Origin of the sequence: Methylomicrobium lacus (assembly GCF_041897535.1) — a bacterium.
Taxonomy (GTDB): domain Bacteria; phylum Pseudomonadota; class Gammaproteobacteria; order Methylococcales; family Methylomonadaceae; genus Methylomicrobium; species Methylomicrobium lacus_A.
This window is the reverse complement of record NZ_CP169217.1, coordinates 1,852,302-1,967,644: the sequence shown is the minus strand read 5'-3', so window position 1 is coordinate 1,967,644 and position 115,343 is coordinate 1,852,302. Positions and strand designations below refer to the sequence as shown.

Annotated in this window: 85 protein-coding genes (2 of these 85 cut by a window edge); 51 read left to right on the top strand and 34 right to left on the bottom strand. The window is 57.6% G+C overall.

The genetic code is table 11. The features are described from left to right. The 3 genes from ACEPPP_RS08600 to groES all read right to left on the bottom strand — a co-directional run. A protein-coding gene (locus ACEPPP_RS08600; RefSeq protein WP_374090648.1) for a LapD/MoxY N-terminal periplasmic domain-containing protein crosses the window boundary here: on the bottom strand, positions 1–382 show its 5' end (the start). 1,520 nt of this gene lie to the left of the window's left edge; only the first 382 of its 1,902 coding nucleotides appear in the window; it begins with the start codon at positions 380–382; its stop codon lies beyond the left edge, outside the window. Positions 383–662: 280 nt separating this feature from the next. Next, positions 663–2,321 carry a chaperonin GroEL gene (gene groL, locus ACEPPP_RS08595; RefSeq protein WP_374090647.1) on the bottom strand — a complete coding sequence of 553 codons (1,659 nt, stop codon included), beginning with the start codon at positions 2,319–2,321 and terminating at the stop codon, positions 663–665. A gap of 52 nt (positions 2,322–2,373) precedes the next feature. Next, positions 2,374–2,661, bottom strand: coding sequence for a co-chaperone GroES (gene groES / locus ACEPPP_RS08590; protein WP_374090646.1), 288 nt, complete (start codon positions 2,659–2,661; stop codon positions 2,374–2,376). Positions 2,662–2,796: 135 nt separating this feature from the next. Here groES and ACEPPP_RS08585 point away from each other — a divergent pair, with 135 nt between their 5' ends. From ACEPPP_RS08585 to ACEPPP_RS08575, 3 genes are all read left to right on the top strand, one after another. Continuing rightward, positions 2,797–3,570, top strand: a complete 774-nt coding sequence (locus ACEPPP_RS08585) for a ThiF family adenylyltransferase (protein ID WP_374090645.1) — start codon at positions 2,797–2,799, stop codon at positions 3,568–3,570. 700 nt (positions 3,571–4,270) lie between these two features. Beyond that, positions 4,271–7,135 (top strand): PAS domain S-box protein, encoded by a 2,865-nt coding sequence (locus ACEPPP_RS08580; RefSeq protein ID WP_374090644.1) that lies wholly within the window; start codon positions 4,271–4,273, stop codon positions 7,133–7,135. Positions 7,136–7,155: 20 nt separating this feature from the next. Continuing rightward, a complete protein-coding gene (locus ACEPPP_RS08575) occupies positions 7,156–8,355 on the top strand; it encodes an EAL domain-containing protein (RefSeq protein ID WP_374090643.1) in 1,200 nt (399 codons plus the stop codon). 160 nt (positions 8,356–8,515) lie between these two features. Here ACEPPP_RS08575 and ACEPPP_RS08570 read toward each other — a convergent pair whose 3' ends face one another. Further along, a complete protein-coding gene (locus ACEPPP_RS08570) occupies positions 8,516–8,725 on the bottom strand; it encodes a hypothetical protein (protein ID WP_374090642.1) in 210 nt (69 codons plus the stop codon). A gap of 348 nt (positions 8,726–9,073) precedes the next feature. On the opposite strand from ACEPPP_RS08570, the gene pqqA reads away from it, so the two are divergent. The 3 genes from pqqA to pqqC all read left to right on the top strand — a co-directional run bounded on the left by pqqA (position 9,074) and on the right by pqqC (position 10,920). Continuing rightward, positions 9,074–9,148, top strand: a complete 75-nt coding sequence (pqqA, locus tag ACEPPP_RS08565) for a pyrroloquinoline quinone precursor peptide PqqA (RefSeq protein ID WP_006892363.1) — start codon at positions 9,074–9,076, stop codon at positions 9,146–9,148. A 118-nt stretch (positions 9,149–9,266) separates the two neighbouring features. Continuing rightward, positions 9,267–10,178 carry a pyrroloquinoline quinone biosynthesis protein PqqB gene (pqqB, locus tag ACEPPP_RS08560; RefSeq protein ID WP_374090641.1) on the top strand — a complete coding sequence of 304 codons (912 nt, stop codon included), beginning with the start codon at positions 9,267–9,269 and terminating at the stop codon, positions 10,176–10,178. 10 nt (positions 10,179–10,188) lie between these two features. Next, entirely contained in the window at positions 10,189–10,920 is a 732-nt protein-coding gene (pqqC, locus tag ACEPPP_RS08555) for a pyrroloquinoline-quinone synthase PqqC (RefSeq protein ID WP_374090640.1), read from the top strand. 28 nt (positions 10,921–10,948) lie between these two features. Here pqqC and ACEPPP_RS08550 read toward each other — a convergent pair whose 3' ends face one another. Further along, positions 10,949–12,160, bottom strand: a complete 1,212-nt coding sequence (locus tag ACEPPP_RS08550) for a porin (protein WP_374090639.1) — start codon at positions 12,158–12,160, stop codon at positions 10,949–10,951. 283 nt (positions 12,161–12,443) lie between these two features. On the opposite strand from ACEPPP_RS08550, the gene ACEPPP_RS08545 reads away from it, so the two are divergent. After that, complete coding sequence (locus ACEPPP_RS08545) at positions 12,444–15,137, top strand: cation-translocating P-type ATPase (protein ID WP_374090637.1); 2,694 nt, start codon at positions 12,444–12,446, stop codon at positions 15,135–15,137. 221 nt (positions 15,138–15,358) lie between these two features. Further along, the gene (locus ACEPPP_RS08540) at positions 15,359–15,745 is read left to right on the top strand and encodes a hypothetical protein (RefSeq protein WP_374090636.1); all 387 of its coding nucleotides are present in this window, start codon (positions 15,359–15,361) and stop codon (positions 15,743–15,745) included. 83 nt (positions 15,746–15,828) lie between these two features. Here the strand turns inward: ACEPPP_RS08540 and ACEPPP_RS08535 are convergent, their stop codons facing one another. The 8 genes from ACEPPP_RS08535 to zwf all read right to left on the bottom strand — a co-directional run bounded on the left by ACEPPP_RS08535 (position 15,829) and on the right by zwf (position 27,125). Next, positions 15,829–17,277, bottom strand: a complete 1,449-nt coding sequence (locus ACEPPP_RS08535) for a response regulator (RefSeq protein ID WP_374090635.1) — start codon at positions 17,275–17,277, stop codon at positions 15,829–15,831. A gap of 14 nt (positions 17,278–17,291) precedes the next feature. Beyond that, positions 17,292–17,654 carry a response regulator gene (locus tag ACEPPP_RS08530; RefSeq protein ID WP_374090633.1) on the bottom strand — a complete coding sequence of 121 codons (363 nt, stop codon included), beginning with the start codon at positions 17,652–17,654 and terminating at the stop codon, positions 17,292–17,294. Between the two features lie 7 nt (positions 17,655–17,661). Next, a complete protein-coding gene (locus ACEPPP_RS08525; protein ID WP_374090632.1) occupies positions 17,662–19,596 on the bottom strand; it encodes an MHYT domain-containing protein in 1,935 nt (644 codons plus the stop codon). A 19-nt stretch (positions 19,597–19,615) separates the two neighbouring features. Then, entirely contained in the window at positions 19,616–20,473 is an 858-nt protein-coding gene (locus tag ACEPPP_RS08520) for a response regulator (protein WP_374090631.1), read from the bottom strand. A 10-nt stretch (positions 20,474–20,483) separates the two neighbouring features. Continuing rightward, positions 20,484–22,277: a hydrogenase maturation protein gene (locus ACEPPP_RS08515; protein ID WP_374090630.1), complete on the bottom strand. Its 1,794-nt coding sequence runs from the start codon at positions 22,275–22,277 to the stop codon at positions 20,484–20,486. A 121-nt stretch (positions 22,278–22,398) separates the two neighbouring features. Further along, a complete protein-coding gene (locus ACEPPP_RS08510; RefSeq protein ID WP_374090629.1) occupies positions 22,399–23,406 on the bottom strand; it encodes a GlxA family transcriptional regulator in 1,008 nt (335 codons plus the stop codon). Between the two features lie 248 nt (positions 23,407–23,654). Continuing rightward, complete coding sequence (gene edd / locus ACEPPP_RS08505; RefSeq protein ID WP_374090628.1) at positions 23,655–25,475, bottom strand: phosphogluconate dehydratase; 1,821 nt, start codon at positions 25,473–25,475, stop codon at positions 23,655–23,657. 183 nt (positions 25,476–25,658) lie between these two features. Then, positions 25,659–27,125, bottom strand: coding sequence for a glucose-6-phosphate dehydrogenase (gene zwf, locus ACEPPP_RS08500; protein WP_374090627.1), 1,467 nt, complete (start codon positions 27,123–27,125; stop codon positions 25,659–25,661). 705 nt (positions 27,126–27,830) lie between these two features. Here zwf and ACEPPP_RS08495 point away from each other — a divergent pair. The 4 genes from ACEPPP_RS08495 (at position 27,831) to speD (ending at position 30,264) form a co-directional block, all read left to right on the top strand. Continuing rightward, positions 27,831–28,013: a hypothetical protein gene (locus ACEPPP_RS08495; RefSeq protein ID WP_374090626.1), complete on the top strand. Its 183-nt coding sequence runs from the start codon at positions 27,831–27,833 to the stop codon at positions 28,011–28,013. Between the two features lie 183 nt (positions 28,014–28,196). Further along, positions 28,197–28,559 carry a hypothetical protein gene (locus tag ACEPPP_RS08490; protein ID WP_374090624.1) on the top strand — a complete coding sequence of 121 codons (363 nt, stop codon included), beginning with the start codon at positions 28,197–28,199 and terminating at the stop codon, positions 28,557–28,559. A 471-nt stretch (positions 28,560–29,030) separates the two neighbouring features. After that, positions 29,031–29,450 carry an OsmC family protein gene (locus tag ACEPPP_RS08485; protein WP_024298784.1) on the top strand — a complete coding sequence of 140 codons (420 nt, stop codon included), beginning with the start codon at positions 29,031–29,033 and terminating at the stop codon, positions 29,448–29,450. Between the two features lie 4 nt (positions 29,451–29,454). Further along, positions 29,455–30,264, top strand: a complete 810-nt coding sequence (speD, locus tag ACEPPP_RS08480) for an adenosylmethionine decarboxylase (protein ID WP_374090623.1) — start codon at positions 29,455–29,457, stop codon at positions 30,262–30,264. 72 nt (positions 30,265–30,336) lie between these two features. Here the strand turns inward: speD and ACEPPP_RS08475 are convergent, their stop codons facing one another. Beyond that, complete coding sequence (locus ACEPPP_RS08475) at positions 30,337–31,527, bottom strand: (Fe-S)-binding protein (RefSeq protein ID WP_374090622.1); 1,191 nt, start codon at positions 31,525–31,527, stop codon at positions 30,337–30,339. Then, positions 31,520–31,996 carry a hypothetical protein gene (locus ACEPPP_RS08470; protein WP_374090621.1) on the bottom strand — a complete coding sequence of 159 codons (477 nt, stop codon included), beginning with the start codon at positions 31,994–31,996 and terminating at the stop codon, positions 31,520–31,522. Before ACEPPP_RS08470 ends, ACEPPP_RS08475 begins: the two co-directional genes overlap by 8 nt. 226 nt (positions 31,997–32,222) lie before the next feature. On the opposite strand from ACEPPP_RS08470, the gene ACEPPP_RS08465 reads away from it, so the two are divergent. After that, entirely contained in the window at positions 32,223–32,693 is a 471-nt protein-coding gene (locus ACEPPP_RS08465) for a hypothetical protein (RefSeq protein WP_374090620.1), read from the top strand. Positions 32,694–32,754: 61 nt separating this feature from the next. Here the strand turns inward: ACEPPP_RS08465 and ACEPPP_RS08460 are convergent, their stop codons facing one another. The 5 genes from ACEPPP_RS08460 to ACEPPP_RS08440 all read right to left on the bottom strand — a co-directional run bounded on the left by ACEPPP_RS08460 (position 32,755) and on the right by ACEPPP_RS08440 (position 36,776). Then, on the bottom strand, positions 32,755–33,507 hold the full coding sequence (locus tag ACEPPP_RS08460; RefSeq protein WP_374090619.1) for an HAD family hydrolase: 753 nt from the start codon (positions 33,505–33,507) through the stop codon (positions 32,755–32,757). A 75-nt stretch (positions 33,508–33,582) separates the two neighbouring features. Further along, on the bottom strand, positions 33,583–34,071 hold the full coding sequence (locus ACEPPP_RS08455) for a HugZ family protein (protein ID WP_374090618.1): 489 nt from the start codon (positions 34,069–34,071) through the stop codon (positions 33,583–33,585). 128 nt (positions 34,072–34,199) lie between these two features. Further along, complete coding sequence (gene nth, locus ACEPPP_RS08450; RefSeq protein WP_374090616.1) at positions 34,200–34,838, bottom strand: endonuclease III; 639 nt, start codon at positions 34,836–34,838, stop codon at positions 34,200–34,202. 643 nt (positions 34,839–35,481) lie between these two features. Continuing rightward, positions 35,482–35,691 carry a cold-shock protein gene (locus ACEPPP_RS08445; RefSeq protein WP_005374401.1) on the bottom strand — a complete coding sequence of 70 codons (210 nt, stop codon included), beginning with the start codon at positions 35,689–35,691 and terminating at the stop codon, positions 35,482–35,484. 128 nt (positions 35,692–35,819) lie between these two features. Beyond that, entirely contained in the window at positions 35,820–36,776 is a 957-nt protein-coding gene (locus tag ACEPPP_RS08440) for a DMT family transporter (RefSeq protein WP_374090615.1), read from the bottom strand. 158 nt (positions 36,777–36,934) lie between these two features. Here ACEPPP_RS08440 and ACEPPP_RS08435 point away from each other — a divergent pair, with 158 nt between their 5' ends. Continuing rightward, on the top strand, positions 36,935–37,297 hold the full coding sequence (locus tag ACEPPP_RS08435) for a DUF4870 family protein (protein WP_374090614.1): 363 nt from the start codon (positions 36,935–36,937) through the stop codon (positions 37,295–37,297). Positions 37,298–37,316: 19 nt separating this feature from the next. Here the strand turns inward: ACEPPP_RS08435 and ampD are convergent, their stop codons facing one another. Beyond that, entirely contained in the window at positions 37,317–37,871 is a 555-nt protein-coding gene (gene ampD / locus ACEPPP_RS08430; protein ID WP_374090613.1) for a 1,6-anhydro-N-acetylmuramyl-L-alanine amidase AmpD, read from the bottom strand. Positions 37,872–38,230: 359 nt separating this feature from the next. Between ampD and ACEPPP_RS08425 the strand changes: the two genes are divergently transcribed. Both ACEPPP_RS08425 and ACEPPP_RS08420 read left to right on the top strand, forming a co-directional pair. After that, a complete protein-coding gene (locus ACEPPP_RS08425; protein ID WP_374090612.1) occupies positions 38,231–58,282 on the top strand; it encodes an Ig-like domain-containing protein in 20,052 nt (6,683 codons plus the stop codon). A 216-nt stretch (positions 58,283–58,498) separates the two neighbouring features. Beyond that, complete coding sequence (locus ACEPPP_RS08420) at positions 58,499–59,407, top strand: hypothetical protein (RefSeq protein WP_374090611.1); 909 nt, start codon at positions 58,499–58,501, stop codon at positions 59,405–59,407. A 3-nt stretch (positions 59,408–59,410) separates the two neighbouring features. On the opposite strand, the gene ACEPPP_RS08415 is transcribed toward ACEPPP_RS08420, so the two are convergent. Beyond that, positions 59,411–60,172: a transposase gene (locus ACEPPP_RS08415; RefSeq protein ID WP_374088051.1), complete on the bottom strand. Its 762-nt coding sequence runs from the start codon at positions 60,170–60,172 to the stop codon at positions 59,411–59,413. Continuing rightward, on the bottom strand, positions 60,111–60,635 hold the full coding sequence (locus tag ACEPPP_RS08410; protein WP_374088053.1) for a helix-turn-helix domain-containing protein: 525 nt from the start codon (positions 60,633–60,635) through the stop codon (positions 60,111–60,113). The genes ACEPPP_RS08415 and ACEPPP_RS08410 overlap by 62 nt, the downstream gene beginning before the upstream one ends. Before the next feature lie 78 nt (positions 60,636–60,713). On the opposite strand from ACEPPP_RS08410, the gene ACEPPP_RS08405 reads away from it, so the two are divergent. From ACEPPP_RS08405 to ACEPPP_RS08360, 10 genes are all read left to right on the top strand, one after another. Beyond that, positions 60,714–61,772, top strand: coding sequence for an efflux RND transporter periplasmic adaptor subunit (locus tag ACEPPP_RS08405; protein WP_374090610.1), 1,059 nt, complete (start codon positions 60,714–60,716; stop codon positions 61,770–61,772). After that, entirely contained in the window at positions 61,773–63,944 is a 2,172-nt protein-coding gene (locus ACEPPP_RS08400; protein ID WP_374090609.1) for a hypothetical protein, read from the top strand. Positions 63,945–63,946: 2 nt separating this feature from the next. Next, positions 63,947–65,935, top strand: a complete 1,989-nt coding sequence (locus ACEPPP_RS08395) for a hypothetical protein (RefSeq protein ID WP_374090608.1) — start codon at positions 63,947–63,949, stop codon at positions 65,933–65,935. A gap of 35 nt (positions 65,936–65,970) precedes the next feature. Next, positions 65,971–66,753: an efflux RND transporter periplasmic adaptor subunit gene (locus ACEPPP_RS08390; protein ID WP_374090607.1), complete on the top strand. Its 783-nt coding sequence runs from the start codon at positions 65,971–65,973 to the stop codon at positions 66,751–66,753. Positions 66,754–66,785: 32 nt separating this feature from the next. Further along, positions 66,786–68,093 (top strand): TolC family outer membrane protein, encoded by a 1,308-nt coding sequence (locus tag ACEPPP_RS08385; protein ID WP_374090606.1) that lies wholly within the window; start codon positions 66,786–66,788, stop codon positions 68,091–68,093. 286 nt (positions 68,094–68,379) lie between these two features. Further along, positions 68,380–69,456 carry a lytic murein transglycosylase gene (locus tag ACEPPP_RS08380; RefSeq protein ID WP_374090605.1) on the top strand — a complete coding sequence of 359 codons (1,077 nt, stop codon included), beginning with the start codon at positions 68,380–68,382 and terminating at the stop codon, positions 69,454–69,456. A gap of 91 nt (positions 69,457–69,547) precedes the next feature. Further along, complete coding sequence (gene nadC / locus ACEPPP_RS08375; protein WP_374090604.1) at positions 69,548–70,378, top strand: carboxylating nicotinate-nucleotide diphosphorylase; 831 nt, start codon at positions 69,548–69,550, stop codon at positions 70,376–70,378. Next, positions 70,375–70,857 (top strand): flavin reductase family protein, encoded by a 483-nt coding sequence (locus ACEPPP_RS08370; RefSeq protein WP_374090603.1) that lies wholly within the window; start codon positions 70,375–70,377, stop codon positions 70,855–70,857. The genes nadC and ACEPPP_RS08370 overlap by 4 nt, the downstream gene beginning before the upstream one ends. Before the next feature lie 110 nt (positions 70,858–70,967). After that, positions 70,968–71,564 (top strand): Uma2 family endonuclease, encoded by a 597-nt coding sequence (locus ACEPPP_RS08365; protein WP_374090602.1) that lies wholly within the window; start codon positions 70,968–70,970, stop codon positions 71,562–71,564. A gap of 26 nt (positions 71,565–71,590) precedes the next feature. After that, positions 71,591–72,931, top strand: a complete 1,341-nt coding sequence (locus tag ACEPPP_RS08360) for a nicotinate phosphoribosyltransferase (protein ID WP_374090601.1) — start codon at positions 71,591–71,593, stop codon at positions 72,929–72,931. 17 nt (positions 72,932–72,948) lie between these two features. Here the strand turns inward: ACEPPP_RS08360 and ACEPPP_RS08355 are convergent, their stop codons facing one another. Further along, positions 72,949–73,509: a Uma2 family endonuclease gene (locus ACEPPP_RS08355; protein ID WP_374090600.1), complete on the bottom strand. Its 561-nt coding sequence runs from the start codon at positions 73,507–73,509 to the stop codon at positions 72,949–72,951. Positions 73,510–73,790: 281 nt separating this feature from the next. On the opposite strand from ACEPPP_RS08355, the gene gyrA reads away from it, so the two are divergent. From gyrA to ACEPPP_RS08310, 9 genes are all read left to right on the top strand, one after another. Then, positions 73,791–76,439: a DNA gyrase subunit A gene (gene gyrA / locus ACEPPP_RS08350; protein WP_374090599.1), complete on the top strand. Its 2,649-nt coding sequence runs from the start codon at positions 73,791–73,793 to the stop codon at positions 76,437–76,439. Between the two features lie 2 nt (positions 76,440–76,441). Then, the gene (gene serC, locus ACEPPP_RS08345) at positions 76,442–77,521 is read left to right on the top strand and encodes a 3-phosphoserine/phosphohydroxythreonine transaminase (protein WP_374090598.1); all 1,080 of its coding nucleotides are present in this window, start codon (positions 76,442–76,444) and stop codon (positions 77,519–77,521) included. A 28-nt stretch (positions 77,522–77,549) separates the two neighbouring features. Continuing rightward, positions 77,550–78,635: a prephenate dehydratase gene (gene pheA, locus ACEPPP_RS08340; RefSeq protein ID WP_374090597.1), complete on the top strand. Its 1,086-nt coding sequence runs from the start codon at positions 77,550–77,552 to the stop codon at positions 78,633–78,635. 39 nt (positions 78,636–78,674) lie between these two features. Beyond that, complete coding sequence (hisC, locus tag ACEPPP_RS08335) at positions 78,675–79,787, top strand: histidinol-phosphate transaminase (RefSeq protein ID WP_374090596.1); 1,113 nt, start codon at positions 78,675–78,677, stop codon at positions 79,785–79,787. A gap of 5 nt (positions 79,788–79,792) precedes the next feature. Then, the gene (locus ACEPPP_RS08330; protein WP_374090595.1) at positions 79,793–80,668 is read left to right on the top strand and encodes a prephenate dehydrogenase/arogenate dehydrogenase family protein; all 876 of its coding nucleotides are present in this window, start codon (positions 79,793–79,795) and stop codon (positions 80,666–80,668) included. A 1-nt stretch (position 80,669) separates the two neighbouring features. Next, positions 80,670–81,992 (top strand): 3-phosphoshikimate 1-carboxyvinyltransferase, encoded by a 1,323-nt coding sequence (gene aroA / locus ACEPPP_RS08325; RefSeq protein WP_374090594.1) that lies wholly within the window; start codon positions 80,670–80,672, stop codon positions 81,990–81,992. After that, the gene (cmk, locus tag ACEPPP_RS08320; protein ID WP_374090593.1) at positions 81,989–82,651 is read left to right on the top strand and encodes a (d)CMP kinase; all 663 of its coding nucleotides are present in this window, start codon (positions 81,989–81,991) and stop codon (positions 82,649–82,651) included. Before aroA ends, cmk begins: the two co-directional genes overlap by 4 nt. Positions 82,652–82,743: 92 nt before the next feature. After that, positions 82,744–84,402: a 30S ribosomal protein S1 gene (gene rpsA, locus ACEPPP_RS08315; protein WP_374090592.1), complete on the top strand. Its 1,659-nt coding sequence runs from the start codon at positions 82,744–82,746 to the stop codon at positions 84,400–84,402. A 69-nt stretch (positions 84,403–84,471) separates the two neighbouring features. Continuing rightward, positions 84,472–84,777 carry an integration host factor subunit beta gene (locus ACEPPP_RS08310; RefSeq protein ID WP_024298755.1) on the top strand — a complete coding sequence of 102 codons (306 nt, stop codon included), beginning with the start codon at positions 84,472–84,474 and terminating at the stop codon, positions 84,775–84,777. A 337-nt stretch (positions 84,778–85,114) separates the two neighbouring features. Here the strand turns inward: ACEPPP_RS08310 and ACEPPP_RS08305 are convergent, their stop codons facing one another. Next, positions 85,115–85,594 carry a peptidylprolyl isomerase gene (locus tag ACEPPP_RS08305; RefSeq protein ID WP_374090591.1) on the bottom strand — a complete coding sequence of 160 codons (480 nt, stop codon included), beginning with the start codon at positions 85,592–85,594 and terminating at the stop codon, positions 85,115–85,117. Positions 85,595–85,684: 90 nt separating this feature from the next. Further along, positions 85,685–87,346 (bottom strand): ATP-binding protein, encoded by a 1,662-nt coding sequence (locus tag ACEPPP_RS08300; protein ID WP_374090590.1) that lies wholly within the window; start codon positions 87,344–87,346, stop codon positions 85,685–85,687. Positions 87,347–87,668: 322 nt separating this feature from the next. Between ACEPPP_RS08300 and ACEPPP_RS08295 the strand changes: the two genes are divergently transcribed. Further along, a complete protein-coding gene (locus ACEPPP_RS08295; RefSeq protein WP_374090589.1) occupies positions 87,669–87,971 on the top strand; it encodes a hypothetical protein in 303 nt (100 codons plus the stop codon). Positions 87,972–88,178: 207 nt separating this feature from the next. Here the strand turns inward: ACEPPP_RS08295 and ACEPPP_RS08290 are convergent, their stop codons facing one another. From ACEPPP_RS08290 to ACEPPP_RS08280, 3 genes are read right to left on the bottom strand one after another with little or no spacing between them, the layout of a single operon-like run. After that, the gene (locus ACEPPP_RS08290) at positions 88,179–88,406 is read right to left on the bottom strand and encodes a FeoC-like transcriptional regulator (protein ID WP_374090588.1); all 228 of its coding nucleotides are present in this window, start codon (positions 88,404–88,406) and stop codon (positions 88,179–88,181) included. After that, positions 88,393–90,711 (bottom strand): Fe(2+) transporter permease subunit FeoB, encoded by a 2,319-nt coding sequence (feoB, locus tag ACEPPP_RS08285; protein ID WP_374090587.1) that lies wholly within the window; start codon positions 90,709–90,711, stop codon positions 88,393–88,395. Before feoB ends, ACEPPP_RS08290 begins: the two co-directional genes overlap by 14 nt. After that, positions 90,711–90,944, bottom strand: a complete 234-nt coding sequence (locus ACEPPP_RS08280) for a FeoA family protein (RefSeq protein WP_024298748.1) — start codon at positions 90,942–90,944, stop codon at positions 90,711–90,713. Before ACEPPP_RS08280 ends, feoB begins: the two co-directional genes overlap by 1 nt. A 213-nt stretch (positions 90,945–91,157) precedes the next feature. On the opposite strand from ACEPPP_RS08280, the gene ACEPPP_RS08275 reads away from it, so the two are divergent. Both ACEPPP_RS08275 and ACEPPP_RS08270 read left to right on the top strand, forming a co-directional pair. Continuing rightward, on the top strand, positions 91,158–92,162 hold the full coding sequence (locus tag ACEPPP_RS08275) for a class 1 fructose-bisphosphatase (RefSeq protein WP_374090586.1): 1,005 nt from the start codon (positions 91,158–91,160) through the stop codon (positions 92,160–92,162). Between the two features lie 46 nt (positions 92,163–92,208). After that, positions 92,209–92,988 carry an ATP-binding protein gene (locus ACEPPP_RS08270; protein ID WP_374090585.1) on the top strand — a complete coding sequence of 260 codons (780 nt, stop codon included), beginning with the start codon at positions 92,209–92,211 and terminating at the stop codon, positions 92,986–92,988. A gap of 105 nt (positions 92,989–93,093) precedes the next feature. Here ACEPPP_RS08270 and ACEPPP_RS08265 read toward each other — a convergent pair whose 3' ends face one another. Next, a complete protein-coding gene (locus ACEPPP_RS08265) occupies positions 93,094–93,390 on the bottom strand; it encodes a DUF3175 domain-containing protein (protein WP_374090584.1) in 297 nt (98 codons plus the stop codon). 204 nt (positions 93,391–93,594) lie between these two features. Here ACEPPP_RS08265 and ACEPPP_RS08260 point away from each other — a divergent pair, with 204 nt between their 5' ends. From ACEPPP_RS08260 to ACEPPP_RS08250, 3 genes are all read left to right on the top strand, one after another. After that, positions 93,595–95,010 carry a multicopper oxidase family protein gene (locus ACEPPP_RS08260; protein WP_374090583.1) on the top strand — a complete coding sequence of 472 codons (1,416 nt, stop codon included), beginning with the start codon at positions 93,595–93,597 and terminating at the stop codon, positions 95,008–95,010. Positions 95,011–95,367: 357 nt separating this feature from the next. Beyond that, on the top strand, positions 95,368–95,952 hold the full coding sequence (locus ACEPPP_RS08255) for a glycoside hydrolase family 19 protein (protein ID WP_374090582.1): 585 nt from the start codon (positions 95,368–95,370) through the stop codon (positions 95,950–95,952). Positions 95,953–96,026: 74 nt separating this feature from the next. Further along, positions 96,027–96,461, top strand: coding sequence for a hypothetical protein (locus tag ACEPPP_RS08250; protein WP_374090581.1), 435 nt, complete (start codon positions 96,027–96,029; stop codon positions 96,459–96,461). Positions 96,462–96,517: 56 nt separating this feature from the next. Here ACEPPP_RS08250 and ftsH read toward each other — a convergent pair whose 3' ends face one another. The 3 genes from ftsH to ACEPPP_RS08235 form a co-directional block, all read right to left on the bottom strand. Continuing rightward, entirely contained in the window at positions 96,518–98,461 is a 1,944-nt protein-coding gene (gene ftsH, locus ACEPPP_RS08245; protein WP_374090580.1) for an ATP-dependent zinc metalloprotease FtsH, read from the bottom strand. A 153-nt stretch (positions 98,462–98,614) separates the two neighbouring features. After that, positions 98,615–99,289 carry a hypothetical protein gene (locus ACEPPP_RS08240; protein WP_374090579.1) on the bottom strand — a complete coding sequence of 225 codons (675 nt, stop codon included), beginning with the start codon at positions 99,287–99,289 and terminating at the stop codon, positions 98,615–98,617. A gap of 47 nt (positions 99,290–99,336) precedes the next feature. Beyond that, positions 99,337–99,543 (bottom strand): DUF2934 domain-containing protein, encoded by a 207-nt coding sequence (locus ACEPPP_RS08235; protein WP_374090578.1) that lies wholly within the window; start codon positions 99,541–99,543, stop codon positions 99,337–99,339. Between the two features lie 361 nt (positions 99,544–99,904). Here ACEPPP_RS08235 and ACEPPP_RS08230 point away from each other — a divergent pair, with 361 nt between their 5' ends. Continuing rightward, entirely contained in the window at positions 99,905–101,266 is a 1,362-nt protein-coding gene (locus ACEPPP_RS08230; protein ID WP_374090576.1) for a PAS domain S-box protein, read from the top strand. Beyond that, a complete protein-coding gene (locus ACEPPP_RS08225; protein ID WP_374090575.1) occupies positions 101,256–101,876 on the top strand; it encodes a response regulator transcription factor in 621 nt (206 codons plus the stop codon). Before ACEPPP_RS08230 ends, ACEPPP_RS08225 begins: the two co-directional genes overlap by 11 nt. A gap of 37 nt (positions 101,877–101,913) precedes the next feature. Here the strand turns inward: ACEPPP_RS08225 and ACEPPP_RS08220 are convergent, their stop codons facing one another. Further along, a complete protein-coding gene (locus ACEPPP_RS08220) occupies positions 101,914–102,642 on the bottom strand; it encodes a metallophosphoesterase (RefSeq protein ID WP_374090574.1) in 729 nt (242 codons plus the stop codon). Between the two features lie 85 nt (positions 102,643–102,727). Between ACEPPP_RS08220 and ispG the strand changes: the two genes are divergently transcribed. The 8 genes from ispG to ACEPPP_RS08180 form a co-directional block, all read left to right on the top strand. Beyond that, on the top strand, positions 102,728–103,957 hold the full coding sequence (ispG, locus tag ACEPPP_RS08215; protein ID WP_374090573.1) for a flavodoxin-dependent (E)-4-hydroxy-3-methylbut-2-enyl-diphosphate synthase: 1,230 nt from the start codon (positions 102,728–102,730) through the stop codon (positions 103,955–103,957). Between the two features lie 112 nt (positions 103,958–104,069). Next, positions 104,070–105,335 (top strand): YcjF family protein, encoded by a 1,266-nt coding sequence (locus ACEPPP_RS08210; protein WP_374090571.1) that lies wholly within the window; start codon positions 104,070–104,072, stop codon positions 105,333–105,335. After that, positions 105,332–106,795 (top strand): GTPase, encoded by a 1,464-nt coding sequence (locus ACEPPP_RS08205; protein WP_374090569.1) that lies wholly within the window; start codon positions 105,332–105,334, stop codon positions 106,793–106,795. Before ACEPPP_RS08210 ends, ACEPPP_RS08205 begins: the two co-directional genes overlap by 4 nt. Positions 106,796–106,823: 28 nt before the next feature. Continuing rightward, a complete protein-coding gene (locus ACEPPP_RS08200) occupies positions 106,824–107,534 on the top strand; it encodes a TIGR02281 family clan AA aspartic protease (RefSeq protein WP_374090567.1) in 711 nt (236 codons plus the stop codon). A 176-nt stretch (positions 107,535–107,710) separates the two neighbouring features. Beyond that, the gene (locus ACEPPP_RS08195) at positions 107,711–108,802 is read left to right on the top strand and encodes a DUF2817 domain-containing protein (RefSeq protein ID WP_374090565.1); all 1,092 of its coding nucleotides are present in this window, start codon (positions 107,711–107,713) and stop codon (positions 108,800–108,802) included. Further along, complete coding sequence (locus ACEPPP_RS08190) at positions 108,799–109,908, top strand: peptidase C39 family protein (RefSeq protein WP_374090563.1); 1,110 nt, start codon at positions 108,799–108,801, stop codon at positions 109,906–109,908. Before ACEPPP_RS08195 ends, ACEPPP_RS08190 begins: the two co-directional genes overlap by 4 nt. A gap of 28 nt (positions 109,909–109,936) precedes the next feature. Next, complete coding sequence (locus tag ACEPPP_RS08185) at positions 109,937–110,662, top strand: SDR family NAD(P)-dependent oxidoreductase (protein ID WP_374090562.1); 726 nt, start codon at positions 109,937–109,939, stop codon at positions 110,660–110,662. 437 nt (positions 110,663–111,099) lie between these two features. Then, a protein-coding gene (locus tag ACEPPP_RS08180) for an SDR family NAD(P)-dependent oxidoreductase (RefSeq protein ID WP_374090561.1) crosses the window boundary here: on the top strand, positions 111,100–115,343 show its 5' portion. It continues 2,191 nt past the right edge of the window; the window shows 4,244 of its 6,435 coding nt (coding positions 1–4,244); its start codon is at positions 111,100–111,102; the stop codon falls past the right edge of the window.

Here is a 115,343-nt window from a genome sequence, read left to right as displayed (position 1 = left end):
ATGTCCAGCCCGAGTTGATTTCGCTTTCCGCCGTCGCGGTTTCCATCGGCAGCAGCTTGATGAACCAGCTCGGCACTTCTTCAAAAACCTTGGCATTAGCCAACTTGACCAGCGTCTTGTCGTCGGCATTATCCAGTTTGATTTCCTTGTAATAACCCATGTCATAGATCGCGCTGATCATTGTTTTCAGGATCGGATCGGACTCTTTCAGGATGTAGGGGCTTAACGAAAGTCCCAGCGAAGTGGCCGTGTCCTGGGCATGCACCTGTGATTCGATCTGAAGATAACTTCTGATATTGTTGACGCTGATGACATAATTGACGCTGAATATCGCGAGGAAAAGCACTGAAATCAGTATCGATAGCTGCTTGGATAATGTCATTAAGTGACCTGCTGGAGGATGAACAATGCAGAGAATAAACCGACGGCGAGTTCATAGGGACTTCGGAATTGTAAGTGTAGTCCAAATACCCTCGCCCGGACGATTGGGGCTGTATTTGATGTCTTGAAGCCGGGTGGGATGCGCTGCCTACCAAGTTTATAGGCTCTGTTGACAGAGTCAATAGACCTTTCAGCGCAAGAGTGAAATAAAAAAGCCCCGGCCGAATTGCATTCAGCCGGGGCTTCGAGCTTAAAAGCGCTTAGGCTCTAAGGCGGGGCGATTACATCATGCCGCCCATGCCGCCCATGCCGCCCATTCCACCCATGCCGCCCATGTCTGGCATGCCGCCGGCTTTGTTGTCGGCAGGTGCATCGGCGATCATCACTTCGGTGGTCAGCATCAGGCCGGCTACCGATGCCGCGTTTTGCAGCGCGGTGCGGGTGACTTTCGCAGGGTCCAGAATACCCATTTCGATCATGTCGCCGTATTGGCCGGTGGCCGCGTTGTAACCGAAGCTGCCGGAGCCTTTCTTGACTTCATTGAAGACGACGGAGGGTTCGTCGCCGGCGTTGGAGACGATCTGGCGCAGCGGTTCTTCGATCGCGCGGCGCAGGATGTTTACGCCGACGGTTTGGTCGTGGTTCGCGCCTTGCAGATTTTCCAGCGCGGAAATCGCGCGTACCAGCGCGGTGCCGCCGCCGGCAACGACGCCTTCTTCAACCGCAGCGCGGGTTGAATGCAGCGCGTCTTCGACGCGGGCTTTCTTTTCCTTCATTTCGATTTCGGTCGCCGCGCCGACTTTGATCACCGCTACGCCGCCGGCCAGTTTCGCCAGACGCTCTTGCAGCTTTTCCTTGTCGTAATCGGAAGTGGCTTCGTCGGCTTGTGCGCGGATTTGCGCGACGCGGCCTTTGATCTTGTCTTCGGAGCCGGCACCGTCGATGATCGTGGTGTTTTCTTTGGTCACCTGGACTTTCTTCGCGGTACCCAGCATCGACAGTTCGGCTTTTTCGAGCGACAGGCCGACTTCTTCCGCGATCACGGTGCCGCCGGTCAATACCGCGATGTCTTCGAGCATCGCTTTACGACGGTCTCCGAAGCCTGGAGCCTTAACCGCAGCGACCTTGACGATGCCGCGGATCGTGTTGACGACCAGCGTCGCCAAGGCTTCGCCTTCGACGTCTTCGGCGATGATCAGCAACGGGCGGCCTTGTTTCGCGACCGCTTCCAGAACCGGCAGCATTTCGCGGATGTTCGAGATCTTCTTTTCGTAAATCAGGATCAGCGGATCGTCCAGTTCGACGCTCATGCTGTCTTGCTTGTTGATGAAATACGGAGACAGGTAGCCGCGGTCGAACTGCATGCCTTCGACGACATCCAGTTGGTTGTCGAGGCCGGAGCCTTCTTCAACGGTGATCACGCCTTCCTTGCCGACTTTTTCCATCGCTTCGGCGATGATGTTGCCGACAGACTCGTCGGAGTTGGCGGAAATGGTGCCGACTTGCGCGATCGCTTTGTTGTCTGTGCACGGGGTCGCGGAAGCCACGATCGCTTCGACCGCTTTGGTAACCGCGAGGTCGATGCCGCGTTTCAGGTCCATCGGGTTCATGCCTGCGGCAACCGCTTTCAGGCCTTCGTTCACGATCGATTGCGCCAGAACGGTCGCGGTGGTGGTGCCGTCGCCGGCCACGTCGGAGGTGTGCGACGCGACTTCCTTGACCATTTGCGCGCCCATGTTTTCGAATTTGTCCTTCAATTCGATTTCTTTCGCAACCGATACGCCGTCTTTAGTGATGGTCGGCGCGCCGAAACTCTTGTCCAGGATCGCGTTGCGGCCTTTAGGACCCAGAGTCACTTTTACCGCGTTTGCCAAAATATTGACGCCTTTCGCCATCCGGCTACGTGCGTCATCACCAAAATATACGTCTTTTGCTGCCATTTTAATTCCTGACTGATGTGTTAAATAGTTGTGATGAGGTTATGAGGAGGGCTTAGCCCAGTACACCCATAATGTCGTCTTCGCGCATCACGATGAGTTCTTCGCCGTCAATCTTGACTTCGTTGCCGGAATATTTGCCGAACAGTACCTTGTCGCCGACCTTGACTTCCAGCGGGCGAATTTCGCCGTTTTCCAGATGCTTGCCGGTGCCGACCGCCAGGATCACGCCTTGGCTGGGCTTTTCGGTCGCAGAACCGGGCAGTACGATGCCGCCTGCGGTCTTGGTTTCTTCCTCAACGCGTTTGACTATCACTCTGTCGTGTAACGGACGTATTTTCATCAATCTCTCCTAAAAAAATTAAAGGGTAAAAATTTATTAGCACTCGCGTTCAATGAGTGCTAATAATAAACAGGTTTTGCAGTCTGTCAAGTTCTTTGGCATCATCCCCACAACCTTAGCCGATTCCAATCACTCATGAATGACAACCAACTCTTACGCTACAGCCGCCAAATCATGCTGCCGCAGATCGATGTCGAAGGACAGCAGAAACTGCTGGCCGCCAAGGCGCTGATCATCGGCGCCGGAGGGCTCGGTTCGCCCGCTTCGATTTATCTTGCCGCGGCTGGTGTCGGCAACATTACGATTTTCGACGACGATGATGTCGACTTATCCAATTTGCAGAGACAGATCGCTCACTACACCGACGATATAGGGACTCCGAAAGTCATTTCAACCCGGCAGACCCTGAATCGGCTAAATCCCGACGTGAAGGTCAGGGCGATCAAGCAACGGCTCGGTGGCGCGGAGCTTGCCGAGGAAGTCGAGGCCGCCGATCTGGTGCTCGATTGCAGCGACAATTTCACGACCCGCTTTGCGATCAATCGGGCCTGCGTCGAGCACGAGACGCCGCTGGTCTCAGGCGCGGCGATCCGCTTCGAAGGCCAGGTCGCGGTGTTTACGCCGGGCACGGGGGATAGCCCCTGCTACAACTGCCTGTACCGAATGGATGGCGAAGAGCCGCTCAATTGCGCCACGAATGGCGTCGTGGCGCCGGTGACCGGCATCATCGGCGCGATTCAGGCGATGGAGGCGATCAAGCTGATCGTCGGTATCGGTGCAACGTTGACCGGCAGGTTATTGCTATTGGACGGATTGACGATGGAGTTCAATACGATGAAATTGAGAAAAAACCCGAAATGCCCGGTGTGTAGCGAAAACCACCTTGGATGGAAATTTTCGCCGATCTGAATAAGATTAAGCCAGAGGGATGCAGCGATGCGTGGCTTTACCTAGCAATTTAAATTATTACATGCACGGTGTCGATGCTGGGGGAATTCCGCAGAAAACAAAGCGTATCCGATAGCATTTTTAAAATGATGGTTCATCGGCAAAATGTGGTAAGCAAAAATGTGGCATGCAGAATATATACTGCGCCAGAACGGGAAAGTGGGGCGAAGTCACTGGCGGAAAGACAAGGCGTGAAAGCTCAAAATTTGAGCAATGTCGAAACGGCATTGCCGTGGCCGGGCCAAGAGGGCATATGCTTAATTTTCATTATTTTATCCGTTAGATAATAAATCAATAAGATTGGTTTGATATGATTCCACGCTAATCATTAATGAACAATTGATAGGTATTGTCATCATGCTACGTTTGGTGTGGGTTCGGCAATCCCTGTTGAAAATACCCGAGAACTTTTCGTTAAGCGCTTATTGATGACGGGTGAAATAGCCGATAGCCACATGCGTTCGCTTTGTCTCGACAAAAGGTTTTCCAATTTTTTCTTGTTCTCTCGGGTGATGTTGGCGGACGCTCGCCGGGGTTCAAATATGGCCGTAAAAGACATTGGCTTGAGCACGTCGCAAGAGCTCGGCTTTCAGGAGCCTAACTCATGATCAGGGGAGGCGGCGGTTCTCTTTTCACATCGGTTAGCCCGAGCGACAAGCGGATGCAGAAACCCGATTTTCAGGTTTTGTTCGAATCCGTGCCGGGATTGTACCTGGTGCTGGATTGCGATTTCCATATCGTCGCGGTCAGTGATGACTACGCGCGCGCCACCATGACTCGCCGGGAAGACATTATCGGCTGCGACATCTTCGAAGTTTTTCCTGACAATCCCAGCGATCCCTCCGCCGACGGGGTACGCAATCTTCAGACTTCCCTGATGACGGTGCGGAATACCCGGAAAGCTCATACGATGCCGATACAAAAATATGACATCCGTAAGCCGGGAACGGAAGGCGGTTTCGAGGTTCGTTATTGGAGTCCGCTGAACTCGCCCGTTTTTCATGCCGATGGCTCGCTTGCCTACATCATCCACCGGGTCGAGGATGTGACCGAGTTCATCCAGCTAAAGCAGCAGGGAGTTAAGCAAAGCGAACTCACCGAAGAACTGCAAGAGCGCATGGAAAAGATGGAAGCTGAAATATACCAGCGCGCACAGGAGGCGGTCAGGGCGAACGATAAGCTGCGCAACAGTGAGGAAAATCTTGCTGTCACGTTGAATTCGATCGGCGATGCGGTACTGACGACGGACGCCGAGGGGAAGGTCACGCGTCTGAATCCGAGTGCGGAACAGCTTACTGGTTGGCCCAGTAAGGAGGCATTAGGTCGGCCGATCACTGAAATTTTTCGGATTCTCAACCAGGACACGCGGCAACCGGCCGTCATTCCGGTGTTCGAAACCTTGGCAAAGGGGGCGATTCAGGGGGTGGCCCATCACACCCTTTTGATCGCCCGCGACGGCAGCGAACATCCGATCGCCGACAGCTGCGCGCCGATTCGGAGCCGCGCGGGGCAGGTGATCGGGACGGTATTGGTATTCCGCGACGTCTCCGATGAATACGCCACGCAGAAGGCCTTGCGGGACAGCGCCACACACATCCGCACGATCCTTGATAATATCGCGGATGGCATCATCACCATCAGCGAAAATGGCATCGTCGAGACGGTGAATCCCGCCGCTGAGCGTATCTTCGATTATGTCGCCGCTGAAGTCATCGGGAGGAACATCAAAATGCTGATGCCTGAGCCCTACCATGACGAACACGACGGCTATTTAAGGCATTATCTCGCCACCGGAGAGGCGCGCATTATAGGGCAGGTGCGGGAGGTTCACGGACGCCGCAAAGAGGGAGGCGTTTTCCCGCTCGATCTGAAGGTCAGCGAAATGCGCTCGGACGATAGCCGCCGGTTTATCGGCGTCGTGCGCGACATCACCGAGCGCAAGCGCACCGAAGAACTGCTGCAGCAGGCGAAAGAAAAAGCCGAATTCGCCAACCGCGCGAAAGATTCGTTTCTGGCGACCATGAGCCATGAAATCCGCACACCGCTGAGTGGATTGTTGGGCATGCTGGAATTACTCGCCCTCACGCCCCTCGATAACGAGCAGAAGAAAACGTTGCAATCGGCTCGCGATTCCGGCCATAGCCTGCTGCGGATCCTCAGCGACATTCTCGACTGGTCGAAGATCGAAGCCGGTAAGCTTGGGCTTTCGGTGCAGGCGACCACCATTGCGCATCTGGTCCAGGATGTGGTGAATACCTATGCCCATGTTGCCAGCGCGAAGAAATTGATTTTGCAGCAGCATGTCGATGACAGGATCGGCAAGGCGCATCTTGTCGACCCTCTCAGGCTCTCGCAGATTCTGAATAATCTGGTCAGCAATGCGATCAAGTTCACCCATCAAGGTTCGGTACAAATACGTGCCGAAGTGCTCGAACAGCTTGAGGGCGCTGAAACAATACGTTTTTCGGTCCAGGATACCGGCATCGGCCTCGATCAGGCCCAAAAATCGCGGCTGTTCCAGCTCTATACGCAAGCGACCGACAATACCGCGCGCATGTACGGTGGCACCGGACTCGGCCTGGCGATCTGCAAACGCCTTGCTGAAATCATGGACGCCCACCTCGATCTGGAAAGCATCCCGGGGCAGGGTTCGACCTTCAGTCTTACGCTGATCCTGCCTTTGACCGAGATCAAGACGATACCGTCATGTGTGCAAGGCACCGAGATTTCGCCCACTGAGCCACTCGCGGCTGATGTCGCCACCGCCCCGATCGTGCTTGCCGTGGATGATCATCCGGTCAATCTTGCCTTGCTGGTACGTCAGATAGAACTGCTCGGCCTGCGCGTCGAATCCGCACAAGACGGCGAGTCAGCATTGGCGTTGTGGCGGAGCCGACCGATCGCAGCAATCATTACCGATTGCCATATGCCCACTATGGACGGCTATGAATTGGCCAGGGCCATCCGGAAGGATGAACGATTGGAAGCGCGTCCTCGCATGCCGATTATTGCCTGTACGGCGAACGCCCTCGGCGAAGAATACGAACGCTGTCGCGTTGCCGGCATGGATGAAGTGATGGTCAAGCCGACCAACCTGAAAACCTTGCGTGCCATGTTGCTGCGTTGGCTTCCAGGGCTGGGTGAGGTCGAGAAGCAGACGCAGCGTAAGCCTCTCCAACAAAATGCCGATCCTCCGGTTGATTTTTCCGACCTTTCCGAAGCGGTGCCGGACAGGGCTGGGCAGATAGACCTGCTGCGCAAGTTTCAACGCTATCAGCGCAACGATCTTGAGCAATTGCAAGCCCGTCTCGAACAGGCCGATATGGCCGGGACGGCGTACGCGGCGCATCGCATCAAGGGGGCGAGCAGAATGGTGGGGGCTCGCGAACTTGCGAGCGCTTATGAGGCCATCGAGCAGGCCGCAAAGCAGAACGATCACGATGCCGTGTGCCGGGGCTTTCAGTTATTGGCCGATGCGGTGAATCGATTTGAAAATTATCTCTCTCTGCTGGACGTTGCGGAATAAAGAAGCTTGAGGAAATATTGATGAAAGCGGATGAGCTCCATTTCCTGGTGGTCGAGGACGATGATTTTCAGCGCCAAACCCTGGCCGATATGCTGCATTCTCTGGGCGCTAAGTCGGTGCAGCAGGCTGGCGACGGCAAGCAGGCGCTGGCGACATTGCAATCGGAACAGTCGTACCCGATTGATATTGTGCTTTGCGATCTGGAGATGCCGGAAATGGACGGCATGGAATACTTCCGGCACCTGGGCAGTTCGCACGCCGACATCTCGCTGGTTATCATCAGCGCGCTGGATTCCGCTCTAATCACCTCGGTCGAAAAAATGGCGCTTGCCTACGGAATCAGGCTGCTGGGCGCGATTGAAAAACCCATCACGCGGTCTCGCCTGCAGGCGCTGATTGGGCAGCATGAATCGGTTTGTCCCAAGCCGACAGCGACATCGACGACGCCTTCGAGCTTTACCTTCGAAGAGATCATGGACGGTTCGCGGCATGATCAATTCGAAGCGTTTTTCCAGCCCAAATTGGAGTTATCCACGGGGCGCATCACGGGGGCCGAAGTGCTGGCAAGGTGGATACATCCGAACCATGGTGTGATCGCGCCTTATGCTTTTATCGATCAGTTGGAGCAAAGTGGCAAAATTAATGATCTGACTTTTATTATGCTGGAAAAAGCGGCTGCCGCCTGCCGCCAACTGCTTCAACGCGGTCAGACGTTAAGCCTGTCGGTCAATATTTCGCTGACTTCGCTCACCGACACGACGCTGGCGAGCCGGATTACACAGGTCATACGCAACGCAGGCATCGATCCTCGCCATATTATCCTGGAAGTGACCGAAAACGCGGCCATGACCGATGTTGCGCACGTTCTGGAAAATCTGGCACGTTTGCGCATGTACGGCTTCGGATTATCGATAGACGATTACGGTACCGGCTACTCCAGCATGCAGCAGATTACGCGCATTGCCTTCAGCGAACTGAAGATCGATAAGGCGTTCGTGAAAGGCTTTGCCGAAAACGGGCCGCTGCGGATCATTGTGCAGTCGAGCATTGATATGGCGCACAAGCTCCGCATCAAGTGCGTCGCCGAAGGTGTCGAGACGGAGCAGGACTGGGATGCGCTCAAGAGCATGGGCTGTGATGTGGCGCAGGGTTATTTCATAGCCAAACCGATGGACCTGGCGTCGCTTTGCGATTTTTGCGAAAGAAAAGTGGCACTCTAAGCCGGAGGCAAACGATTCAGCCGCCAGAATAGAGGTTTCGTATTTGAGGGTTCTTCGATCTGTCTGGGGCGAATCCAGCCCGCCAGATTATTAAAATCCAGGAGGGCTGGATTCGCAAAAATGCATAGCTGCATCACATAGGCGTCGACGACGGCCGTTGTTATTTGCCGCCGGCCATGCCTTTTTTAATCATGCCGATGACTTTTTCTGCGAGATCGTTGATCACCGAAGGGCTATCGCCGTGCGGTTCGGTTTCGCCGAAAGGTTTCGCATTGGTCTGTGTAAATTTGTAGATGAAATAGCCGAGCGGCGCAAAAGCCCCGGCGGCGATCACCAGCATCACCAGAAACAGTTCTGTCACTTCACCCATAGTGCCTCCTCATGATTTATATAGTTATATTCGCGTTTAGGTGAAATTTGATCATACTCTTTTCCTGAGCAAAAAACATCCGTAAAACTGTGACAATTGCGGGGCGGAGGTGCCGCGTAGGGCTTTTCCGCAGGCGCCTGATCGACCGTTTGAATGCACGGCCCGATATTTTTCGCATGCCTTGTCAAGGACTTGAAAAAGGCGCGATTTAACCGCGAGAACAACGCAGGGCGGGAGGCGGGGCCTGGGCTGGCAAAATGTTGCGTAAACCCGGAGATCATCGTATACTTCGGCTTGGCTTACTTGATCAAGCTGGCATAAACACAATAACTTCTGGAGGTTACTACTATGAAATGGGAAACACCAAGCTACACAGACCTGCGTTTCGGTTTCGAAGTCACCATGTACATCTACAACCGTTAATCGGCACTTCGGTCTGGTTAGAAAAAGGGGATCGCAAGATCCCCTTTTTTTTGCCTGATAAATCCGATTCCCTTATAGTATGCGGTATTTTTCGGTCACAGCAGGATAGTTTCGTCTCATGAAGATCAGAGTACTCGGCGCCGGCGCCGGCGGCGGTTTTCCGCAATGGAATTGCAATTGCCACAACTGCCGGAGGATTCGCCGCGGCGAAATGCACGGCAAGGCCCGCACCCAGTCATCGATCGCGGTCAGCACCGACAATCGCAACTGGCTGCTGATCAATGCGTCGCCGGACATTCGCACGCAACTGGAAGCGTTTCCGGCGATCCAGCCGCAACAGGGCATACGCGATACCGGCATCAAGGCGATCTTGCTGATCGACAGCCAGATCGACCACACGACCGGGCTCCTGATGCTCAGAGAAGGCAAGCCGCTCGACATCTATTGCACCGAGATGGTCCGGCAGGATCTGACCAGCGGCTTTCCGGTGTTCACCATGCTATCGCATTACTGCACGGTCAATCACCACCCGGTGCCGACCGACGGCGGCAGCTTCACGATTCCGGGCATAGCCGATCTGCGCTTTTATACGCAGGCGCTGAAAAGCAAGGCGCCGCCGTATTCGCCGCACCGCCACGATCCGCATGACGGCGACAATATCGGCCTGATCGTCGAACAGATTTCGACCGGCAAAAAACTGTTTTATTCGCCGGGGCTCGGCGAGATCGAACCGCACGTACTGGCGGCGATGCAGGCGGCCGACTGTCTGATGGTCGACGGCACCTTCTGGACCGACGACGAAATGTGCGCGCAACAGATCAGCCAGAAACGGGCGCGGCAGATCGGCCACTTGCCGCAATCCGGCGAAGGCGGCATGATCGAGGTGCTGAGCGGCGTCGGCAAGGCGCGCAAGATTCTGATCCATATCAACAATACCAATCCGATCCTGGACGAGGATTCGGCCGAGCGCAAGATACTCGGTGCGAACGGCATCGAAGTCGCCTACGACGGATTGGAAATCGATTTATAACGGAGACCACATGAGCCAGAACGAAAATCAGCCTTGGAGCCGGCAGGAATTTGAAGCCCAGTTGCGCGGCATGGAAAAGTATTATCATATCCATCATCCGTATCACCTGCTGATGAATGAAGGCAAGTTGACCCGCGAGCAGATTCAGGGCTGGGTCGCGAACCGCTATTACTATCAGGTCAGCATTCCGTTGAAGGATGCGAACATCCTGGCCAATTGCCCGGACCGCGAGACCCGCGCCAAATGGATTCAGCGCATTCTCGACCATGACGGCCATCCGGGAGATCCCGGCGGCATCGAGGCCTGGATTCAACTCGGCATCGCGGTCGGCCTGAGCCGCGAGGAAATCACCTCCGAGAAATATGTGTTGCCGGGCGTGCGCTTTGCGGTCGACGCCTATGTGAATTTCGCGCGCCGCGCGGAATGGCACGAGGCGGCCAGTTCGTCATTGACCGAACTGTTCGCGCCGAAGATCCATCAGCAGCGCCTCGACAACTGGCCGGAGCATTATCCCTGGGTCGAGCAGGAAGGCTACATCTATTTCCGCAAACGCCTGACCGAAGCCCGCCGCGACGTCGAACACGGCCTCGCGATCACGCTGGACTGGTACAAGACCCGCGAGCAGCAGGAGAGGATGGTCCAGATTCTGCAATTCAAGCTGGATGTGCTGTGGACGATGGCCGATGCGATGTACATGGCATACGTCCACAAGATGCCGCCGTATTTCAATATCGAAAAGTAAAGGCGCTGCGCCGGTCTAAGCGGCCGCCTTAAAATTCGACCACCGCGTCCGCGCCGATCAGCAACTGGTTGTCGCGGCTGCCCCGCGCATAAGCCGGCGTGGCCGAATCGGCCCAGTCATAGCGGAGTTCCGGGCGCAGCGTCAGGAAGGACAGGGGTTTCCAGTTCAGGCCCAGGGTTACTGCGTAATAGCCTGCTTCCCCGGCGTTATAGCGGGAGCCGTTCTGGTCGCGGAACCATTCCGCGCGGATCCCAGCGCCGAGAGAGTCGGCAACATCATAGCTCAGATACTGCACGAGCGAATACCAGTCCGCGCTGGCGCTGCCGGGACCGAACGCCTGGTCCTGCCAGCCGCGGTCATGCTGCAGCACATAATGCCATTTTTGACCGATGAGCTGACGCCAGATCGCCGTGAAATAAGTGCGGTTGTCCTCGAAGGTATCGCTGGCGTCGCCGTTCAACACCGAAAACGACAGACCGCTCTCGCCGTCATCGGCGGTCCAGTTGAATCCGCCGAGAAAGCTCCAGGCGCCAAAGTGCCGATCGAAATTGTCCGCCCCGGTCACCGCGCCGGAGTACAGCGTCAGATCGTCGCGCAGCGCATAGGACAGTAATGCCCCGGTATGCGTGAACGGCGAAGACTTCATGCTGTACGAATGCGAATAGAAGAAGTTCGGCGGCGAGGGCACCGACTCGTAGCCGATGATGCTGTAAAAATGGCCGATTTTGGCGCTCAGCCCGTTACCCCAAGGTAAGCCGACTTCGAGATAAGCCTGCGGCAAGGCAACGTCGTAGAAGCGCAGGTCTTTTTGATCGATCAGATTATCGTCCCAATGGCCGGTAGCCTGCGTATAAGGCGTATCGGTGCCGAACATCGCATCGAAGCGCCCGCCCCAGTCGAACCGGCCACTTTTCAGATCCACCGAGCGCTCGAAAAATAAATTCAGCTGATGCAGATGCAGCTCGTCGGTGCGGTCATTGAATGACACCGGGCTATTCAGCCTGTCCTCCGGCTCGGCGAAATTATGGTTGATGCCGACCGTTAGCCAGCCGCCGGCATCGATGCCGAACTCATCGATTCCCAAATCCTCGCTCAGCGTGCCGTCGCTGAGGGTTTGATAAAGCCCTTTGGGAGGATCTTCGGCGGCGCCTGCGGCAGGCGCCATCAATAGCGCGTGCGCGATGCACGCGGCCATCGCCGGATAGGCCGCGCAGGACCGTAGCGGCCAATGGCTTAACATCGGGTCTGCCGATTTAATAGGGCGGAACATTTATATCCTTTAATTCAGTAATCGCTCTGGGGCTTGAGTGGAGCGTTTCCGTGCCGTTCACGGGAACGAAATAGAGTCTTACGCCTCTTATTGTATTGCAAAAACCAATAGATTTTTCTTTGCCTCCACGCATGCTGCCGTTATTGCCATGCCGGCGCCTGGCGGTTAATGCGAAGAAACATCGTCGGTAGTTAAGCTGGCTGTGAGCGCGGCGCATTGAACGCTGTTTGATATTGCAAGGGGAACGTCACCGATGAAAATCCATCATCTCTCGCCCGACGAAGCGCTCAAAAGCCTGATCAGCAGTCACGATGGTTTGTCCGGCGACGAAGCCCGCCGCCGCTTGAGCGAATATGGCTCGAACCGGATCGACAAGGTTCAGGGCGAGCCGCTTTGGCTGGTCTTTATCAAAGAGTTCGTGCATTTTTTCGCCCTGATTCTCTGGCTGGCGGCGGGACTGGCTTTTTTCGCCGACTATCGGCAATCTGGCGGAGGCATGGATACGCTGGGTTATGCAATTCTTGGGGTCATCGTGATCAACGGTTTGTTTTCTTTCTGGCAGCAATTCCGCGCCGAACGCGCCGTTGCCGCTTTGGAGAAACTGTTGCCCCAGACCGTCAAGGTGCTGCGTGCCGGTAAAATGAGTCTGATTCTCGCGGCCGACCTGGTGCCCGGCGATGTGATTTTGTTGCAGGAAGGCGATAACGTGCCGGCGGATTGCCGCTTGCTCGAAGCCTTTTCCTTACGGGTCAACAATGCCACCGTCACCGGCGAGTCGATGCCCAAGGCGCGGGATGCAGCACCCTCCTCCGAAGAAGATCTGCTGCATGGCCGCAATACCCTGTTGGCGGGTACCTCGATCGTGTCCGGCGACGGCAGGGCGGTTGTCTTCGCCACCGGTATGCACACCGAGTTCGGCAAGATTGCCCATCTGACGCAAACTGCACGGGTGTCGACTTCGCCCTTGCAGCAGGAAATCCTACGCCTGAGCCGCATTGTCGCACTCCTGGCGCTCTCGCTCGGCGTGGTGTTTTTCTTCATCGGCCAAAGCATGGGTTTGTCGTTCTGGGAGAACTTCATTTTCGCGATCGGCATCATCGTCGCGAATGTGCCGGAAGGCCTATTGCCCACGGTCACGCTGTCCTTGGCCATGGCGACCCAGCGCATGGCCAAGCGCAATGCGCTGATTCGGCATCTGCCGTCGGTGGAGGCCTTGGGATCGGCAACGGTGATCTGCACCGACAAGACCGGCACACTGACCGAAAACCGTATGATGGTGACCGCGCTTTATTTGAACGGCCAAATCCTGGCTCCGATTGCAGTCAAGCGCCAGCGCGACCTTGCAAAGTTGTACCGGCGTTTTTTCGAGGATGCCATGCTTTGCCACAATCTGAAAGAGACCGTCGTCGCCGGAAAACCGCGGTTATTGGGCGATCCGATGGAAGTGGCGCTCGTGCGCATGGCGAAGACCTGCCTGGGAGAACATATTACCTACCCCAAAATCAATGAGGTGCCCTTCGATACCGATCGCAAGCGCCTTTCCACGGTGCATCAGACGCCCAAGGGACCTGTGGTTTATTGCAAGGGCGCGCTCGAAATGCTGCTGCCTTTATGCAGCCGGGTGCAAACCGGCGCTGAAATAACGCCGCTGACTCCGGAAGCCCGACAGTCTTTCACACACGCGCTGGAAGAGATGGCGGCTAACGGTTTACGCGTCCTGGCGTTCGCCTGGCGCGAATTGGAAGAGGGGCATGACGGCGCGCAAGTGGAACGGGATCTGATTTTGTGCGGTATGGTAGGATTGGAAGACCCGCCCCGACCCGAGGTTCGAGGCGCCATCGAAAAATGCCGGGAAGCGGGCATCAAGGTGATCATGGTGACAGGCGATCATCCGCATACGGCGCTGGCTATCGGCCGGCAGATCGGCCAAATTCAATCGGAAACCCCGGCCGTCATTACCGGCGATCAATTGCGGAAGTTGTCCGAAATCCAGTTGCGGCTGGCGCTGGATGCGGCCGACATCATTTTTGCTCGGGTCGGCGCGGATCAGAAAATGCGCATCGTGAGCGCGCTGCAAAAGAAGAAGCATGTCGTGGCGGTGACGGGGGACGGCGTCAACGATGCTCCGGCGCTGAAAATGGCCGATATCGGCATTGCGATGGGCGTGATCGGCACCGACGTGGCCAAGGAAGCCGCGGACATGATCCTGCTCGATGACAATTTCGCCAGCATCGTCGCCGCGATCGAAGAGGGCCGGGCGGTTTACGACAATATCCGCAAGTTCCTGACCTATATCCTGACCTCCAATATCCCGGAACTGGTGCCTTATTTGGCCTTCGCCCTGTTCAACATCCCCTTGCCGCTCACCATCATTCAAATTCTGGCGGTCGATCTGGGCACGGACATGCTGCCAGCCCTGGGCTTGGGAGCGGACCCGCCAGCCCCCTGCATCATGCAAAAGCCACCGCGTCCACGCCAGGAAAGGCTGCTCAACCGGTCTTTGCTGTTGCGGGCCTATCTTTTCCTGGGCCTGCTGGAGGCTGCCGCCGCGATGGCGGCTTATGCTTTTGTCCTGCACCGCGGCGGCTGGGTCTGGGGCGAGCGCCTGGGAAGCCGAGACATGCTTTATCTCCAGGCCACCACGGCGTGTTTGAGCGCGATCATCCTGATGCAGGTCGTCAATGTGTTTCTCTGCAAAACGCCGGGGCAAAGCCTGTTCTTCGGGGCCCGCCTCCTTGCCAACCGCTTGCTGCTCTGGGGCGTCGCCTTTGAACTTCTCCTTCTCGTTGTGATTATCTACACGCCGTGGGGAAACTTGGTCTTTGGCACGGCTCCCATTCTGCCGGAGGTCTGGCTGTTCATGCTGCCCTGTGCGCTGGGCATGCTGGTGCTGGAGGAAGGACGTAAGTGGGGTGTTGTGCGTTGGAGAGGGGGAAGGAGAGGCTAAATGGCCATCGGCTTTGTTATCGGTAAAACATGGCGTCGTGATGATCGAATGGATGCGGGAGGCTGTCGAACGCGCGGTCAGGCTGCGAGTTTTGCAGTTTATGTGGTAACATAACCTACTTATATAGTCGGTTAATCTGGATTTGCGCTTTTGGCCTAAAGTCTCATGTTAATGGTTATATAAACATTACTGTTCTCAATTATTTAGGTTTAATAATCGCAATGAATTCTTTCAAAAAAATCCTGGTTTCTTTGACCATGGCGGCCGCAATTTCCAGCGTATCACCCGCCGCATTTTCTAAACCAGCCGGCGAAGAAGCGGTAACGACTGCCGTTGTAAACACTATTGCCAGCCTCGAGCAGGCTTTAAGCTTGATGGAAAAAGGCGGAGATAACGAGGCTGTCAATAAAGCCATCGGCACCGCGCGTCAACAACAAAAAGAGTTTCGTTTCGAGGTGACCGAACGTCAACGTCAAAAAGCCGTTAACATGCTGGTTCGCGCCCAAAACGATTTGAAAGCCGGCAATCTCCAGCCAGCGGAACAAAGTTTGAGAGAAGGGCTGGCTTCTTTTAAGGAAATGAAAGCAATCTACGACAAGACCCACTAAAGGACTACCTGTGCGGCGAGGAAAACTCTCGCCGGCCCCCTCTAAATGTTAGGGCGAGCTGAATCAATCAGAAATTGAATGGTTCAGCTTTTCGGAAAGGTGACCGTAAAGCAGGTTCCCGAGCCTGGTTCGGAATCGACGGTCACTTTTCCTCGCATCGCCAACGTCACGATATTGTTCACAATCGCAAGGCCCAGACCGGTGCCGCCCTGGCCCCGGCCTGTCGTAAAAAAAGGCTCGAATAGTTTGGCGATGTGTTCGCTAGCAATGCCGGCGCCATGGTCGCGGACCGTCAGTGTGAACTGAGGCTCGCCTTGCATTGGCTCCCTCCCGTCGGTCAAGGCGATCTCGACTTTGCCGCCCTGTCCGCCCGGATAGGCGTAGCGTTCGATATTTTGTAAAAAATTCAGCAGGATCTGCCGCAGATAGCCCGAATGGCCGTGCCATTCCACGGCATCCTGGATGCCGGATACATCGAGCGCAATATCGAGTTTGGCTTCCCGGGCGCTGAGTTTGAAAAGATCGACCGCATCCTGCACGGCTTCAGGGAGGTTGACCGTTTCCGCTTGCTCGACGACTTGATCGGCCGCGATTTTTTTAAAGTTTTCGACCAGTCGGTGCGAATTCTCAACATGTTTGATCATCAACGCGGAGGCATCCTGTATGTCTTGCAGCAATTCCTCGTCTTCCGGGTTCGATTTGAACAGCGCTTGAATGCGAGTCCGCGACAGGCGATTCTGAATCACGCTGAGCGCAGTGCGCACGATGCCGAGCGGCGTATTGATTTCATGCGCGACGCCGGCCACCGCCTGGGTCAGCGCGCGATGACGGTCCAGCGCGGCCTCCGCCTGCATGGCCTGGCTGATCAACTGCATTTCCTGGACGCGCAGGCGTTTTTTTTCGAGGCTGGCGCCGATGCGGGCCTTCAGCAGGGTCGAATTGAACGGCTTGGGCAGATAGTCCTCCGCGCCGAGTTCGATGCCCTTGATCACCTGATGCATCTCGGTACAGGCCGAGAGCATGATGACCGGGATGTGCCGTAAGGCTTTATCGCCCTTCAGCTTTGTCAACAAGGCCAAGCCATCCATTTCGGGCATGATCACATCGAGCAGGATCAGGTCGAACGCTTGATCGGCCAGATGCGTCAAGGCGTCGACGCCGTTAGCGGCGGTATCGATCCGGTAACCCCGGCACTGCAGTAGCCGCGCCAGCAGCGCCCGGCTATGCGGGTCATCGTCGACCACCAGGATGTGCTCGTTTCCTATCTTTTCGTTCAAGATGGTGGCGGGGCTATCGGCGGAGTCTGTCGGAGACGGGGCGCATTCGATACACGCCTCGCAATTTATCGGTGCGCCGCAAAAAAGCTGATTCAGGCGCTGGACGATGCCGTGCGCGGCGCAGCGAATGATGCCGAGATCGTCGCAGCGTTTTTGTTGCCCTTCGCTGCCGGCATCCTCGGCAAGCATCTCGGCATAGCCGATGATCTGGTTCAGCGCGGTAAGCAGGTCATGGTGGATGTGTGCATCTTTCATCGCAGCGAGTTCTCTTAGGTCACGAACAGCCGAATTTTGGCCAACAATCGCGCCAGATCGATCGGCTTGGTGTCGTATTCGTCGCAGCCGGCATTCAGGGCCTTTTGCCGGTCTTCGCCCATCGCGTGGGCGGTCAGCGCGATCACCGGAATGTTTTGGGTGACTGGATCGGCCTTGATCAGCGCGGATGCTTGCCAGCCGTCCATCACCGGCAGGCTCATGTCCATCAGGATCAGATCGGGCAATAGGGATTTGGCCAAGTGTACGCTTTCCTCGCCGTTGACCGCCGTCGCAATTTCGAAGCCATGCTTGAGCAGCCGCCGCGACAGCATGTCGCGGTTCAATTCGTTGTCTTCGACCAGCAGGATTTTGCTCATCCCGCCCTCAGTCGCCGAGCGCCAGCGGTAGCTTGACGATAAACACGGAGCCTCTGCCCGGCTCGCTGTCGATCGCGATCGTGCCGCCCATCATTTCGCAAAATTTCTTCGTGATCGTGAGGCCGAGGCCGGTGCCTCCGTATTGGCGCGTGGTCGAATTGTCGGCTTGCGTGAACGCGGCGAAAACCTTGTCGACCTGATCCCGGCTCATGCCGATACCGGTGTCGCGCACTTGCAGGACGATCCAGCCGTCTGCGGACGCGGCCTCCACCGCGACGCTGAAATCGATTTCGCCTGCGTGCGTGAATTTGCCCGCATTGCTGAGCAGGTTCAGCAGGATTTGCCGCAGTTTGATCGCATCGGCCTTGATCGCCGGCAGGCTGTCGGGACAGTGGATGAACAGTTTGTTCGAATTTTTGTCGATGATCGGGCGCACCGTATTGACCGCTTCGTCGATCACCGAAGGCAAATGAATCACTTCGAGGCACAATTCCATTTTGCCGGCTTCGATTTTGGATAGATCGAGGATTTCATTGATGATGGCCAGAAGGTGCACTGCCGATGCGTGGATCTTCATCAAATCACTGATCGTGTGAGATTCCGACTCCCTGGCGTCTTCGAGCAGCATTTCGCTGTAACCGATGATCGCATTCATCGGCGTGCGCAGTTCGTGCGACATGTTGGCCAGAAATGCGCTTTTGGCGCTGTTCGCTTCCTCGGCGATCGCGCGCGCCTTTTGCGCTTCCGCGATCGCCTTCGACAACTCGATTTCGGTTTGTTTGAGTTCGGTGATGTCGGTGCGGATCGCGACCGTGCCGGTATTCCAGACCCGCCTTTCGCTGACCCGCATCCAGCGGTCGCCGATGAAATGTTCGACAAAGTTTTCGCGCGGCGTGCGGTGGCGTGTCGCCCGTTCGTTCAGCCAGTCTTCAAGGCGTCCGTCGGCGTCGAGAATCAAACCGGCTTCGGCCGCTCCGCGCATGATCGCTTCGAACGACATGCCCGGCATGATCGGCGTGCCGAAATTCATGATTTCGCGGTAGCGCTGGTTGCATTCGACCAGGCGGTCTTCCATGTCGAACAGGCAAAAACCGTCTGCGATGCTTTCGATCGCCTCGCGCATCCGGGAGCGGCTGACCGCTTCCTCATACGTTGCCTGCTGGATGCGCCGGTCGACGATCGTGATGAAGATCGCGAGCGAGGCGATCAAAACCGACGTGAAGGATACCCAAAACACCAGCGCCGCGGGATTCAGCGAGCTTTGCGTCCAGTCCGGTGAAGCCTCGCCGGCAAAAAAATAGGTCGCCGCCATCGCGGTGTAATGCATGCCCGACACCGCGAAGCCCATCGTCAGCGCGGCGCCGATTTTGGCCCAAAACGCCTGAGCGCCTTTTTTGTTGCGGCCGATCAAAAAATCGATCGTCAACGCGACACCGGAGAGTGCCAGCGCAATCAGGATCGACAGCGCGAACAGCTTCGGCTCGAACAGCATGATCAATTGCCGGCTGATGCCCTGCATCGCCGCCATGCCGATGTAGTGCATCGCGCCGATGCCGAGCCCCATCGCGACGCTGGCCAACACGACCGATTGGCTGATTTTGGGCCGGCTGATCACTTCCAGCATTGCATAGCTGGACAGGATCACCGGGGTGGTGGAGAGGATCGTGATCGAGACGTCATAGCTGACCGCAAGCGGGAGTCTCAGCGCCAGCATCGCGATAAAATGCATTGCCCAGACGCCGCCGCCCATCGTGAATGCGCCGGCCAACAGCCAGATGCGGCGTTTGCCGTCGGACTCGGCAGCACGGATGCGGCCCGCGACGCTCAGCGCCGCATAGGAGGCCAGACTGACGATCGCGATCGACAGCACGACGAGCCCGTTGTCGTAATCCGCTTTCAACGCCTGGCTTAAATCCCTGCCGTCGTAGAAATAATGCTGCATCACGGCTTGCGGGCGGCAGTCAGTGCACCAGGATGTCCGCGCGGCTTTGCCGCCAAAGCACCGCGAGTTGTTTGACGAAACCGTGCATCAGGCTCACGATCAGTTCGGGCGGCGTAAACCGGCTTTTGAACAAAAATGCGACCTGTGCCTGGGTCGGGCTGCGTTTCACTTCGATCAGCCAATAACCCTGGCTGTCCTGAACATAGCGATCGCCGGCCGGATTCAACGGCATGCCTTCAAGGCCGCCGAGCCGCTCCAGCAGTTGCAAGCCGCGATCGGCATCGATCTCGTCGGCAAACAGCACCTCGCCGTCGATGATCAGCCAGCGCGGCGTTTCGGCCTGTTCCGGGCTCAGGCCGCCGATCGGCGACAGCGCATAAAGCAGTTTCCGGCGCGATCCGGCCGCCTCGATCAGGCTGTTCGCCAAGTCGACCGTCGCCAGCGCCATGCCGTAGGCAAGATATTGGCGGATGCTGCTCTTGAGCAGTGAATACAGCTTGTCCTCGGTCGTCTCGACCTTCGTGAAATAACCGTTGATATCGTAGCGATCGATCACTTCGCGTTCCGGCGCGATGCCCGGCTGGCCGGTGCGGATATAGATCTGCGTGAGCTTGTTGCCGAGGTGGTTGCGGATGTAATCGCACAGATCGAGTCCCGCGCGTTCGGTCTCCATCACCACGTCCAGGAGCGCGACCGCGAGCGAACAGCCGACCTCGACATCGTCCTTGATCAGCGCGATCGCCTCCTGTTTGCTGCCTGCGGTATAGATTTTCAGCGGCAGGCCATAGACTTCGAAGTTTTTGATCGCCAGCCTTGAAACCGCCAGCACATCGGGTTCGTCGTCGACCAGCAGCACCGGCCAGTATTTGAAAAACATGGCGGCCTCCTTAATAAGCCAAAGGTTGCCGCAGCTCGCTGAGCTTGACGGCATCAAGACGCATGTGTTTGGCCAGATAGGCCGCGGTTTCTTTCGGCCGGACCTTATGCACGAAGTTGTAGCGGGCTTCGTGATAATTGACTTCGCCGCCGTAAAATTTTCCGGAGAAGTTGATTTTCATCTTTTGCAGTTCGGCGGCGCGGTAGGCAGCCAGGGGTTTGACGCGCTCGTCCTTGTGCCGGAGATTGCGCTTTTCTTCGAGTAGACGCGGATACTGCGGGTCTGCGGCCAGGGCTTCGGCCTTGCACCTGACCTGCTGCAGATATTCCTCGTAATGGTCGGACAAAATCTCGTCGATATAACCGATCGCCTTGGCTTTTTTGGTGCCGATCGGCAGCGGCGTTTCGGTCAGTTCCAGCGCCTTGACCGGCCCGACCCGCTTCGGCAACGAATAGGTCCAGTATTCGGAGCCGTACAGGCCCATCGTCTTGTAATGCGGATTGAAGATCACGCCTTCGCGCGCCCAGACCTTGTCTGCGGCCAGAATCGCCATCGCGCCGCCCGCGCCGCAGCCGCCCCAGACCGCGGACACGGTCAGTTTGTTCTCGGTGGTCAGGACTTCGAGCACGAAGTCGTCGATCGCATTGATATTGCGCCAGGATTCGTTGGCCGGATTTTCGGCCGCCTCGATCACGTTCAGGTGGATGCCGTTCGACCAGAAATCGCGCCCGCCCATCAATACCAGCACCTGGGTAGGTCGCGCCAGCGCCAGGCGGTAAGACTCGAGCAGGCGGCGGCATTGCGAGGTCGACATCGCACCGTTGTGAAAATCGAAATGGAGATAGCCGACCTGGTTTTTTTCCTCGTACCAGATTTCCTTGAAGGTCGGCTCGGTGCCGCTGAATAATGGATCGATCGGCGATTCGGGGGTGTCGTTCAGCATACTGCCGAGCACCTTCGCGGCCGGCAATTTGAAATCGAAATGCCGGTCATGCGACAGGAAGCGCTTGTAGAACGGGATTTTGATGCCGTGCTTGCGCTTCAGATGCGAAATCCATACCGCGCCGTCGATCGCCGCGCGGCAGATTGCGCCGTGGCGCTGCGCGATGATCGCGCCCGGCTGCCAGCCTTGCAGCAGGCTTTCCTCGTGCGCGCCGAACAGATAGTAGTCCTGCCCGTCGATCTGATCGAGCACGCCGGGCGCGCTGTCGGCAGCGTTGATTTTTTTGATGATCGTCGCGACATGGTCGCGCTCCCAATCGATCCGGCGCTCTTCTTGTTTCATCAAGGGTCGCAGTTCGCCGCGCACATCGGGATTCGTATAATCGAGCGGTTCGGGCCGGTGGCTGCCGGACTCGACGCGCTTGACCGCGAGCAGCATCGCCCTGATCGCGGCCTGCGTCAGTTCGCGGCGGTAGATGCCGGCCTTGCTGGCCTGGCGCATCGGAAACGTCTCGCTCGCCCAGATTTCGCCGGCGTCCATGTCCTCGACCGCCTGCAACACGGTCACGCCCCATTCCTGTTCGTCGTTCATGATCGCCCAGTCCAGCGACGACGGCCCCCGGTCTCCCTTGATGCCCGGATGGATGATGAAGCAATGGTGTTTGCTCCATACGTCCTCGGGGATTTTTTCCTTTAAGAACGGACAAATGATCAGATCGGGTTGAAAAAGTGTCACGCCTTTTCTGACATCGTCCGGACTCAATGCCAACGTAATCGAAATATCATGACCCAAGGCTTCCAGTTCCACATGGGCGCGTTGGCACAGGCCGTTGTAGGATGATGAAATCAGTAAAATTCTCATGATGGTTGCACCTCTGATTTTTGTTATGGCGGGTCAGGTCGGTAAGCTGGCGTTTGCTTCGGTCTGCCTGGAAGGATGCGAGCAACAAACTAACTCGGAAATCAAGCGATTTCTGCCCGGTTTATTTAAAATTTGCCCGATATTCCTGGGGAGAAATATTCAAAAACCGTTGAAACGTCCGGCGCATTTGTTCGGCGTTATTGAAACCGCACTTGCCGGCAATGCTTTCCATCGATAGGTCAGTGCGCAACATCATGTTGCGTGAGGCTTCGAGACGCGTTCTCTCGACAAACTTTGCCGGGGTCATGCCGATTTCATGGCAAAAAACGCGCGAGAAATTTCTCGGGCTCATCGCCATGCGATCTGCGAGTACTTCGACGCTCAGGTCTTCTTCTGGATGACTGACGATCCAGGCCTGCAATTCGCGAAAATCCTTGCGGGTTTTCGCCTCGTTAAAAGCGAAACCGCTGAATTGCGATTGTCCGCCAGGACGGCGCATGAAGATCAGCATGCCGCGCGCGACGCTCGCGGCGACTTCCCAGCCCCAGTCCTCTTCGACCAGGCTCAAGGCCAGATCGATGCCGGCAGTCACGCCGCCGGACGTATAAATGCTGCCGTCGCGGACGAAGATTTTGTCGGGCAGGATCTGAACGTTCCGGTATTGGCTCGCCAGTTGCTCGCAGAACAGCCAGTGTGTGGTGGCCTTGCGATGGTTCAACAAGCCGCTTTCGGCCAACACAAACGCGCCGGTGCAGATTGAAACCATGCGCCTGACCTTGGGCATCATGCCCGGCAGCCAGCGGGATAGCCTCCGATCAGTCCAGGAAGCAACCGAAAATGGCGCTCCGGTGACCATCAAGGTGTCGATGTCGCCTGGAACGTCGTCATAAGCATAATCCGCAAGAATCCGCATGCCGGATGCGGTTTTGACCGGCCCCGCCTGTTCCGCGATCAGCGACAAGGAATAGACCGACTCGGTTTCGGCAATTTGTCCCGACAGACGCAGCGCGTAATTGGCGAAAAAAAACACGTCCATCGGGCCTGTCACGTCCACGATTTCGCAGTCCGGGTAAACCACCATCGCGATATGGCGATGCTGCTGCGTAAGCGCTTGTTTGGCGTGGGTCATCGACATATCCCCCATGGCTCTTTTTGGACTGGTGATTAGAGTGCTACATTTTTTTGCTGGATAAGAGACAAAAATCCCACAATTTCGGACAATCTTAATGCGGAGTTAATTCCTGACAAGCTCCAGGCTGATAGCCGGAAGAATGGTTTGTGCGGGAGAAGGGAGGAGAATTGAGCGTGGCGGGATATTGATCCCGCCACGCTCCTGGCCGATCATCTCCCTATCTCGAAGGGAGAGACGGATTTGCCTTAGTCGTAAACGAACACGTTCGTCGCGCCGGTTTCGGCGGACGAGGCGTTCAGCCGGAAGCCCGCGAACAGTTCGCGGCCCATGCCGTGATGGTGGTCTTTCGCGCTATTCACCGCGGGTTTGCGCGCATTGAACTCGTCCTTGTCGACCAGCACGTTCACTTCACCGGTTTCGGTGTTCAGATAGATCATGTCGCCGTTGCGGACTTTCGCGAGCGGGCCGCCGTCAGCGCATTCGGGGCACATGTGGATAGCCGAAGGGATCTTGCCGGAAGCGCCGGACATGCGGCCGTCGGTGATCAGCGCGACTTTGTAACCCTTGTCCTGCAAGAGGCCCAACGGTGGCGTCAGTTTATGCAGTTCCGGCATGCCGTTCGATTTCGGGCCCTGGAAGCGGATCACCGCGATGAAATCCCGATCCAGTTCGCCGCGTTTGAACGCGGCCATCATGTCGTCCTGATCGTCGAAGACGACGGCCGGCGCCTGCACCTCGCGGTGATCCTTGCTGACCGCAGACACCTTCGAGACGCCGCGGCCGAGGTTGCCGTGCATCACATGCAGGCCGCCGGAGGCGTCGAAAGGCGCGGCGACGGGTCTGAGCACTTCGGTATCGAGCGAGGCGGCAGGGCAGGGTTCCCAAACCAAGCGGCCGTCTTTGAGTTTCGGCTCCTGGGTGTAGTTGTGCATGCCCTTGCCGTCGGCGATGGTCAGAATGTCTTCATGCAGGAGGCCGTTGGCCAGGAGTTCGGCGATCAATACGCCCATGCCGCCGGCGGCCTGGAAGTGGTTCACGTCGGCCGGGCCGTTCGGATAGATGCGGGTCAACAGCGGTACGACCCTTGAGAGCGCGTCGAAATCGTCCCAGTTGATGATGATGCCGGCCGCGCGCGCGATCGCGATCAGGTGCATCGTGTGGTTGGTCGAGCCGCCGGTCGCGAGCAGGCCGATGATCGCGTTCAGGATCGCCTTTTCGTTGATCACGTGGCCGATCGGGCGGAAGTCGTCGCCGAGCGCGGTAAATTTGAGCACTTGTTGGGCGGCGGCCTTGGTCAGTTCGTCGCGCAGCGGCGTGTAAGGGTTGATGAACGAGGAGCCGGGCAGATGCAGGCCCATGATCTCGACCATCATTTGGTTGCTGTTCGCGGTGCCGTAGAAGGTGCAGGTGCCGGGGCCGTGATAGGATTTCGATTCGGATTCGAGCAGTTCCTGGCGGCTGATTTTGCCCTCGGCGAACTTTTGCCGGGCGCGCGATTTTTCCTTGTTCGTGATGCCGCTGGTCATCGGGCCCGCCGGCACGAACACGGCCGGCAGATGGCCGAAGGTCAAGGCGCCGATCAACAGGCCCGGCACGATCTTGTCGCAGACGCCGAGATAAAGTGCGCCGTCGAACATGTTGTGGCTGAGTCCGACCGCAGTCGCCATCGCGATCACGTCGCGGCTGAACAGCGACAGTTCCATGCCGGCCTGGCCTTGGGTGATGCCGTCGCACATTGCCGGCACGCCGCCCGCGAACTGGGCGACGCCGCCCGCTTCTCGGATGGCCTGCTTGATCAGTTCGGGCGAGTCCTTGTAAGGCTCATGCGCGGACAGCATGTCGTTGTACGAGGAAATGATCGCGATGTTCGCTTTTTGCGGGCCGGCCAGATCGGATTTTTCGGCCGCGGAACAGGCCGCGAAACCGTGCGCGAGGTTGCCGCAGCCGAGCGTCAGCCGGCGCGGGCCTTGTTCGACCGCCGAATCGACGCGGGCAAGATAAATCGCGCGGCTTTCGCGGCTGCGTTTGACCACGTCGCGAGTGACTTTTTCAATGACTGGATGCATAGTGAGTACCTACTGTGCGGCGACACCTTGTAAAAGCGCGCCAATGCTAATGAATAATTCGTAGGGTGCGCATCGCGCACCTTTTTCCATCGATGGGGTTTATTGCAACGGGGCGCGATGCACGCCCCAACGTTTCGTTCAAACCCTGCGGACAGGGCAGCATGCCACGTCCGGCGCTTCGGCTCAACCCTCCCAGGCCCTCCCGTCGCGATCGAGCAACAGATCGGCCGCAATCGGCCCCCAGGTGCCGGCCTGATACGGCTTCGGTTTTTCCGGCGACTTCGCCCAGGCATTCTGGATCGAATCGATCCAGGTCCAGGCCTGCTCGATTTCCTCGCGGCTCAAAAACAGCGTCGCATTGCCGCGCATCGCTTCCAGAACCAGCTTTTCGTAGCCGCCGAAAATCCGGCTGTTTTTAAAGGCTTCCGAGAAACTCAAATCGAGCTTGGTTTTTTGGATCTTCAGGTTTTCGTCGATGCCGGGCACCTTGTTCAGCATCTCGATTTCGACGCCTTCGTTCGGCTGTAAATGAATCACCAGCTTGTTCGGCGGCAGGCGCAGATAACTGTCCTTGAAGATGTTGTGCGGGACGCGCTTGAAATAGACTACGATCTCGGTGCGCTTGTTGTGCATGCGCTTGCCGGCGCGGAGATAGAACGGCACATCGGCCCAGCGCCAGTTGTCGATATCGACACGGATCGCGACGAAGCTTTCGGTCGTGCTGTCGACATTCGCGCCTTCTTCTTCGAGGTAGCCGGGTACCGGTTTGTGCTTTATATAACCGGCCGTATACTGGCCGCGCACGGTTTTCTCGTCGACATTCTTGATCGTGATCGGCCGCAATGCTTTCAGCACCTTGATCTTTTCGTTGTGGATGCTTTCGGCTTCCAGGTTGGCCGGCGGCTCCATCGCGATGAAGGTCAGGATTTGCAACAGATGATTCTGCACCATGTCGCGGAGCTGACCGGTCTTGTCGAAATACTCCCAGCGCCCCTCGATGCCGATGTCTTCGGCGACGGTGATCTGGATATGGTCGATCGTGTTGTGGTCCCAGTTGTTCGTGAAGATCGAATTGGCGAAACGCAAGGCCAACAGGTTCAGCACCGTCTCCTTGCCGAGGTAATGATCGATCCGGTAAACCTGGTCTTCGTTGAATACCTTCGCGACCTCGTCGTTGATTTCGATCGAGGACTTCAGGTTATGGCCGATCGGCTTTTCCATCACCATCCGCGCCGCGGGCGTCAGGATGCCGGATTGATCGAGGCCCTGGCAGATGGGCTTGAATAAAAACGGCGCGACCGCGAAATAATTGACCATCACCCGGGTTTGTTGATCGATCACCTCATGCAGGCGCTGATACTGCTCCATCTGGGTCAAATCGATCTGCAGATAGGACAGCCGGCCCGAAAAGCGTTTCCAGACGTCTTCGTCCAGTTTTTCATTCAAAAATTGCTTAAGGCTCTGGTGCGCCACATCGATGTAGAAAGCGCCTTCGCCAGGATGCCGGTCGACGCCGATGATGCGCGTATCGGGTTCGAGCAAATTGGCGTTATCGAGGCGGTACAGCGAAATGAGCAGCTTGCGCCGGGTTAAATCGCCGAGGGCGCCATAAATAACCAGATCGCAGGGTTTGAATTTTTTGTCCTTCATTGGAGATGGTTTTACCGAGTCAAGTGGAGATTATTGCCAGGTTTTCAGTCAATCAGGGATTAAACGGGCGGCGGTATTATCGCAGAAAAGCGCCTTTGCCGCCGTACTCATTGCAATGCGGCTTGCTTCGGCGAGGTCAATGCGGCGGCCGCCATGCGCCGGTTTTCGATCCGCTTCGGAAGGCGCGAGCAGAAGTTTTTCGGGAGAAATTGAATTTCTATGATTTCGATTCGAAATTTATTGACACGGCGGATAACTGCAACTATAGTATCGATTCACTACTATTGGAAATGGCGATAGTTTTCGTTGTGCGGGTCGCGGCGGCGTAATGAGCGAAAATAACAAATATAAACGCTGGCCGCGATGAGGAGAATGGATTCGGGATGAATCTTGGATTGAGAGTTACTCCAATTATGTAGTGAGCGCCCGAACGGCGTCAATGACGTGTTGCAGCGAGGAACAATTCAGGGGCTGGGTTTCTGACAAGTTTTCGCATGAACCTGGGTTTATCCGTTGTAACCCCGCCGGCCGGAATGCCGGTGTAGCGCAAGGAACGTTGAGGCGATTGGGCGTCAAATGGTTGCCAAACACGGATCACCGGGACGTGATCCGCTCTGCAGCCAAGTCGGCTTGAGGGTTGAATAAACACGCTACAGGCGGATTCAAGGCACAATAATTAATGGTTATCTATTCGAGGTGGACAGTATGAGCAGTATTGGCGAAGAAGTACAAGTTAAAGACCGGTTTTGGATGTATGTAGGTTGCGCGGTATTCGTGATCGTGACCGGTATCCTGATGGTTAAGCAAAGCGAAAACGAAAAATACGAACCTATTAAACAATTGGCGGATGATGAAAAAACATCCATGAATATTCGCGTGCTGAATTGATTCTTGACACGCTGTCGTTGTGCTAGCGGAAAAGCGCGCCAATTTAACTCGGCCGTGCCGGGAGTGATTGGCGCGGTGACGGTGTGCGACGCATTTGGCTGCATGCGCGTTTTATTGATCGGCTTCATGTTCGGTCAAGATGGAGCGCAGTTTAGCTCTTAAACATTCCGAATAGGAGAAACTATGAAACGTAATTTTACTTGGCTGATCGTCGCCTTGGCCGTATTTTCCGGCGGCGCTTCGGCATCCGAATACATTTTCAGAGACTTGATGGCCAACACCCTGCCTTCGCCCGGTTGCGCGGCCGAGTCTGAAGCGATCGCGAAAGCGACCAAACCATATAATATTAATAACTACAGCAAACGTTTTTGCCAAACCCAGGGCTACGGCTGGTATGTTTCCGAAGTCAAAGACAATGGTAAGCCCGTTTGTACGGAATGTACAGGCGCCGATGCGGGTAAAAAACAATGCCACGTCGAAGATGTCGTCGTGACCTGCAAGCGCCTGAAACCCGGCACGGCGGGTCTGATTCCGGGCAAGAGCTAAACCGCCCTTTACCGGTTAATTTTTCCTGCCAACAGCAATCGGCGCGGATTTATTTGCATGATCCCCCCTCATGTAAAATAAATTCGCGCCGATCCTTCCTGTATCCCTCAAAGCCCTCGGCTTGCGCTATCCTCCTGGCGGAGGCTTGTGTGGGCAAGTTGATATTTCATCTTCCTGTCACTCATCCGGTTTATGCTGGCAGCATGCCTTGACCCTCGATTTGAGGCGATGTGAGCCGAACTTCCGCTCTTGGCCGATTTTATTCAGAATATCCGGCGTGAGCTCCCTTCACGTTGGAGAAGAAGGCGTGAAAAGGTAGGGCTTAAGCTTCGATGTATTCCCTTCCGATTCATTGCATTAGAGTGAATAGATGCCGTAGGGGATTTTGACAAAAAAATCAATATCGAATCTCTGTCAATCCGCATTTCTGTGCTACTCTATGCGTCTTTTTTTATCGGGGATAAAAAAGCAATGAAAGCGACTGTCAAATGGGTTGACGGCGTGATGTTTGTCGGCGAATCCGGCAGCGGTCACGCGGTCGTGATGGACGGTCCGCCCGACCACGGTGGACGGAATATGGGCTTGCGTCCGATGGAAATGCTGTTGCTGGGCGTGGGCGGCTGTTCGTCATTTGATGTCGTGCAGATTCTGCAAAAGGGCAAGAATGACATCGTCGATTGCGTGGCCGAACTGACGGCCGAACGCGTCGATGCGGTGCCGGCCGTGTTCAGTAAAATTCACCTGCATTTCATCGTCAAGGGCCGCAATTTGAAGGAAGCGGTGGTCGAAAGAGCCGTCAAATTGTCGGCGGAAAAATATTGCTCCGCATCGATAATGCTGGGTAAGGCAGGGGTGGAAATCACCCATGATTTTGAAGTGATCGAGGTTTAATGAATTGAAAAACAAATTGCAATTACACGGCTTTAACAACCTGACGAAGTCGCTGAGTTTCAATATCTATGATGTTTGTTATGCACCGGCCGAGCAGCAGCAGGCTTATATCGGGTATATCGATGAAGCCTATAATGCCGACCGCCTGACGCAAATTTTGAAGGATGTGGCCGACATCATCGGCGCGCAGATCCTGAATATCGCGCATCAGGATTACGAGCCGCAGGGCGCCAGCGTGACGATGTTGATTTCGGAAGGCGATGTGATGCCGCCCGGCAACATGAACAGCCAGACGCCGGGCCCCTTGCCCGACACCGTGCTGGCTCACCTCGATAAAAGCCATATCACGGTGCACACCTACCCCGAGAGCCATCCCGACAACGGCATCAGCACGTTCCGGGCGGACATCGACGTGTCGACCTGCGGCCGCATTTCCCCGTTGAAAGCGCTGAATTATCTGATTCACAGCTTCGAGTCGGACATCGTGATCATGGACTACCGGGTGCGCGGCTTTACCCGCGACATCACCGGCAAGAAGCATTATATCGATCACAACATCACCTCGATCCAGAACTATATCGCGAAGGATACGCAGGAACTGTATCAGATGATCGACGTGAACGTGTATCAGGAAAACATCTTCCACACCAAGATGATGTTGAAGGAGTTCGAGCTCGAAAATTACCTGTTCGAAAAAGAAAGCAATTTGAACGAGATTCAAAAAGCGGAAATCGAAAAGAAGCTGCAAACCGAAGTCACCGAAATTTTTTACGGACACAACTATCGCCGTAAAAAGATCAAGGTGGCGGATTAAGCGCTTTTGGGCGTTCTCATGTTCTGCCTGGGAACGCCGACAGCAACGCCTCATCGAGGCGCTGCGCAATGTTCACGGCAGTTGCCGCGCCAGCAATACCAGCGGGTGCAGCGCCTGTATGGTTTTTCCTCTCTCCTTCAATCCGGCCGCCAGATGCAGCGCGCAGCCGATATTCGATGTGATCAATGTGTCGGCTTGCGTCGCGATGACCGCTTCCAGTACCTGATCCGCCAGCGTATCCGCCATTTCGGGGTATTTCAACACGTAACTGCCCGCCGCGCCGCAGCAATGCGTTGTTTTCGGCAGCTCGATCACCTTCAGTTCGGGAATTTGCCGCAATAAAGCCAAAGCGCCTTGTTCCTCGCGCATCACGTTTTTCAGCGAACACGGGGTATGGAGGCAGACGGTGGCAGCAAGCGGGATGAGTCGGTCCGAAAAATCGGCGTTTTCGGCTAAAAACCGGCTCACATCGACCACCTTTCTCGTCATATCGGCATTTTGACAGTCTTTCAGCTGCGCGCCGCAGCCGGAGGCGACCGTTACGATCGCGCTCAGGTTTGGCATCGCGAAGGCGCGGCCATTGATCTTGGCCAGTTGATCCGCTATATCCGCGTCGCCGTCATGTTGCGCGAGCGCGCCGCAGCAGGTTTGTTCGGCAGGAATGTGAACGGCGAAACCGGCCGCGGTCAGGCATTGGATTGCCGCGTGCAGCGTTGCAGGGTCCAGCAGGGCACCGAGACAGCCGGTGAACAGGCCGACCTCGCCTTTGGCGTTGCCGGAGGCTGGGTAGTCGCTTTTGAGCGGTTCTGCGGGGATGTTCTCGGCGGGCAGCAGCCGATTGATCGCCCCTAAATTCAGCAAGCGCAGCAGGCCGAGCCGTTTGAGCGCATGGCTTTGGTGGAAGCGGAGGCCCGCTTGTGCCCAGCGCTTAAGCGTGGGATTGATCGCGATCCGTTTGAGCAGCGCCACGGCCGGCGAAAAAGGCCGCAAGGCGCGGGTGCGAGCGCGAAAGCGGTCGATCAGCCGGCCGTAGGGCACTTCGGCCGGACAGGCTTTTTCGCACGCCCTGCATAACAGGCAGTGGTCGATAGGGGCGAGCAAGGCCGGGCTCGCGTCCAGATGGCCGCCCGCATAGCCCTGAATCAGCGCGATGCGGCCGCGCGGCGATTCGTTTTCGTTGCCGGTTTGCGCATAGGTCGGGCAATCCGGCAGGCACAGTCCGCATTTGACGCAAAGGTCGGCATCCTTTAACAGTTCATGCATCGTCTTTACGCGCCAGCGCGTCGACGATGCTCAGATATTCGGACGGTTTGGGGCGGTACAAAATGAAGCCGAGCGCGGCAAGGCCTGCAAAGATTGATAGGGTATTGAGACCGTCGCCGAGCAGGAATAGCGCCACGCCCAGCCAGCCGATGTTTTCGACCAGCACCAGCGACACGATCACGGGCGTCAGATAACGGCGCTTTGCGGGTTTGTCTCCGGGCATCGTTTGGCATAGGCGAACTTGAATATAGCGGATCAGATTCGTCAGCGGAAAGGTGATGATCGCAAGCGCATAAAACAGTGTGCGGTAGGTGGTCAGGCGCTCTTCGGGCCAATGCAGACGCCAGGGTTCGCCTTGCAGGATGCAAAGCGTGACGACGGCCGCCAAACAGGCCGCCATGATCGCCATGATCGAGCGGTGAAGCATCAGATCCGAGTTGATTTGGGTGGTATCGAGTTGCGGCAGCATCCTTATTCCTGAGCATTGAGCGGATGTTTATGATACCAGACCTTCACGCCGGCGGCCGGTTGGAGCGGGTGTTTTCTGCGAGCTGATTTTTTATCGGCGAGGAAAGTAGATCAAGCCTTGAGAAAGTGATAAAGTTCAGCATTTTTACAGAACGGCTTGCCGGGATTCAGCCACAAGTGGTCGGGCGCCTTCATGACTATAATAACGAAACCGCGAAGATCTCAATATGAAAAACTCAACACAGAATAAACCTGCCTGGATGGCCGCCTGCGCCGGCCTGGTGCTGGCCTTCACGCTGACGGCCTGTTCGGACGACGAGGGCAAACAGGCGCCGAGCGCGCGCGAAGCCGAAAAGATGCAGACAGTCGGCGATGTGCACAATCCGTTCGATCACACGCATGATGTGCCGGTCACCGATGTGCAAAAACACAAATTCGAGCACGATTTTGCGGCGCAATGCGTCGATCGGGAGTTGAAAAAATCGACCGACAAGGAAGCCGATAAGGCGCGCTGGGAAGGCCCCTGCATGTGCATCGCGACCTTCATGATGAAAAACCTGACCGCCGAAGAAGCCGAAAAATTCCTCGACGAACATAAAAATACCCAGTCCTTGGTGATCAAGTACGAAAATGCGGCGTACCATTGCCTGCAGGCAAAGCAGCAGCCTAAAGAACCGCAGCTCTTCGGCAGACCCTGAGGCTTTTAGAAGCACAATGCTTTTATCGGAGGGGCTTTGCCCCTCCGATAAAAGGCCAGGCCTAGGCTTCCAGGAAATCCTCAAGCCCTTGCAGCATGAAAGGCTGCGATGCGGCGAGCGTTTTATCCTCGGGGGTGTTGTAGCCCCATAACGCGAAAATCAGTTTCACAGGATCCAGTTCCGCGTGTTTCCTGACGTTCAGCAGCGTCGGCAGGCGGTCTTCGGCGAAATAAAGCGTTTGGGCCGGATGGCTTTGCAACAGCCCCTTCAGCACCTCGGGCTTGCTCAGGTTGCGGTCCAGCCCGAAAATCTTCTCGTCTTCCAGTTCAATCGCATGGGCCTGCAGGATCTGTTTGACGAAACGTTCCTGCTTGGTGGTCACCACATACCAGGGGCTCTTTTTGCCGAGTCTTCGCAGTTTTTCCGCGATGCCGTCAAACAGCGGATTCATCGCGATCCATTCGGCTGGGTCGGCCGCAATCCAGCGGTCGCGGGTTGCGCCGAACAGATGTTTCAGTGTGTCGGTGCTGACCTGCCGCTCTTCCAGCAGGCGCTGGCTTTTGGTCGCGTAATCTCCGTAAATGCCGGCAACGGTCTCGCCCAGAAATAACAGTCGCATCGCCAATATCGCCTCGAAGCCGGTCTCGATCAGCGGCCTGACCGCCCGGAATTGGTCGATGAGGATAGTCGGAACGGCCTTCGGCATGTCGTTCCAGAGTTCGCCGGCGGCTTTCCAGCCGGTCATCGCGGTTTCCACCGCGCTGTCGCAAAGTACGCCGTCAAAATCGAGCGCATAGACGATTGAGTCGTTCATTGTGGTGTCAAAAATCAAAGGGAGGAAACGGCCTGCGGCGGCAGGCATGAATGAAAATACAGGGCATCATCGGCGCTAACTGCCGAGATGACGCAGGGTATTATTCTGCAAATCGATCGCATAGGCCTTGCCGAAGCCGGCGACATACTGCCCGCTTTCGGGCATCAGTTCAATCAGGTGAAAATCGGGCAGGGTGCGCAGCAGCGCCACCACATTGCCGAACTTGTCTTCCAGCGCCAGCAGTTGGCGGTCATAGGCAGGCTCGTCCGAGGCAATAGTCCTGGCGCGGCAGTTGAAAACGATGCGGGCCCGTGCGAACAGGTTGCGGCAGCCGGCTTCCGGTTCGATGAACAGGACCGAGGCCTTCGGATTTTGCAGCAGGTTGCGGGTGTGCTTGGCCAATGCGCTGATGAAGATGTAGAAATGCCCCTCGACATCGCGCACGAAAGGCGCATAACTGATGTCCGGCTGCGCATCGGCGGAACAGGTCGACAGCAACAGCGTTTGCTGTACATCGAGCAATTGCCGGTAAGCGTCGGCGGCGTCGTGCGGGTTTTCGGTCATAAGGGCGGCGGCAGGAGTGGCCTGTGCAAGCCTGCAATCATAACGGATCGCTCGCAGGTTGCCAATTGGATTGGCGCGATGCGGAGTGGGAGCGGCTTTAGCGATTCAGTTATCAATCTGCATTCCGCTCAGAGGCTCGGGGTTTTGTCCCGGTATTCGCACAGGTCTTCGATCACGCAGACGGGGCATTTCGGTTTGCGGGCCGTGCAGGTATAACGGCCGTGCAGTATCAATAAATGGTGCGCGTCCTTCTTGTGTTTTCCGGGCGTCCATTTATCGAGTTTTTCTTCGACTTCGCGCACGTTCTTGCCGGGCGCAAGGCCGGTCCTATTCGCGACGCGAAAGATATGCGTGTCGACCGCGATCGTCGCGTGGCCGAAGGCGGTGTTCAGAATCACATTGGCGGTCTTGCGCCCGACGCCGGGCAGCGCTTCGAGGGCTTCGCGCGTGGCCGGCACTTCGCCGTGATGCAGGTCGAGAAGCTGGCGGCACAGCGCGATGATGTTGGCGGCCTTGCTGTTGAACAGGCCGATCGTTTTGATGAACTCCTTCAGTCCGTCCAGGCCGAGCGCCAGAAGGGCTTCCGGGGTATTCGCAACCGGAAACAGTTTGGCGGTGGCCTTATTGACGCCTTTGTCGGTCGCCTGGGCGGACAGGACGACGGCGACCAATAACTCAAACGGCGTACTGTATTGCAGTTCGGTGGTCGGTTCGGGGGTCGCCTCGGCCAGCCGGTCAAAAATCGCCAGTCGTTTGCTTGCATTCATGGAAGGCTTCGATGCTTGGTTTGCGGGTTTTGCGCGGGGAAGCGGCGCGATCGGGCATCTTGCCGCGGGCGGAACCCAAAAGCTGGTCATTCTACAACAAATCCGTGCGCTCTCTCAGTCTCTCCGGCAGCGTTTTGCCGGCGCAGGGTGATTTTTGGGGTAACGGAGCGAGTGAGGGCTCGAGATCGCGTTGGCTTCCGCGAACCGAATGTCCCATGAGCGGTCGAGTTTTGGCGGTATGGCGACACAACGGCGTTGATATCGCGAACTCATGATGTTGCGGCGATGCCGTAGGTAAGCGCGAGTATCCGCTTGTCGGGTGAACGGTGGTTTTTTTGGAGGTGCAAGTTTTCGGCTCGGACGCTACCGCGCGGCAGTAACTCTACCGATGAGCACGCCGCTGCCTTCTGCGAGACGCAATGCCTGGGCAGATGGGGAAGGGGACGCTCTGTCGTTGCTCGCTGCCCTGCCTGAGTCATCAGCGTTCGAGACGGGATGATGCGCGTGCGCAAATAACCCGACGGCATTGGCGGATTCGCCGATGCCGTCGGGCGGCTAAGGAATCAGCGACCTCGGTGTACCGAGGTAGTCAAACCATAATAAAAAACCCGCCTAAGATGCTCTTGGGCGGGTTTGATCTGGTTTAGACAGCCGTTACATTCTCGGCTTGCGGCCCTTTTTGGCCTTGAGTCACTTTCATCGTGACTTTTTGGCCTTCGCGTAACGTTTTCCGGCCAGTGCCGTTAATCGCGCTGTGGTGAACAAAAACATCCTTGCCACCTTCCTGGGCGATGAAACCAAAGCCCTTTTCATCATTGAACCATTTAACGGTGCCTGTAACCAGATCTGACATAAAATACTCTTCTGAAAAACCGCCAATTATCTTGGCGCAAAACATCCGGACGGATAAACCCTCCGGCTCACTCTTTAATAGAGTCTTCATAGTAGCACTAAATTTGGGAATTGGGCAGAACTATTTCACTAACGGTATCTACTAGGCCGCTTGAGCGCAGGCCGGTTGCCGCCGTTAGGGCTTTCGGAGGCCGCAGCGCGTGCCTCCGCGCGGGCTCTGGACCGGCGTTTTCCGGCAACTTCGTGCAGCAACAGGGCGGAGAATATCGATGCGGCGCCGGCCAGCACGTTCGGCGTGATCGGTTCATCATTGACCGCATGGCCGAGCAGCAGCGCCAGCACCGGCGAAATCAGCGTGATCAGTGCCACGCGCGTCGCCGCAAGCCGGATCAGCAAATAATAATACAGTACGAAGCCTCCGGTCGTTGCAATCACGCCCAGATAAACGATCGAAATAACGCTGGCCGGAGTGAAATGCCTTGGCCATTCGCCGTCGAAAACGCCCCAGGTTAACAAATAGGCGGGCAAGGCGAAGAGCAGGCCGCCGGCGACTTGATTCAATGCCGGCAGTCCCGCGTCAATGCGTTTGATCCATAACGCGCTGAACGAATGCAGAAAGGCGCCAAAAATGACCGCCGCGATACCCAGCACGGCATCCCGGCCCAGCGTCAGTGCCGAGCCGAACATCAGCGTCAGGCCGCCGACGCCGAGCAGATAGCTGAGCAATTTGCTGAAATTCAGTTCGCGCAGCCCAAGCCAGAGGCGGGCCAGCAAGGCGGTGATCATCGGCGTCAGGCCGAACAGCACCGAAATCCAGCCGGACGGAATGAACTGCGCGGCCCAGTAGACCACGATCATCGATCCGTAGACCTGCAACGCGACCGCCAGATAAGTCTGTCTGGCCTTGCGCTGCCAACTCAGACGCTGTTTCTTGAGCAACAATACGATGCCGATGCAGACGACGCCGATCACCATGCGTCCGGTCACGCCGAACAGAAAACCTGGGCCTTCGCCGCTCCATTTGATTGCCAACGGGGTCGTGGCCCATAGTAAAACAACACTGAGATAGGCGATCGCGATACGCATGATGAATGGAGAGGATGGCTTGAGGCAATGGATGGATGTTAAGATGCTGGGGAAACTTTAAGCGGCATTTTACGACTAACCTAGTGTTGAAAACACCCTGTTCGGACGTTGCCTAGCGGCATGACCGACAGACTTTATCACTGACGCAGGAGTTCACCATGAGCGAATCGAAGCAACCAGACGATGCCGAAAAAATGGCGTCCTTAAAAACACTGACCGGGATCGTCTACCTATGCCAGGTGTTGGCGTTCGGATTTGCCGGCGTGACCTTGCTGATAGGCATCGTGATCAATTTCATGAAGCGGGACGAGGTCAAGGGGACCTGGCTCGAGTCGCATTTCGAATGGCAGATCAATACGGTGTGGATTACTTTGGCAGGATTTGCGGTGGCCGGGTTTTTGATGTTTTCCGGCATCGGCTATTTTCTCTTGTTGCCAATTGTCTTGCTGCTGGTTTACCGGATTGTGATCGGCTGGATGGCATGGACTGCAGAAAAGCCGGTCGAGCACCTCTATAAATAGCCTGCGTTTCCGCCGCGGCTCAGCCGACAGCCGCATCCAGCAGTTGCTGCAATTTTGCCCAATCAAATGCCGCGCCGGGGTCGGTCTTGCGTCCCGGCGCTATATCGCTGTGGCCGGTGATGCGTTGCTTCGACAGCTTCGGATAGGCCTTCAATAAGGCGGTTATCGCCGCCGCCAACATGCTATATTGCGCTTCGGTGTAAGGAATATCCTCGGCGCCTTCCAGTTCAATCCCGATCGAAAATTCATTGCAGCGTTCGCGTCCCTGATACGACGAAACCCCGGCGTGCCAGGCGCGTTTGTCGAACGCAACGTATTGCGTGATTTCACCATTGCGTTTGATCAACAAATGCGCCGATACCTGCAAGCGATGAATGCTCTCGAAATACGGATGCGCCGCCGGGTCCAGTCGGTTGCAGAATAACTGGTCAATGTAGGCGCGGCCGAACTCGCCCGGCGGCAGGCTGATGCAATGGATCACGATCAGCGAAATATCGTCCGGGTCAGGTCTGTCATCATAATTGGGCGATGCGATTCGCATGGCTTCGGTGAGCCAGTGGTGGTCGATTGTCATTAAAATTTAAAGAACATAGAGGAAAGTATTCATTTTGCAACGCTACGACCGAAAGTCGGGCAAGGCCTCTGCACCTGGCATAACGGTTTTCATTTTAGCAAGGATATTACCCCATCCGATGCCGTATTTCCAAGCTACAAGGTCCCCGTCATGAGACATAACCGCTACGGGGTATTCTGTTAAGAAAAGGTAAAGCTAATTTTACTACACTGGTCCCCTGACTTTTTATGTGATGCGGAATGCGAAAGGAATTTTGATTTTCGGCGGAATTCAGCTTCCGGAATGTCGGCTTGAGAAACCTGGGATTTATTAACTCATTTTATACAAAGACTCTATTGTCAATTGAGGAGCATGTGTCTATGAAAAACGGTGATAAGGATATTAACAAGGCGCCTCGTTTTGTCGCCAAAAGGCTAGGCCTGCAAATCTTTCGGGCGATTCGTCGGGAGAGGACAGAAACACCGCCACAGACACAGATTCCGATACCTCAGCAATGGCAACTGCAAACCTATGAGCCCCGCCTCCTCCTCAGCGCGGATCTCGCAATAGATCTTACCCAGACCATCAATACTCCGCCTCCTTCCATTCCCAGCGGTCATGTCGCCATCGATTCGGTCACCAGCAGTCAGGGTGCACCAGCGGCGGCACCGGCAATACGCATCGACTTAACGGCCTCTTCAGAAGAAGCATTGAGCGCCGCCACTCCGTTATTCAGCTCGGTGGCGTTGTCTGATGCAGCAGATGCGCAATCCCCTGCTCAACAAAATGTCAGCGGGTTTTTTGGGCAGCTACCCGGACAGAGCAAGAGCTCACAATTGACCATCACGGCCGATGACGGCACACAGGCTACATTTACGCTGAAAGGCCGTGGCCTGGGCTCCGTCAGCTATTCCGACAATCAATTCCAAGTCACTCTCAGCGGTACCGATGCGAAATCGAAATTTATCATGCGAGTCGATTCAAAGAATGGAACGACCGCAACCTTGGGGGCGCTCCATAGCGGTACCGATTTAAGTTCGATTGAAGTCAAAGGGGTAGCGCTGCAAGGGCAAATAGATATTAACGGCAAGCTCGCGAAACTCGTGCTCGGGGACGTTACCGGCCCCAGCAGCATTACCGTTAATGGCGCGGGTAAGAAACTCGACATTCAAGCCGGCAATATTCAAGACCTGGTACTGCAAAGCGATACGCCGATTGGGTCGTTGTTAGCCAACCGCTGGCTGGATACGGATGCTATGGCTGATGCCGTCATTGCGCCGAGTATAGACAAATTGCTCTTGCGCGGCGATTTTGCGGCCGATCTGGTTCTCAATGCCGCCGATGCGCTCCACTCTGCCAATATCATCGGCGAAGTCAGCGGTCACTGGAACATTCAGGGGGAGGCCGGTAAACTGATTCTGGGGAATACCGACTCGGCCTTCACTGCGGCCTTCAACGATGCGGTTTCGACGCTGCAAGTGACGGGCAATGCCTCCGGCAGCTTCAGCATGCCTTCACTGCGCCTGTTGAATGTCGGCGGTAATCTCGAACAAGCAAAATTTGCAATCGGCGTCAATCTCGGCGCCGATGGGGCTTGGGGCGGCGTGGACGCCAATGCCGACCAATTTGGCAGCGGCGAGTTGACTAAGTTAGTCGTCAGAGGCAGCGTCAAGAACAGCCAGATTTGGGTCGGCGTCAAGCCGGTTGACGGCATTTACGACAACGGCAACGACCAACTGCTCGATCCTGCACATAGTTTTATTAAATCGATGAGCGTCGGCGGCCCTCTGCTGGGGAGAACCCGCATCATCGCCGGTGCTTTCCCGTTGAAAGTTAAGTTGAATGGCAAAAGCATTAAATCGGACGCCGTTCCAGAGCTGCTTACACAACCCGCGGATGAGGTGGAACCCGTTTTGACGGCAGCCCTGGCCAGTGATACCGGCAGCGATTCCGGCGACCGTCTCACGCATGACGCTACTGTCAGCGGCCTGGCCAATGATCTGGGGGGGATTGCGAGCCTCAAGGGCGCCCTTGACAGCGCAGATTTCACCGACATCACCGCCGTTGTCGGCAGTAATGGCAGCTTTGAGCTGACGCCGGCGCAATTGGCCGAGTTGGCGGCGGATAAAACCTTGTTCGATGGCAATCATACCCTGCATTTGCTGGCGACCGACCTAGCGGGAAACAGCACCAGTCTGGCGTTAGCTTTTGAACTGGATACCTCGGCGCCTAGCGGCAGTGCCGGTCTGGATGCGGCCTCGGATACCGGCATGCCAGGCGATTTGATTACCGCGCAGGATACTGTCAAATTGGTCGGCCAAGCGCCGGCCGGCACCCGCGTGCGCCTGGGCGACATGGAAACGACCGCGGATGCGGCCGGCGCCTTTGCATTTGACAACATCCCGCTGGCGCAGGGTGACAACGCGTTCGGTTTCGCGCTGACCGATGCCGCCGGCAATACGGCCACCGTCAATCTCACCGTCAGGCGCGCCCCAATCGACACCGTAGCGCCTGTGGTTTCCAGTCTGGCTTTGAGCTTCGACACCGGCAGTTCCGATACCGACGGCCTCACGAGCTCCGCTACGCTTCAAGGCACCGGCAACGATAACGTGGGTGTCACGCGCCTGCTGGTCGCGCTGGATGATCCGAATTTCGATCCCAACTATAACGACCTGAGCGGCCTGTTGGCAGCCGACGGCAGCTTCACCCTTGCCCAAGCGCAGCTCGCGGCGTTGGCGGGCGGCACCTTGGTGGATGGCGTGCACAGCGTACGCGTCGCCGTAGAAGACGCCGCCGGCAACCGCTCGGCCGAGAAGACCGTGACCTTTATGCTGGATACGCTCACGCCGAACGGCAGCGCCGCTCTGGATGCGGTCTCGGACACCGGCACGCCAGGCGATTTGATCACCACTCAGGCTACCGTTAGGCTGATCGGCCAGGCACCGGGCGGTACCCGCGTGCGCCTGGGCGACATGGAAACGACCGCGGATGCGGCCAACACCTTTGCGTTTGACAATGTCCCGCTGGCGCTGGGTGACAACGAGTTCAGTTTCGCGCTGACCGATGCCGCCGGCAATACGGCCACCGTCAATCTCACCGTCAGGCGCGACCCCGAGAACACGGGCGATACAGAGGCCCCGATGCTTTCCAGCTTGGCCTTGAGTTCCGACACCGGCAGCTCCGATACCGACGGCATCACGAGCTCCGCTATGCTTCAAGGCGCCGGCAGCGATAACGTGGGGGTCGCGCGCCTGCTGGTCGCGCTGGGCGATCCGAATTTCGATCCCATCTACAGCGATCTGAGCGGCCTGTTGGCAGCCGACGGCAGCTTCAGCCTTGCCCAATCGCAGCTCGCGGTATTGGCGGGAGGCACCTTGGCGGACGGCGAGCACAGCGTACGCGTCGCCATAGAAGACGCGGCCGGCAACCGCTCGGCCGAGAAAATCGTGACCTTTACCCTGGATACACAGGCTCCTACGGGTAGCCAGTTTGGCGTGTCGAGCGCCGACGCGGTCAATGGCGATGACGGTAAAGCGACATCCGCCATCGTGGTCCTGCGCGGCACGGCCGAAGTCGGTTCGACGGTTTCGCTTGGCGATATTCGTGCGGTCGTCGGCGGCTCAGGGACGTTTACCTTGCCGGGCGTGGCTCTGGCCTTGGGCGATAACACCATTAACTTAAACGTCACCGATGCCGCCGGCAACACCAGCAGCCTCAGCCGTACCATCACCCGCATCGAGCAAGCACAGACGGATGCGGTGCTGATCTGGAACGACATTGCTCTCCGCGCCATTCAACTCGAAGTGACCGACCCGCCGGTTGCCACCCGCACCCTGGCGATGCTCAGTTTGGCGCAGTACGATACCCTGGCTGCCATCGAAGGTTCGCCGGCGTATCTGGTACAACGCAGCGTCGCCGGCGCCGTAGACGTCCAGTCCGCGTTGGCGACGGCCGCGCACCGTATCCTCAGTCTGACCTATCCCGCGCAGCAAGGCATATTCGATGCGGCTCTGGCTAGCGGCCTGTCCGGCATCGCCGACGGCGCCGCCAAAGACAACGGCATCGCCCTGGGCCTGAGCATCGCCGATAGCATCTGGGCCTTGCGCGCCAACGATGGCTCAGGCGCATTCGTCGACTATTCCGGCAGCACTGCCGTCGGCCAGTGGCGGCCCACCGGACCGATGTTCGACGTGCCTGACGAACCGCAATGGGGTAGCGTGACGCCGTTTGCGTTGACTTCGCCGAGCGAGTTCCGTCCTGCTGCGCCGCCGGCGCTGGATACCGCCGCCTATGCCGTAGCGGTCAATGAAATCAAATTGCTCGGCAGCGCCACCAGCGCCACGCGCACCGCCGATCAGACCCAGCAAGCCCTGTTCTGGGCCGACGGCAAGGGCAGCTATACCCCGCCCGGCCACTGGAACCAGATTGCGGCGCAGGTGGCAACCGCAGAAGGCAACAGCCTCAGCGCCAACGTCCGCCTGTTCGCACAACTCAACGTCGCTTTGGCCGATGCCGCCATTGCCGGCTGGGATGCCAAATATACCTACGGCTTGTGGCGTCCGGAAACCGCGATTCAAAATGCCGAATTCGATGGCAACAGCGAAACCAGCGACGACGACGCTTGGCGGCCGTTACTGATTACGCCCGCGCATCCTGAATACGTCTCCGGACACTCGACCTTCAGTGCCGCCGCCGCTACCATTTTGGCGGATGCCTTCGGCAACGATACTGCGTTCAGCACCACCAGCGCGACGCTGCCTGGCGTAACCCGCGACTTTACCAGCTTCAGCCAGGCCGCTGAAGAGGCCGGCCGCAGCCGTATTTATGGCGGGATTCACTACGAGTTCACCAATCAAGCCGGCAATGTCTTGGGTGAACAAGTGGCGAATGCCGTCTTGTCGCGGTTTGCCTTGACCGAAGACCTGCAAGCGCCGGTCGTTACGGCACAAAATACCCCGGAAGCGGTCAAAACCAACCTGACTCTGAACGGCCAGATTCTCGACAATCTGTCCGGCGTGGCGAGTGTGCAATACCGCATCGATGTCGGCGATTTGCAAGACTTGACGCTCGATGCCAACGGCAATTTCGCCATCACCACCGCGTTTGCACTGGATGGCAGCGCCGACGGCAGCCATTCCATCACCCTTATCGCCCGCGATGCGGCCGGCAACCTCAGCGCCGGCTATGTCCGCAGCTTTACCCTGGATACTCGCGTACCGATCGTTACTCTCACCAGCATTGCCGAAGGCGATACCTTGGCCGGCGGCGTTCGTCTCACCGGCACGGCGGATGCCACCGGCACTACGCTGACGCAATTGAACTACCGTCTGGATGACGGCACCCTCCGCAGCCTGGTATTCGACGGCAGCAGCGGCAGCTTTGATGCCGCCCTGGATTTCGGCACCCTGCTTGTCGGCGATCATACGCTGACTCTCACCGCGCAGGATGCGGCCGGCAACGCCACGACACTGATTCGCACCGTCAAGGTTGACGCCCTGGCGCCGTTCACTATTACCGCCGCTTCGCCTGCCGCCGGCAGCAGCGATGTCGGGGTCACTTTCCGTCCGCAAGTGACCTTCTCGCGTCCGGTCAATACCGACACGTTGACCAGCGACAGCTTCTACGCGACCGCGCCCGACGGCAGCAAACTGGATGCCACCATCGTGCCGGCCTTGGACGGCTCCTTTGCCTGGTTGTTCTTCATCCAGCCGATGCCTGGTGCGGCGCAAATCACGCTGCATGTCGACGGCTCGAAAATCCGCGCGGCTGCCGACGGCAGCTTCCTCGATGCCGATGCCGACGGTGCTTCCGGCGGCCAGTTCTCGCTCGACTTTACCACGGTCAGCCGCACCTCGGTTCCAGGAACCAAAATCGTCGGCATCGTCGCCGATCCCGGCCCCGACCTCGAACCGATGACCTTCGACGATATCGGCCGCGGCGCCGACGGCATCATCCATACCCCCGACGACGTCTTCAAGCGGCCGATCGCTCACGCCAAGGTTTACATCCTGGGGCAGGAGGACAAGTTCGTCTTCACCGACGGCAACGGCTACTTCGAATTGACCGACGTGCCTGCCGGTACGGTCAAGGTCGTCATCGACGGCCGCACCGCGACCAATGCGCCCGACGGCGTGTTCTTCCCGGAAATGGTGATGGATGCCGAACTGATACCGGGCGTCGCCAACACGCTGATGGGCAGCATGGGAACGTCCGCCGAGCGCCTGGCCAATGCCGATCGCCAGGAAGTGTATCTGCCGCGTATCGCCACCAGTGTACTGCAAGCGGTCAGCGCGACTGAACCCACCGTGATTAACGCCGTCGACCCCGCGGCGGCGCCGGACCTGACCGAAGCACAACGCGCCGCGCTGACCTTGACCGTCAACCCGGGCAGCGCCGTTGACCAGAACGGCAATCCGGTAACCAATGCCCAAATCGGCATCGCGACCGTGCCGCCGGAACTGGTGCGCGACATGCTGCCGCCGGGCGTGCTGCAACACACCTTCGACATTACGATCCAGGCGCCGGGCGTGGCGGCTTTCGCCGAACCGGTGCAGATTACGCTGCCCAACGTGTTCAACGCGGCGCCGGGCACCAAGCTGAATATCCTGAGCTTCGATCATACGACCGGACGGCTGGTGATCAACGGTACCGGCACCGTGTCGGCGGACGGGTTGACTGTGGTATCCGATCCGGGGTCGGGCGTGAGAGCGCCAGGATGGCATGGTTTGACGCCTCCGGGCACGCCGACTACCGGGCCTGACAACCCGCCGCCACAAGATCCGCCGCCATGCATCAACTCTCAAAATGCATTCGACATCGTCATCGATCTGACGACGGCGGCGGCTAATTGCGCCGCCGAGCTTGCCGGAATTGGGAGCGCGCTTAAGGCCGTTCTGACAGTATCAGACAAGGCCCGTTCAATTGCAGAGTCGGTGGTAACCCTTCAGGCGGAACTCAACAAGCCGGGTGTGAGCACGGCGCAGTTAGCGGCTACCTTTAAAATCATAAATGACGGGAAATCTGCCGTAGTAGCCGTGGTAGAAGCCTTCGAGAAACAGAATCCGATCAGCAGAGCGCTTAAGATTGCCAAATGCTTAGAGGCTATATTGAGCGGCCTCGACAATGTATGCGGACGCATTCAACAACAAGGTGGCGAGTGCAATACCACCCTTGTTAAAACGATATGCGTTGGCATCGGGGCTGTTAAAACCCAATTAGGGGAGGTCAATAAGTTGATCGAGAAAGCCGAGGCCGGTTTAAAACAATTAGGTTTGGCATTCATTTGCGCGAAAATCGATCAAATCGCAACGGCATTGAGTCTGGCGGCCAACGCCGAGAGCGCACCCGCGGCTCCCGCTACCGGTGCCAGAACGCTTCAATTGGCCGAGGCTTCATCGACTTATCCCGATAGCCTTTTCGAGGATATTCAGCAGCTGATTGATGCGCTCGCGGCAAACATGCCCAATTTTGACGCGCTTCAAGACTTCGGCAGCGGCTATTATGCGCTGAATAATAGCACGAGTGATCTCGATCAAACGGCAGCAAAGATGTACAGCTCTTTTGTTTCCGGATTGCCGGGTAACACTTACTATCTGATTCGCATCGATGGTAACGAATTGCGCGGCCGCACCGATAGCGAGGGTAAAATCGATGTCTTCTTAGCGCCCGATGCGGACTATTCGCTGTCCCTCTACGACCCTGTCGCGCATAAAGTGGCTAATGTCTATGGCCATACCTCGCCAACCGGTCAGGCTAGCAAACTGCCGGCCGTGGCATTTGCTTCTCTGGACTTGTCGAGCTTGCCGGTAGACGAGTTTGGAGTTCGCATCGTACCTGAATATCTGTTGCCTGATGGACAAGGCGGGCTGCTCGATAGGGATGCAGACGGTCTGCCGGATGTTGTGGAAGAGATCGTGGGTACAAAGAAGTCAAGCGCTGATTCGGACCAGGATGGTCTGCTTGACCTCGCCGAGTTGCAGCAAGGGCTAAACCCATTGGACGGTATTGCCGTGGCGACAGGCGTGATCTCCAGCACCGCAATAAAAGGCAGCGCCGAAGCCGTGGCCGTCATCGGTTCAACCGATGGCAAGTCCGATTTAACGGTGTTGCTGGCAACCGGAAATAACGGCCTTGCGGTGGTTGATGCATCTCAGGTCACTAAAAGCAAAGTCTTGGCCGAGCTGGATTTAACAGGTAACAACACCGATGTCGCAGTTGATGCGGTGCGCGGCATTGCCGTGCTTGCAGCCAACGATGCCGGCTTGCACATTGTCGACATTTCCGACCCTTCCAGTCCGACGTTACGGCAAACACTGGCCTTTGCCAGCCCGGTATCGCATGTCGAAGTGCGTGACGGCATTGCGTATGTGACCACCGGCAGCGATCTTGCGAGCGTCGATTTGAACACCGGCGAGGTTCGCACCACGCTGAGTCTGTCGTCATTGGGAGGCGGCACGCTGACCGATCTGGCGATCGATGGCGATACGCTGTTCACGATGGACGGCAGCCGCGTCCTGCGTTCAATTTCCATTGCTGGCGACGTGTTGACGCTGCTCGATAACCTGACATTGTCAACCGGAGGCGGCCGCTTGTTTGTCGGCGGCGGTGTTGCCTATATCGGCGGCACCGGCGGCTTCCAGCAAGGCTTCAGTACCGTTAATGTCGCCAATCCGGCCGATCTGCTCCTGTTAAGCAATCCGGATGCGACCAACATTACCAACGGCGCAATCGTCGCCAACGGTTCCGGACTTGCGGTCAGTATCGGTAATTTACCGGGTATTGGAAATAGGGTGCAGGTGATCGATGTTTCCGACCCGACCGATACCAGCGCTTTCATCACGCAATACGATTTGTCGGACGCGCCGAGAGACATCACGCTGGCCAATGGCCTGGCCTTCGTTGCTGACGGCAGCGGCGGCCTGCAAATCGTCAACTATGTCGGTTTCGATACCAAAGGCATTGCGCCGAATGTAGCGATCAGCGTCGAAGGCGCCGATGCCGATCCGGCGACACCGGGCACTCAGGTGCTCGAAGGCCGCACGGTGCGCGTCATTCCGACCATCAGCGACGACGTGCAGGTGCGCAGTGTAGAGTTGCTGGTCAATGGCCAGGTCGTATTTAATGACATTGCCTTCCCGTTTGAATTATTCGCCCAAGTTCCGACCATTGCAGCCGGCGGTTCGACATTGAACATCCAAGTACGGGCCACCGATACCGGCGGCAACGTCGCGTTGTCGAATCTGGTCACGCTGGACGTGGTGCCGGATACCTTCGCGCCGGTCGTCTCCTCGGTTAGCGTCGAGGAAGGCGCGCGGCGCTTCTTCGTGCGTTCGATCGATCTGGTCTTCGATGAGCCGATCGATACGACACGTCTGAATACTTCCGGAGTGTCGCTGCTGCGGGCGGGCAACGATGGCCTTTTCGGTACGGCCGATGATGTATCTGTGCCCGTCACCTTGGACAGCCGCGCCTTCGGTCAGCGGGTCAGCGTCTTGATCGATGGCTTGCTGCCTCCGGGCGAATACCAGTTCACTCTCGATCCGTCTATCATCAACGACCGCGCGGGTAATGCGTTGGCCGATCCGGTGGTGCGCCATTTCACCATTCGTCCTGCCAGCGATGTAAAAGCTGCAATGGGTGTGCCCGAGATCGCCACGGCGCCATCGGCCAACCCCGGGCAGCAGATCGGCATCGCCGTGCCGTTTGATCCGGCGACGGCCAGGGCCGAGTTTTCTGTCATCGATGCGGCGGGTAACCGCTCGACGACTGTCGTTTCTGCCTTGCGTACCGACACGGCGAGAGGCATTGCCTACTTCACCGTGCCGCTCAACGCCGTCACCGGCGATGCCGTGGTGTATTCGCTGGTAGGCAACACGCGTACCGATTTTGCCGACGGCACCTTCCCGCTGCAAATCATCCCGACGCTAACGGGCGTGGAAGTGCAGAGCGTGGCCTCTGACGGCAGCAGCGCGGTGGTGGTATTGCGCGGCACCGGCTTTATCGAAGGCAACAACAGCGAATACCGCTTCGGCAGCGGCGCCGACGGCGTCGTGGTGCTGGATGCGGGCGTCAGTGCCGGCGCGGATGTGCAGCAGATTTATGATGCGGCACTCGGTCAAAACCTCAACGGGCAGGTGACGCTGACCGTGCCGCTGAGCGACGGCGCCTTCGGCCCGATCAGCGTGAAGACCGCCGGCGGCGTCAGCGCCAGTTTCAGCGTCAGCCTGAGCAGCGTCACGGCCACCGCCCTGAGCGGCACGCCGGCGAACGCGGCGATCGCTTCGGCCAATCCGGGGCAGGCGGTGACCCTGAACGGCGCAGGCCTGAGCACGGCCAGCGACGTGCTGCTGCGCTACACCGACTACAGCGGCGCCCTGCAAACGCTCAAGGTCAGCCCGATCGCCGCGGCGGCGGACGGCAGCAGCGCCACGCTGACCGTGCCGCTGGAGGCCAATGGCATCGTGAGCCTGCAAGTGTTCGGCTCGAGCAGCCAGCCGCAATTGCAGATCGTGCCGGTGCTGGCGAGCAGCAACTTTGACGGCAATCTCCATTTATACGGCGCCGGCTTCGTCGAAGGCGGCAGCCAGTATACGGTGGGCGGTTCCAGTGTCACGGACAGCGTGATCAACGATGGCGTCGACGTCGGCACCTACTACGACAGTGCGCGCGGCGTCCAGGTCAATGGCGGCTACGCGGTGCTGGACAGCGCCGACCTGGCGCACTTCGGTGAAGGCACGGTGACGGTGACGACCGCGGGCGGCACCTCCGCCGCGCTCGCATTGAAGGTGGTCAAGCCGGGCAGCGAGTCGGCCAGCGTCGGCCAATTGTCCGACGTTGCGGTCGATCCGGTCAGCGGTGCGCTGTGGGTAGTCGACACGACGAACCCTGGCCATCTGCAGCGCATCGACCGGAGCACCGGCGCCATCGTGCAGACGATTACGCTGGATGCGGCGACCTTCGGCAACCAGTACACCGGCAGTTACGCCGGCCTGCAGGTCGCGCCGCAAGCCTTCAGCCTGAACGGCGTCAACGTGCCGGCGGGCAGTCTGCTGCTGTTCAGCGGCTATTGGCACACTACGATCAATACCGTGGTGGCGATCGATCCCAATACCGGCGCGGTGATCACGAAATTGCCGCTGGCGCAAAGCTACACCCTGACCGCCGGCGTGTACGACGCGGTGACGGGACACCTGTTCGTCTTGTCGCATGACAGCAATAAGATGATCGAAGTCGACCCGGCGACCGGCGCGACGGTCAGCCAGATTGCGCTGCCGCTGAATGTGCAAAGCTGGGCCGGCCTGGCGATCGATCCGAACGACAGCAACTTCTGGATCGGCAGTTATTACGGAGGCACCGCGCTGGTCAAGGTCGACCGCGGCGGCACCGAGCTGCAACGGATCGATCTGGCGAGCCAGGGCGTCTATGCGAATACGATCAGCGGCCTGGCCTTCGATGCCGACGGCGCGTTGAGGGTGGCGACGACTCAAGGGGGGGTGGTCAAGGTTGACCTCGATCACGATCCGGCCGTCGTATCGGCCACGCTGACCGAGGTGGTGGCGACCGCCACCAACGGCACCGCGGCCATTGCCGGCGCTGCCGCGGCCAATACCGGGCAGGTCATCGAACTGCGCGGTACTCATTTCGGCCCCGGCACGCAAGTGCTGTTCAATACCCGTAACAATGAGGGCGTACCCGGCATCGTCGCCGTGCGTCCGTTGCTGATCAATGCTGACGGCACCCGCTTGCAAGTGGTGGTGCCTGAATTGGCCACCACCGGCGATATCCGTGTCACCAACATCGGCACCAGCAATCTGGGCTTCAACAGCCACAACGACGCCATCTATCGCCAAGTCACCGCCAGCTTCACGGCCGGCAGCGACACGGCGCTGATCCGCTTCGGCGATGGCGGCCTGCAGGAATTGAACGATGAAAGCTGGGGCATCGACAATGTCGTGGTCAAGCAGGGCGGCACCCTCGTGTTCAGCGACAACTTCGAAGGCGGCGCCAAGGCCAATTGGAGCAATCTGGCGACGAACAAAGACGCCATGGCCAACTTCAGCGAGTTCTCCGGCCGCTTCAACAACGCGGGGCAGACCCTGAGCCTTGGCGGACTGACTGCGGGGCAAAACTATACGGTCAGCTTCGACTTCTATGCACTCGACAGTTGGGACGGTAGCAGTGGCCCTGACCTGATCGACGTCTCGGTCGATGGCGTCAGCGTATTGCACGATACCGTCAGCAACTATAGCGTGCTCAATGCCCAAAGTCTCAACGCCAGCGCCGGTATCCGGCTGCAAATCGTGCCGACCCTGACCGTTTTGAGCAGTGGACGACCGGGCGAGGAAACGTTATTTTACTTGAACGGTAGCGGTTTCATGGAAGGCGCCAGCACGGTGACCCTTGGCGGCATGACCCAAAACGACAACGTGCTGAATCAAAGTCCGCTGGATGTGAGCGGCAACAACACCAGCCTCAGTGTGGTGGCGCCGTTGACCCTGGATGGCCCGATCCGCATCACCACCGAAGGCGGCTTTGCCGAAATCCCGGCGCCGAGCTTCGGCGTGCAAGCGTTGGTCAATTTCAGCGGGCTGAGCGCCAGCGCGACCGACGGCGTGCCTACCAACGCCGGCGTGGCCTCGGCGGTCACCGGCCAAAGCATCGTGCTGACCGGCCAGGGCTTTACCAGCAATACCCTGGTGCAGTTCCAGGGTATCGACGACAGCGGCCGTCTCGGCACCATTACCCGTACCGGCAGCGTCAGCAACAATGGCACCACCCTGACGATACGGGTGCCGGCCTTGGCGCGCAGCGGCCAGGTGAGCGTTCTGGGCAGCAATACCAGCTTCGATCTGCAGATCGTCCCGACCTTGCGTGCCGTGGGCGGCACCGTCGCGACGGGCAACACCCTGGTGATCGAAGGCTCGGGCCTCACCGCCAACGACCTGATCGTCAGCATCGATGGCCGCGCGGTCGGCGACTTCAGTGTGCGCACCTTGTATGACAACACCGGCAGCTCCGTCGATCAGCAACTGCTAACCCTGACCGTGCCGAACGGCATAGGCGCCGGCGTGATCAGCGTCAGCACCGCTGGCGGCAGCGCGACCTTGCGCAGCGGCGTGACCTTGACCGCCTTGGGCGACATGACACCGGCGACGGAAGTGGGCAACACCCTGGGCGAGGCGCAAGTCTTGGCGGTGGGCAACAATCAAAGCCAACGGATACTCAGCAGCATCGGCGGCGCCTTGGCCGGCCTGGACGTCGATCTTTATCGCATCGACGTCAATGCCGGCGACGTGTTGAGTCTGGGCGTCAGCGGCATAGGCAACTCGCGGCTGCGGGTATTCGACGCCAACGGCGTACAGTTGACGGCGCAGAACTATAGTACGAGCGGCACTGCCGCCTTGCGCTGGACTGCGCCGAGCGGCGGGTCGTACTATCTGGGCATCAGCGGCAGCGGCAACAGCACCTACGATCCGAAGGTCTCCGGTAGCGGCACGGCTTCGACAACCGGTAACTATACCTTGAGCATCGAGCGCCTGGCGGCCGGTAGCAGCCGGTTGATCGGCATCAGCGCCACGGCCGCCAGCGGCACGGCGGCACAAGCCGGGCTGGCTTCGGCCAACACCGGGCAAACCATTACCCTGACCGGCAGCGGCTTGCTGGCCGGCGATCAGGTAGTGTTCAGCGTCATCGACAGCAGCGGCAACGTGTCCGAACAAACCGTCACGCCAGTGAGTGTCGCGGCCGACGGCAGCAGCCTGACCGTCGTGGTGCCGGCCAACGCGGCCACCGGCCATGTCCGCCTGGCGCGGGATACCGCGGGCCTCTTGCTGCAAATCGTACCTACGCTCAGCGATGTGAATATGGGCGCGGGCGGCAGCTTCATCGGCGGCAGCCTGACGCTGAGCGGCAGCGGCTTTGCCGAAGGCACGACCTCGGTCTGGCTGGGGGCGTCGCAAGTGGTGGATACCAGTCGCAGCTACGGTATCAATACCAGCAATACCAGCCTGAGCCTGACCGTGCCGAATGGCGCGAGCAGCGGACCGATCCGGGTGAGCACCGTGGGCGGCACCAGTGCCGTCTTCGGCTTGACGCTGGCCGGCATCACGGCCAGCGCGGCCAGTGGCACAGCCGCCGGCGCTTCGGCCAATCCGGGCCAGGTCATCAGCTTGAGCGGCAGCGGCTTCGATAGCGGCTTGGACATCGTGTTCGAGACGATAGACAGCAACGGTAACCGCACCGAAACCATCGTGCGTCCGAACACGGTCAATGCCGAGGGCAGCTTGGTGCAAGTCACCGTGCCGCTGAATGCGGTGAGCGGCGTCGTTCGCGTCGTCGGTGACAACAGCGGGGCGGCGCTCGCCTTGCAAATCATCCCGACGCTAACGGGCGTGGAAGTGCAGAGCGTGGCCTCTGACGGCAGCAGCGCGGTGGTGGTATTGCGCGGCACCGGCTTTATCGAAGGCAACAACAGCGAATACCGCTTCGGCAGCGGCGCCGACGGCGTCGTGGTGCTGGATGCGGGCGTCAGTGCCGGCGCGGATGTGCAGCAGATTTATGATGCGGCACTCGGTCAAAACCTCAACGGGCAGGTGACGCTGACCGTGCCGCTGAGCGACGGCGCCTTCGGCCCGATCAGCGTGAAGACCGCCGGCGGCGTCAGCGCCAGTTTCAGCGTCAGCCTGAGCAGCGTCACGGCCACCGCCCTGAGCGGCACGCCGGCGAACGCGGCGATCGCTTCGGCCAATCCGGGGCAGGCGGTGACCCTGAACGGCGCAGGCCTGAGCACGGCCAGCGACGTGCTGCTGCGCTACACCGACTACAGCGGCGCCCTGCAAACGCTCAAGGTCAGCCCGATCGCCGCGGCGGCGGACGGCAGCAGCGCCACGCTGACCGTGCCGCTGGAGGCCAATGGCATCGTGAGCCTGCAAGTGTTCGGCTCGAGCAGCCAGCCGCAATTGCAGATCGTGCCGGTGCTGGCGAGCAGCAACTTTGACGGCAATCTCCATTTATACGGCGCCGGCTTCGTCGAAGGCGGCAGCCAGTATACGGTGGGCGGTTCCAGTGTCACGGACAGCGTGATCAACGATGGCGTCGACGTCGGCACCTACTACGACAGTGCGCGCGGCGTCCAGGTCAATGGCGGCTACGCGGTGCTGGACAGCGCCGACCTGGCGCACTTCGGTGAAGGCACGGTGACGGTGACGACCGCGGGCGGCACCTCCGCCGCGCTCGCATTGAAGGTGGTCAAGCCGGGCAGCGAGTCGGCCAGCGTCGGCCAATTGTCCGACGTTGCGGTCGATCCGGTCAGCGGTGCGCTGTGGGTAGTCGACACGACGAACCCTGGCCATCTGCAGCGCATCGACCGGAGCACCGGCGCCATCGTGCAGACGATTACGCTGGATGCGGCGACCTTCGGCAACCAGTACACCGGCAGTTACGCCGGCCTGCAGGTCGCGCCGCAAGCCTTCAGCCTGAACGGCGTCAACGTGCCGGCGGGCAGTCTGCTGCTGTTCAGCGGCTATTGGCACACTACGATCAATACCGTGGTGGCGATCGATCCCAATACCGGCGCGGTGATCACGAAATTGCCGCTGGCGCAAAGCTACACCCTGACCGCCGGCGTGTACGACGCGGTGACGGGACACCTGTTCGTCTTGTCGCATGACAGCAATAAGATGATCGAAGTCGACCCGGCGACCGGCGCGACGGTCAGCCAGATTGCGCTGCCGCTGAATGTGCAAAGCTGGGCCGGCCTGGCGATCGATCCGAACGACAGCAACTTCTGGATCGGCAGTTATTACGGAGGCACCGCGCTGGTCAAGGTCGACCGCGGCGGCACCGAGCTGCAACGGATCGATCTGGCGAGCCAGGGCGTCTATGCGAATACGATCAGCGGCCTGGCCTTCGATGCCGACGGCGCGTTGAGGGTGGCGACGACTCAAGGGGGGGTGGTCAAGGTTGACCTCGATCACGATCCGGCCGTCGTATCGGCCACGCTGACCGAGGTGGTGGCGACCGCCACCAACGGCACCGCGGCCATTGCCGGCGCTGCCGCGGCCAATACCGGGCAGGTCATCGAACTGCGCGGTACTCATTTCGGCCCCGGCACGCAAGTGCTGTTCAATACCCGTAACAATGAGGGCGTACCCGGCATCGTCGCCGTGCGTCCGTTGCTGATCAATGCTGACGGCACCCGCTTGCAAGTGGTGGTGCCTGAATTGGCCACCACCGGCGATATCCGTGTCACCAACATCGGCACCAGCAATCTGGGCTTCAACAGCCACAACGACGCCATCTATCGCCAAGTCACCGCCAGCTTCACGGCCGGCAGCGACACGGCGCTGATCCGCTTCGGCGATGGCGGCCTGCAGGAATTGAACGATGAAAGCTGGGGCATCGACAATGTCGTGGTCAAGCAGGGCGGCACCCTCGTGTTCAGCGACAACTTCGAAGGCGGCGCCAAGGCCAATTGGAGCAATCTGGCGACGAACAAAGACGCCATGGCCAACTTCAGCGAGTTCTCCGGCCGCTTCAACAACGCGGGGCAGACCCTGAGCCTTGGCGGACTGACTGCGGGGCAAAACTATACGGTCAGCTTCGACTTCTATGCACTCGACAGTTGGGACGGTAGCAGTGGCCCTGACCTGATCGACGTCTCGGTCGATGGCGTCAGCGTATTGCACGATACCGTCAGCAACTATAGCGTGCTCAATGCCCAAAGTCTCAACGCCAGCGCCGGTATCCGGCTGCAAATCGTGCCGACCCTGACCGTTTTGAGCAGTGGACGACCGGGCGAGGAAACGTTATTTTACTTGAACGGTAGCGGTTTCATGGAAGGCGCCAGCACGGTGACCCTTGGCGGCATGACCCAAAACGACAACGTGCTGAATCAAAGTCCGCTGGATGTGAGCGGCAACAACACCAGCCTCAGTGTGGTGGCGCCGTTGACCCTGGATGGCCCGATCCGCATCACCACCGAAGGCGGCTTTGCCGAAATCCCGGCGCCGAGCTTCGGCGTGCAAGCGTTGGTCAATTTCAGCGGGCTGAGCGCCAGCGCGACCGACGGCGTGCCTACCAACGCCGGCGTGGCCTCGGCGGTCACCGGCCAAAGCATCGTGCTGACCGGCCAGGGCTTTACCAGCAATACCCTGGTGCAGTTCCAGGGTATCGACGACAGCGGCCGTCTCGGCACCATTACCCGTACCGGCAGCGTCAGCAACAATGGCACCACCCTGACGATACGGGTGCCGGCCTTGGCGCGCAGCGGCCAGGTGAGCGTTCTGGGCAGCAATACCAGCTTCGATCTGCAGATCGTCCCGACCTTGCGTGCCGTGGGCGGCACCGTCGCGACGGGCAACACCCTGGTGATCGAAGGCTCGGGCCTCACCGCCAACGACCTGATCGTCAGCATCGATGGCCGCGCGGTCGGCGACTTCAGTGTGCGCACCTTGTATGACAACACCGGCAGCTCCGTCGATCAGCAACTGCTAACCCTGACCGTGCCGAACGGCATAGGCGCCGGCGTGATCAGCGTCAGCACCGCTGGCGGCAGCGCGACCTTGCGCAGCGGCGTGACCTTGACCGCCTTGGGCGACATGACACCGGCGACGGAAGTGGGCAACACCCTGGGCGAGGCGCAAGTCTTGGCGGTGGGCAACAATCAAAGCCAACGGATACTCAGCAGCATCGGCGGCGCCTTGGCCGGCCTGGACGTCGATCTTTATCGCATCGACGTCAATGCCGGCGACGTGTTGAGTCTGGGCGTCAGCGGCATAGGCAACTCGCGGCTGCGGGTATTCGACGCCAACGGCGTACAGTTGACGGCGCAGAACTATAGTACGAGCGGCACTGCCGCCTTGCGCTGGACTGCGCCGAGCGGCGGGTCGTACTATCTGGGCATCAGCGGCAGCGGCAACAGCACCTACGATCCGAAGGTCTCCGGTAGCGGCACGGCTTCGACAACCGGTAACTATACCTTGAGCATCGAGCGCCTGGCGGCCGGTAGCAGCCGGTTGATCGGCATCAGCGCCACGGCCGCCAGCGGCACGGCGGCACAAGCCGGGCTGGCTTCGGCCAACACCGGGCAAACCATTACCCTGACCGGCAGCGGCTTGCTGGCCGGCGATCAGGTAGTGTTCAGCGTCATCGACAGCAGCGGCAACGTGTCCGAACAAACCGTCACGCCAGTGAGTGTCGCGGCCGACGGCAGCAGCCTGACCGTCGTGGTGCCGGCCAACGCGGCCACCGGCCATGTCCGCCTGGCGCGGGATACCGCGGGCCTCTTGCTGCAAATCGTACCTACGCTCAGCGATGTGAATATGGGCGCGGGCGGCAGCTTCATCGGCGGCAGCCTGACGCTGAGCGGCAGCGGCTTTGCCGAAGGCACGACCTCGGTCTGGCTGGGGGCGTCGCAAGTGGTGGATACCAGTCGCAGCTACGGTATCAATACCAGCAATACCAGCCTGAGCCTGACCGTGCCGAATGGCGCGAGCAGCGGACCGATCCGGGTGAGCACCGTGGGCGGCACCAGTGCCGTCTTCGGCTTGACGCTGGCCGGCATCACGGCCAGCGCGGCCAGTGGCACAGCCGCCGGCGCTTCGGCCAATCCGGGCCAGGTCATCAGCTTGAGCGGCAGCGGCTTCGATAGCGGCTTGGACATCGTGTTCGAGACGATAGACAGCAACGGTAACCGCACCGAAACCATCGTGCGTCCGAACACGGTCAATGCCGAGGGCAGCTTGGTGCAAGTCACCGTGCCGCTGAATGCGGTGAGCGGCGTCGTTCGCGTCGTCGGTGACAACAGCGGGGCGGCGCTCGCCTTGCAAATCATCCCGACGCTAACGGGCGTGGAAGTGCAGAGCGTGGCCTCTGACGGCAGCAGCGCGGTGGTGGTATTGCGCGGCACCGGCTTTATCGAAGGCAACAACAGCGAATACCGCTTCGGCAGCGGCGCCGACGGCGTCGTGGTGCTGGATGCGGGCGTCAGTGCCGGCGCGGATGTGCAGCAGATTTATGATGCGGCACTCGGTCAAAACCTCAACGGGCAGGTGACGCTGACCGTGCCGCTGAGCGACGGCGCCTTCGGCCCGATCAGCGTGAAGACCGCCGGCGGCGTCAGCGCCAGTTTCAGCGTCAGCCTGAGCAGCGTCACGGCCACCGCCCTGAGCGGCACGCCGGCGAACGCGGCGATCGCTTCGGCCAATCCGGGGCAGGCGGTGACCCTGAACGGCGCAGGCCTGAGCACGGCCAGCGACGTGCTGCTGCGCTACACCGACTACAGCGGCGCCCTGCAAACGCTCAAGGTCAGCCCGATCGCCGCGGCGGCGGACGGCAGCAGCGCCACGCTGACCGTGCCGCTGGAGGCCAATGGCATCGTGAGCCTGCAAGTGTTCGGCTCGAGCAGCCAGCCGCAATTGCAGATCGTGCCGGTGCTGGCGAGCAGCAACTTTGACGGCAATCTCCATTTATACGGCGCCGGCTTCGTCGAAGGCGGCAGCCAGTATACGGTGGGCGGTTCCAGTGTCACGGACAGCGTGATCAACGATGGCGTCGACGTCGGCACCTACTACGACAGTGCGCGCGGCGTCCAGGTCAATGGCGGCTACGCGGTGCTGGACAGCGCCGACCTGGCGCACTTCGGTGAAGGCACGGTGACGGTGACGACCGCGGGCGGCACCTCCGCCGCGCTCGCATTGAAGGTGGTCAAGCCGGGCAGCGAGTCGGCCAGCGTCGGCCAATTGTCCGACGTTGCGGTCGATCCGGTCAGCGGTGCGCTGTGGGTAGTCGACACGACGAACCCTGGCCATCTGCAGCGCATCGACCGGAGCACCGGCGCCATCGTGCAGACGATTACGCTGGATGCGGCGACCTTCGGCAACCAGTACACCGGCAGTTACGCCGGCCTGCAGGTCGCGCCGCAAGCCTTCAGCCTGAACGGCGTCAACGTGCCGGCGGGCAGTCTGCTGCTGTTCAGCGGCTATTGGCACACTACGATCAATACCGTGGTGGCGATCGATCCCAATACCGGCGCGGTGATCACGAAATTGCCGCTGGCGCAAAGCTACACCCTGACCGCCGGCGTGTACGACGCGGTGACGGGACACCTGTTCGTCTTGTCGCATGACAGCAATAAGATGATCGAAGTCGACCCGGCGACCGGCGCGACGGTCAGCCAGATTGCGCTGCCGCTGAATGTGCAAAGCTGGGCCGGCCTGGCGATCGATCCGAACGACGGCAACTTCTGGATCGGCAGTTATTACGGAGGCACCGCGCTGGTCAAGGTCGACCGCGGCGGCACCGAGCTGCAACGGATCGATCTGGCGAGCCAGGGCGTCTATGCGAATACGATCAGCGGCCTGGCCTTCGATGCCGACGGCGCGTTGAGGGTGGCGACGACTCAAGGGGGGGTAATAAAGGTCAGTCTGAGTTGATTGAAGAACCTCGTTTCCAAGCCTCCGCGTGGAAACACCGATTTGGAATCCCTAGCTTCCATAAATAGGGGGCTGGAGTTTCTAGCGCCGGTTCCCAACACGGAGATTGGGAGCCGGAGCAAAACGGTTCAAAAACCTGGGCCATTCAGCTAATATAGCGACCGGATTCCACGCCTTGATTCAGAATTTTAAGACCAAATAGCTTCGGAAGCGTTAATGAATACGGCAGAGCGCGTTAACTCCAGTAGGGAAGGGCAACTTGGTTTTGAAGCTGATAATGACAAGCAAATTTTTGCGAACCCTTCGAATACCCCCCCACACGTCGATGCGCCCGATGCATGGAAGGCGCTGAGCCAGTCATTAAATATTCGTGAACTTTGCCAATGCTGGCTGAGTTTATGTGCGCAGCAAATCACCGACTTTAATTGCGGTCTGATCGTACTCAAGGGCGAGGGCGAGGAAGCCTTTGTGCCCGTTGCGGCTTTGCCGACCGGCAAGCAGGATCTGGGCGTGTTGGCGATGAGCGCACAGACGGCTTTGGCGCAGCGTTCCACTGTCGAGATGCGGGCTACGGTCAAGGCCATGCCGGGTCCGGGCTCTTTAGTCGTTACACATATTGCGCAGCCGATCGAAATTCAAAATACCGTCTATGGCGCCTTTGCCATCGGCGTGGCGTCGGATAACAGGCACACCATTCAACTTGTTCGTCAACAACTGTCGTGGGGGACGGCATGGCTGACCCAATTCTTCTGGCGCGAAGGATACCAAAAACTGTTTTTGGCTTCCGAGCGTTCGAGCTGGTTACTGGACTTGCTGCTCGTGATTTCCGAAAAAGACGAGTTTCAAGAAGTATTGATCACCTTGGTCAACAATCTGGCAACGCAGTTGAAATTAAAAAGAGCCAGTTTAGGTTGGGTTGAGAAGGGTGAGTTGCGGGTCAAGGCAATTTCCTATACGGCGCATTTTCAGCGCTCTCATGAAGCCGTTCAGGTACTATCGCGCGCGATGGAAGAGGCGTACGATCAGCGTCACAATATCCTTTGGCCGCGGCAGGACGAGGCGAAGAACGAGTCACGACCGACAAGGCTAATCACTAGTACAACGCACCGGAAATTCTCCGAATAATTTTTAAACCACCAGAGGCCTTCCGGTATAAGTCCAGCGAAAAGGCTTAGCGAGGGTTTCATTGAAGAAATCGATAAACTGAAAAATACGTCCTTTCAAATCTGCTCTCGAGGTGAAGCTTGCCCGTTTGAGCAAGCGACGGGATAGAATGCCAAACCAAATCTCGATCTGATTCAGCCACGAGCAATGCTTGGGCGTATAAACAAAGCGAATGCGATGGCTTTCGTCCTGCAAAAAAGCCGCGCGGGAGTTCATATCCCGTAGTACTCCGCGTTCCCCTTTCACGCCCAAGTCCTCGTCAATTCCGCAGGCTTTGGCGATCCATTCCACCAGCGTCGCGGATTTATGGGTGTTCAACTGATCGGCCACAAACAGCCATTGCCCCTGAGGGTCTGTGGCGACGGTTTGCTGCACGTGGGCGACAAAGTCAGCTTCTGTTCGTGTGTCCTGAACAGTGGGCGCAATGACCTTGCCTGTTGCCACCTCGAAGTTGGCAATCAGGGCTTGGGTGCCGTGGCGCCGGTATTCGTACTCGATCCGTTCCGGCTGTCCGGGTTGCATGGGCTGTGCGGGGTGAATGCGCTCCAGGGCCTGAATGCCGGTTTTTTCATCGATGCTGATCACGTGAATGCCTTGCGCATGCAGCGCCGGGGCTTGCCGATACAGGTCGCATACCGCTTCGACGTTGACCTGGAAGGTGGCTTCATCGTCGATGGTGGGATTCAGCCAATAGCGCGTTCGATGCGGCTTTAGCTGACCCTGCATTTAAAAAACGACCAATACTGGTCGCTGAGATACGGTCGACAATGCCTTGCTTAACGGCTTCCCGTGCCAAATCTTTGCGCGTCCAATGCGTCAAGGGTGAAGGCGGCGTTTCACAAGCCAACGCCAGCAGTTGGCAGACCTGTTCGGCGCTGAAGGTCTGTGGTGCACCCGGACGTTCCGCATCCGCCAGAATCGTCTCGATCTGCCGGCGTAAACGTTCGGGATCATCTTCGCAGGCAGCCAGCGCCTCTTGGGCCGACAGCCAACGACGACGCCACAAACCGACCGTCTCTTCCTTGATGTTCAGACCCTGCGCGCTGGCCTTGTTGCGACGGCCGGCTCCCGCATTTAAGACGATGCGCGCCCGCTGCACTAAACTGTGCGGCAGTTGCCGACTTCGAACAATGGCTTCCAGCGTCGATTGTTGGGCTTGCGTCAAAATAAGCGGAGTGAGTGGGCGCATCGCTTCCTTGCGGGATGATTTTCGGGCTTGCTATTATCCTTCATTTTTTAGGTTTGTAGTACTAGTGATCACGAGGCATTGCTGGCAACCGATGCCGTCGATGCCGTGGCTTCGTTTCTGATCCAGTTGCCCGGGCAGGTCTTGGGCGTATTGACTTTCGAATATGATCAGCAGGGACGGCCCAGCGCCAATGACGAGGTTCTGGGCGAAGCCTTGGGCTCGGCTTTGGCGCCGCTGTTGTTGGAAAAACAGCAGGCGAACCGCTGGTTAGGCGGCAAATGCCATACGCGGCTTCGAAAAATCAAATCCGCCTTGTTGGGCGACGAGCATCCCGTGTACAAGCTGGCCGCGATGACAGGCGTGCTGTTGGCGGCGCTGGTGTTCGGCGTCCAGGGAGAGTTTCGGATTACTGCCAAAACGGTCATAGAGGGCCTGATGCAGCGGGCGATGGTCGCGCCGTTTGAAGGCTTTATCGGCCAAGCGCCTGTACGCGCCGGCGACCGGGTCAAAGCCGGCCAATTGGTGGCAAGCCTGGATGATAAGGATCTGGTCTTGGAAAAAGTGCGTCTCGACAGCGAGGTGACGCAAAATGTGCGCAAGTATCGCGATGCCTTGGCCAAGCATGACAGAGCGGCTGCCAGTGTGGTGGGAGCGCAGTTAAACCAGTCGGAAGCGCAATTGGGGCTGGTGAATGAAAAGCTGGGGCGCGCGTCTATCCGGGCGCCGTTCGACGGCATTGTGGTTTCGGGTGATCTCAGCCAAAAGCTTGGCGCGCCGGTGGAGCAGGGCAGTGTGTTATATGAGATTACTCCCCTGGATGCATACCGTATCATTCTGAAAGTCGACGAGCGTGACATCAGTTATGTGCAGCCCGGCCAATCCGGCCAGTTGACGCTGACGGGTCTGACCGGGGAGATATTGTCCTTTACGGTGAAAACGGTGACGCCGGTCGCCGTCGCCGAGGACGGCGTCAACTATTTTCGCGTGGAAGCCGAGTTGGTGGGCGAAAAACCGCTGTTACGGCCGGGGATGGAAGGCGTCGGCAAAATCAGCGTGGGAGAGGACAGTCTGTGGCGAATCTGGACACGCCGCTTTGTCGATTGGTTGAGTATCAGCCTCTGGACCTGGTTGCCTTAAATGTCGCGGTTCCTGGATTCTTCGTGGCATCGGGTCGCCGAGTTAAAGCCGCGTCTTTCGCACCATGTGCAAGTGCAAAGGCATCGTTATCGCGGCCGGCCATGGTATGTGCTGACCGATGTCAATAGCGGCCGCACGCATCGTTTGACGCCAACCGCTTTTAAGCTGCTGGACGGCATGGACGGCGTGCGGACCATGGAACAGGTCTGGCAGCAAGCGGTGCAGCAGTTGGGTGCGGAGGCGCCCGGACAGACGGATATGATTCATCTTTTGGGGCAACTGCATGCCAACGATTTGTTGGTGTGCGATGTTGCGCCCGATAGCGCGGAACTGTTCGCGCGCTTCAACAAACAGTCTCGCGGCTTGTTGTGGAAAAACCTGCGCAATCCGTTGTCGATACGTATCCCGCTTTACGACCCCGATCGTTTTTTACGGGCGACGCTGCCCTTGGTCAAGCCGCTGTTTAGCTTTTGGGGGCTGATCGTTTGGGCGGCCTGGCTGATTGTGGGCGCGCTTTTGGCCGCGCAGCATTGGACGGTGTTGACGGAAAATATCGCCGATCGCATATTTTCGACGGATAACCTGGTCATGATGTGGTTCATCTTTCCGCTGGTGAAGGTGCTTCACGAGTTGGGGCATGCGTATGCCGTGCGGGTCAGGGGCGGCGAGGTGCACGAGATGGGGATCATGATCATGATCGGCATGGTCGTGCCTTACGTCGACGCGGGCGCTTCGTCGGGCTTTCGCAACAAGTGGCATCGGGCGCTGGTGGGCGCGGCGGGCATGATGGTGGAGTTGGCGTTGGCGAGTTCCGCCATGGTGCTTTGGACTTTATTGGAGCCGGGGGCGATCCGATCCGGGCTGTACAACGTGATGATCATCGCGAGCGTTTCGACATTGATCTTCAACGGCAACCCGCTGATGCGCTACGACGGGTATTACATTTTTGCGGATTTGATCGAAATCCCTAATTTGGCCGCGCGAGGGCCGCAGTATTGGCGGCATCTGGTCAATCGCCATGTCTTTGGCGTCTTGAAGCCGGCAACGTTCGATGCCGACCAGGGCGAGCGGCGGTGGTTCTTGGTCTTTACGCCGTTGTCGTATGTCTATCGTCTGACCGTGATGATGGGCATCGCCGTTTATTTGGCGGAAAAGCTGCTGCTGATCGGGCTCTTATTGGGGCTTTGGTATGCGTATTCGTTAGTCGTTCTACCCGGCTACAAGGCGGCGGTGTATGTGCTGACGGATCCGAATCTCGGCGCGACACGACGCCGGGCCGTTACGATCAGTGGTGCGTTTGTATTGGTGTCCATGATCCTGATCGGCTTGGTGCCCCTGCCTTTACGCACCCAGTTCGAAGGGGTGGTGTGGCGGCCGGCGCAGGCGGAAGTGCGTGCCGGCCGTTCCGGGTTCGTGCGGCGCATCGTCGTCCCTTCTGGCAGCCGTGTGGCTCCCGGCGATGTGCTCGTGGAGTCAGAAGACCCCGAACTGCAAGCCCAGATTGCGGTTTACCGGGCGCATGTGGAGGAAATCAAGGCCCGGCGGCTGACCGAATGGAAGGCGAATCGTAATCAGGCCGAAATTACGCGCGAGGAGTTGATACAGGCCGAAGCCGAGTTGAATAGGGCATTGGCGCGTGCGGACAAACTGCAGATTCGCAGCAACATCGGCGGTCGTTTCTTTATGGATCGCGAGGCCGATTTGCCGGGGCGTTTCCTGCATCAGGGCGATATGCTCGGTTTCGTGGTCAACCGGTCCAGGGACATCGTGCGTATCATCGTGCCGCAGGATGACATTGATTTAGTGCGCCGCGATGCCGATTCCATCCAGGTGCGCCTGGCGGAAAATCCGGACAGGCTGATCCCCGCGCGCCTGTTGCGCGAGGTGCCGGCGGCAGATACCGAATTACCGAGCCTGGCGTTGGCGACCGAAGGGGGAGGCAAACAGGAACTAGACCCGCGCGAACAAAGCCATTCGAAGGCCTTGAACCGATTGTTTCAATTCGATTTGATCTTGGCGCAAACATCTGACGGCGATGACAAGGGGAGGCCATCGGCGGTGTTGCCCTATGGCACGCGCGCTCACGTCCGCTTTATTCACCGCCCGGAATCCCTCGCGCATCAGGCGTGGCGGCGAATCAGGCAGTTGTTCTTGTCGCGGCTGGGAGTCTAGGCGTGTCGAAGGTGATCGCGTGTCCGAGCGAGTCTTATGCAAAAGGCCCTTACCCCGAGCGGGCCGATAGCCGCGAATTTGCGATAGACCGTTGGCTCAGGGCGACATCGGCGCGGTTTCTTTCGGGGCTGGGCAAATGGGACCGCAGTTCGGACCGGTTTATCGCTTGTGTCGAATGCAGGGGCGACGGTTTGCAAGGTTTACCCGTGGCCGACCTGCAAAGCCTAGTGCGCCGGGTTGCGCTCGATCTTCGACGGCGGGGCTTGCATTTCGATGCGGTCGTGGAAGCGTTTGCCCTGATTCGGGAAATGTCGGCGATCACCTTGGGCAAGCGTCATTACAGCGTGCAATTGCGCGGCGGTTATGCCTTGATACGTGGCCATATCGCGGAAATGTCGACCGGCGAGGGCAAGACATTGACCGCAACGCTGGCCGCCGCCACCGCCGCTTTAGGGGGAATGCCGGTCCATGTCGTGACGGTCAACGATTATCTGGCGGCTCGCGATGCCGAGGAAATGGAGCCTTTGTATCGTGCGTTGGGGCTGAGCGTCGGGGTGATTCAACAGGACCTGTCGCCGGAGCAAAAACGTGCCAATTATGCGGCCGACATCACCTATTGCACCAATAAAGACTTGGGTTTCGATTATCTGCGCGACCGTTTGCAGTTGAAAGATTGGCCGAGCCGGAGCCGCATCAATCTGAAGCGCATGCTGCACGGCGAGGCCTCCGTGCCCGACTTGCTGCTGCGCGGCTTGCACTTCGCCATCGTCGATGAAGCCGATAGCGTGCTGATCGATGAAGCCAGAACGCCGTTGATCATTTCGGGCAATGGCGAAAGCTATATGACGGAAGAGATCTTCAAGGCCGCCATTGCGGCCGCAGAGGGATTAACTCCGGACAGCGATTATGAACTTGCGGCGACTGAACGCGTGGCGCGCCTCAAACCGGCGGGTATCGCCAAGGTTCGGAAACAATGCGCCGGGCAATGCGGCATTCGGCATCTGGAGTCGGTATGGACGGATTTGGTCACGCAAGCGTTGACCGCGCGGTACCTTTATCATAAAGACCGGCATTATCTGGTGAGGGATGAAAAGATACACATTATCGATGAATACACGGGGCGCTTGATGTCGGATCGCACTTGGGAATACGGCTTGCATCAACTGATTGAAGTGAAGGAACGGTGCGCCTTGAGTCCGCAAAAAATTACCCTGGCGCGCATCACTTACCAGCGCTTTTTTAGGCGCTATCTGCACTTGTCCGGCATGACCGGAACCGGCAAGGAAGTCGCTGCCGAGCTGTGGTCGGTCTATCGCTTGAAGACGTCCAAAATACCGACGCACCGCCCCGTACAAAGGATTCACTATCCGTCTCGCGTATTTGCTACGCAGGAGGACAAGTGGCGGGCCGTGGTCGAATCTGTGCGCGTCGAAACGCGCGAGCGCGGCCGGCCCGTGTTGATCGGCACTTGTTCGGTAGCCGCGTCGGAACTCTTAGCCGAACTTTTAACGCAGGCCGGCCTTGAGCACCGTTTGCTGAACGCCAGGCAGGATGCGGAAGAAGCCCAGCTGGTGGCGGCCGCAGGGCAGGCCGGCGTGGTCACGGTGGCGACCAACATGGCGGGCCGGGGGACGGATATCAAACTGGCTTCGGGGGTTAAAGACCGGGGCGGCCTGCACATCATTCTGACGGAGTTTTCGGAGTCCGGGCGTATCGATAGGCAGCTTTACGGCCGGGCAGGGCGGCAGGGCGACCCGGGCAGTGCCGAAGCGATTGTCGCCGTCGAGGACGACTTATTCAGGCACCATCTTCCAGGCGTCATGCGGGTTTTTCTGCGCTTGGCGGTGGTCAGCCCTGGCTGGATACGCGTGTTTCTGTTTTTGGCGCAATACCGCGCGGAGCGGAAGAATGCGCGCATTCGTGAACAAACCTTAGTTTCCGATCGAAAGATCGATCGCATGCTGGCCTTCGCCGGTAAGGAGTCTTCTTGAAAGCAAGTGGTAAACCAATAGGGCTAGTCTGTTTATTGGGACTAGGAAGCATCAGTCAAGCGGCAGAGGCCAAGTCGATCGAGTGCCTGGTCGAGCCAAGCCAAGTGATTGAAGTCAAGGCGCCCATCGAGGGCTTGATCGAAAAAGTGAATGTCGACCGCGGAGATTCTGTCAAGCAGGGGCAGGTCCTGATCAGTCTGGACATGGGGGTCGACAAGGCGCGCTATGATCAGGCGAAATTCAAGGCTAGCATGCGCGGCGCACAACTGGCGGCGAAGAGCCGGCTGGAGTTTTCGAACAAAAAATTTGGCCGTGACGAAGCGCTGTATAAGGACCTCTACGTGTCAGCAAACGACCGGGACGAGTCGGAAAGCGGGATGAAGCTGGCTTCGGCGGAACTCTTGGAGGCCAAGGAAAACAACAACGTTGCGGCATTGCAGGTGCGTGAATATCAGGAGCTGATGAAGCTGAAGGAGCTGAAAAGCCCTTTTGATGGGGTTGTGCTCGAACGCTCGCACCATCCCGGGGAAGTCGCCGAGGCCAATGATCGCCTGCCCATCCTCAAACTGGCCAAGATTCAACCGTTGTACGTCGAAGTGGTTTTACAGGCATCGGCTTTGGGCAAGGTGCATGTCGGCGATGAAATCAAGATTAAGCCGCAGCCCGAGGGCGTCGGCGAATTCCTAGCGAAGGTGACGGTCGTCGATCCGGTGCTCGATGCGGCGAGCGGAACTTTAGGTGTTCGTCTGGAAGTTGCGAATAAAGATAAGCGTATTCCGGGCGGCATCAGCTGCCAGGCGGAGTTTCCAACTTTGTAGCCTATGGATTTTATATTGGACGCTTCGGAAAAATGAAAAAAATCTGCGCGATTTTACTGTTTGTGATGATGGCTTCTCCGGCTTTCTGTCAAGACCTTCTGGAAATTTACGATCTTGCGTTACAGAACGACCCGGCGATCCAGGAAGCGGAAGAAAAACGTAATGCCTTGCTCGAAGCCAGGCCGCAAAGCTTGGGGCGTTTGTTGCCGACTTTGACGGTTGTCGGCGGGCTGAACGCCAGTCGTTACGATACGACGAATACCTTTACCGATCAGCAGCTTGGGGCACAACAATTTTGGGATAGCAACGTTTATCTCAAGCTCTCGCAGCCGATTTATCACCATGACTATTGGCTACAGTTTAGCCAAAGCGATAATCAAATCGCAGAGGCCGAGGCGGAGTATGTGGCTGAGCAACACAATCTTTTGATCCGAACGGCCAAGGCTTATTTTGCGGTGCTGCAGGCGCAAAGCAACTTGAGTTTTGCCCAAGCCGAGAAGGAAACCGTTGCGCATCAACTGCAAGAAATGCAGCGCCGTTTGGCTGTAGGGAGCGCGTCTTTAGGTGATTTGCAGGAGGCGCAGGCGGGCTATGATCAGAGCCATGCCAGTGAAATTGATGCCGAGCGCAAATTGCAGGAGTCGAAAACGGCGTTGGCGGAGATCATCGGCGATGCGGATGTGGACTTGAATCGGTTGCGCGAAGATATTCCTCTTTTCGTGCCGGAGCCTAACAGTCTCGATAAATGGCTTGCCCTGTCGCAACAAAATAACTTTACGCTGATAGCCGCGCAGCATCATGCCGAAGTGCTGCGCAAAGAGGTGGATGTTCAGTCGGCCGGGCATTTGCCCACCTTGGATTTGGTCGGCAACATCGGCACGACCGATACCGATCGTCCCGCAGGCTTGGTATCCAACTCCCAGACGATTGGCGTCCAATTGAATGTGCCGCTCTATATGGGGGGAGGGGTTGAATCGAAAGTTCGTCAGGCGAAACACCAATTTGCGGCGGCGAAGAAGGCTGTCGATAAACAACGCCGAGCCGCTGAACGCTTGGCACAAGATGCCTATAAAGGCCTTGAGTATTCTATTCATCAAATAGCGGCTTTACAATCGGCGCAGCGTTCGACTCAAATCAGCGTGGAAGCCGTTCAAAGAGGCTTGCGGATAGGCACGCGAACCATCGCGGATTTGCTGAATGCCAACAAGAACTTTTCGCGCGCTCAACGCGATCATGCGCAGGCGCGATACGATTACGTCTTGAATAATCTGTTGCTGAAGCAGGCGGCGGGGGCGTTATCGCGGCGTGATTTGGAAGCCGTTAACGTGTGGCTTAATTGATTTGCTGTTGCGCATTATTTAACGGCCGCATTATCGAATGCCGGGATGGCGGCGAGCGTCGGGCGAAAAACTTCCGGGAAAAATTGATATAATGCCGCGTATTTCGGCAAGCGCTTTTCTATTCCGTTTCGGCAAATTTTGTTGCGTGTCTCTTGCGAACGAAATCGTATGTCGGCAATCCAATGGCTTGCATATGACGCTGATTTGCGGCTTTTGCGAAACCAATTGACAACGCCCGTGGGCGGCTTGCCGTTCTGCTGGCAATGAGTAAGAATCGAGGATTATTGTGACCTACAGAGTTTCCCGCCGCTTTTTTGTCTCGGCAATGTCCGTGCTGCTCGCCAGTTGCGCCGGCGATGGGCCAAGACCGTACGAACAATACGGCTACTCAAGGCCGCAAATGCCGGCTTCGAGGCTCGTCGTGCAGCCGCCCGTCGCGCAATATCCGGGGATGCACGGTCAGCCGCCGTCCTCACGCGACTATTCGTCAGGGGGGCTTACCGGCACTTACGCCAATTACCCCGCCGTGCGCGGTTTTATCCAAGACATGGTGCGCAAACACGGGTTTTCGGAAAGCTATCTGAACGGGCTGTTTTCCCGCGCCAACCGTCTCGATTCGGTGATACGTCTCGAAAGCCCGGCGCCTTCGCAGGGGCCTTCCAGGCCTGGCAGTTGGACGCGCTATCGGAACAAGTTTCTGACCGCGCAGCATATCGAAAACGGCACGAACTTCTGGCTCGAGAATGCGGACGTGCTGCGTAGGGCCAGCGCGTCGTACGGCGTCGACCCGGAATACATCGTCGCGATCATCGGCGTCGAAACCTATTTCGGCCGCAATTTCGGCAAGACGAATATTTTCGATTCGTTGACGACGCTGTCGTTCGACACCCATCGGCGTTCGCAATTTTTCATGTCCGAACTCGAAAGCTTTTTGCTGATGGCGCGCGAGGAAGGCTTCGATCCGCGCGAACCGGAAGGCTCCTGGGCCGGCGCGATGGGTTACGGGCAATTCATGCCGAGCAGCTTCCGCCGTCTGGCGATCGATTTCAACCGCGATGGACAACGCGATCTCTGGCATCCGCATGATGCGATCGGTAGCGTCGCGCATTATTTCTCGAAAAACGGCTGGCATTATAACGGCCAGGTCGCCCGGCCGAGCAACGGCGCGCGGAATGACGACGGGGTGATCGAACTGAGTACCTACGAAGGCAACGAATACTGGCATATCTTTCCCAATTTCAAGGTGATCAAACGTTATAACAACAGCAACAAATATGCGATGGCCGTGCATCAGCTCGCGCAGGCGATCAAACAGCGCGTGGCGAGTACGGGGGCTTTGATGCATGCCTCCAACGCGAGATAGTGTCCTTATCGCATTCCCAAGCATGGGATCACTGCTTTAAGTTGAGGGCAGTGATGCGTGGCGAGGGGATGAGCAAAATTCTAAATCCTCCATGACATCACCAAAATCGTTAGACACAACCCCCTATCTCGAAGAAGACATCGGTTCCGGCGACATCACCGCCGCGATCATCCCCGAGACCGTTACCGCCGAAGCGGAGGTATTGACGCGCGAGGCGATGGTGCTGTGCGGACGAGCCTGGTTCGATGCCGTCTTCAATGAACTGGATCCACGGGTCAGGATCGACTGGCTGCTTGCGGAAGGCGAGGCGGTAGAAGCCGACGCCACATTATGCCGGCTCGCAGGCCCTGCCCGCGCGCTGCTGACCGGCGAACGCACCGCGCTGAACCTGCTGCAAACCTTATCGGCGACCGCGACCGTCGCAAGGCGCTATGCCGAGGCGGTGGCCGGAACCGGCTGCAAGGTGCTCGACACCCGTAAAACGATCCCCGGGCTCAGGCAGGCGCAAAAATATGCGGTCACCGTCGGCGGCTGCCATAATCACCGCATCGGCTTGTACGACGGGGTTCTGATCAAGGAAAACCACATCATGGCGGCGGGCTCGATCAGCGCAGCGATCCGGATCGCGCGCGAGCTGACCACGGTGCCGGTCGAAGTCGAGGTCGAAACCCTGGAGCAATTGCAGGAAGCGCTCGCGGCCAGGCCCGACCGCATCATGCTGGATAATTTCAGCCTCGACGACCTGCGCGCCGCAGTCAAACTCACGGCCGGCCGGGTCGAGCTCGAAGCCTCCGGCAACATCGGTCTGGACAATATCCGCACGATCGCCGAAACCGGCGTCGATTTCATCTCGATCGGCGCGCTGACCAAGCATGTGAAGGCGGTCGATTTGTCGATGCGGATCAAACTGGCGCACGGATGATCGAAAATCCTTCCGAACTTGCAAAACTGATTAGTCACGGCGTTTATGTGATCGGCGTCAGCGACGGCGCACGCCAAAACGCCTTCACCGCCGCCTGGGTGATGCAGGTCTCCTTCGATCCTTTTTTGCTGGCGATCAGCATCAATCCCGAACATTATTCCTATCAGCTGCTCAAGGCCGGTGGCATCTGCACGGTCAACGTGCTGGGGCGGGATCAATATTCTATAGCGGAGCATTTCGGCCGCTCTATTAAAGACAAGATGGCCGGGTTCGACTGGCGCACCGCAAGCACCGGCGCACCCGTCTTAAGTTGCGGCTTGGCCTATTTCGATTGCCGGGTCAGCCATTATGCCGATGCCGGCGATCACCGGATCGCAGTCTGTGAAGTGCTGGCCGGCGCTACGCTGCATGCGGGGCAGCCGCTGCTGTACAACCAGACCGGCGACCTGGATGGCAGTGGCGAGTTTTATAAAACATAGAGGTAGAGCTGCATGCGGCTGGATTAAAACCTTTCCCGTCAGTATTCTTTCGAGCCAGCCGGAGGGCTATAATGGCGGACGAAACGCAATCGAGCGTAGGAGATCGGACCATGGCCTTACAGAAGTTACACGAAGAAATTGAGCTGACCGAGGAAGAATATCTCAAATCCGAGCTGGCTTCCGGCATCAAGCACGAATTCATCGACGGCCGGATTTATGCGATGGCCGGCGCGGGGTATAACCATAACTGCATTGCCGGCAATGTATTCCGAAAATTCGGCAATCACCTTGAAGGCAAGCCCTGCACGCCTTTCATGGCCGACATGAAGGTCAGGCTCGGCAAGGACTACGTGTACCCGGACGTGGTCGTCGATTGCAGCAAGATGAACGGTGCCGATACCTATTCGGAAAATCCGCTGCTGATCGTCGAGGTGCTGTCGCGGTCGACCCGTAAGACCGATGCGGCGGTGAAGCTGCTGCGCTATATCAACCTGCCGTCCGTGCAGGAATATGTGATGATCGAGTCGGACTTCGTGTCGGTGCAAGTGCTGCGCCGGCATAAGCATTGGCTGCCCGAATATTTTTTCCTGGGCGACTCGGTGACATTCGAATCGATCGGGCTGACGCTGACGGTCGAGGAAATCTATGACCGCGTGGACAATGCCGATATGAATGAATTCCGGCAGGAAACGCAGTCTAAACCATAGATGACATTTTCAGCGGTTTTCGCATCATGATCGCAACCGACGCGTTGTTGACCGATCTTTACCAGTTGACGATGCTGCAAGGCTATTACGCGCAGCACATGGAGGGATCTGCCGTATTCGAGTTGTTCGTGCGCAGGCTGCCTGCCTGTCGTGGATTTTTGGTCGCTGCGGGGCTCGAACAGGCAATCGATTATCTTCAGAATCTGCAATTTACGTCCGCCGAGCTGGAATGGCTGCAAGGCACGGGATTTTTCAAAACGGAATTCTTGCAGTGGCTCGAAAATTTCCGTTTCACCGGCGACGTGCATGCGCTGCCCGAAGGCTCCGTGTTTTTCCCGAACGAGCCGATCCTGCGCGTCACCGCGCCGATCGCCGAAGCACAATTCGTCGAAAGCCGGCTGATCAATATCCTGCATTTCCAGACTCTGATCGCCTCGAAAGCGGCGCGTTCGGTATTGCTAGCGCCCGACAAAAAGCTGGTCGAGTTCGGTTTTCGTCGCGCGCATGGCGGCGAGGCCGGGCTGTTGGCGGCCAGGGCCTCCTATCTGTCCGGTTTCAGCGGCACCGCGACGGTCGCCGCCGGCCGGCATTTCGGCATTCCGGTGTTCGGCACGATGGCGCATTCCTTCATCCAAGCTCACCTTAATGAAAGCGAGGCTTTCGAGCATTTCGCACTCGCCAATCCCGGCAATGTGGTGCTGCTGATCGATACCTACGATACCGAAGCCGGCGCGCAGAAAGTCGTCGAACTCGCACCGAAACTGGCGGCCTTGGGCATTCCGATCAAAGGCGTGCGGCTCGACAGCGGCGATCTGGCCGCGCATGCGCGTCGTGTGCGCGCCATACTCGATGCGGCCGGTCTCACTGACGCGACCATTTTTGCCAGCGGCAATATCGACGAATACAGTCTTGAACAATTGATTTTGGAACACGCGCCGATCGACGGCTTCGGCATCGGCACCCATCTCGACACCTCCGAGGATGCGCCGTACCTGGATTGCGCCTACAAACTTCAGGAATATGCCGGCATGCCGCGGCGCAAGCGTTCCGAAGGCAAGGCGACCTGGCCCGGGACCAAACAGGTTTACCGCCGCTTCGATGTTGACGGTAAGCTGGCCGGCGATACGGTCACGCTGGCCGATGCGTCCTGCGAGGGGAAGCCGTTGCTGAAGGCGATCATGCAGGAAGGCAAACTGGTCGAGCCGCTGCCGGCGCTTGAACAGAGCAGGGCATATGCGAAAGAGCAATTAAGCCGTGTGCCGGACGGTTTGCGGGTATTGAAACATGCGTCGGTTTATCCGGTGCATTTTTCCCCGGAACTGCGTGAACTGACCGAGCGCATGGATATAGACGCCGAACTTCGATAAAGAAACGCACTGGTACGTCATGGGTAAAGCTCTTCCACCGCCAAAGTCAAGCCAACCGATTCCAGCGTGACTTCCTGCGTGCCGACGTAACATTCCCGCTGCCACTGGGTGCGGCGGCGGTAAAGTTCCAGATACGGCGAATCCTGTGACAGCAGTACAAATTCGAGTAGGCTCGGAAGCGTCTGATAGGCGAGACGTTTTTCGGTTCTATCCTGGCGCTGGGTGGCCTCGGACAGCACTTCGACGATCAAACAGGGATGCTCGTTAAAATAACGGTCTGTCTCCTCGGCGCAAGTCACCTGCACGTCCGGATAGTAAAAGCGCACGTCGTCGCCGTTTTGCACTTTTACCTTCATGTCCGATTGGAACGGTTCGCAAGACGTGCCTTGCAAATGCTGTAGCAATCGAGCGTACATCCGGCCGCTAGTGCGATTGTGGTTGCGGCTTGCGCCCGCCATCGCATAGATCAATCCATTGACGTACTCATGGCGTACGCCGCCGGGATTATCGTTTTCCCCCAGCAAATAGGCTTCCGGGGTCAAGATGGGTTCGGGAAGAGTTGCAGCGGGATAGGACATGTCGTTTTCTCCACCTTGGTGCATTTGCGCCAATTTAACAGCGGCGCACAATGGATGCAACCGGCGGCTCATCCCAAGCATTCTGGACTTGCCGACCTTCTGTTTTAGGCTACTTACAAACTTCGACGAACTAAGCGAAATTTGCTACAATGCGCGGGTTAATTACCGATTCAACCTGATCTTTCCGCAGCACATCGCCGGCGTGTCTGGGAAGGAATGTAGGAACCAGCAGGGCCGGTCAGCGCAAACAGCGTAGCGGCTTTGCTTAGAATGAAGTGGCCATGTCAAACTACGCGAAAGAAATCATTCCTGTAAATCTTGAAGACGAGATGCGGCAGTCCTATCTCGATTACGCGATGAGCGTGATCGTCGGGCGCGCCTTGCCGGATGTCAGGGACGGCCTGAAGCCGGTGCACCGCCGCGTGTTGTATGCGATGAGCGAGCTCGGCAACGACTGGAACAAGCCTTATAAAAAGTCCGCCCGCGTCGTCGGTGACGTGATCGGTAAATACCACCCGCACGGCGACACCGCGGTCTATGACACGATCGTGCGAATGGCGCAGCCGTTTTCGATGCGCTACATGCTGATCGACGGCCAGGGCAACTTCGGCTCGGTCGACGGCGACTCCCCCGCCGCGATGCGTTATACCGAAGTGCGGATGGCGAAGATTTCGCATGAATTGCTCGCCGATTTAGACAAGGAAACGGTCGATTTCATTCCGAACTACGACGAGTCCGAGTCCGAGCCGAGAGTGCTGCCGACACGGATACCGACCCTCTTGATCAACGGTTCGTCCGGGATCGCGGTCGGCATGGCGACCAATATCCCGCCGCACAATCTGAACGAAGTGATCGGCGCCTGCCTGGCGTTGATCGACAATCCCGAAGCCACGATCCGCGAACTGATGGATCACCTGCCGGGGCCGGATTTCCCGACCGCCGGCATCATCAACGGCGCCTCCGGCATTTACAGTGCCTACACGACCGGCCGCGGCAAGATTTATCTGCGCGCGCGCTGCCATTTCGAAGACATCGGCGACAGCAGCCGGCAGGCGATCATCGCGACCGAATTGCCGTATCAGGTCAACAAGGCGAATTTACAGATCAAGATTGCGGAGCTGGTCAAGGAAGGCAAGATCGAAGGCATTTCCGCGATCCGCGACGAGTCCGACAAGGACGGCATGCGCCTGGTGATCGAGCTGCGCCGCGGCGAGATGCCCGAAGTCGTATTGAACAATCTGTACAAGCAGACCCAGTTCCAGACCGTGTTCGGGATCAACATGGTCGCGCTGCTCGACGGCCGCCCGCACTGTCTGAACCTGAAAGAGATTCTGAGCGCGTTCATCGATCACCGCCGCGAGATCGTCACGCGCCGGACCGTCTACAACCTGCGCAAGGCCAGAGAGCGGGCGCATATCCTAGAAGGTCTCGCGATCGCGTTGGCGAACATCGACGAGATGATCGAACTGATCAAGAGCTCGGCGAGCCCGGCGGTGGCGCGGGAAGGATTGTTGGCCAGAACCTGGAATACCGGCCTGGTCGCATCCCTGCTCGACCGCGCCGACTCCGACCGTTCGCGGCCGGAAGACTTGCCTCCCGAGTTCGGCATCGTCGGCGGCATGTACCGTCTCTCCGAGACGCAGGCGCAGGCGATTCTGGAACTGCGTCTGCATCGTCTGACCGGGCTCGAACAGGACAAGATCGTCGACGAATACAAGGAATTGCTGAGACTGATCGACGAATACCTCGAAATCCTGGGCAGCGACATTCGCCTGATGGAAGTCGTGCGTGAAGAGTTGGTCGAGATTCTGAACAATTACAGCGACGAGCGCCGCACCGAAATCATTCAGGACCGCCTGGATTTGTCCGACGAGGATCTGATCACCGAGGAAGACATGGTGGTCACGATGTCGCACGAAGGCTATGTGAAGGCGCAGCCGCTCAGCGACTACAAGGCGCAGCGACGCGGCGGCCGCGGCAAGATGGCGACCGCGACCAAGGAAGAGGATTTCGTCGACAAGCTGATCGTCGCGAACAGCCACGATACGATTCTGTGTTTCTCCTCGCTCGGCAAGGCCTACTGGCTCAGGGTATATCAATTGCCGATCGCCAGCCGCACCTCGCGCGGCAAGCCGTTCGTGAATCTGTTGCCGCTGGAGCAGGGCGAAAAGATCAATGCGATGCTGCCGGTCCAGGAATTCAGCGAAAATAAATACATTTTCATGGCGACCTCGCAAGGCACGGTCAAGAAGACGCCGTTGACCGAATTCGAGCGCCAGCGTAGCGGCGGCAAGATCGCGGTCGATTTGCAGGAAGGCGATCGCTTGGTCGGTGTCGCGATCACCGACGGCAGTCAGAATGTTTTACTGTTCAGCAGCGACGGCAAGGCGGTCTGTTTCAACGAGACCGACGTCAGGCCGATGGGCCGCAACGCGGCCGGCGTGCGCGGCATGCGCCTCGCGGAAGGTCAGGAGGTCATTTCGCTGATCATCGGCACCGAAGGCACGGTCTTGAACATCACCGAAAACGGTTACGGCAAGCGCACCCGGCTTGAGGAGTTCCCTTGCCATAATCGCGGCGGCCAAGGCGTGATCGCGATCCAGACCTCGGAGCGCAACGGCGCGGTGGTCGGCGCGGTGCTGGTCAACGAGCATGACGAGATTATGCTGATCACCGACGGCGGCACCCTGGTGCGGACGCCGGTGGACGGCATCTCGGTCGTCGGCCGCAATACCCAGGGCGTCACGATCATCCGTCTGGACAAAAAGGAAAAGGTGATCGGCGTCGATCGGATCGAAGGCCTGGCCGGCGAGGACGACGATGAAAACTTCGATGAAGGTGTCGGCGAACAAGACAGCAATGAACAAGAGACTGCATCGGATCAGGATGCGGACGATACAGACAGCGAACTGGAATCAGGAGAAGAGTGATCATGTCACGTGTTTATAATTTTAGCGCCGGCCCCTCGGCATTCCCCGAAGAAGTGCTCAAACAAGTCCGTGATGAACTGCTCGAATGGCGGGACAGCGGCATGTCGGTGATGGAAATGAGCCATCGCGGCAAGTTTTTCTCGATCATCGCCGAAGAACTGGAGCAGGATCTGCGCGCATTGATGGCGATTCCTGAAAACTACAAGGTGCTATTCCTGCAAGGCGGCGCGACCGCGCAGTTTTCGATGATTCCGCAAAACATTCTGCAAGGCAAGACCAAGGCCTGCTATGTGAACACCGGCGCCTGGTCGGAAAAGGCGATCAAGGACGCGGGCAATTATTGCGAGGTGGTGCTGAGCGCGAATTCCGAGGCATCCAAGTTCACGACGATTCCGGACGTGGCCGGCTGGGCCATCGATCAGGATGCGGCTTATCTGCACTATACCTCGAACGAAACGATCCACGGCGTCGAATTTCAATCGATTCCCGACAGCAAAGGGCTGACCCTGGTGTCCGACATGTCGTCGAACATCCTGTCGCGCCCGGTCGATGTGAGCCAATTCGGCATCATCTATGCAGGCACGCAAAAGAACATGGGGCCTGCGGGCGTCACGGTCGTGATCGTGCGCGACGACCTGATCGGTCATGCACCGAAAACCACGCCGGAAGTGTTCAATTATGCTGTTCAGGCCAAGAACGGCTCGATGCTGAATACGCCGGCGACCTACAACTGGTATCTGGTCGGCCTGGTGCTGAAATGGCTGAAGGCGCAGGGCGGAGTCGCCGCGATCGAGCAGCGCAATATCGCGAAGAGCGCGCTGTTGTACGATCTGGTCGATAAGTCGTCCTTATATAGCAACCCTGTCGATGTGCCTTACCGCTCGCGGATGAACGTGCCGTTCATCCTGAAGGATCAGGCGCTCGACAAGCCTTTCCTGGCGGCGGCGGAAGCGAACGGCCTGTTCGAACTGAAAGGTCACCGCTCGGTCGGCGGCATGCGCGCGAGCATCTACAACGCGATGCCTGAAGCCGGCGTGAAGGCCCTGTGCGAGTTCATGGCCGAATTCGAAAGAACGCACTAAGCTCGGGTCGAAGCCGGAGGGAGCCCCTATGTCGTCTGTCAGACCTCTTGCGGAAATCAGAACCGAGATCGATCAGATCGATGCGGAAATTCTGCAACTGATCAACCGGCGCGCGCTGTGCGCTGAGGAGGTCGCGAAGACCAAGATCGCCGAAGGCGAGCAGGGCACGTTTTATCGGCCCGATCGCGAAGCGTTGGTATTGCGGCGGATCAAGGAATTGAATCAGGGGCCGCTGCCGGATCATACCGCGATGCGCTTTTTCCGCGAGTTGATGTCGGCCTGCCTCGCGCTCGAAAAACCGCTCGAAGTGGCTTTTTTGGGGCCCGAAGGCACGTTTTCGCAGCAGGCTGTGTTCAAGCATTTCGGCTCCTCGGTGAATACGCTGCCGGTCGCGGCGATCGGCGATGTGTTCAACGCGGTCGAACTGGGCAAGTGCCATTTCGGCGTGGTGCCGGTCGAAAATTCGACCGAAGGCGTGATCAATCATACGCTGGACCGCTTTCTGACCTCGCCGTTGAAAATCTGTGGCGAGGTCGAGATTCGCGTGCATCAAAACCTGATGGGACATGCCGAGTCGCTGGCCGGGATTACCGAAATTTTTTCGCACCAGCAGTCGCTGGCGCAGTGCAGAAAGTGGCTCGACACGCATCTGCCGCAGGTGAAGATAACCGCGGTCAGCAGTAATGCGGAGGCCGCGCGGATGGCGTCGCTGAATAAGCAGACCGCGGCGATCGCGGGGTTGGCGGCGGCCGAAGTCTATCAACTGCCGGTGCTCGAAACCAATATCGAGGACCAGGCGAACAATACGACACGCTTCATCGTGATCGGCAAGCAGGATTCCTCGCCGACCGGCAAGGATAAAACGTCATTGGTGTTTTCGACCGGCAACCAGCCGGGGGCGCTGTACCGGGCGCTGGAGTCGTTTGCGAAATTCGGCATCGGCATGGTCAATATCGAATCGCGCCCGTCTCGTCAGGGCTTGTGGGAATATGTGTTTTTCATCGACATCGACGGTCATAGCGAAGATCCGCAGGTCGCCGAAGCGCTGGACCTGTTGAAAGCCAATGTGAACATGCTCAAACTGCTCGGCTCCTATCCGAAGGCCGTGCTTTGATTTTTTCGGCCGAGTGCCGCGACCAGACGACGAGACCTTATGACCACTGCGCGATCCATTTCCCAACTTGCCGTTGCCGGCGTTCAACAACTGGTTCCTTACGTGCCCGGCAAACCGATCGAAGAATTGCAGCGGGAGTTAGGGCTTGAACGTGTGATCAAGCTCGCATCGAACGAGAATCCGTTGGGGCCGAGCACGAAAGCGCTGGCCGCAATGCGAAAGACGTTGTCGGAATTGGCGTTGTATCCGGACGGCAGCGGTTTCAGTTTAAAAAAGGCGTTGGCGAAAAAATACGCTGTCGACCCGGCGCAAATCACGCTCGGCAACGGTTCGAACGAAATATTGGAGTTGGTTGCGCGGGCATTTCTGGCGCCCGGCCTGAATGCGGTTTTCTCCCAGCATGCCTTCGCGGTCTATCCGATCGTGACCCAGGCCGTCGGCGCCAAGTCGGTCGTCGCGCCGGCGGTGAATTACGGGCACGATTTGCAGGCGATCCGGGAGCGGGTGAATGCGGAGACGCGGGTGGTGTTCATCGCGAATCCGAACAATCCGACCGGAACCTTGCTGCCGCAGTCATCTCTGGAAGACTTCATCAAATCGCTGCCAGCAACCTGCATCTGCGTGCTCGATGAGGCCTATTACGAATTCGTGCAGCGCAAGGGCGAGCAGGATGCGATAGCCTGGCTGGGGCAATGCCCGAACCTGGTAATTGCGCGCACCTTTTCGAAGGCTTACGGTCTGGCCGGACTGCGCATCGGTTATTGTTTATCGAGTCCTGAAATGGCCGATATCCTGAATCGGGTCAGACAACCGTTCAATAACAACTCGCTGGCCCTGGCCGCCGCCGAAGCCGCGCTCGACGACAGCGAGCATCTGCAAAATACGATCAAAAACAATGCGCTCGGCATGAAGCAGCTGACCGAAGGCTTCAAGAACCTCGGCCTTGGCTGGATTCCGTCGGCCGGCAATTTCGTTTCGGTCGACCTGAGCGAGCCTGCCGCGCCCGTCTATGCGGCATTGCTCCGCAAAGGCGTGATCGTGCGCCCGGTCGCGAATTACGAGATGCCGAATCACCTCCGCGTCAGCATCGGCACCCCGGAAGAAAACAACCTGTTCTTGCAGGCGCTGACCGAGTGCTTGAATAATGCCTGATCCTGATGTTTAACCGCCTCTGCATCATCGGCGTCGGCCTGATCGGGGGGTCGATCGCGCGCGCGGCGCGGAGCCGCGGACTGGCCGCCAGCATCGTCGGCTATGGCCGCGAACAGGAGCGGCAGAACCTCGAAACCGCGAAACGCCTGGGCGTCATCGACGAGTACTTTCTCGATATCGTGCCGGCTCTCGAAGGCACGGATGCGGTCGTGGTCGCGGTGCCGGTCGGCGCGGTCGAATCGGTCTTCGCGCTGCTGAAACCGTACTGGTCGAATGCTTGTGTCTACAGCGACGTCGGCAGTACCAAGAGCAATGTGATCGCGGCGGCAGAGCGGGTGTTCGGTGTCGTGCCGGTCAATCTGGTGCCCGCGCATCCGATTGCGGGTGCCGAAAACAGCGGCGTCGAAGCCGCGCTGCCCGACTTGTTCCTGCGCCGGCGTCTGATCATCACCCCGCTCGAACATACCGAACCTGCCGCGTTGAACAAAATTCAAATTTTTTGGGAGCGCATCGGTTCGCTGGTGTCGGTGATGAGCGCGGAGCATCACGACGCGGTGCTGGCTGCGACCAGCCATTTGCCGCATCTGCTCGCGTTCGCGCTGGTCGACATGCTCGGCCGGCAAGACGAGCAGTGCGAGATCTTCAAATACGCGGCGGGCGGTTTTCGCGATTTCACCCGGATTGCTTCGAGCGACCCGACCATGTGGCGGGACATCTGTACCGCGAACAAAGACCAGCTGATCCCGCTGCTGCATCAGCTGAAGACAGAATTGGACAAGATTGAACAACTGCTGGCGGACAACGACGGCCGGCGCCTTTTTGAAACCTTCTCGTATGCCAAAAATGCACGGCAACGCTTTTTAGACCAGTTAGAAAATTAATATGAGCAAATCCATTACTTTCAAAGTCAATCCGGGCGGCAGTTTACAGGGCGAGGCGCGCGTGCCGGGCGATAAATCGGTTTCGCACCGTTCGATCATGCTGGGCTCCCTGGCCGAGGGAGTGACCCATGTGAAAGGCTTCCTCGAAGCGGAAGATGCGTTGGCGACCCTGCAGGCCTTCCGCGACATGGGCGTCAAGATCGAAGGCCCGGTCAACGGCGAGCTGACGATCCACGGCGTCGGCAAACATGGTTTGAAAGCGCCGGCAAAAGCATTGTATCTCGGCAATTCGGGCACCTCGATGCGCTTGCTCAGCGGCCTTCTGGCCGGGCAGGCGTTCGATTCGGTGCTGACCGGCGACAAATCCTTGTCGGGCCGGCCGATGAAGCGGGTGACCGAGCCCCTGAAGACGATGGGCGCGGAGATCAAGACCACCGAAAAAGGCACCGCGCCGTTATATATCACCGGCAAGGCAGGACAATTGCAGGGCATCGACTATACGATGCCGATGGCGAGCGCGCAGGTCAAGTCCTGCCTGCTGTTGGCCGGCATGTATGCTCAAGGGGACACTTCGGTCACCGAACCGGCGCCGACCCGCGATCATACCGAGCGGATGTTGTCAGGCTTCAGCTATCCGGTCAAAAAAGAAGGCAACAAGGTCACGATCAATGCCGACGGCAAGCTGACCGCCTGCGAAATCGACGTGCCGAGCGACATTTCCTCGGCGGCGTTTTTCCTGGTCGGTGCATCGATTGCGCCGGGTTCCGATCTGCTCTTGAAGCATGTCGGCATCAATCCGACCCGTACCGGCGTGATCGACATACTTAAATTGATGGGCGCTAAGATCGAAGTTTTGAACGAGCGTGTCGTCGGCGGGGAACCTGTCGCCGATTTGCATGTCCAATATAGTCAATTGAAAGGTATAGATATTCCTGAAGAACTGGTGCCGCTGGCGATCGATGAATTTCCGGTGCTGTTCGTGGCGGCGGCCTGTGCGCAAGGGCAAACCCGCCTGACCGGCGCGGAGGAGCTCCGGGTCAAGGAATCCGACCGGATTCAGGTGATGGCCGACGGTCTGAAGATTTTGGGCGTCAATGCCGAGCCGACTCCGGACGGCATGGTGATACAGGGCGGCAATCCGATCGGCGGCGGCACGGTCGAATCGCATGGCGATCACCGGATTGCGATGGCGTTTTCGATCGCGGGCCTGCGCGCGAACGCTCCGATCACGATCCTGGATTGCCTGAACGTGAACACCTCGTTTCCTGAATTCAAGGACCTGGTCAAACGGCTCGGCCTCGACATCAGCGTTCTGGAGGCATGATGATCCCGGTGCTGACGATCGACGGGCCGAGCGGCGCCGGTAAAGGCACGGTCAGCCGGCTGGCGGCGAAAAAGCTTGGCTGGCATTATCTGGACAGCGGCTCGATTTACCGTGCGCTGGCGTTGGCTGTGTCGAAGCAGGGTGTGAATCTTGCCGATGCGGCCGCGATCGTCCGCGTGGCGGAGGCGATGCTGTTGGAATTTGATTGTGGCGAGGAGTTGGCCGTTAGATTGGACGGCGTCGATGTGACCGCCGAGATTCCATTGGAAAGTACGGGCAGTGTCGCCTCGACCGTTGCCGCGATTCCCGACGTTCGCCGCGTGTTGCTGCAAAAGCAGCGTGATTTCAAGCAGTTGCCAGGGTTGGTCGCGGACGGGAGGGACATGGGCACGGTCGTGTTTCCTGACGCCTCTTTCAAGGTGTTTTTGACCGCGAGCGCCTCCGAAAGGGCGTTGCGGCGCTATAAACAGTTGAAAGAAAAAGGAATTGATGCTAACCTAGAACAAATAACAAACGAGATAGAAGAGCGCGATCGCCGCGACAGGGAACGAGCAACGGCCCCTCTCGCGATGGCGAGCGATGCGCTTTATCTCGATTCTTCCGATATGACGATAGACTCAGTCGTCGAGGAAATCCTGAATTTAGTCCGCAAGGATTAAAAGAACGGCCGCAGTCCTGAGATTAGCGGTTTTTTTCAACTTTAACATTAATTATGCCGGCCGTGTTTTTGGGTTGGCGGGATACAAACAAAATGAGCGAAAGCTTTGCTGCGTTACTTGAAGAAAGTTTAAACAAGACCAAAATGTCGCCGGGCGACATGCTGATCGGTACCGTTGTTGATATTGAAAATGACATGATCATTGTCAGCACGCATGCCAAATCGGAAGGCGTGATTCCGAAGTGGCAATTTTTGAACAACGATGGCGAACTGGAAGTCCAGATCGGCGACGAAGTCGAAGTCGCGCTGGATCTGTTCGAAGACGGCTTGGGAGCTACTCTTCTGTCGCGCGACAAAGCGAAGAGAAACAAGGCTTGGGCCGAACTCGAAAACGCCTTCGAAAAAGGCGAGACCGTTGTGGGCCGCATCAACGGCAAAGTCCGTGGTGGCTTCACCGTGGCAGTCGGCGCGTTGCGTGCCTTCTTGCCGGGCTCTTTGGTTGACGTCCGTCCTATCCGCGATACCGCGTTCCTGGAAAATCGCGACCTCGAGTTCAAGGTCATCAAGATCGACCAAAAACGCAATAACGTCGTTCTGTCTCGCCGTGCTGTCGTCGAGAAGGAATACAGCGTCGAAAGAGAAGAATTGCTGAAGACGCTCGAAGAAGGCGCGGTTGTGACCGGTATCGTGAAGAACCTGACCGACTACGGCGCGTTCATCGACCTCGGCGGCATCGACGGCTTGCTGCACATCACCGATATGGCATGGCGCCGTGTACGTCATCCTTCCGAGTGTGTCGAGATAGGTCAGGAAGTCAAGGTCAAGGTTCTGAAATACGACAAAGACAAGAACCGCGTCTCTCTGGGCATGAAGCAAATGGGTGAAGACCCATGGCAAAACATCGGCCGCCGTTATCCTGCCGGCCATCGCGTATTCGGTAAAGTCAACAACCTGACCGATTACGGCTGCTTCGTCGAGATCGAAGAAGGCGTCGAAGGCTTGGTGCACGTCTCCGAAATGGACTGGACCAACAAGAACGTCAACCCTTCCAAGATCGTTCAATTGGGCGACGAAGTCGAAGTGATGATCCTCGAAATCGACGAAGAACGCCGCCGTATTTCTCTGGGTATGAAGCAATGCAAGATCAATCCATGGGATGAATTTGCTGCGACTCATAACAAAGGCGACAAGATTTCGGGCAAGATCAAATCGATCACCGATTTCGGTATCTTCATCGGTCTGGATGGCGGCATCGACGGTCTGGTACATATGTCCGACATTTCCTGGGCCGACGACGGCGAAACCGCGGTTCGCGACTACAAGAAAGGCGACGAGATCGAAACTGTCATCTTGGCGGTCGATCCTGAGCGTGAACGTATCTCCCTGGGCATCAAGCAGCTGGAACAAGACCCGTTCCAAAACTTCCTGGCGACCCATGAAAAAGGCAGCCTGGTCAAAGGTGTGATCAAGGAAGTCGATGCGAAAGGCGCGGTCGTGACGCTGGCCGACTATGTCGAAGGTTACATCCGTGCCTCCGAAATTCAACGCGACCGCGTCGAAGATGCGCGCACGCTGTTGAAGGAAGGCGAAACGATCGAAGCCAAATTCATCGGCGTGGACAAGAAGAGCAAGTCTATCTCCTTGTCGATCAAAGCGAAGGATCAGGACGAAGAGTCAAGCGCTATCAAGGATTACACGCAACAATCGGCTACGCCGACGTTGGGTGACCTGTTCAAGCAAATTGAAAAATAAACACCATCGATCCGGGACGCGCCTTCTGGCGTGTCCCATTCATGTTATTAATTTTTCGCAGGATTGAATGTGACAAAATCCGAGTTAATCGAAGCGTTGGCCAGACAGCAGCCGCATCTGGCAATCAAGGATGTCGAACTGGCGGTCAAATGCATCATCGAAAAAATGAACCACGCCCTGTCAACCGGTGACCGGATCGAAATCAGAGGTTTTGGCAGTTTTTCACTGCATATGCGTCCGCCGCGCATGGGCCGTAACCCTAAAACCGGCGAATCGGTCGCTCTGTCCAAGAAATATGTGCCGCATTTCAAACCCGGCAAGGAATTGCGGGATCGTGTGGACAGCTCTGCCGGCGAATTTGAAATTTCCGGCTAACCGTCAGCGGTTTGCCAAAATCCCACCCGTTTTTATTCAAAGGACAGCCCTCGGCGTTTTGCTTGAGCCTGGGCTGCTTTGATACACCCGCTCTTTTGTTTTTGCGGGTACGCATCGCGTCCCTGTTTGAAGTCTGTTTTTCAGGAAAATATTAAGCCGGCAAGTCGCTGCTTGTCTGGATAAGAAGGTTCCGTTCCCTCTCTCGGCGGCCATGGCTCCGGCAGGAGAGGGGCTTTAAATTCGGATCAGGGGAGTGAGGCCCGGCTTGCAATGGAGCAACCGGAGAGGGATGCGGCAGACCGAGTCGGCGCATCCCGAATTCTAGTTCTATTGCCGCTTAATGATTGCAACCGGCGCCGTGAATATGGCCGTGCTCCAGTTCTTCGCTTGTCGCCGGTCTGACATCGACGATTTCGACATCGAAGGTCAATGGTACGCCCGCCAGCGGATGATTGCCGTCGATCGTGATGTCATCGCCGTCGATATCGACGATCGCGACGATGCCGGGGCCGGCGCTGACATCGGCATGAAACTGCATGCCGACTTCGAGGTGGTCGATGCCTTCGAACATCGAGCGTGGAATCACCTGCACGCGCTCCGGCATGAACTCGCCGTAGGCGTCTTCGGCTGGAATCCGCACGGTGAATTGCTCGCCGACCTCTTTGCCGGTCAATTCCTTTTCCAGGCCGGAAATGATGTTGCCTTTGCCGTGCAGATAGACCAGAGCGTCGCTACCGATGGAACTGTCGATCACTTCGCCTTCGTCATTGGTCAGCGTGTAGTGGATCGAAACCGCCATATTGTTAGCTACTTGCATGTTGTAAACCTATAAAAATAAAAACTTCTATCATATCGGTTTAATGGACATTTGTCAGAAAAATATTGCGATATATCAGTAACAAAGGATTTATTTCCGGGTTTGCGTGCGCCATAAATTGACGATGTCTTCCACGTCGAGATCGGTCTTGCCTTCGCGCCAGCCGGTGAAGTAATCGACGTCGTTACTCTTTGGTTCCGGATTGGGCCGGTAAATCTGCACCCGCGTCGGCAGCGGAGCAGCTTCCCCTACGACCAGCGCTTCGCCTCGGCCGAGCGAGGTCAGAATGTCGGTCAGATCGCCTTCCGCTTCCGGCACCAGGCCGCGGATATAGGCCTGGTCGTCCGGGTTGGTGGTGCGCAGGCAAATGAACGAACTGCACTGGGCCAGCATCGTTTCGGACAGTTCGGTCGGGCGCTGGCTGACCACGCCGATCGACACGCCGTATTTCCGTCCTTCCTTGGCGATCCGCTCCATCATTTTCTTGGTGCCTTCGAACTGGCCGCCATTCTCGCGCGGAATGTAGGCATGCGCTTCCTCGCAGATCAGCGTGATCGGGAATTCGCGCCGGTGCGGATTCCAGTAGTTGAATTCATAGGCGAGACGGCCGACCTGCGCCGACACCGCCGGCCTGACGTCGGTCGGCACCGAGCTTAAATCGACGACCGTGATATTGCCCTTTTTTTCGCCCAGGCCGACAAACTCGCGCAGCAACTCGGCCATGCTTTCGGAGTTGTTCCGGCGCTTTGGCTTCAAGAGAAAGTCATAGCGCACGTCGTTGAAGCGGCTCTGCATCCGGATCAGGAATTCGTCGAACTGCCCGAACAGAGCGCCCTGGGTCTTGCCGAAGTCCTTTCGCTCCTCGTTCGCGGCCTTGAACTGCATGTACATTTCGGCCAGCGAGAAATAGATCGGCGTATCGATCGACACGGTCGGCAGCCCGATTTTCTTGGCTTCCTTGCGTTTGAGCTGCTGCAAGATTTCGCGCATGTACGACATCTGGATCGTTGCGCCGCTGTCGCTGCGGTCGATGAACAGGTCGACCAGTTCGGCATAGGTCATCATCCAGTACGGCATCTCCATTTCCATCGCGTCGATGTAATTGACCATGTCGTCCGGAAACGCCGATTGCACCACGCCGTCTGCGTCCTTCCAGCAATATTCGCCATGCAGGTCGAGCATGATCAGATGGGTTCTCGGCATCGCCCGGATCGTGTTCTGGATCAGGCTGGTCACCGTCCATGACTTACCGGAACCCGATTGGCCGAGAATCGCGAAATGCCGGCCGAACAACGCGCGCGGGTCTAAACTCAGATGATAATCCTTGTGCGTCGACAACTGGCCGATGAAAAACTGGTAGTCGCGGAATTTCGAAAAAATCGCATTGATTTCGTCGAGTCCGACCGCATACACCTTCGCGCCGGGCGTCGGATAATGGCGCACGCCGCGCACGAACTGGCCGTTGTCCTGAATCTCGCCGACCGGGATCAGTGAAATGAAACGGTCTGACTTGCGTGCGCCGTCGCCGTTATAGCGGTCTTGTTCCCAAATCTTGAACACCAGCGCCAACACGCCGATATTGGCCTGGCGGATCACCACATAAGAGCCGATATGGCCAGCCAGAATCTCTTCGTTGCCGATTTTAATGATCGGCAACTCGCTGGCGTGCTCATCGGCGATGCGGGCGTCCATGCCGTCGCCGCGGACTTCGGACAAGTAGCCGATATGGATGGGGGCTTGCTGTTCTGACATTAGGTGACTCATCTTGATGGAAAATGTTCATTAAGACTAGTCCAGTTTGAAAAGAGTTAAAGCAAGGAGGGGAGAGGGGATGCAATGAAATTGATCGCTCCGCAGTATCGATCGCATCCAGCGAGACTTAAATGTTTTTTACCTCTGTACGCGGCAGCGGTATTTTTCTACATCGAACGAGTTAAATATCTCGCAGAAGAAAACTCAGTATCTCTTATACAATAAAACTAACATGCAAAATAAGCATCTTTGGGTATTTCTGAAGACTGCAATTGTATGTTATTACTGCTTATTTTAAGTTTTTTGCCATGGGGTCACAGTTATGTACAACAAATTGATCAAAAATATCGGTGTGGTATTGATGTCTTTAATAACACTTATCATGTGTGCTGAAGCTCAAGCACGTCCATCCAAAGAAGTAGAGGTGACTTTTGTCAGTGATGCTTCATTAAAAACTGAAGTAGGTTATCAGCATTTGCCCTGTGATGGTGGGATCATGAAATCGGGAAAAAGAACAAATTTTTATGTTAGATCAGAGACCGTCTGCGAAAACACACATTTACCATCTCCTGCGCCTATTAACTGCAACTTTACTCAAGCTGGCTGCAAAATTCTAACGCCATAGAGCGAAAGCCATATTATAGGCTTGGTTACGCGGCATAAGCTTTTTGAACTAGCGGCTTGTGTTCTATGTGAACTAATAGCTACACGCCTTTACAGGGGCTAACAGCCCGCCACGTTGGGTTAACGGCTTTATCGCTAACCCAACACATCGATGCATCAAGTGTTGGGCTGCAAAAAATGCGCCCCAACCTTGAATTATCAACGAGTTTTACGCTTTATCTATCCACTCATAAAGCTCGATCGACGCCGGATCGCATTTGCAGCAACTGCCGCCGCAGGCCGTCCCCGAGGGCAGTTTGCGCAGGTTCCCCTTGCTGATCCACTTGCCGAGCATGCCGCGCAAGGCTTCGGCATCGACGTCGAAATGATTGGCCAGGTCGAGCAGCGCGACGCGGCGCTGTTCCCTGATGTAATTGCGCAGGTCAGACAGGATCAATGGCGGCTCCCTTGTCGATGGTCGGGCCGGATTGTTTGCCGTACCACCACAATCCGGCAAGTATGACGGCAAATACGGCGATCAGGCCGACGATCCAGGCCAGCGAATCGGTCGGGTGGCCGGCGAAGGTCATCGCCTGATAAAAAATCGTTGCGGTCATGTAAGCGAGGCCGGTGGTCCAGAGCAGCACGAATACCGTCCAGCCGCGATTGGTTTCGCGGTAGATCGCGGCGGTCGCAGCCACGCAGGGGGCATACAGCAAGATGAACAATAGATAGGCGAAGGCGCCGGCCTGGCCGTCAAAACTTTGCTGCATCGCGGTATAGGCGCTGGTTTCGACTTCGAGTTCGCTGCTCGCCACCTCGAGGTTCAGGCCCAAAGGATCGAGCAGTTTATTCGCGATACCGGCCAGGTTTTCGGGAATGGTCGAAAGCGCACCCAGTAAGGCGCTTTTCAGGTCGAAGGCTTCAGCTTCGGCGGGCGGGGCTGCGGCGCCCATCTGGCTGTACAAGGCATTCAGGGTGCCGACGACCGCTTCTTTCGCGAGCACGCCGGTGAAAATGCCGACCGTCGCCGGCCAGTTGTCGTTCTCGATGCCCATCGGCTCGAATGCCGGGGTCAGGCCTCGGCCGATTTCGCTGAGCACCGATTTATCGCTGTTTTCGCGGCCGAAACTGCCGTCGGTGCCCAGGGCATTCAGAAAGTTCAGCACCAGCACCATCGGTACGATCACCTTGCCGGCATTGAACAGGAACGATTTGAGCCGGTCCCAAGTGCGGATCAACATGCCGCGCATGGTAGGGAGGTGATAGACCGGCAGTTCCATGATGAACGGCGAGGTTTCGCCCTTGAACAGCGTATGGCGCATGATCAGGCCGGTCAAAACCGCGACGCCGATGCCGAGCAGATACAGGCCGAAGACCAGGTTTTGGCCGTTCACCGGAAAGAACGCGGCAGCGAACAAGGCATAAACCGGCAGTCGCGCGCCGCAGGACATAAAAGGATTCATCAGATTGGTCAGAATCCTATCGCGCGGGTTTTCGAGCGTCCGCGTCGCCATGATCGCGGGCACATTGCAGCCGAAGCCGACGATCATCGGCACGAACGATTTGCCGGGCAGGCCGATCACGCGCATGAAGCGGTCCATCACGAAGGCGGCGCGCGCCATGTAGCCCGAGTCTTCGAGCGCGGACAAGAACAGGAACAGAAAGCCGACGATCGGGATGAAGGTCGCGACGACCTGAATGCCGCCGCCGATACCCTGGGTGAGCAGCACGGTCAGCCAGTCGGGCAGGCCCCAATCGCTCAATACCACGCCCGGACCGTCGACGAGCAACGCGGCGGCGGCCTGATCGAAAAAATCGACGAACGCGCTGCCGATGTTGATCGTGAACATGAACATCGCGTACATGACCAGCAAAAACACCGGGATGCCCAGAAAACGGTTCAGGACGATGCTATCGATCTTTTCGGACACATGCCGGCTGACTTCGTTTTGTTTGCAGATCGCACCCTGCGTCAGTTGATTCACGAAACCGTAGCGCGCATCGGCCGCCAGGATGTCGATCTCGTCGTCGGTCTCCTGTTCGATCCGGCGCTGCAAGGCGTTGACAGGGGCGGTCAGCGTGGGGCCGGCGATTTTTTGGGCTAGCGTATCGTCTTCGAGCAGGCGGACGCAGAGCCAGCGCAGGTCGCAGCGCTGTTTTTCCGCGGCCTCGCCGAGCAACGGCGCGAGTTCGGCGATCGCCTGTTCCAGCGCGGGCGCATAATCGATGTTCAAATGGGGAGTCGGCTTCGCGGCCGCCGCCTGATTGATTGCTTTTTTGAGCGCGTCGATTCCCTGCTTGGTCGAGGCGACGATCGGCACGACAGGACAGCCCAGGCGTTCGGCGAGGTAGGCCATATCGATCTTGATGCCGCGCTGTTTGACCGCGTCCATCATGTTCAACACCAAGATCATCGGCGTGCGCATTTCGATCAATTGCGAGGTCAAATACAGATGGCGCTCGATGCTCGATGCATCGACGATGTTCACGATCAGATCGGCTTCCTTGGCCGCGACGAAGTCGCGGGCGACTTTTTCGTCGAGTGAAACCTGATCGTCGGAGGCTTCGAGCGAATAGGTACCGGGCAAATCGACCAGTTCGATGGTCTTGCCTTCAAAGGCATACTCGCCGGTTTTTTTTTCGACCGTGACGCCGGGCCAGTTGCCGACATGTTGCTTCGCGCCGGTCAGCGCATTGAAAAGCGTGGTCTTGCCGCAATTCGGATTGCCGACCACGCCGACCGTAAAATCGGCGGCCATCAAATCTTCTCGATTTGGAGTACCGCGGCTTCGTCTTTACGCAAGGTCAGGGAAAAACCGCGCAGCCTGATCTCGACCGGATCGCCCATCGGCGCGAAGCGGGTGACGCTGAATTGGGTGCCGGGGGTCAGCCCCATCGCCAGCAGGCGCTTGCGGTAGGCTTTGCCCGTTTTGTCGAAACCGACGATTTTCGCCAAATCGCCGACGGCAAGTTTTTTCAAGTCAATCAACATAAATTGGCCTTCAAAGTAAACTGTGTACTGAATTGACTAGGGTATCAATAATCATTCTCATTCATAGTGAATATAACACAAAATTGGCGTTTGTAAAACTGGCGCGACAATTTGCTTGCAAGGCGCCACGGGCTGGGAATTAGGGCGCAATAACGCGCGCCGTGCGGGTATAATGGCGTAAAAAATCGAACCACTACGGAGACCGCACAGTCCATGGCCAACAAAGTCACGATGACCCAATTCCTGATCGAGCAGCAGCGCGAATATCCGGGCACTTCCGGAACCTTTACGCTGCTGCTGAACGATATCGTCACCGCCTGCAAGCAGATTTCGCACATCGTCAATCGCGGCGATTTGATCGGGGTGCTCGGCAGCGCCGAATCGGAAAACGTGCAAGGCGAGGTGCAGAAAAAGCTCGACATCATCACCAACGAGATCATGGTGGGGGCGCTGGACTGGACCGGACACTTGGCCGGCATGGTGTCCGAAGAAGTCGACGAGCCGATCAAGATTCCCGCACAGTACCCGAAAGGCAAATACCTGGTGCTGTTCGACCCTCTGGACGGCTCGTCCAACATCGATATCAACCTGACCGTCGGCACGATCTTTTCGATCCTGCGCTGCCGCGAAGGCGTCGACCCCGAGCCCGAGGATTTTCTGCGCAAGGGCGCGGAACAGGTTTGCGCGGGCTTCGTATTGTACGGTCCTTCGACGATGATGGTGCTGACCACAGGCCACGGCGTGAACGGCTTTACCCTGGATCAGGACATCGGCGAATTCATCCTGACCCACCGCAACATGACGATCCCCGAAGATACCAGCGAGTTTGCGATCAATATGTCCAACCAGCGTTTCTGGGAAGAGCCGGTCAGGCGCTATATCGACGAATGCGTGCAGGGCAAGGACGGTCCGCGCGGCAAGAACTTCAACATGCGCTGGATCGCATCCTTGGTCGCGGAGGTCTACCGCATCCTGACCCGCGGCGGCATCTTCATGTATCCTTACGACACCCGCGATCCCAAGAAGCCTTGCCGATTGCGATTGATGTACGAGGCCAACCCGGTCGCCTTCATCGTAGAACAGGCCGGTGGCGCCTGCTCGACCGGCCGCGAACGCATGCTCGACGTGAAGCCGGAAAGCCTGCATCAGCGCGTGCCGGTGATATTGGGTTCGAAAAACGAGGTGGAGCGCGTCGTCAAATATCATCTGGAAAGTTGATAGAGACGACATTGCCCCGTTAGTAGCATTCCGTTTCGAGGACATCATGAGCATCGATTGGCACACGACTTACGCCGCGGTATGGCGGCAGCACAAGGGCTATTTGCGTCCGGTCGCGCGCCTGGATGCGATCGGGCTCGGGGATTTGGTCGGCATCGATAAACAGAAAGCGCAATTGAGCGAGAATACCGAACGCTTCCTGTCCGGCAAGCCGGCCAATAATGCCTTGCTTTGGGGCGCCAGAGGCACCGGCAAGTCGTCGCTGATCAAGGCGCTATTGAACGAATATCGGGAGGCGGGCCTTCGCATCATTGAAGTGGATAAACAGGATCTGGTGTATCTGCCGGAGATCGTCGATGAAATCCGCGAGCAGCCGCAGCGCTTCGTCATTTATTGCGACGATCTGTCGTTCGAAACCCAGGACAGCCGGTACAAGTCGCTGAAAAGCGTGCTCGAAGGCTCGATCGAACTGCCGCCGGAGAATGTGCTGGTGTATGCGACGTCGAATCGCCGGCATTTGCTGCCGGAGCGGATGCGCGACAATCTTGATACCCGTTTGGTGGATGACGAGGTGCATTATTCCGATACGGTCGAGGAACTGATTTCGCTTTCGGACCGTTTCGGGCTATGGCTGGCGTTTTATCCGCATTCGACGCAGACCTACCTGGCTATCGTGGACAGCTATTTCCCGGCTTATGACGGCGACCGTGAGGTTTTGCATCAAGAGGCGATGGATTTCGCGCAAAATCGCGCCGCGAAAAGCGGCAGGACGGCCAAGCAATTTTTCAATCTGTTTGCGGAATTGGGCAAGGACGAAAATAAGTAAACGCTTCTTTTGACCCGGCGAATCAATTGTTCTGTTATTTAGTAGTGATACGAAACTATCGCTATGGCAGTGATAAACAAGGAGAAATGTTTTCTCCGATGCCCGTCATTTTTTTTTGTATAACTCGCGCAACGCCTGTTTGGCCTGTTCGAGAATTTGCCGCTGTTCCGGATCCAGATTCTTGCCGGCGCGGTTGATGTAAAACACCAGCATCGACATCGCCGAGCGGAACGGCTCGGCCTTGCGGCGGGAACTGGCTTCGGCCGAATCCCGTAGCGATTCGGCGATGCGCTGCGGATCTTTCCAGGTGAAGACGCCTTGTTCGAGGCTCAGCGCATTGCTTTCGCGGGTGACTTTGGCGGACCATTTGTACGGTGCGGGTGAATCGGAATTGTCTGTCATGTTGGCTCCTGTTGGCTAATCGACAGCTTCGGCAGGCAAGGTTTGGAACCGGGCGTGCATCTGCTGATTGGACTTGCCAGCGTTCGCTCAAATTCATCCTGTTTGTTTTCAGCGGGGCCGGGAACCTAACCGCATCGGTCCATTTCATTCTGCTAAAATACCGGAATAGCCGCAACCTGCGATATTTCCAAACTACACAGCGAAATGATCAAATTCTCACGCACGCTAACAGGTGCCCTGCTGATGGGACTGGCTTTTTTGCCGGCATTCGTTGCCGGAAAGCCTATGCCGGATACCGGCGTTCTCGCGCAGCAACTGGAGCAGGAGTTCAAGGGCGCGTACCGCGAAAATCCTGAATCGACCGGCCAGGTCAGAAGTTTCGAGTTGACCGCCGCGCCGGCCGAATGGGGCGTCGTGCCGCCGTATCGGACTGCGGTCTGGGCCTATAACGGCACCGTGCCGGGGCCGGTGCTGCGCATCAAGCTCGGTGAAACGGTCAAGGTCAAACTGACGAATAAGCTGACACAGTCGACCACGATGCATTGGCATGGGATCAGGGTGCCGAATGCGATGGACGGCGTCCCCGGCGTCACGCAGCCGCCGATCGAAGCCGGCGGCAGTTTTACCTATCAATTTACGCCGAAAGATCCCGGCACTTTCTGGTTTCATCCGCATTTGAATTCGCCCGAACAGATCGAGCGCGGCCTCCAGGGCGCGTTGATCGTGGAAGACCCGAAGGAGCCACGCTATTCGCAGGATCTGGTCTGGGTGCTGGACGACTGGTTGTTCGAGAACGGCGCCAGCATCTATGACCAGTTCGTGACCGGGCATGATCTGGCGCATGACGGACGCTGGGGCAATGTCGCGTCCGTGAACGGCAGATATTTGCCGTCGATCCCGGTCAAGGCCGGCGAAAGGCTGCGGATCAGGCTGATCAATGCCGCCAATGGCCGCGTGTTTTCGCCGACGTTCGACGGCTTGTCGCCTAAGGTGATCGCTGTTGACGGCATGCTGGCCGGCGCGCCGTTTCCTTTGGCACAGTTCAACCTGGCGCCCGGCAACCGCCTCGATCTGGATCTGGTGATACCGAAAGAAGCGGCCGGAAAATCGCTGGCCGTGTCCAATCACTTTGGACGTTCTCCGCAAACCCTGGCCTTCTTGAATGTGGAGGCGAACACGGTGGTCAAGACGCCCGCTTTCGAGCCGCCGAAGGCCGCGCATTTTCCGGCGTGGACGGAGGCGCTTGCCGTGCCGGTCGCGCACGAGTTTATCCTGGATGCCGAGCGCGGAGGCCCTTACGGCATCAGTTGGAGCATCGACGGCAAGACCGGTCATGAAAACCTCGCCGCGACCTTGCCTTACGGCAAGTTCAGCCGCTTGCGCTTTACCAATCAATCCGGCCGACTGCATCCGATGCATCTGCACGGCCAGTTTTTCAAAGTGCTGGCGAGAGATGGCGAACCCGCGCAGGAGAACTTCTGGCGCGATACGCTGCTGATCGGTCCCAAGCAGTCGGTCGATGTCGGCCTGGTGCCGCTCGATAAAGGCCTATGGGCCAATCACTGCCACATTCTCGAACATGCCGAAGCCGGTATGATGAGTACGCTGAAGGTCGAATGATGCGCTAATGCATTTACCCCAGCCTGTTCGCTGCCGGCAACGGCATTTGACGAACTTTTGGTTTGGCTCCTAGATTAGGAAACAATCGGCCATAAGTTTGTTTTTGTAAACGGGATAAAAAGGAGTAACATGGAAAAATCTAGATCATGATTGTTAGGGGTAAATCCAGACGGAAAATGGAAAAGCGGCCTCCGGAGTCATTATCGAGAGGCATGGGCTTTCCGAGGATTTGATAGTGAAATCAGCGTGATGAGCCGAGGCATTGTAGGGCCGCCGCAACGGTTTTCAAAGCAACTGAAGCCGGGATGTGACGCCGGCGAGAAGACAACTGATTTCGCTTTGTTCGAGGAGTTATTTATGGCTTTCATCATTACCGAAAATCACTTGGCCGCCATTGCGGGGAAACCCACGCCGCTGATGGACGAACTGGCGGATTGGATCAATAAGATCTGCCCTGGCTACGACATCGATACGCCGCACGAATACGCGCATTTTTTGGCTCAGGCCTGTCACGAGACCGACCATTTTCGAACGCTCCAGGAGTATGCGTCGGGCAAAGCCTATGAAGGACGCAAGGATTTAGGCAATACGCGACCCGGTGATGGCGTCAGATTCAAGGGGCGTGGCATCTTTCAAACCACCGGGCGCGCGAATTATTTACAATTGGGTCTCAAAAAAGGGCAAGATGATTTGTTCATTAATTCCCCCGAATTGCTCGAAAAGCCGGAATATGCGGTCTGGAGCGCCTGCGAATTTTGGGCTAGTCGGCAGTTGAACGATCAAGCCAATCAAGCCGATAACGATGTTCTGAAGAAGAAATATAAAGGGGCTGTTCATGACGTTTTTCCGGTCGAGTTCATCAGTATTTCGATTAATGGTGGGTTAAACGGCATCGATGAGCGGAAGAAATTTTATGCGTTGGCGAAGAGTGTGCTGGTATGAATTCGGCTGTTTCGTCTGACAATGCGTATTTCGGGAATCATACAACACTGAACGAGCTAGGGTAGAAGCAGATCATGTCTGGATTTTTAGGCAAATTTAAAGAAGCTTCGACAACGCTCGTCAATAAGACCACAGCTGCGGCAGCGGAGATTTGGGATAAACATGGAGACTCGATAGCTCTGAAGGCCCTTCAGATTTGCTATGAGATGGCCAAATACGGTAGGCAGCAGATTACCGATAATCAAAAATACCAGCAGCATGTGATCGACCGCTTATGGGACTTGTTGCCGCCTCCGCTACGTTTGTTTGGACGGGATCGTATCGGCTGGGATAGCAAGTTATTTGGCCTCCGTGACAAAATTTTCCTGATCGATGGCGAAAACGTCAAAGTACGCCCGGATGCGAAGGAGCAGATTACGGCCACACTTAAGTCGGTTTTCGGCGTGCATTCGGATGCATCATTGGAGGCGAACAGCGGTACGAACGGGAGGAAATGCAGTAGTTCTTAAAACCAAAAGACCCAAAGCGTCGTTTGCACGGGCGCTTTGGGTGTGGATAGAGATAGTTATTTGCCCAGCAGGGCGGTCACTTCTTCTCGGTTGATCACTTCTTTTTCCTGCAGCAGTTTGGCCAGTTTTTCGAGCATCGGCCGGTTCTGGGTCAGGATTTCGCGCGCCCGGCTTTCGCCTTCCTCGACCAGCATTTTGATTTCGGTATCGATCAGGCTCGCTGTGATGTCGCTGTAGTTACGGTATTCGGAAACTTCGGTGTCCAAGAACTGTAACTGCTGGCGCTTGCCGTAAACCAAGGGGCCGAGTTTTTTGCTCATGCCGAGGCTGCAGACCATGTTGCGCGCGATTTCGGTCGCTTTTTCGAGGTCGTTTTGCGCGCCGGTCGAAATACTGCCCAAAATCGTTTCCTCTGCGATGCGGCCGCCGAGCAGGATAGCGATTTGATCCTTCAGTTCGTCTTCGGTCGAGAGGAATTTCTCCTCGACCGGCAACTGCAAGGTAAAGCCAAGCGCCGAGACGCCGCGCGGAATGATCGAAATCTTATGCACCGGCTGGCCGGTCGGTACGATTTCGGCGACCAGGGCGTGTCCGGCTTCGTGGTAGGCGACGCGGCGCTTTTCCTCGGTATTCAACACGCGGTTTTTCTTTTCCGGGCCGGCCAGAATCCTATCGATCGCGGCTTCGAAGTCCTGCATTTCGACTTGCTTATGGCTGCTGCGGGTCGCCATAATCGCGGCTTCGTTCGCGATATTGGCGAGGTCCGCGCCGACCAAGCCAGGCGTGCGCTTGGCGACCACCGAAATATCGATGTCCTTCGCGAGCGGCATATTGCGCGTGTGCAGCTTCAGGATTTCGACGCGATCCCGCAAGTCGGGCTTGTCGACGACGATCTGACGATCGAAACGGCCCGATCGCAGCAGTGCCTTGTCGAGGATTTCTGGGCGGTTGGTCGCCGCCATCACCACCACGCCGACCGAAGTATCGAACCCGTCCAACTCGGTCAACAGTTGGTTCAACGTTTGTTCGCGCTCGTCATGTCCGCCCATCACGGCCGGGCCGCCGCGCGAGCGGCCGATCGCATCGAGTTCGTCGATGAAGATGATGCACGGCGCCTTGCTGCGTGCCTGCTCGAACAATTCGCGCACGCGCGCCGCACCGACGCCGACGAAAAGTTCGATAAATTCGGACGCGCTGATGTTAAAGAAGGGCACCCCCGCCTCGCCGGAAACCGCACGGGCGAGCAGGGTCTTGCCGGTGCCGGGCTGACCGACCAGCAGCACGCCTTTCGGCATGCGTCCGCCGAGCTTCTGAATCTTTTCCGGATTTTTCAGGAAGTCGATCGATTCCCCCAGCTCCTGCTTGGCGCTGTCCGCACCGGCCACGTCCTTGAAGGTGATTTTTGGCTGCGTGTCCTGATGGATGCGGGCTTTGTTGCCGATATTCAGAAACGACTGCGGGCCGGCCGCGGTCGTGCGGCGGAGCAGCCAGGACCAGATGAACACGAAGATAAAGATCGGAATGATCCAGTTGAAGATCAGGTTGGACAGCCAGTTGTCGCCGCTTCTGACCACGAAGTCGACCTTGTTTTTCGCCAGCAATTCGGCCAGATCGGTTTGCCAGAGCGGCACGGTCATAAACGGTTTGCCGACGCTTTCGCCGCTTTCGGGCTTGGTCACGCCGCTGATGTAATGCTCGGAGACGACCACTTTGTCGACCTTGCCTTCCTGCACCAGCGTCAGAAACTGACTGAACGGCATTTCGCCCTGGCGGATTTCCTGCAAGTTGTTAAACGCGAGCAGAAGCAGGATGAAGGCGAGCGCAAAAAAGATGATTTTTTTTTGCTTCGGGTCGATGTCCGCCGGTTTATGAGGATCGACCGGCGGCTTCTTGTTGGAAAATAAACTCAGTATGCTCGCCAAGAAACTTTTTAACGCGTGCAAAAATTGGCTTAGCAGGGTAGTCAATAATTTCACTATATCATTTTCGGGCTTTTCCATGAGGTTTTCCTGAGGTGGGTTGTTTTATCCTGATAGAGCCGCGTAAGCCGGCTCGGGGCTTTTATCAATCGGTATTGATGATCGAAAAATAAGTAGCCCTGATGTTGCGTTTTATTTTTATGTGCCGATTTGAAAAGCCTAAACAGGAACTTTTCACTTGCTTGCCAAAATCGCCGCGACTTCCTCGTAGCAAATCGTATTCTTTCCGGACGAGAGTATATAGTCCGCAAGTTTGGAGATGGCTCGCCAATTATGATAATTATTTATGAAATTAAATGCTATCTGATGTAATTGATGCAGTTTGTGGTCGCGTTCTCGGTGATCGGCGGAATAACTTCTTAAATAGTCATCGATCAGCGCCAGGTCGAAAGCGCCGCCGTAATTTCCGAGCGCGGGCGGGTCGATCAGCCGGTGCGTAAAGACTTCGCCATCGGTTTCGGCGACATATTTGGCTTCGGCCAAAGGGCCGGCGAATAGATTGATCACATCGGCTTCGAAGGCATTCAGCAGGTCTTCCTGCGTTTGAATCCAATCATGACCGGTCTCCCTCGGCAGATGTTGCAGATCGTCCAGAGTCGACGGCAACCCATGCAGCAGGAGGCCACCCTCCACGCAGGCGATATAGTTTTCATAAGCGGCATGAAAATCTGCGGAGGCATCCGCGTTAGCTTCATTGAATCTGAGGCTGAATAAATGCGGAGGTATTTCGCGCGCCCGGTTGATCAAATAAATTGCGGCGGCGTGGCCGGCTTCATGAAAGGCGATGCAGCGCGTGCGGTTTTCCGGCGTGTAGGCGCCGGCATTATTGATATGGAGATTACGTTTCATGGTGCGCCCCGTTGCGTTGTTCAAATGGGTTGAAAAATGTTCTGTGGTTAGGTTGAGTCGTTATCCGCTAACCAATATCGGCATTGGTTGCTTATTTCTTCTTCGGCCTCAAGCCAGTCTTCCAGTTCATGTCCACTTGCAAAACCTCTCCGTTCCGCTTTAAAGTAGGCCCTTTCCTCGACCATGTCTCTGAATTTGTCCGGAGTCATTTCTCCGCTCGCGTCACAACTCAGGTCGTTGACTTGCGTATTCATGGGGGTCTCCTTAAGCTTCAATGATCAGTTTTCCATGCTACCAACCAAAATGGATACCCGACAATCCGTACAAATACCTAGATCGATTTTGAGCTTTTCGAACAAACCATCGTCTTCTTTCAAGCGAATAGAATCATGCGCTTATTTTTTCTAGCATAGCATAGCTAAAATAATTTTTTTGAATCTTCTAGCAATAAGTCTTCATCGATTCAAAGCCAAGGCGAATGGGGCGGCGAATGACGGCTAACACGCAATTGGGCGCGAAAATATAAAATGCAGTATCAGTTTTGGTAATCTATTGAAAAGTGCGTAAAATTTGCAGACATCTTTTTTTTGCTAATTCTTAACGCGGATTTCGTTCATGACCCCCGAAAGCTGTCAATCAGGCAATGACGAGCCTTGCGAATCGATCATGGAAGATTATTTGCCGAGTAATGCCGAGTTGTTAACGCAACTCTCGACTGCGCAAAAAAACTTGCAGGCGTCTGAGGACAGAATCAGGATGCTGGAGCAAAAACTGGTCGAGCAGACCAAGGAACTGACCGAAAGCAATCTCGCGCTGCAGCAGAATATCGACGCGCTCAAGCAATCCAAACAGCGCTTGCGGGAGCGGGAAGCCCGGCTCAATTCGATTTTCAACGCCGCGGCCGAAGGCATCGTCACGATAGATCGAAACGGGCTTGTGGTGACCGCGAATGCGGCGGTCAACGTGATACTCGGCTACACCGAGGAGGAATTGGTCGGGCGCAATGTCAACATGCTGATGCCGCGGGGTCATGCGATGCAGCACGACCAGTACTTAAAAAATCATATCGAGACCGGCGTTTCCAAAATCATTGGCATCGGCCGCGAAGTCGAGGGCTTGCACAAGAACGGCTCGACCGTGCCGCTGGATCTGTCTGTGGCCGAGTTTTTGATCGACGGCGAGATTTTTTTTACCGGTATCCTGCGCGACATCAGGCAGCGGAAGAGGCAGGAGCAGGAAAACCGTCAGCATCTGGAAGAACTCGCGCACGTCACCCGGCTGGGCTTGATGGGGGAAATGGCGTCGGGCATCGCGCATGAAGTCAATCAGCCGCTGACCGCGATCGTCGCCTATACTGAAGTCAGTTTAAGCCTACTGACGATGCCGGCTCCCGATACAGTGAAACTGGCCGGTATTCTCGCCAAAACGCATCAACAGGCGCTGCGCGCAGGGCAGATCATTCATCGGATGCGCGATTTTGTCCGCACGAAAACCACCACACGGAAAGCGGTCAGCATCAATCAACTGATCAAGGATTGCATCGGTATGTGCGCGACCGAGGTCAAACTGCAAAATATCGCCCTCGAGTTGGAACTGGCGGATGATTTGCCAGTGGTCTATATCAATGAAGTACAGATAGAACAGGTGTTGTTGAATTTGCTCAGAAACGCGATCGAAGCGATGCAGGATATGCCTCAGGAACATCAGAGCCGTCTGGTGATACGCACACAAGTGGACGATCACCACGGTGTCGAAATCAGGGTCAAGGATAATGGACCGGGTATTTCCAATGCCGATCGGCCGAAGATCATGACGCCTTTTTACACGACCAAAAAAAACGGCATGGGCATGGGACTGTCTATCAGTCGCTCCCTGGTTGAGGCGCATCAAGGCGGCTTACGATTCAACAGCCAAGTCGGAAAAGGCTGCACCTTTTATGTAACCTTGCCGTCGAAGGAGCAGGCCAATGAATTATGAGCGAAGCAATGCGATCGTGTATCTGGTGGACGATGAATTTGCGATCCGCGATGCTTTGACGCTGTTGATCGAATCCGCCGGGTTCGCCATCCAAAGTTTTGAATCCGCGCACGAATTTTTGGACTGTTACGATCACAGCCGGCCGGGCTGTTTGCTGCTGGACGTGCGCATGCCGACGATGAGCGGCCTTGAACTGCAAGAGGAACTCGGTAAACGCGACATCAATATTCCGATCATTTTCATCAGCGGCCATGCCGAAGTGGCCGACTCCGCGAAAGCCTTCCGCGCCGGCGCCATCGATTTTCTCGAAAAACCGTTCGAAAACAGCGTCCTGCTCGAACGTCTCGAGGAAGGCATCAGCAAGGATATTTATGCCCGTGCCGAACGGGCATTGAAGAGTGACATTCAACACCGCCTGGCGCAGTTGACGCCGCGCGAGATGGAGGTTCTGCGGCTGATCATCAGCAGTCATTCGAATAAAGAGTCGGCGAAAATATTGAAGGTCAGCAACCGCACCGTCGATGCGCACCGGGCGCGCATCATGGAAAAACTGCAAGCCGACAGTCTTGCGGACTTGATGAAGATCGCGATGCATTGCGATTTGTTGTGATCGCCATCTGTAGCGGCATTGGGCGCCTTGCCAAGTCTTAAATATCCACCGTCTTGTTTAAATCAAACCCCGGCACCGTTTTCAGGCCGGTGTAGCCGCGGGGGTTGCAAAGAATCCGGGTGCCGGCGATCCGGTAATCGACCAGGCAATGCGTGTGGCCGTGGAACCACGCGGTAATCTCGTATTGATGCATCAACGCTTTCAGATCGTTGCAGTAGGCCAGTTTCTTGACCGCGCTCGGCGCTTCGTTCCAGCTCCATTCCGACGGCGCATGATGCGTCACCACGACCGTTTTTCCCGAAAACGGCTGCGCCAGTTCACTTTCCAGCCATGTCTTCGAATGCCGGTAGAAACCGGTAAACCGGTCTGCATTCAGCGCCTTGCCGTCGAAGCGGATTTTTTTGAAATCGTTCAGCGACTCGCTGAGGGAATCGGTTTTTTCCCGGCCTTCGGCATAGAGATCGGCCCACAGCGTGCAGCCCAAAAAGCGAACCTGCCCGAAAATGAAGCGCCGGTTTTCGAGAAACTGCACATTCGAGCCCTGGCATTGCTCGCGGATCAACAGCAGGGCTTCGCGATATTCATGCGTATAAAACTCATGATTGCCGGCCACATAGATGACCGGTTTGTCGAAGGATTTCAGCCAGGCGACGCCCTGCTCGCAAACGCCGATGTCGCCGGCCGCGATGATCAGGTCGGCATCGTTGTCCGGGGCTTCCAGCTTGCCGAATTCCAAATGGATGTCAGAAAAATAATTGATCCGCACGATTTCACTCTGCCCTTGACACGCTCAAGGCGTATAATATAGAACACTATTTTAAATCAGCCATTCCTTATTGAAAGTTTAATCTATGTCCATCAGTCTTAGAAAAATCACGCATCAGGTTTCGGTCGGCGGCGTCAAAGTGGGCGGCGGCGCGCCGATCGTCGTGCAATCGATGACCAATACCGATACGGCCGATGTTATCTCCACAGTCAATCAAATCATCGAATTGGCCGAGGCGGGCTCCGAAATCGTCCGAGTGACCGTCAATACCGAAGAAGCGGCGAAGGCGGTGGCGGAGATTCGCAATCAGTTGGACAAGAGGGGCCATGCGGTGCCGATCGTCGGCGATTTTCATTTCAACGGCCACCGCCTGCTCGAAAAATACCCGGATTGCGCGGCCGCACTCGACAAATACCGGATCAATCCCGGCAACGTCGGCCGTGGTAAAAGCCGCGATCCGCAGTTTCAACAAATGGTCGAGTTCGCCTGCCAGTATAACAAACCGGTCCGTATCGGCGTGAACGGCGGCAGTCTGGACCCGGCGGTGCTGGCCCGGCTGCTCGACGAGAACCGCGAATTGCCGACTCCCGAGCCATTGGCCGCGGTGACCCGCAAGGCGATCGTGATGTCCGCGCTCGAAAGCGCCGCCAAGGCCGAGGAAATCGGTCTCGGTAAGGACAAGATCATCCTGTCCTGCAAAATCAGCAATGTGCAGGATCTGATCAGCATCTACCAGGATTTGTCGAGCCGCTGCGACTATGCGCTGCATTTGGGGTTGACCGAGGCCGGCATGGGCTCGAAAGGCATCGTCGCGTCGTCCGCGGCGCTGTCGGTGCTGATGCAGCAGGGCATCGGCGATACGATCCGGATTTCCTTGACGCCGGAACCCGGTGCGTCCAGAACCCAGGAAGTGATCGTCGCACAGGAAATCCTGCAGACGATGGGTTTCCGCTCGTTCACGCCGATGGTGATTTCCTGCCCCGGCTGCGGCCGCACGACCAGCGATTATTTCCAGAAGCTGGCGCTCGAAATCCAGACCTACCTGCGCGACCAGATGCCGGTCTGGCGCACTCAATATCCGGGCGTCGAAGCAATGGAAGTCGCGGTGATGGGCTGCGTGGTCAACGGCCCCGGCGAAAGCAAAAACGCGAACATCGGCATCAGCCTGCCGGGCACCGGTGAATCCCCGGTCGCGCCGGTCTATGAGGACGGCGAAAAAACGGTCACGCTGAAAGGCGACCACATCGCCGAGGAATTCCAGGCGCTCGTTGAACGTTATATCGAATCGCACTACGGCGAAAAGGCCGGCGCCTAGTTTGTCGCCCTCGTTCCGATGCGCTGAGCGTCGGAACGAGGGCAACGCACTTGCCGAAGTCCTTCGGCCATCTCTCCGGCGGCGCTCCCACTCCGGCTAAGCCTATCTTCTTATGTCCAAGCTGACGACCTTGTTTTCCGACTGGAAGCTTTGGAAAAAATGGAATCTTCAAGCGAAGCATCCGTTTTTGAATCTACAGGATTATACCGGCAAGATCCTCAATCCGACCGTTGACAGGGAAGCCGAACAGGCGATCAACAGCATCCACGCCAGCGTGCCGCCCCCGGTATTCTGGCTGCTGGGCAAGACCCAAAGCGGCAAAAGCGCGATCATCCAGACATTGACCCATGCCACCGCCGCGGAAGTCGGCAACGGCTTCAAACCCTGTACCAAGACTGCGATGTTTTTCGATTATCCGGATGCGGAGACTGCGTTTCTGCGCTTCCTGGATACGCGCGGACTGTCGGAAACCGGCTATGACGCCGGCGCCGACATGGCCTGGAGCGAGCAGCAGGCGCATCTGTTGCTCGTGGTCGTGAAGGCGATGGATCAGCAACTGGAGGCGTTGCTGGCGGCGGTCAAACAGATTCGCAAGGCGCACCCGAACTGGCCGTTGATCGTCGCGCAAACCACCCTGCATGAAGGCTATCCGACCCGGACGATGGAGCATGTGACGCCGTATCCTTTCCCGGCAGGGCAGGTCGGTCCTGAGGTGCCCTACGATCTGCGCTGCTCTCTGCTGAAGCAGCGCGAGCGTTTTGCCGGCCTGAACGCCCGTTTCGTGCCGATCGATTTTACCCTGACCGAGGACGCTTATGAGCCGGCCGATTACGGCAGCGATGAACTCTGGACCGCGATCGAAGTCGCACTTCCGCTCGGCCTGCGCGAAATGCTCGATGTCAGCCGGATCAACGATGTGTATTCGAAGGCGGCGCATGCGCACATCGTCAGCTACGCGATCTTGGCGGGCTGCGCGGCCGCGATTCCGCTGCCGGTCGCGAGCTTGAGCAGTGTTGTGATTTTGCAGGGCAAGATGTTCCACAGTATCGCCAGCGTCTACGGCCTGCCGTTGACCCGGCAAAGCGTCGGCGAAATCGTCAGCGCGATCGGCCTGGGCGTGCTCTCGGGCATGGGCGGGCGCGAATTGTTGAAACTGGTGCCTTATTACGGACAAACGCTGGCGGCCGGCATGGCCGGCTTGTACACCGCGGCGGTCAGCTATGGGCTTGGCAAGACTCTGGGCTTTTATTTTGCCGAGACCCGGCAGGGCAAGGCCTTAAGCGCCGAGGCGCTGAATGCGATGTTCAAGCAGGAATTCATGCGCGGCGGCGAGTTGCTGCGTGATGCGATCAAACGCAAGCAAACACCGGCGCCATGAAAAAGTCGGCGCTGTTGATTGTCCTGCTGGTCCTGGTGTTGTTGCCCTGGCTGGCGCTGTTGATTCTCGGCGGCATCTGGCTGTGGCAGCAGCATTATTTAGCGATCGCCGCGCCGATTTTATTGTCATCCTACGGTATCGCCTGGATTCTCGGTCAAAAACTGCAACAGGACGAGCCGCTGCCGCAGACCTTGCCGCGCGTCGATCCCGACGACCGCTGGTCGCCGGCCGCCAGGGAGATCTGGGACAAGATCGACGCCCTGACAGGGGCGCTGAATCCCGCCGACTACCCGTTGACCGATCCGGCGCGGCTTGCGGCCCTGGCCAAGCGGGTGATCACCGAAGTCGCGGCGCATTTCAAGCCCGAAGCCGGGCGCGCGGAGCTCGATGTGCCGCTGCGCAACATCCTGTTCATCGTCGAGCAGGTCTGCCGGGACATGCGCGAGCTTCTGGATGATAAAGTCCCGTTCAGCCATCTGATCACGATTCAGGACGGTTTGCAGCTCTGGCGCTGGAAGGAGAAGTTCAGGCAGGCCAATTATCTGCGCCGCACGCTCGCGATGGCGGCATCGCCTTTGACCGCGATCCCGACCGAACTCGGCCATTTTTTTACCGGCAAGATTACCTCTTATCCGAAAGGCTTGCTGGAGCGCTGGCTGCTTCAGACGCTGGTCAAAAAGATCGGCTATTATGCAATCGCGCTCTACAGCGGCCATCTTCTGCCGCCCTTCCTTGCCGCGAGCGAGCCGGAACCGGAAACGAATGCCCTCGCCAAACGCCCCTTGCGCGTCTTGATCGCCGGCCAGGCCAAGGCCGGCAAATCCAGCCTGATCAATGGGCTGCTCGGCGAATTCAGGGCCACGGTCGACGTGCTGCCGGTCGACGATCAATTGCGGCTTTACAAGCTTCAGCATCCGGGCATGGATGAGGTGTTGCTTTATGACAGTCCGGGCTACGGCGAGAACGACTTCTGGTTTCAAAACAAAGACCAGCAACTCGGCGATTTCGACCTGGTGATCGTGGTCTGTTCGGCGCTGCAAGCCGGCCGCGAAGCCGACGGCCGCTTTCTTCGCGAATTGCAGCGCTGGTTCGGCGCCCATCTCGAACGGCGCATGCCGCCGGTATTGGCGGTCGTCAGCCATGTCGATCAATTGCGCCCGTTTCGGGAATGGAAGCCGCCGTACGACATCGACAATCCGGACAGCGGCAAAGCCCAAAACATCCGCGCTGCGGTCGACGCGGTCGCAGAGGCATTGCAGCTCGCGCGCACCGATTGCGTGCCGGCCTGCCTGTCAAGCCCTGCGGCCTGCTACAACATCGAAGCGGTCCTGGCGGGCATAGTCAGTAAATTGCCGGACAGTCTGCGGGCACAATACCTCCGCACCTTATCCGAGGGCCGGCGCAAGGAAAAAATCCTGTTACTCCTGGGACAGTTCGGGATACGGAGCGGCCAGAAGTGAGTCTACCCCATTTCAGACAAACATATCGATGAACAGACACTCTCATTTTCTTTCGCCGAGCAAGCTCGTTTGCGTTTTCTGTGTCGTTGCTGCGCTGAGCGCGCAGGCGCAAGAAGCCGATTATGGCGATGATTTATACGGTCAGATCGAGTCGCTGCAAGACCAGATGCATATCCAGATCGTCGGCCTGGATAACATCGGCGACGAGCCGAAGGTGCGCGCCCGCGGCAGCCTGGAGCAACAACTCGAAAAAGCGTTGGCATCCTACAATCACGTGATCAGCCGGGATCTTAAAGGCAAGATTGAAAAAGTCGTGATCATAGATAGAAAGCAAAAAACCGACAGCGGCCGGATCGTGCTGCCGACCCGCTCCGAAGGCGGGCACCTGCTGGTATCGCTGTCGGTCACGGGCAGCGGGGCCTATTGGGAAAATGTCGAAATGATCATCGATACCGGCGCGGATCTGATCGTGATGCCGGCTTCGATGATCGCGAAGCTCGGGATTGCCGAGGACACGCTGACCCCGCGGGTCATGCAGACCGCGAACGGCAGCGTCGACGCCAAGATCGGCAAATTGCAGGGGGTCAGGATAGAAGCGGAAACCCTCGAAAACGTGGACGCCGCTTTCGTCGACGATGCGCTGCTGAATCATAAAAGCCTGCTCGGGATGAGCGCGCTGGGGCGTTATAAACTGGTCATCGATAACGAATCCAGCGCGGTGACGCTGATTAAAAAATAGCCGACGGCATGCGCGATTGATCAACAACAGCGAGTCGATCAGGAAGCTTGCATTCCTTTGCATAAGCCTTAGGGCCTAAGGCGAGACGATTTTGGCGATCATTGGCGCAGGTAGGAAGCCGGCGCCGCAACGTGTTACGATAAATGCTTTCTAAGCGAAGAAGTCTTGCAGGTTTTATGTCTTACCGTTTACCGCTCGTCCCGTTGAATACCGAGGTTTTTCCAGACGGCTATGCCGCCGCCAGGCAGCGTTGGCTGGCGCTGTTGGCCGGCTTGCCCTTCAATATCGACCACCGGTCTTTTCACTGTCCAGGCGCAGGTCCTGAGGGCGAGCCGCTGTTTACCGACAGCGCCTGGATCGGCCCCGAGGATGCGGAAAGCGTCGTCGTGCTGATCGGCGGCACGCACGGGATCGAAGGTTATGCGGGCAGCGCGATTCAAAGCGAGCATTTGTTGATGCTGGCCGAAGGCCATATCGGCTTGCCGGAAGGCGCCGCGTTGTTGATCATTCATGCGTTGACGCCGTGGGGCTATGCCTGGCGGCGGCGCTGCGATGCGGACGGGGTCGACCTGAACCGCAATTTTGTCGATTTTACAGAGCCCTTGCCCGCGAACGACGGCTATACGGAGCTCCGCGAAGCGCTGTTTCTGGACGATGCCGAGCAACGGCAGAGGCTGTTGGCCGATTTTGAACGCCGGCATGGGCGGATTGCGTTCGAGAAGGCGGTCAGCGCAGGCCAATACCACGATCCGAAGGGGGCCTGTTATGGCGGCAGCCAGCCCAGTCACGGGCGCCAGGTCATCGAACAAGTGATCGAAATCTATGCGCTATGCCAGCGCGATCTGGCGGTGATCGACTTGCATACCGGCCTCGGCGCCTACGGCTACGGCGAGGTCATCTGCGATCACGAGCCGGACAGCGCGGGCACGCAGGCGGCGCTCAGCCTCTATGGCGATTCGGTCACGCTGCCTTTGCTCGGCACCTCCAGTTCGGTGCCGAAAACCGGCCTGCTCGACTATGCCTGGCACAAGATCATGAACGAGCGCAGCTGCTACATCACACTCGAATTCGGCAGCTACAGCACCGACCGGCTGTTCGAGGTGCTGCGGCGCGATCATCGACTCTGGGCCGAGCCCGTATCGATCGAACTGCGCCGTCAGCACAGCCTCGCGATGTTGCAGCATTTTTGTCCGGCCGACCGGGCCTGGCGGGAAATGGTGCTGTTCCGCGCCCGGCAGGTGATCGCGCAGGCATTGGCGGGATTATGAACAGCGAAGACATCCTGATCCGGCCGGTCCGTCCGAACGATCTCGAAGGGCTGGTCAAGCTCGAAAACGCCAGTTTCGATACCGACCGCTTGAGCCGGCGCAGTTTCAAACACTGGATAACGACCGAGCACCGGGCGCTCCTGGTCGCCGAATTCGACGGCCGCATCGCCGGCTACATCCTGATCATCTATCATCCCGGCACCCGGCTGGCGCGGATTTATTCGCTGGCGGTCGAGCCTCGGCTCAGAGGTTTCGGCATCGCCAAAAAACTGATGGCGGCGGGCGAACAGGCCGCGCACGACAGCGGACGGTTGTATCTCAGGCTCGAAGTTAGCGTCGATAATATGCCCGCGATCCGGCTGTACCAGTCCCTGGGGTTTCAAAAATTCGGCCTGTACCGCGATTATTACCAGGATCACAAGGATGCGATCCGCTTCCAGAAACTGATTCGCCATTATCAGGACACCTTGCAGCACCGGACCGTGCATTGGCTCAAACAAACGACGCCTTTCACCTGCGGCCCGGCTTCGCTGATGATGGCGATGCACGGGCTGAACGATGCCTACCAGCCTTCGCGCGAGGAAGAAATCAATCTGTGGCGGGAGGCGACCACGATCTTCATGACCTCAGGCCACGGCGGCTGCCATCCGGTCGGCCTGGCGCTGGCGGCGAAGCGGCGCGGTTTTAGGGTCGAAGTCTGGATCAATCAGAGCGAGACCCTCTTCATCGACGGTGTGCGCAGCGAGGATAAAAAACAGATCGTCGAGCTGGTCGATAATGCGTTCAAACGCGAGGCCGAGGCGCAGGCGATTGCGGTGCATTACACCAACATCACCCAGGACGAACTGATCGGCACCTTCAAGGCCGGCGCGATTCCTTTGATCCTGATCAGCACCTATCAACTGGACCGGAAGAAAGCGCCGCACTGGGTCGTGATGAGCGGCTTCGACGATGCCTGCCTGTACATGCACGACCCCGATCCCGAGGAAGATCACAAGAGCGAGCTGGATTGCCAGTTCGTGCCGATCGCGCGCGCCGATTTCGACCGCATGTCCTGCTTCGGCAAGAACCGTCTGCGTACGGCGGTGATTCTCTGGCCGGACTGAAACCGGCGGCATTTCAAGGAAAAATAGAATGAAAACACTATTGATCACCGGCAGCACTTCGGCCATCGGCATGGCAGTCTGTAAAGCCTTGGCCGAACGCGGCGCGGAGCTGGTGCTGCACTACCATGCGAATCAAGAGAAAGCCGAGAGGCTTGCCGAGTGGCTGGACACGAAAGGCTGCGCCTACAGTTTTTACCAGGCGGATTTGACCCGGCCCGAAAACGCGAAGGCATTGATCGAGCATGCGCTCGAACGCTTCGGCCGGATCGACGGCTTGATCAATGTGGTCGGCCCCTACGTTTACAAAAACATTCTGGAAGTGACGCCGGAGGACTGGCTGGCCGACATCGACTTGAATCTGAATTGCTGTTTCCATACCAGCTATTACGCGCTGGACGCCCTGCGCAACAGCCAGGGCCAGATCGTCAATTTCGCCTTCGCCGGCGTCGAAAACATCAAGGCTTGGCCGATGTCCGCCGGCTACTCGGCCGCGAAAACCGGCGTCGCGGCCTTGACCAAAAGCCTCGCGGTCGCCCTGGCTCAGGACAAGGTACGGGTCAATGCGATCTGCCCCGGCCTGACCGAGGATGAAGACATCAACGCCGAGGAAAGGCAGGCGATGGCTGCGCAGATTCCGTACGGCCGTCCGGTGCAGCCCCATGAAATCGGCACCACGGTCGCCTGGCTGCTCTATGACAGCCCTGAAATGATCACAGGCTCCTTGCTTTCGGTTGCGGGCGGTTGGGAGTATTGAGTCTTCCGCAAGCCTGAAAAAGAACCGCACACTTCAATAAGCCGGGGCATCATGACGTCGCGGCTGATGCTCCGCCGAATTCCGTAGACGCCAGCGGCTACAACCGAATTCGCTAATTCCGACCTCTCGTTTTGGCATTTCTTCTTTTGCGCATGCCCGCCATGTGTAGCGCGCCGATTTCAGCAGTGTGAATTTTCACATAAAGCCCGTGAATTTTAACGTAAAAGCTGTGAATTTATACCGTGTAATAAATATTTGAAGAATTACAATTTGCTCACGTTCATTCGCTTAGTGGACGGTTTTTTGCTAAGCAAATTAAGTAGTTATTTATTTTTTATACTTACGCTGCACTTAATACTTCATGTTGCTTGATATTAATGTCTGCAGAAACCCTTTGATATGACCTCTAGTAAGCATTCGATTTGCGGAGATTAGAAATGAAGAGACTAACTGATGTAGAGACTACAATCAACGAGCCTATTGCCATCATCGGCATGGGATGCAGATTTCCCGGCGGCAGTGATAGTCCCGACGCGTTTTGGAAAATGATGGCGGAAGGAAAGGACGGCATCGTCGAGGTGCCGGAGGATCGTTGGAATATCGATCGTTTCTGGGATTCTGATCCGGACAAGCCGGGCAAGATGTATGTGCGGGCTGGGGGGTTCATTGGTCAGAAAATAGATCAATTTGATGCCTTATTTTTCGGGATGTCCCCGCGTGAGGCTGAATATCTGGATCCGCAACAACGTGTCTTACTCGAGGTGACCTGGGAGGCATTTGAAGATGCCGGTTTGGCAGCTGAAAAACTGTCCGGTTCGGATACCGGGGTGTACGTCGGCGGATTCATGTTCGACAACATGCTGACCCAACTGAGCCCTTTGAATCGCGCCTTGATCGGCACCCATACGGCGGTCAGTTCGACGTTGAGTATTCTGGCCAATCGCCTTTCCTATGTATTCGATCTGCGTGGTCCCAATATCGCGATAGATACCGCCTGCTCCTCTTCACTGGTCGCCGTGCATCAGGCTTGCCAAGCCCTGCGCCGTGGCGAGTGCTCCTTGGCGGTGGCGGGTGGGGTAAATATCATGTACCGGCCTGAGAATCCGATTTCGATGTGCAAGGGTGGCTTTCTGGCCAAGGATGGCCGTTGCAAGAGCTTTGATGCGAGAGCCGACGGTTACGGACGCGGTGAAGGCGCCGGTATCGTCGTGCTGAAGCCGTTGTCGGAGGCGCTCAGGGATCGGGACGCGATCCATGCGGTCATCCGGGGGACTGGCGTTAACCAGGACGGGAGAACCAACGGGATCACCGTTCCGAATCCCGACGCCCAGGAGCAACTGGTGCGCAGGGTTTGCCGGGACGCGGGCGTGAAACCCGGCAATATCCGCTATTTCGAGGCGCACGGAACCGGTACCGCGGTCGGCGATCCGCTGGAAGTGCGCGCCCTGGGCGCGGTGATCGGCAGCGAGCGCGCCGTGGGCGACCCTTGCCTCGTCGGTTCGGTCAAGGCCAATATCGGTCATCTGGAAGCGGCTTCCGGGGTCGCGGGCGTCATCAAGGCCGCGCTTTGCCTGAAACACCAGCAAATTCCTCCGGTCGCCAACCTGGAAACCCCCAATCCCGCGATTCCGTTTGATGAGCTGGGCTTGCGTTTGCCGAAAGACCTGGAGCCGATGCCGGCCGGCGAAGGCCCGGCCTTGGTCGGGGTCAATTCATTCGGATATGGAGGCACCAACGCCCATGCAATTCTCGAAGAGGCGCCGGCAAGCGTTACGGCGGCTCAGGCCGCCGAAGACGAGGATATGGGGCCCTGGATTTTGCCGATTTCCGCGCGCTCGCTCAAGGCTTTACAGATCCTTGCGGGTGCTTATCGGGGTTTGATCGCCGGCAATGACGGTCTGAGTATTCGGGATTTGTGCTATTCGGCCGGCGCTCGCCGCAGTCATCACGACCTTCGTTGCGCGCTGGTGGCGGATGACAGGGACGCCTTGTTGGATAAGCTCGCCGCCGTTGCCGAAGGGTTGCCGGCGCCGGGCGTCGCTCATGGCGATTGCGCCGCGAAAGGAGAGAACCCTGTCTTCGTATTCACCGGCATGGGCCCGCAATGGTGGGCGATGGGACGGGAACTATATCGGGACGATCCGGTATTCCGTCAAACGGTTCTGGAAATAGACGCTATTTTCAAAAAGGCGGCAGGCTGGTCCATCTTGGATGCAATGCTGGCGGAAGAGGCCGATTCCCACATGGCCGAAACGCGCATCGCGCAACCTGCCAACTTCGCCATTCAGGTGGGTTTGGCCGCGATGTGGAAAGCGCGCGGAATAGAACCGGCGGCCATCGTCGGGCATAGCGTCGGCGAAGTCGCCGCCGCTTATGTGGCCGGCGTATATACCCTCGAAGACGCGGTGAAAGTCAGTTACGAGCGCAGCCGTATTCAACAAAAAGCAGCAGGCCTAGGCTCTATGTTAGCCGCCGGAATTGGAGAAGCCGAAGCCTCTGCGTTGTTGCAAGGCTATGGCAGCCGGGTGTCGATCGCGGCCGCGAACAGCCCGACGGCCACGACCCTGGCGGGCGATCAGGAGGCGCTCGAAGTGATTGCTGCCGAGCTGGAGAAGCAAGGCGTGTTCAATCGTTTCCTCCGTGTCGAGATGGCCTTTCACAGTTCTTACATGGATCGGCTGCGGCCGGAATTGCTTGAGGCGTTGGCCGACATTGAGCCCCAAGTCCCGCAAATACCGCTGTACTCGACCGTCACCGGAAACCGGGTAACCGGCATGGCATACGATGCCGAATACTGGTGCCGTAATGTCCGCGAGACCGTGTATTTCGCCAAGGCCATTGGGGGGTTGTTGGCGGACGGGCGCCGACTGTTTCTCGAAATCGGACCGCACCCGGTACTGTCCACCTCGATCAAGGAATGTGCCCGGGCATCCGGGATTGCCGGTTTGACCGTGACGTCCCTTCGCCGAGGCGAGCCGGAAAAAGCACAGTTTTTGCTGGCTTTGGCGGAAATCTACACGGCCGGCGCGCCGTTGGACTGGAGCCGTCAATTCGCCGAAGATGCTCGTTATGTCAAGTTGCCGACCTATCCGTGGCAGCGGGAAACCTATTGGCACGAATCGATGGCGTCATTGGCCGACCGTTTGGGCAAAGGCACGCATCCTTTATTGGGTTTCCGCATGGACGGTCCGGAAGAGGCCTGGAGTCAGGTGTTGAACACGAACTATCAACCGTATCTGGATGATCACAAGGTGGAAGATGTGGTGGTCTTGCCGGGCGCGGCTTACGTCGAGTTGGGCTTTGCCGTCCGTGCCGAAATAGGCGTAGGTACGGAAGGCGCGATCGAGGACTTACGTTTTGCGAAGGCCTTGGTGATCGGCGCGCGGGAGGAACCGGAAGTGCGCACGCTCTATTATCCAGATAGCAGTGAATACAAGGTTTTCAGCCGTAGCGATAACAGTAATTCCTGGGCATTACACGCCAGCGGGCGATTGTCGTCGCTGCCATTGAAGGCGCAGCCCTGGGTGGATTTAAAAGCGCTCCGAAGTCATTGTCCGGAATGTCAGGACGGTGAGCGGCATTATCGGAATATGCAGGCACGGGGACTGCATTACGGCTCTTGGTTCCGCGGCGTCCGTGAACTGTGGCGGGACGCCGATGGCCGCGAAGTCCTCGCGCGTATCGAGCGCAAGGAAGCGGTTAGGGAAAACGGGCGCATGGACATCCTTGATCCGACCCTGCTGGATGCTTGTTTTCAAACGCTGCTGGCATTGCTTGACGAGAGCGACCGCCGGGTTTATGTGCCGGTAGCCATCCGCCGGGTCGCTTTATGGCAGAGCTTGGGATCGAACATTTGGTGCCATGGTCTGCGCACCGGCGGCGGTGACGATACCGTGGAGGGCGACATCCGTCTTTGCGATGATGCCGGCAATGTGCTGGTGGAGGTTCTCGGCGTGCGAGCACAGGCCCTGAATCGGGCCGAGGATGGCATCGAAAATAATCTGGACAATTGGTTTTATGAATACGGGTGGACACACAGCGTTCTTGATCCGTTGGCAGCGGCGCCTTCCGGCCGTTGGCTGCTGCTGCTCGATGGCCAAGGCGTCGGTGCAAGCTTCGCGAAATGTGTCGACGATACCGCCGCCGAATGCATCAAGGTATGCCGTGGTGAACGTTTCGCGGCATTGAATGACGGCAGTTATCAGGTTAATCCCCGCGACCGTCACGATATCGGGACGTTGTTGCAAGCGGTGGATCCGGGATATCTCACAGGCATTGTCTGTTTTTGGGGGCTGGACGCCGATGGGGCTAAAGATCCGGCCGGCATCGAAACGGTTGCCGAGGGCCTGACTCTGATCCAGGCTCTGGCCGACAGCAGTCCGCAGCGTCCGGGTTCGGTGTTGTTGATTACCTGTGGCGCGCAAGCCGTCCTGCCGGACGAGGCCGAAACCGCATTGGCAGAGACATCCTTGATCGGTTTGCTTCGGGTTGCCGTGAATGAATATCCGGAGCAATCGTTCCGCGCTATCGACTTGGAACCGGATGCCGATTCGATACCGGTGCTGTTGCGCGAACTTATGGCCGCCGATGGCGAAGAGGAAATTGCCTACCGGGACGGAGCGCGCTATGTACGCCGCCTGAAACAGAAACCCGGCGCTGAACTTGCCGAGATCACCCCGGA

Bases quoted from the DNA above. Each gene is read 5' to 3' on its own strand.
- ACEPPP_RS08370 (WP_374090603.1), top strand. From the start codon at position 70,375: ATGATCGAAAATCCTTCCGAACTTGCAAAACTGATTAGTCACGGCGTT.
- ACEPPP_RS08265 (WP_374090584.1), bottom strand. From the start codon at position 93,390: ATGACAGACAATTCCGATTCACCCGCACCGTACAAATGGTCCGCCAAA.
- groL (WP_374090647.1), bottom strand. From the start codon at position 2,321: ATGGCAGCAAAAGACGTATATTTTGGTGATGACGCACGTAGCCGGATG.
- serC (WP_374090598.1), top strand. From the start codon at position 76,442: ATGTCACGTGTTTATAATTTTAGCGCCGGCCCCTCGGCATTCCCCGAA.
- ACEPPP_RS08250 (WP_374090581.1), top strand. From the start codon at position 96,027: ATGTCTGGATTTTTAGGCAAATTTAAAGAAGCTTCGACAACGCTCGTC.
- ACEPPP_RS08530 (WP_374090633.1), bottom strand. From the start codon at position 17,654: ATGAGCAAAATCCTGCTGGTCGAAGACAACGAATTGAACCGCGACATG.
- ACEPPP_RS08520 (WP_374090631.1), bottom strand. From the start codon at position 20,473: ATGTTTTTCAAATACTGGCCGGTGCTGCTGGTCGACGACGAACCCGAT.
- ftsH (WP_374090580.1), bottom strand. From the start codon at position 98,461: ATGGAAAAGCCCGAAAATGATATAGTGAAATTATTGACTACCCTGCTA.
- ACEPPP_RS08510 (WP_374090629.1), bottom strand. From the start codon at position 23,406: ATGACCCACGCCAAACAAGCGCTTACGCAGCAGCATCGCCATATCGCG.
- aroA (WP_374090594.1), top strand. From the start codon at position 80,670: ATGAGCAAATCCATTACTTTCAAAGTCAATCCGGGCGGCAGTTTACAG.
- ACEPPP_RS08275 (WP_374090586.1), top strand. From the start codon at position 91,158: ATGGCCAACAAAGTCACGATGACCCAATTCCTGATCGAGCAGCAGCGC.
- ACEPPP_RS08200 (WP_374090567.1), top strand. From the start codon at position 106,824: ATGAACAGACACTCTCATTTTCTTTCGCCGAGCAAGCTCGTTTGCGTT.
- feoB (WP_374090587.1), bottom strand. From the start codon at position 90,711: ATGGCCGCCGATTTTACGGTCGGCGTGGTCGGCAATCCGAATTGCGGC.
- ACEPPP_RS08585 (WP_374090645.1), top strand. From the start codon at position 2,797: ATGAATGACAACCAACTCTTACGCTACAGCCGCCAAATCATGCTGCCG.
- ACEPPP_RS08445 (WP_005374401.1), bottom strand. From the start codon at position 35,691: ATGTCAGATCTGGTTACAGGCACCGTTAAATGGTTCAATGATGAAAAG.
- gyrA (WP_374090599.1), top strand. From the start codon at position 73,791: ATGTCAAACTACGCGAAAGAAATCATTCCTGTAAATCTTGAAGACGAG.
- ACEPPP_RS08270 (WP_374090585.1), top strand. From the start codon at position 92,209: ATGAGCATCGATTGGCACACGACTTACGCCGCGGTATGGCGGCAGCAC.
- ACEPPP_RS08235 (WP_374090578.1), bottom strand. From the start codon at position 99,543: ATGAATACGCAAGTCAACGACCTGAGTTGTGACGCGAGCGGAGAAATG.
- ACEPPP_RS08205 (WP_374090569.1), top strand. From the start codon at position 105,332: ATGAAAAAGTCGGCGCTGTTGATTGTCCTGCTGGTCCTGGTGTTGTTG.
- ACEPPP_RS08475 (WP_374090622.1), bottom strand. From the start codon at position 31,527: ATGCATGAACTGTTAAAGGATGCCGACCTTTGCGTCAAATGCGGACTG.
- ACEPPP_RS08455 (WP_374090618.1), bottom strand. From the start codon at position 34,071: ATGACCGAAAACCCGCACGACGCCGCCGACGCTTACCGGCAATTGCTC.
- ACEPPP_RS08415 (WP_374088051.1), bottom strand. From the start codon at position 60,172: ATGCAGGGTCAGCTAAAGCCGCATCGAACGCGCTATTGGCTGAATCCC.
- ACEPPP_RS08550 (WP_374090639.1), bottom strand. From the start codon at position 12,160: ATGTTAAGCCATTGGCCGCTACGGTCCTGCGCGGCCTATCCGGCGATG.
- zwf (WP_374090627.1), bottom strand. From the start codon at position 27,125: ATGAAGGACAAAAAATTCAAACCCTGCGATCTGGTTATTTATGGCGCC.
- ispG (WP_374090573.1), top strand. From the start codon at position 102,728: ATGTCCATCAGTCTTAGAAAAATCACGCATCAGGTTTCGGTCGGCGGC.
- ACEPPP_RS08540 (WP_374090636.1), top strand. From the start codon at position 15,359: ATGAATTCTTTCAAAAAAATCCTGGTTTCTTTGACCATGGCGGCCGCA.
- ACEPPP_RS08365 (WP_374090602.1), top strand. From the start codon at position 70,968: ATGGCCTTACAGAAGTTACACGAAGAAATTGAGCTGACCGAGGAAGAA.
- ACEPPP_RS08360 (WP_374090601.1), top strand. From the start codon at position 71,591: ATGATCGCAACCGACGCGTTGTTGACCGATCTTTACCAGTTGACGATG.
- ACEPPP_RS08190 (WP_374090563.1), top strand. From the start codon at position 108,799: ATGAACAGCGAAGACATCCTGATCCGGCCGGTCCGTCCGAACGATCTC.
- ACEPPP_RS08225 (WP_374090575.1), top strand. From the start codon at position 101,256: ATGAATTATGAGCGAAGCAATGCGATCGTGTATCTGGTGGACGATGAA.
- ACEPPP_RS08545 (WP_374090637.1), top strand. From the start codon at position 12,444: ATGAAAATCCATCATCTCTCGCCCGACGAAGCGCTCAAAAGCCTGATC.
- ACEPPP_RS08515 (WP_374090630.1), bottom strand. From the start codon at position 22,277: ATGAGAATTTTACTGATTTCATCATCCTACAACGGCCTGTGCCAACGC.
- ACEPPP_RS08485 (WP_024298784.1), top strand. From the start codon at position 29,031: ATGAAAGCGACTGTCAAATGGGTTGACGGCGTGATGTTTGTCGGCGAA.
- ACEPPP_RS08575 (WP_374090643.1), top strand. From the start codon at position 7,156: ATGAAAGCGGATGAGCTCCATTTCCTGGTGGTCGAGGACGATGATTTT.
- ACEPPP_RS08195 (WP_374090565.1), top strand. From the start codon at position 107,711: ATGTCTTACCGTTTACCGCTCGTCCCGTTGAATACCGAGGTTTTTCCA.
- ACEPPP_RS08465 (WP_374090620.1), top strand. From the start codon at position 32,223: ATGAAAAACTCAACACAGAATAAACCTGCCTGGATGGCCGCCTGCGCC.
- pqqC (WP_374090640.1), top strand. From the start codon at position 10,189: ATGAGCCAGAACGAAAATCAGCCTTGGAGCCGGCAGGAATTTGAAGCC.
- ACEPPP_RS08470 (WP_374090621.1), bottom strand. From the start codon at position 31,996: ATGCTGCCGCAACTCGATACCACCCAAATCAACTCGGATCTGATGCTT.
- ACEPPP_RS08355 (WP_374090600.1), bottom strand. From the start codon at position 73,509: ATGTCCTATCCCGCTGCAACTCTTCCCGAACCCATCTTGACCCCGGAA.
- ACEPPP_RS08460 (WP_374090619.1), bottom strand. From the start codon at position 33,507: ATGAACGACTCAATCGTCTATGCGCTCGATTTTGACGGCGTACTTTGC.
- ACEPPP_RS08240 (WP_374090579.1), bottom strand. From the start codon at position 99,289: ATGAAACGTAATCTCCATATCAATAATGCCGGCGCCTACACGCCGGAA.
- cmk (WP_374090593.1), top strand. From the start codon at position 81,989: ATGATGATCCCGGTGCTGACGATCGACGGGCCGAGCGGCGCCGGTAAA.
- ACEPPP_RS08490 (WP_374090624.1), top strand. From the start codon at position 28,197: ATGAAACGTAATTTTACTTGGCTGATCGTCGCCTTGGCCGTATTTTCC.
- ACEPPP_RS08230 (WP_374090576.1), top strand. From the start codon at position 99,905: ATGACCCCCGAAAGCTGTCAATCAGGCAATGACGAGCCTTGCGAATCG.
- ACEPPP_RS08185 (WP_374090562.1), top strand. From the start codon at position 109,937: ATGAAAACACTATTGATCACCGGCAGCACTTCGGCCATCGGCATGGCA.
- pheA (WP_374090597.1), top strand. From the start codon at position 77,550: ATGTCGTCTGTCAGACCTCTTGCGGAAATCAGAACCGAGATCGATCAG.
- edd (WP_374090628.1), bottom strand. From the start codon at position 25,475: ATGCATCCAGTCATTGAAAAAGTCACTCGCGACGTGGTCAAACGCAGC.
- ACEPPP_RS08305 (WP_374090591.1), bottom strand. From the start codon at position 85,594: ATGCAAGTAGCTAACAATATGGCGGTTTCGATCCACTACACGCTGACC.
- ACEPPP_RS08580 (WP_374090644.1), top strand. From the start codon at position 4,271: ATGCAGAAACCCGATTTTCAGGTTTTGTTCGAATCCGTGCCGGGATTG.
- ACEPPP_RS08210 (WP_374090571.1), top strand. From the start codon at position 104,070: ATGTCCAAGCTGACGACCTTGTTTTCCGACTGGAAGCTTTGGAAAAAA.
- ACEPPP_RS08495 (WP_374090626.1), top strand. From the start codon at position 27,831: ATGAGCAGTATTGGCGAAGAAGTACAAGTTAAAGACCGGTTTTGGATG.
- ACEPPP_RS08570 (WP_374090642.1), bottom strand. From the start codon at position 8,725: ATGGGTGAAGTGACAGAACTGTTTCTGGTGATGCTGGTGATCGCCGCC.
- ACEPPP_RS08385 (WP_374090606.1), top strand. From the start codon at position 66,786: ATGAAAAAAATCTGCGCGATTTTACTGTTTGTGATGATGGCTTCTCCG.
- ACEPPP_RS08410 (WP_374088053.1), bottom strand. From the start codon at position 60,635: ATGCGCCCACTCACTCCGCTTATTTTGACGCAAGCCCAACAATCGACG.
- ACEPPP_RS08300 (WP_374090590.1), bottom strand. From the start codon at position 87,346: ATGTCAGAACAGCAAGCCCCCATCCATATCGGCTACTTGTCCGAAGTC.
- ACEPPP_RS08260 (WP_374090583.1), top strand. From the start codon at position 93,595: ATGATCAAATTCTCACGCACGCTAACAGGTGCCCTGCTGATGGGACTG.
- ACEPPP_RS08400 (WP_374090609.1), top strand. From the start codon at position 61,773: ATGTCGCGGTTCCTGGATTCTTCGTGGCATCGGGTCGCCGAGTTAAAG.
- nadC (WP_374090604.1), top strand. From the start codon at position 69,548: ATGACATCACCAAAATCGTTAGACACAACCCCCTATCTCGAAGAAGAC.
- rpsA (WP_374090592.1), top strand. From the start codon at position 82,744: ATGAGCGAAAGCTTTGCTGCGTTACTTGAAGAAAGTTTAAACAAGACC.
- ACEPPP_RS08280 (WP_024298748.1), bottom strand. From the start codon at position 90,944: ATGTTGATTGACTTGAAAAAACTTGCCGTCGGCGATTTGGCGAAAATC.
- nth (WP_374090616.1), bottom strand. From the start codon at position 34,838: ATGAATGCAAGCAAACGACTGGCGATTTTTGACCGGCTGGCCGAGGCG.
- hisC (WP_374090596.1), top strand. From the start codon at position 78,675: ATGACCACTGCGCGATCCATTTCCCAACTTGCCGTTGCCGGCGTTCAA.
- ACEPPP_RS08420 (WP_374090611.1), top strand. From the start codon at position 58,499: ATGAATACGGCAGAGCGCGTTAACTCCAGTAGGGAAGGGCAACTTGGT.
- ampD (WP_374090613.1), bottom strand. From the start codon at position 37,871: ATGACAATCGACCACCACTGGCTCACCGAAGCCATGCGAATCGCATCG.
- groES (WP_374090646.1), bottom strand. From the start codon at position 2,661: ATGAAAATACGTCCGTTACACGACAGAGTGATAGTCAAACGCGTTGAG.
- ACEPPP_RS08255 (WP_374090582.1), top strand. From the start codon at position 95,368: ATGGCTTTCATCATTACCGAAAATCACTTGGCCGCCATTGCGGGGAAA.
- ACEPPP_RS08535 (WP_374090635.1), bottom strand. From the start codon at position 17,277: ATGAAAGATGCACACATCCACCATGACCTGCTTACCGCGCTGAACCAG.
- ACEPPP_RS08295 (WP_374090589.1), top strand. From the start codon at position 87,669: ATGTACAACAAATTGATCAAAAATATCGGTGTGGTATTGATGTCTTTA.
- ACEPPP_RS08435 (WP_374090614.1), top strand. From the start codon at position 36,935: ATGAGCGAATCGAAGCAACCAGACGATGCCGAAAAAATGGCGTCCTTA.
- pqqB (WP_374090641.1), top strand. From the start codon at position 9,267: ATGAAGATCAGAGTACTCGGCGCCGGCGCCGGCGGCGGTTTTCCGCAA.
- ACEPPP_RS08440 (WP_374090615.1), bottom strand. From the start codon at position 36,776: ATGCGTATCGCGATCGCCTATCTCAGTGTTGTTTTACTATGGGCCACG.
- ACEPPP_RS08525 (WP_374090632.1), bottom strand. From the start codon at position 19,596: ATGCAGCATTATTTCTACGACGGCAGGGATTTAAGCCAGGCGTTGAAA.
- ACEPPP_RS08330 (WP_374090595.1), top strand. From the start codon at position 79,793: ATGTTTAACCGCCTCTGCATCATCGGCGTCGGCCTGATCGGGGGGTCG.
- ACEPPP_RS08425 (WP_374090612.1), top strand. From the start codon at position 38,231: ATGAAAAACGGTGATAAGGATATTAACAAGGCGCCTCGTTTTGTCGCC.